At 73.4% G+C, this 115,343-nt stretch carries 80 protein-coding genes (1 of these 80 running past the window's edge); 39 read left to right on the top strand and 41 right to left on the bottom strand.

The window, feature by feature from the left end:
* The 4 genes in view from SRB5_RS21650 to fxsT are tightly spaced (at most 44 nt apart) and all read left to right on the top strand, a layout consistent with a single transcriptional unit that may run on beyond the window.
* On the top strand, positions 1-571 hold the 3' portion of the coding sequence (locus SRB5_RS21650; RefSeq protein ID WP_153454563.1) for an effector-associated domain 2-containing protein. It extends 377 nt beyond the left edge of the window; 571 of the gene's 948 nt are visible here — the last part of the coding sequence; the start codon falls outside the window, past its left edge; its stop codon occupies positions 569-571.
* A 44-nt stretch (positions 572-615) separates the two neighbouring features.
* On the top strand, positions 616-2,097 hold the full coding sequence (locus SRB5_RS21645; protein WP_323378257.1) for a VMAP-C domain-containing protein: 1,482 nt from the start codon (positions 616-618) through the stop codon (positions 2,095-2,097).
* Positions 2,094-3,224, top strand: coding sequence for an AAA family ATPase (locus tag SRB5_RS21640; RefSeq protein WP_323378256.1), 1,131 nt, complete (start codon positions 2,094-2,096; stop codon positions 3,222-3,224). The genes SRB5_RS21645 and SRB5_RS21640 overlap by 4 nt, the downstream gene beginning before the upstream one ends.
* Positions 3,224-7,642 (top strand): FxSxx-COOH system tetratricopeptide repeat protein, encoded by a 4,419-nt coding sequence (fxsT, locus tag SRB5_RS21635; protein WP_153454559.1) that lies wholly within the window; start codon positions 3,224-3,226, stop codon positions 7,640-7,642. The genes SRB5_RS21640 and fxsT overlap by 1 nt, the downstream gene beginning before the upstream one ends.
* A 7-nt stretch (positions 7,643-7,649) precedes the next feature.
* Here the strand turns inward: fxsT and SRB5_RS21630 are convergent, their stop codons facing one another.
* The 4 genes from SRB5_RS21630 to SRB5_RS21615 all read right to left on the bottom strand — a co-directional run bounded on the left by SRB5_RS21630 (position 7,650) and on the right by SRB5_RS21615 (position 12,212).
* On the bottom strand, positions 7,650-9,488 hold the full coding sequence (locus tag SRB5_RS21630) for an HEXXH motif domain-containing protein (RefSeq protein ID WP_194292987.1): 1,839 nt from the start codon (positions 9,486-9,488) through the stop codon (positions 7,650-7,652).
* Between the two features lie 146 nt (positions 9,489-9,634).
* Positions 9,635-9,808 carry a hypothetical protein gene (locus tag SRB5_RS21625; RefSeq protein ID WP_153454554.1) on the bottom strand — a complete coding sequence of 58 codons (174 nt, stop codon included), beginning with the start codon at positions 9,806-9,808 and terminating at the stop codon, positions 9,635-9,637.
* Positions 9,809-9,913: 105 nt separating this feature from the next.
* On the bottom strand, positions 9,914-10,243 hold the full coding sequence (locus SRB5_RS21620) for a CU044_2847 family protein (RefSeq protein ID WP_194292986.1): 330 nt from the start codon (positions 10,241-10,243) through the stop codon (positions 9,914-9,916).
* 79 nt (positions 10,244-10,322) lie between these two features.
* A complete protein-coding gene (locus SRB5_RS21615) occupies positions 10,323-12,212 on the bottom strand; it encodes a protein kinase domain-containing protein (protein WP_153454552.1) in 1,890 nt (629 codons plus the stop codon).
* Positions 12,213-12,435: 223 nt separating this feature from the next.
* Here SRB5_RS21615 and SRB5_RS21610 point away from each other — a divergent pair, with 223 nt between their 5' ends.
* The 15 genes from SRB5_RS21610 to SRB5_RS21540 all read left to right on the top strand — a co-directional run bounded on the left by SRB5_RS21610 (position 12,436) and on the right by SRB5_RS21540 (position 27,171).
* A complete protein-coding gene (locus SRB5_RS21610; RefSeq protein ID WP_153454550.1) occupies positions 12,436-13,233 on the top strand; it encodes an SDR family NAD(P)-dependent oxidoreductase in 798 nt (265 codons plus the stop codon).
* 224 nt (positions 13,234-13,457) lie between these two features.
* A complete protein-coding gene (locus SRB5_RS21605; protein WP_153454522.1) occupies positions 13,458-15,032 on the top strand; it encodes a purine-cytosine permease family protein in 1,575 nt (524 codons plus the stop codon).
* 31 nt (positions 15,033-15,063) lie between these two features.
* Positions 15,064-16,992 carry an oxidoreductase gene (locus tag SRB5_RS21600; RefSeq protein WP_153454520.1) on the top strand — a complete coding sequence of 643 codons (1,929 nt, stop codon included), beginning with the start codon at positions 15,064-15,066 and terminating at the stop codon, positions 16,990-16,992.
* Positions 16,993-17,184: 192 nt separating this feature from the next.
* Positions 17,185-17,715, top strand: a complete 531-nt coding sequence (locus tag SRB5_RS21595) for an aromatic-ring-hydroxylating dioxygenase subunit beta (protein WP_153454518.1) — start codon at positions 17,185-17,187, stop codon at positions 17,713-17,715.
* Positions 17,716-17,743: 28 nt separating this feature from the next.
* The gene (locus tag SRB5_RS21590) at positions 17,744-19,159 is read left to right on the top strand and encodes an aromatic ring-hydroxylating oxygenase subunit alpha (RefSeq protein ID WP_153454516.1); all 1,416 of its coding nucleotides are present in this window, start codon (positions 17,744-17,746) and stop codon (positions 19,157-19,159) included.
* A complete protein-coding gene (locus tag SRB5_RS21585; RefSeq protein ID WP_323378255.1) occupies positions 19,152-19,829 on the top strand; it encodes an isochorismatase family protein in 678 nt (225 codons plus the stop codon). The genes SRB5_RS21590 and SRB5_RS21585 overlap by 8 nt, the downstream gene beginning before the upstream one ends.
* Positions 19,826-21,064: an NADH-ubiquinone oxidoreductase-F iron-sulfur binding region domain-containing protein gene (locus SRB5_RS21580; RefSeq protein WP_153454514.1), complete on the top strand. Its 1,239-nt coding sequence runs from the start codon at positions 19,826-19,828 to the stop codon at positions 21,062-21,064. Before SRB5_RS21585 ends, SRB5_RS21580 begins: the two co-directional genes overlap by 4 nt.
* Positions 21,065-21,096: 32 nt before the next feature.
* Positions 21,097-21,294 carry a ferredoxin gene (locus SRB5_RS21575; protein WP_153454512.1) on the top strand — a complete coding sequence of 66 codons (198 nt, stop codon included), beginning with the start codon at positions 21,097-21,099 and terminating at the stop codon, positions 21,292-21,294.
* Between the two features lie 58 nt (positions 21,295-21,352).
* Positions 21,353-22,123 (top strand): SDR family oxidoreductase, encoded by a 771-nt coding sequence (locus SRB5_RS21570; RefSeq protein ID WP_153454510.1) that lies wholly within the window; start codon positions 21,353-21,355, stop codon positions 22,121-22,123.
* A gap of 54 nt (positions 22,124-22,177) precedes the next feature.
* Positions 22,178-23,185 carry a M29 family metallopeptidase gene (locus tag SRB5_RS21565; protein WP_153454508.1) on the top strand — a complete coding sequence of 336 codons (1,008 nt, stop codon included), beginning with the start codon at positions 22,178-22,180 and terminating at the stop codon, positions 23,183-23,185.
* 89 nt (positions 23,186-23,274) lie between these two features.
* Positions 23,275-24,381 carry a DODA-type extradiol aromatic ring-opening family dioxygenase gene (locus SRB5_RS21560; RefSeq protein WP_323378254.1) on the top strand — a complete coding sequence of 369 codons (1,107 nt, stop codon included), beginning with the start codon at positions 23,275-23,277 and terminating at the stop codon, positions 24,379-24,381.
* On the top strand, positions 24,374-25,249 hold the full coding sequence (locus SRB5_RS21555; protein ID WP_153454507.1) for a nitrilase-related carbon-nitrogen hydrolase: 876 nt from the start codon (positions 24,374-24,376) through the stop codon (positions 25,247-25,249). Before SRB5_RS21560 ends, SRB5_RS21555 begins: the two co-directional genes overlap by 8 nt.
* A complete protein-coding gene (locus tag SRB5_RS21550) occupies positions 25,246-25,512 on the top strand; it encodes a hypothetical protein (protein ID WP_153454505.1) in 267 nt (88 codons plus the stop codon). The genes SRB5_RS21555 and SRB5_RS21550 overlap by 4 nt, the downstream gene beginning before the upstream one ends.
* Positions 25,512-26,315 (top strand): GntR family transcriptional regulator, encoded by an 804-nt coding sequence (locus SRB5_RS21545; protein ID WP_153454503.1) that lies wholly within the window; start codon positions 25,512-25,514, stop codon positions 26,313-26,315. The genes SRB5_RS21550 and SRB5_RS21545 overlap by 1 nt, the downstream gene beginning before the upstream one ends.
* Positions 26,316-26,415: 100 nt before the next feature.
* Positions 26,416-27,171: a maleate cis-trans isomerase family protein gene (locus tag SRB5_RS21540; protein WP_153454501.1), complete on the top strand. Its 756-nt coding sequence runs from the start codon at positions 26,416-26,418 to the stop codon at positions 27,169-27,171.
* Positions 27,172-27,209: 38 nt separating this feature from the next.
* On the opposite strand, the gene SRB5_RS21535 is transcribed toward SRB5_RS21540, so the two are convergent.
* Positions 27,210-28,787 (bottom strand): beta-N-acetylhexosaminidase, encoded by a 1,578-nt coding sequence (locus tag SRB5_RS21535; RefSeq protein ID WP_153454499.1) that lies wholly within the window; start codon positions 28,785-28,787, stop codon positions 27,210-27,212.
* 141 nt (positions 28,788-28,928) lie between these two features.
* Between SRB5_RS21535 and SRB5_RS21530 the strand changes: the two genes are divergently transcribed.
* The 3 genes from SRB5_RS21530 to SRB5_RS21520 all read left to right on the top strand — a co-directional run bounded on the left by SRB5_RS21530 (position 28,929) and on the right by SRB5_RS21520 (position 31,560).
* Positions 28,929-29,765, top strand: a complete 837-nt coding sequence (locus SRB5_RS21530; RefSeq protein ID WP_153454497.1) for a TIM barrel protein — start codon at positions 28,929-28,931, stop codon at positions 29,763-29,765.
* A 9-nt stretch (positions 29,766-29,774) separates the two neighbouring features.
* Positions 29,775-30,662, top strand: a complete 888-nt coding sequence (locus SRB5_RS21525; protein ID WP_153454495.1) for a 2-hydroxy-3-oxopropionate reductase — start codon at positions 29,775-29,777, stop codon at positions 30,660-30,662.
* Positions 30,663-30,855: 193 nt separating this feature from the next.
* On the top strand, positions 30,856-31,560 hold the full coding sequence (locus SRB5_RS21520; protein ID WP_153454493.1) for a hypothetical protein: 705 nt from the start codon (positions 30,856-30,858) through the stop codon (positions 31,558-31,560).
* Here SRB5_RS21520 and SRB5_RS21515 read toward each other — a convergent pair.
* Together SRB5_RS21515 and SRB5_RS21510 are read right to left on the bottom strand one after the other, a co-directional pair.
* Complete coding sequence (locus SRB5_RS21515) at positions 31,557-32,183, bottom strand: class I SAM-dependent methyltransferase (protein WP_323378253.1); 627 nt, start codon at positions 32,181-32,183, stop codon at positions 31,557-31,559. The two genes, SRB5_RS21520 and SRB5_RS21515, sit on opposite strands and share 4 nt — an antisense overlap.
* A 44-nt stretch (positions 32,184-32,227) precedes the next feature.
* Positions 32,228-32,443 (bottom strand): hypothetical protein, encoded by a 216-nt coding sequence (locus tag SRB5_RS21510; protein ID WP_153454491.1) that lies wholly within the window; start codon positions 32,441-32,443, stop codon positions 32,228-32,230.
* A gap of 148 nt (positions 32,444-32,591) precedes the next feature.
* On the opposite strand from SRB5_RS21510, the gene SRB5_RS21505 reads away from it, so the two are divergent.
* Both SRB5_RS21505 and SRB5_RS21500 read left to right on the top strand, forming a co-directional pair.
* Positions 32,592-33,773, top strand: coding sequence for a sensor histidine kinase (locus tag SRB5_RS21505; protein WP_153454489.1), 1,182 nt, complete (start codon positions 32,592-32,594; stop codon positions 33,771-33,773).
* 52 nt (positions 33,774-33,825) lie between these two features.
* Positions 33,826-34,158, top strand: a complete 333-nt coding sequence (locus SRB5_RS21500; protein ID WP_153454487.1) for a DoxX family protein — start codon at positions 33,826-33,828, stop codon at positions 34,156-34,158.
* 4 nt (positions 34,159-34,162) lie between these two features.
* Here SRB5_RS21500 and SRB5_RS21495 read toward each other — a convergent pair whose 3' ends face one another.
* The 3 genes from SRB5_RS21495 to SRB5_RS21485 form a co-directional block, all read right to left on the bottom strand.
* Positions 34,163-34,843: a hypothetical protein gene (locus SRB5_RS21495; RefSeq protein WP_153454485.1), complete on the bottom strand. Its 681-nt coding sequence runs from the start codon at positions 34,841-34,843 to the stop codon at positions 34,163-34,165.
* 54 nt (positions 34,844-34,897) lie between these two features.
* Entirely contained in the window at positions 34,898-35,101 is a 204-nt protein-coding gene (locus SRB5_RS21490) for a type II toxin-antitoxin system VapB family antitoxin (RefSeq protein WP_153454483.1), read from the bottom strand.
* 64 nt (positions 35,102-35,165) lie between these two features.
* Entirely contained in the window at positions 35,166-35,645 is a 480-nt protein-coding gene (locus tag SRB5_RS21485; RefSeq protein WP_323378252.1) for a VOC family protein, read from the bottom strand.
* A 139-nt stretch (positions 35,646-35,784) separates the two neighbouring features.
* Between SRB5_RS21485 and SRB5_RS21480 the strand changes: the two genes are divergently transcribed.
* Genes SRB5_RS21480 through SRB5_RS21470 form a run of 3 tightly spaced genes read left to right on the top strand, consistent with a single transcriptional unit; the run spans position 35,785 to position 37,595 of the window.
* Entirely contained in the window at positions 35,785-36,108 is a 324-nt protein-coding gene (locus tag SRB5_RS21480; protein WP_153454481.1) for a hypothetical protein, read from the top strand.
* Positions 36,109-36,118: 10 nt separating this feature from the next.
* Positions 36,119-36,880 (top strand): class I SAM-dependent methyltransferase, encoded by a 762-nt coding sequence (locus SRB5_RS21475; protein WP_153454479.1) that lies wholly within the window; start codon positions 36,119-36,121, stop codon positions 36,878-36,880.
* 4 nt (positions 36,881-36,884) lie between these two features.
* Positions 36,885-37,595 (top strand): hypothetical protein, encoded by a 711-nt coding sequence (locus SRB5_RS21470; RefSeq protein ID WP_153454477.1) that lies wholly within the window; start codon positions 36,885-36,887, stop codon positions 37,593-37,595.
* A 7-nt stretch (positions 37,596-37,602) separates the two neighbouring features.
* Here the strand turns inward: SRB5_RS21470 and SRB5_RS35920 are convergent, their stop codons facing one another.
* Positions 37,603-38,184 carry a hypothetical protein gene (locus tag SRB5_RS35920; RefSeq protein ID WP_194292985.1) on the bottom strand — a complete coding sequence of 194 codons (582 nt, stop codon included), beginning with the start codon at positions 38,182-38,184 and terminating at the stop codon, positions 37,603-37,605.
* A gap of 285 nt (positions 38,185-38,469) precedes the next feature.
* Here SRB5_RS35920 and SRB5_RS21460 point away from each other — a divergent pair, with 285 nt between their 5' ends.
* Positions 38,470-38,991 (top strand): GNAT family N-acetyltransferase, encoded by a 522-nt coding sequence (locus SRB5_RS21460; protein ID WP_153454588.1) that lies wholly within the window; start codon positions 38,470-38,472, stop codon positions 38,989-38,991.
* Positions 38,992-39,016: 25 nt separating this feature from the next.
* On the opposite strand, the gene SRB5_RS21455 is transcribed toward SRB5_RS21460, so the two are convergent.
* Positions 39,017-39,385, bottom strand: coding sequence for a VOC family protein (locus tag SRB5_RS21455; RefSeq protein WP_153454473.1), 369 nt, complete (start codon positions 39,383-39,385; stop codon positions 39,017-39,019).
* 214 nt (positions 39,386-39,599) lie between these two features.
* Here SRB5_RS21455 and SRB5_RS21450 point away from each other — a divergent pair, with 214 nt between their 5' ends.
* Positions 39,600-40,514: a L,D-transpeptidase family protein gene (locus SRB5_RS21450; RefSeq protein ID WP_153454471.1), complete on the top strand. Its 915-nt coding sequence runs from the start codon at positions 39,600-39,602 to the stop codon at positions 40,512-40,514.
* A gap of 15 nt (positions 40,515-40,529) precedes the next feature.
* Here the strand turns inward: SRB5_RS21450 and SRB5_RS21445 are convergent, their stop codons facing one another.
* Positions 40,530-41,177 (bottom strand): response regulator transcription factor, encoded by a 648-nt coding sequence (locus tag SRB5_RS21445; RefSeq protein WP_323378250.1) that lies wholly within the window; start codon positions 41,175-41,177, stop codon positions 40,530-40,532.
* Between the two features lie 54 nt (positions 41,178-41,231).
* On the opposite strand from SRB5_RS21445, the gene SRB5_RS21440 reads away from it, so the two are divergent.
* Positions 41,232-42,215, top strand: coding sequence for an MsnO8 family LLM class oxidoreductase (locus SRB5_RS21440; protein ID WP_153454469.1), 984 nt, complete (start codon positions 41,232-41,234; stop codon positions 42,213-42,215).
* Positions 42,216-42,267: 52 nt separating this feature from the next.
* Here SRB5_RS21440 and SRB5_RS21435 read toward each other — a convergent pair whose 3' ends face one another.
* From SRB5_RS21435 to SRB5_RS21420, 4 genes are all read right to left on the bottom strand, one after another.
* Positions 42,268-43,077 carry an MBL fold metallo-hydrolase gene (locus SRB5_RS21435; RefSeq protein WP_194292984.1) on the bottom strand — a complete coding sequence of 270 codons (810 nt, stop codon included), beginning with the start codon at positions 43,075-43,077 and terminating at the stop codon, positions 42,268-42,270.
* A 63-nt stretch (positions 43,078-43,140) separates the two neighbouring features.
* Complete coding sequence (locus tag SRB5_RS21430; protein WP_153454465.1) at positions 43,141-44,757, bottom strand: AMP-binding protein; 1,617 nt, start codon at positions 44,755-44,757, stop codon at positions 43,141-43,143.
* 202 nt (positions 44,758-44,959) lie between these two features.
* Positions 44,960-45,409: a transglycosylase SLT domain-containing protein gene (locus SRB5_RS21425; protein ID WP_228390279.1), complete on the bottom strand. Its 450-nt coding sequence runs from the start codon at positions 45,407-45,409 to the stop codon at positions 44,960-44,962.
* A 327-nt stretch (positions 45,410-45,736) separates the two neighbouring features.
* Complete coding sequence (locus tag SRB5_RS21420) at positions 45,737-47,092, bottom strand: MFS transporter (protein WP_153454461.1); 1,356 nt, start codon at positions 47,090-47,092, stop codon at positions 45,737-45,739.
* Between the two features lie 268 nt (positions 47,093-47,360).
* Between SRB5_RS21420 and SRB5_RS21415 the strand changes: the two genes are divergently transcribed.
* The 4 genes from SRB5_RS21415 (at position 47,361) to SRB5_RS21400 (ending at position 54,997) form a co-directional block, all read left to right on the top strand.
* Positions 47,361-48,362 (top strand): AfsA-related hotdog domain-containing protein, encoded by a 1,002-nt coding sequence (locus tag SRB5_RS21415; RefSeq protein ID WP_153454459.1) that lies wholly within the window; start codon positions 47,361-47,363, stop codon positions 48,360-48,362.
* 40 nt (positions 48,363-48,402) lie between these two features.
* Positions 48,403-50,919, top strand: coding sequence for an AfsR/SARP family transcriptional regulator (locus tag SRB5_RS21410; RefSeq protein WP_153454457.1), 2,517 nt, complete (start codon positions 48,403-48,405; stop codon positions 50,917-50,919).
* A gap of 191 nt (positions 50,920-51,110) precedes the next feature.
* Positions 51,111-53,324, top strand: coding sequence for an ATP-binding protein (locus SRB5_RS21405; RefSeq protein WP_153454455.1), 2,214 nt, complete (start codon positions 51,111-51,113; stop codon positions 53,322-53,324).
* Positions 53,321-54,997, top strand: a complete 1,677-nt coding sequence (locus SRB5_RS21400) for an AMP-binding protein (RefSeq protein ID WP_323378249.1) — start codon at positions 53,321-53,323, stop codon at positions 54,995-54,997. The genes SRB5_RS21405 and SRB5_RS21400 overlap by 4 nt, the downstream gene beginning before the upstream one ends.
* Positions 54,998-55,018: 21 nt before the next feature.
* On the opposite strand, the gene SRB5_RS21395 is transcribed toward SRB5_RS21400, so the two are convergent.
* From SRB5_RS21395 to SRB5_RS21385, 3 genes are all read right to left on the bottom strand, one after another.
* Complete coding sequence (locus SRB5_RS21395; RefSeq protein WP_153454453.1) at positions 55,019-56,002, bottom strand: polyprenyl synthetase family protein; 984 nt, start codon at positions 56,000-56,002, stop codon at positions 55,019-55,021.
* A gap of 216 nt (positions 56,003-56,218) precedes the next feature.
* Complete coding sequence (locus SRB5_RS21390; RefSeq protein WP_153454451.1) at positions 56,219-58,900, bottom strand: LuxR C-terminal-related transcriptional regulator; 2,682 nt, start codon at positions 58,898-58,900, stop codon at positions 56,219-56,221.
* A 156-nt stretch (positions 58,901-59,056) separates the two neighbouring features.
* Positions 59,057-59,902, bottom strand: coding sequence for a metallophosphoesterase family protein (locus tag SRB5_RS21385; protein ID WP_194292983.1), 846 nt, complete (start codon positions 59,900-59,902; stop codon positions 59,057-59,059).
* A 330-nt stretch (positions 59,903-60,232) separates the two neighbouring features.
* Between SRB5_RS21385 and SRB5_RS21380 the strand changes: the two genes are divergently transcribed.
* Entirely contained in the window at positions 60,233-60,940 is a 708-nt protein-coding gene (locus SRB5_RS21380) for a 4'-phosphopantetheinyl transferase family protein (RefSeq protein ID WP_153454449.1), read from the top strand.
* Between the two features lie 36 nt (positions 60,941-60,976).
* On the opposite strand, the gene SRB5_RS21375 is transcribed toward SRB5_RS21380, so the two are convergent.
* Complete coding sequence (locus SRB5_RS21375) at positions 60,977-61,174, bottom strand: hypothetical protein (protein ID WP_153454447.1); 198 nt, start codon at positions 61,172-61,174, stop codon at positions 60,977-60,979.
* 169 nt (positions 61,175-61,343) lie between these two features.
* Between SRB5_RS21375 and SRB5_RS21370 the strand changes: the two genes are divergently transcribed.
* Positions 61,344-62,366, top strand: a complete 1,023-nt coding sequence (locus SRB5_RS21370; RefSeq protein WP_153454445.1) for a LuxR C-terminal-related transcriptional regulator — start codon at positions 61,344-61,346, stop codon at positions 62,364-62,366.
* 70 nt (positions 62,367-62,436) lie between these two features.
* Here the strand turns inward: SRB5_RS21370 and SRB5_RS21365 are convergent, their stop codons facing one another.
* From SRB5_RS21365 to SRB5_RS21330, 8 genes are read right to left on the bottom strand one after another with little or no spacing between them, the layout of a single operon-like run.
* Entirely contained in the window at positions 62,437-63,291 is an 855-nt protein-coding gene (locus SRB5_RS21365) for a 4'-phosphopantetheinyl transferase family protein (RefSeq protein WP_153454443.1), read from the bottom strand.
* Complete coding sequence (locus SRB5_RS21360; protein WP_153454441.1) at positions 63,288-63,518, bottom strand: phosphopantetheine-binding protein; 231 nt, start codon at positions 63,516-63,518, stop codon at positions 63,288-63,290. Before SRB5_RS21360 ends, SRB5_RS21365 begins: the two co-directional genes overlap by 4 nt.
* Positions 63,511-65,427 (bottom strand): HAD-IIIC family phosphatase, encoded by a 1,917-nt coding sequence (locus tag SRB5_RS21355; RefSeq protein WP_153454439.1) that lies wholly within the window; start codon positions 65,425-65,427, stop codon positions 63,511-63,513. Before SRB5_RS21355 ends, SRB5_RS21360 begins: the two co-directional genes overlap by 8 nt.
* A 6-nt stretch (positions 65,428-65,433) precedes the next feature.
* Entirely contained in the window at positions 65,434-66,462 is a 1,029-nt protein-coding gene (locus tag SRB5_RS21350; RefSeq protein WP_153454437.1) for a 3-oxoacyl-ACP synthase III family protein, read from the bottom strand.
* Between the two features lie 19 nt (positions 66,463-66,481).
* Entirely contained in the window at positions 66,482-69,424 is a 2,943-nt protein-coding gene (locus SRB5_RS21345) for a type I polyketide synthase (RefSeq protein WP_153454435.1), read from the bottom strand.
* Positions 69,424-69,714: an acyl carrier protein gene (locus SRB5_RS21340; RefSeq protein ID WP_153454433.1), complete on the bottom strand. Its 291-nt coding sequence runs from the start codon at positions 69,712-69,714 to the stop codon at positions 69,424-69,426. Before SRB5_RS21340 ends, SRB5_RS21345 begins: the two co-directional genes overlap by 1 nt.
* 35 nt (positions 69,715-69,749) lie before the next feature.
* A complete protein-coding gene (locus tag SRB5_RS21335) occupies positions 69,750-71,486 on the bottom strand; it encodes an acyl-CoA dehydrogenase family protein (protein WP_153454431.1) in 1,737 nt (578 codons plus the stop codon).
* Entirely contained in the window at positions 71,480-73,297 is a 1,818-nt protein-coding gene (locus SRB5_RS21330) for a fatty acyl-AMP ligase (RefSeq protein ID WP_228390277.1), read from the bottom strand. The genes SRB5_RS21335 and SRB5_RS21330 overlap by 7 nt, the downstream gene beginning before the upstream one ends.
* A gap of 149 nt (positions 73,298-73,446) precedes the next feature.
* Here SRB5_RS21330 and SRB5_RS21325 point away from each other — a divergent pair, with 149 nt between their 5' ends.
* Positions 73,447-74,406, top strand: coding sequence for an ACP S-malonyltransferase (locus SRB5_RS21325; RefSeq protein WP_153454427.1), 960 nt, complete (start codon positions 73,447-73,449; stop codon positions 74,404-74,406).
* On the opposite strand, the gene SRB5_RS21320 is transcribed toward SRB5_RS21325, so the two are convergent.
* Both SRB5_RS21320 and SRB5_RS21315 read right to left on the bottom strand, forming a co-directional pair.
* A complete protein-coding gene (locus tag SRB5_RS21320; protein ID WP_153454425.1) occupies positions 74,379-76,001 on the bottom strand; it encodes an outer membrane protein assembly factor BamB family protein in 1,623 nt (540 codons plus the stop codon). The two genes, SRB5_RS21325 and SRB5_RS21320, sit on opposite strands and share 28 nt — an antisense overlap.
* 43 nt (positions 76,002-76,044) lie before the next feature.
* Positions 76,045-77,574, bottom strand: a complete 1,530-nt coding sequence (locus SRB5_RS21315) for an AMP-binding protein (RefSeq protein WP_194292982.1) — start codon at positions 77,572-77,574, stop codon at positions 76,045-76,047.
* Positions 77,575-77,669: 95 nt separating this feature from the next.
* Here SRB5_RS21315 and SRB5_RS21310 point away from each other — a divergent pair, with 95 nt between their 5' ends.
* Positions 77,670-77,966 carry a phosphopantetheine-binding protein gene (locus tag SRB5_RS21310; RefSeq protein WP_228390276.1) on the top strand — a complete coding sequence of 99 codons (297 nt, stop codon included), beginning with the start codon at positions 77,670-77,672 and terminating at the stop codon, positions 77,964-77,966.
* 87 nt (positions 77,967-78,053) lie between these two features.
* Here the strand turns inward: SRB5_RS21310 and SRB5_RS21305 are convergent, their stop codons facing one another.
* The 9 genes from SRB5_RS21305 to SRB5_RS21265 form a co-directional block, all read right to left on the bottom strand.
* The gene (locus tag SRB5_RS21305) at positions 78,054-79,310 is read right to left on the bottom strand and encodes a pyridoxal phosphate-dependent aminotransferase (protein ID WP_153454423.1); all 1,257 of its coding nucleotides are present in this window, start codon (positions 79,308-79,310) and stop codon (positions 78,054-78,056) included.
* A 13-nt stretch (positions 79,311-79,323) separates the two neighbouring features.
* The gene (locus tag SRB5_RS21300) at positions 79,324-80,715 is read right to left on the bottom strand and encodes a KamA family radical SAM protein (RefSeq protein WP_153454421.1); all 1,392 of its coding nucleotides are present in this window, start codon (positions 80,713-80,715) and stop codon (positions 79,324-79,326) included.
* A 144-nt stretch (positions 80,716-80,859) separates the two neighbouring features.
* Positions 80,860-82,467 carry an MFS transporter gene (locus tag SRB5_RS21295; RefSeq protein ID WP_153454419.1) on the bottom strand — a complete coding sequence of 536 codons (1,608 nt, stop codon included), beginning with the start codon at positions 82,465-82,467 and terminating at the stop codon, positions 80,860-80,862.
* A 208-nt stretch (positions 82,468-82,675) separates the two neighbouring features.
* Complete coding sequence (locus SRB5_RS21290; protein ID WP_323378247.1) at positions 82,676-84,274, bottom strand: AMP-binding protein; 1,599 nt, start codon at positions 84,272-84,274, stop codon at positions 82,676-82,678.
* The gene (locus tag SRB5_RS21285; protein ID WP_153454417.1) at positions 84,271-100,575 is read right to left on the bottom strand and encodes an SDR family NAD(P)-dependent oxidoreductase; all 16,305 of its coding nucleotides are present in this window, start codon (positions 100,573-100,575) and stop codon (positions 84,271-84,273) included. The genes SRB5_RS21290 and SRB5_RS21285 overlap by 4 nt, the downstream gene beginning before the upstream one ends.
* Positions 100,576-100,645: 70 nt before the next feature.
* Positions 100,646-105,412 carry a type I polyketide synthase gene (locus tag SRB5_RS21280; protein ID WP_323378263.1) on the bottom strand — a complete coding sequence of 1,589 codons (4,767 nt, stop codon included), beginning with the start codon at positions 105,410-105,412 and terminating at the stop codon, positions 100,646-100,648.
* Positions 105,413-105,478: 66 nt separating this feature from the next.
* Positions 105,479-110,821, bottom strand: coding sequence for a beta-ketoacyl synthase N-terminal-like domain-containing protein (locus SRB5_RS21275; protein WP_456114910.1), 5,343 nt, complete (start codon positions 110,819-110,821; stop codon positions 105,479-105,481).
* A 236-nt stretch (positions 110,822-111,057) separates the two neighbouring features.
* Positions 111,058-111,720 (bottom strand): response regulator transcription factor, encoded by a 663-nt coding sequence (locus SRB5_RS21270; RefSeq protein WP_323378245.1) that lies wholly within the window; start codon positions 111,718-111,720, stop codon positions 111,058-111,060.
* On the bottom strand, positions 111,717-112,829 hold the full coding sequence (locus SRB5_RS21265) for a sensor histidine kinase (protein WP_153454411.1): 1,113 nt from the start codon (positions 112,827-112,829) through the stop codon (positions 111,717-111,719). Before SRB5_RS21265 ends, SRB5_RS21270 begins: the two co-directional genes overlap by 4 nt.
* Positions 112,830-112,994: 165 nt before the next feature.
* Between SRB5_RS21265 and SRB5_RS21260 the strand changes: the two genes are divergently transcribed.
* On the top strand, positions 112,995-114,617 hold the full coding sequence (locus SRB5_RS21260; RefSeq protein WP_153454409.1) for an alpha/beta fold hydrolase: 1,623 nt from the start codon (positions 112,995-112,997) through the stop codon (positions 114,615-114,617).
* 131 nt (positions 114,618-114,748) lie between these two features.
* Here SRB5_RS21260 and SRB5_RS21255 read toward each other — a convergent pair.
* Positions 114,749-115,343, bottom strand: a 595-nt coding sequence (locus SRB5_RS21255; protein ID WP_153454407.1) for a DUF2690 domain-containing protein, incomplete at its 5' end; no start/stop codon positions are given.

Below are 115,343 nucleotides of genomic sequence, written 5' to 3'. Positions count from 1 at the left end.
CGACGGCGTCTGGGTCGAGGCGACCGCGACGGGCTCCGGCGGCCCCAACCCGGCCTGGCGCCAACTGGACGGCCGGGCACACGGCGTGCCCATCCAGCGGGGCTTCAGTGGCGCGGGTGTCTGGGACCGGGGGCTCGGCGGCGTCATCGGCCTGGTCGTCGCCGCGTACAACTCGTCCGTCGAACGGATCGCCTGGATGTTCCCGCTCACGGCCATCGCCCGCGAGTGGACACCGCTCACCGGCCTGCTCACACCGGACCGGCCGGCCATGGATGAACTGACAGCACGGCAGTGCGCCGAACTGGCGAGGCTGATCGCGTCCATCCCGATGTTCGCGACACTCGGCGGCCGGCAGGATCTGGTGTCGCTGCTGCGCCCGGAGATCGGCTGGACGGTGGCCGAACGACCCGCTTCACACGCGCACTTGTATCACGTGATACGTACTAGCTGCGATCACGAGGGAGGACTCGAAGAACTGATCGACGCGGTCAGGACCTTGGTGGGTGACTCGCGCACCGTCCGGTCGATCGACGACGAATTGCGACGGTTCGCGGAGGAGGGGCTTCGGTGACAGGACTTCTGACACTCGATCCGGCCGAGCCCGTTCACGCCTGGATGTCTCACAGGAAAACGGGGATGGCGGAATTACTCGATGATCCATCGGACTGGTCACGCACCAGCAGACTCGTGCACGCACTCGAACGCACCCACCCCATGGGGGAACCAGATCGCCGGCGCCAGTGTCTGGAGGTGGCGGGCGACCGGCTGAACGTCGACCTCAACGGGCTCGTACCGCAGAACACCGGCACCCGGAGCCAGCTCTACGAAATCGTGCGGACCCTCGACGGTATTCCGGGCGGTCTCATGGTGCTGGCCGAGACGATCCGTTTCTTCGCCCCGGGTGCCCGGTCCACGGAGGCGTTCTGCCGCCACATCCCCCCGGCATTCGTCCAGCCGGCACTCGACCAGGCCGAACTGAACGAGATCCACGAGCTGCTGCGGACGGCTCCCAAGGTGCCGGTCGGCCGGATCCACCGGGAGGCACGGGGCGGCTACGAACAGCTCCCGCCCGGACACGAGGACATCGTTCTGGCCTTCAACCATCTGACGGAGGCAAACGCACGAACGGACGGGCTGTTCCCCTTCATGGTGTACGTCGAACAGGTCGCCGCGCTCGCCCCGGATCACCTGGCCCGGCGGCTGCGGCTGTGGAACGACACCGTCGCCGACGGCCTCGGCCTGCGGGACACCCTGAGCGCGGCGCGCGGCGCGCTCGTACCCGTGGGGGCCGAACCGCCCGACGGCATCGCCTACCTGGCGATACAGATCGAGCAGGGGAGTGAGGACGACACTGAGGGGTATCTGGTGTCGTCATGGACGAAGGAGGATGTCCGTGCCCCGGCCCGTCCGGACTTCCTCGACTTCGCGTGCTCCGACGGGGATCTGGAGATGACCGTGGAGCGCGCCATCTCCAGCGGTGAGGCGTCCCTGGCCGGCCTCGACACACCCGTGCAACTGGAGTTCCTGCTGGGCCGGGACCTGGTCGACCTGCCTGTGGGGGAATTCGCCACCCATCGCTCCACCGGTCTGCCGCGCCCCCTGGTTCGCCATTACCAGACGGTGATCCGCAGTCTGGAGCGGCAGCGGGACCCGTCGATCCAGCGCGTACTGAAGAAACGCTGGCGCAGCATGCGGGACACCCCGCACGAGTGCTCCTGGCACACCTGCGGCGGACCGGCCGGTCTGAGCCCGTCCGCCCTGCAGGACGTGCTGGGCCGGGACCGGGACGGACGAGTGGTCGCGCTCGCCCTGCTCGACGCTCCACGCAAACCCGAGCCCGGGGTCATCCACTCCTACGACGTCGCCCTGCGGGAGGGGGTTCCGGCCATGCTGTGGACCTGCTCGTCCGCTGCCGCCCCGACACTCGACGAGCTGGCGACGCGCCTGTTCACGGCGGACCAGCTGAACCTGCTGGCGACCAAGGTCCACGAGCTGTTTGCGGATCATGTGCTCGTACTGATAGACGACCCGAACAACACCTACGTGCCCCTACGTCGTTTCCAGCCGCCGCAGCGCAGACAAGGACACAGCCAGTGAGTGACGGCCCACCCACGGACGACATGTCCGACCCAGACACCGGTCAGGAGACCCGCCCGCAGTCCCCCGCACCGTGGTGGGTCTACCACGGCGACGGCCGCCAGATGGCGGCCCGCGACCTCGACGACGTTCTCATGGTTCCGCCGCCCTGGCGCGACTTCAAGGGCGGTCCGCTCCAGGACCGGCCGGCGGAGGACGAGGCGGAGACAACCCGGCGCATCGGCCCGCCGCTGCGGGACGGGGACCCGCGCCGGCCGGTCAACGTGGACGAGGCGGACATGGTCAACGCGGCCCTGTATCTGCGCCGCCCGCTGCTGGTCACGGGGCGCCCCGGCACGGGAAAGTCGAGCCTGGCCTATCGCGTGGCGCGGGAGCTGCGGCTGGGGCGCGTCCTGCGCTGGCCGATCACCACGAGCACGACCCTGAAATCCGGGCTGTACGAATACGACGCCATCGGACGCGCCCAGGACGCAGCCGCCCATCGCGCCGCCGTCGAGGCGCGACACCCCTTACCCGCGGATGGCTTAACGAATGCCGGGCCGGCCGCCGTGGGCGATTATGTAAGGCTCGGGCCACTGGGCACCTCATTGCTGCCGTATCGACTGCCACGCGTACTTCTCATCGACGAGCTGGACAAGAGCGACATCGACCTCCCGAACGACCTGCTCAACATCTTCGAGGAGGGCGAGTACGACATCCCCGAGCTGGTACGAATAGCCTCCCGTGAACCGGCGGCCGACGTACTCACCTCCGATCCCGGCATGAAGGCGACAATCACCGGCGGCCGAGTACGCTGCCGCGCCTTCCCGCTGATCCTCATCACCTCCAACGGGGAAAAGGAATTTCCACCCGCCCTGTTGCGCCGGTGTCTTCGCCTCGAACTCCCCCCTCCGGACACCGAGCAGCTCGCCGCGATGGTCGCGGCACGGTTCGGGCCGCGGGCCGGTGCCCGTGGTGAGGAACTCGTCCGGCTTTTCGCCTCCCGCAGCGCTCGTGAGGGAGGGCTGAGCGCCGACCAGTTGCTCAACAGCGTCCATCTCGCCACGTCCGACGGCTTCGAGGAGGACGAACACTGGAGTCGGCTCGTCGACTCGCTGTGGCGCAGCCTCGACACGACGAGGCCGTGATGGCCGGCACCCCGTCGGCTCCGACGCCTCCGCCAGACCCTCCGGGCAGCGCGGACCTGACGTCGTACGAGCTCGCCGACGGACTGTGGCTCGCCATGTGCCTGGCCGGGCGCAGCCGCCCCCGCAGCACCGGGCCCGCGACCCCCCGGCAACCGCGGCGGAACACCCGCCCCCGCGAGTCGCCGCGCCCGGCTCCCTCCCCCACGCCCCCGTGGGACCAGGAGCGGAAGGCACCGGACGCACCACGCCGGTCGACGCCGGCCGAACCACCGCCGTGGACACCGGCCGGGGCGACGGGCCTCTCCGACACACCGGTCCCGCTGCCCCACCTGCCGTCCGTCGACGCCATCGCCACCGCCGTATGGACGTCGGTCCCAGGCCTGGAGAACCCCCGGATGCTGGAGCGGGCCCTGCGCCCCCTCCGGCGCACCGTAGCTTCCGCGCACGACCTGGTCCTCGACGAGGAGCGGACCGCCGAGGCCCTCGCGGAGGGCGAGCCTCGGCTGCCCCGGTACCGGCCGGCCCGCGAACGCTGGCTGGACCTGGTACTGGTCGTGGACACCGCACCGTCGATGGCCGCCTGGCGGCACAGTGTGAACGAGTTCAGCCGGTTACTCGGCGGCCTCGGCGCCTTCCGCACACTCGACATCCGGCTGCTCGACACGGACCGGGAGTCGGATCTGCGACTCCACGGACCCGGCCCCGAGGCCCCCGAGTTCGACCTCACCGATCCGGCGCTGCCCCCTCGGCGCCGGGCCGTGATGGTACTCACGGACGGCACAGGGGCGGCCTGGCAGCGTGGTGAGGCGCAACGACTCATCACCCACTGGAGTGAAAACGCTCCCGTGGTCGTGGTGGATCTGCTCCCCCACCGGTCCTGGTACCGGACCTGGATGACCACGCGCGACGCCCGGCTGCACGCGGTCGGGCCGCTGCCGCACGGCGCCCGCTGCACGGCGAGCACCACGGACTCGGATGCCGTCGTCGGGGCGGCCGTGCCGGTCATCGAGCTCACACCGCGTTGGCTGGCGCGCTGGGCACACCTTCTGGTGGGTGACGGCGATGACTGGTCCGGGGCACACGTACTGTCCGTACCGGGTCCGCCCGATCCGGAGGACTACGGCCTCGAGCCGGACGACGAATTCGCTCCGGAACACCCGCAGACACCGGCCGAGCGGGTCCTGCAGTTCCGGGCCGGGGCCTCTCCGACAGCGTTCAAGCTCGCACAACAGCTCTCGGTCGCGCCGCTGGACCTCGCGGTCATGGAGACGGTCCAGCAGCTGACCCAACCGGGCTCACGCCCCGCGCACATGGCCGAGGTACTGAGCTCGGGGCTGCTCGTCGCGGAGAACCGGCCGGCAGCCAATCCGTTCGCGGCGACAGCACATCGATACGCCTTCCTTCCGGGGGTGGCCGAGGAACTCCTCGCCACCTGTGGGCGAGCCGCCACCGCAGAGGTGATGCGACTCGTCCTGACCCGCCTGTCGGTGTCAGTCCCTGAGATGGGGGACCTCGTTCGGGTACTCACTACACCCTCGTCATCGCAGCGGGTGACGGTGCCGGCAGGGGCGAGCGAGGACTTCGCTCCGTTCGTCCGGGGCCTCAGCGGCTTGTCGGGACCATACCGCACCTGGGCGGACCGACTGGGTGGGGCACAGCGATTCTCGGCACAGGACGGCGGTGTTGATCCCCTACAATCTGGGCGATCCACTCTGCCGAAAAAGCCTGTGTCCGAACCACGTCCGGAAACGGTCAAAGGACAGCATTTTCGAACCGTTTCCGAACAGGGAACACTGATGCCCGATGGGCACTCAGCGGAGGACAGAGGAGAGCCTGGTTCAATGAACGACGCAAACACGCCCACTACGCTGAGTCCGGTGGAGCGGGCCATCGCCGAACGGCGCAAGGCAGGCAGCCCGCCACCCGTTTGGGGGAATGTTCCGCCCCGGAATGTTAACTTCACCGGGCGGGTGCTCTCCCTCCAGGATCTGCATACTCGGCTGACCCAGGGCACCACGGCTGTTCTGCCGGAAGCACTGCAGGGCATGGGCGGCGTCGGCAAGTCCCAAATTGCCATCGAATACACTTATCGTCATAGTTCTGACTATGACATCGTCTGGTGGATACCCGCCGAACAGCCTGCGCAAATCCGCGCCGCCTTTGTGGATCTGGCGCAGCGTCTGCGACTACCCACCAGCATCGAGGCCAATACAGCGGTGCCGGCCGTGCTGGAAGCCCTACGGGTGGGTAAGCCCTACCGCAACTGGCTCCTGGTTTTCGACAACGCCGAAAGCCCGGAAACAGTCACCCCGTTCTTTCCACACGGTGGTACGGGACGCATCCTGGTAACTTCCCGAAATGGACAATGGGTTAACATGGCACGGACCGTCCAGGTAGATGTTTTCGATCGCGCGGAGAGCGTTGAGCTTTTGCGGCGTCGAGGACCGGAACTCACCGATGAGCAGGCGGAGCGACTGTCTCATGAACTCGGCGACCTTCCACTCGCCATCGAACAGGCCGCTGTCTGGCTGACCGAGACGGGCATGCCCGCCGAAGAGTATCTCGACCTCTTCCTCGGGAAGAAGGAAGAGTTCGAGGGTCGTCGTTCCGAATTGCTTGAACTTGCCCCGCCGATGGACTACCAGCTGCCCGTGGCAGCGGCCTGGAACGTCTCGCTCGACCGGCTGAAGGACACCAACCCGGGTGCTCTCCAAATCCTTCAGGTCTGCTCCTATTTCGCGCCCGAACCAGTGTCCCGCAGCCTCTTCATGGCCGGCCGTAACGCGGCACTCCCCGGCCTCTTGGGCGAGGTGCTGAGCGACCCCATCCGGCTGGGACAAGCCCTGCGCGAAATCAACAGGTACGCACTGGCTCGTATCGACCACCGTACGAACAGCATCCAACTGCACCGACTCGTACAGGCAGTGCTCATCGACCAGATGCCGCCCGCCGAGCGGGAGCAGATGCGTCACGCGGCCCATCTGCTGCTCTCGGGCGGTGACCCGGGCGAGCCGAATGTGACCAGGAACTGGCCTCGATACGCCGAACTGCTGCCCCACATCCGGGCATCGGGAGCGGTCGAGTGCGACAACCACTGGGTGCGAAGCCTTGTGGTCAACACCGTTACCTACCTGTTCACCTGGGGTGACCACGACGCCTGTCTCGAGCTCGCCCAGGACGCGCTGCGCACATGGCGGGTCAGCATCGGTCCCGACGACCCCCAGACGCTGACCGTAGCCCGTTACTGCAGTCACGTTCTGCGTGCACTCGGCCGGTATTCCGAGGCCAAGGAACTGAACACGGACAGCCTCGAGCGCAGGCGCCGGACTCGCGGCGATGCCGACGAGGACACGTTGCTCGCGGCCCGGGCCGTGGCCGTCGACATGCGCGCCTCCGGAGACTTCGCGTCCTCCGCGAAGCTCAACAAGGAAACCTATGAGCAGGCCGTGCGCTCGTTCGGCGATCGCGAACCGGTGACGATTGCGGCAGCTGTGGACTACGGGACGGCTCTACGCCTCACCGGAGACTTCACCGCCGCTCGAGACCTCGACGCGGTCAATCTCCAGTACGCGGTCGACGCCCTCGGCGAGGACAGCCTGCTCACCATGATGCTGGTCAGCCTGCTCGCGGTGGACCTGCGCGAATGCGGTGACTACGTGGGTGCCAGCGAGATGCAGGAGAACAACTCGATCCGGTTCGAGCAACTGGCGGGCAAGGAAACGCCCATCACGTTGATGGCTCTTCGTCATCTCGGTGAGGCGCGGCGCAAGGCGGGTGACCACGAGGGCGGGCTTGCGGCCGGCACCGAGTCCTGGGAGCGCAACGAGCGCCGCTACGGCAGCGAACACATCGACACCCTGTCCGCGGCGTCGAGCCTCGTGATCGCCCAGCGCCAGGCAGGCAATCTGGACGAGTCCGTCGAGCTGGGCGGGAAAACCCTGGACCTGATGAGGCAGACCCTCGGGGAGGAGCACCCGTTCACTCTCGGGACCATGACGAACCTGGCGATCTCCCTGCGCCGCAAGGGAGAGACCGAGCGGGCGGCAGACCTGAACAGGCAGGCGCGGGACGGACTGATCGCCACAGTCGGCCCCAACCACCCCTATACCCTCGCCGTCGCCATCAATCTGGCCAGTGATCTGTTCACGCTGGGCGACGCGCAGGCAGCCGCCGAAGCGGACGAGGAGACGCTGCGCCGCGCCACCGAGACACTCGGCGAGTCCCATCCGATGACTCTGGCCTGCGCGCTGAACCTGGCCGCCGACCTGCGCGGGCTGGGCAAGACCAACCGGGCCGAGACCCTGTACGCGGCGACGCTCTCGTCGCTGCGGCAGGTACTCGGGCAGGAGCATCCGGCCACATTGGCCGCCACCAGGAACGAGCGAGCCGACTGCGATGCGGAGGTGTACCTGATCTGACGACCGGTCACCTCAGGTAGGGCGGTGGCCCGGCCACCGCCTGCTCCGCATGCCGCCCGCCGATCCAGCCGGCAACCTCGCAGGGATCGGCCGGCGTGGCCTCGTCCACCAGCCGCAGATACACCGCCCGCACCAGCTCGGGCCGGCTGAGCAGCGCGTCGGCCGCGGGGCCGTCCCCATGTCCCCGGGCGGCGAGGCCCAGGCCTATCCAGCAAGCCGTCTCCTCGGGCCGGGCGATCACCTGTCGTCGGTAGTCGCGCAGGGCCCTGTCGAAGTCACCGTCCAGCAGGGCGATGTCCGCCGTCGTCGCACCCAGCGACTCGGGGTGCCGGCGCAGCCAGGTGAATCTCCCGGGGTCTTCCCAGCGCAGTTTCACGAGCTCGGAGCGCACCGCCGGCTCGCGCGGCAGAGCGTCGGCCCGCAGCAGCGGTTCCCCGGCGTCGAACCGGCTCGGCGGCAGGCCGTGCGACCAGCGCTGCGCCAGGGATACCGCGTCGGACTCCGGTGGCCGCCAGTTCCGTATCCGCCAGACGCCCAGATGGTCCGCCGCCACCAGGGCGGCATCCGACTCGGCCGCCGGCGACAGGGTTTCCGCACACCAGCGGACCAGACAGTCCCGCATACCTGTTGCGAACCGGATCCCCAGCTGGGTCAGCTGCCCGGAGGTCAGCAGGTCGTCCAGGACGGCGAGGGTGCCCCGACGCATCAACGCATAGCAGAACTCCGCTCGTTGCGCTTCCTGCCCATCGGCCGTCGCGTGGTACCGGCGCCAGAACGAAACCATGCCCAGATGGGCGTAGGCACCCTGGAGAAGCCCCGCGGCCGGTCGTGGATCGACCCGCCACGGCGCGTAGTGAAGCGTGTCGCCCGTCTCTCGGGTGAGGGTGACCAGGTCCAGCAGGGCACCTAGTTTGACGTGCTGGAACTCGTGGATCAGGCTGGCGGCCAGGGTCGTCGCGTCGGTGGGCAGCTGCATCATCGCGCTGCCGAACGACTCGGGGGAGGTAACGCTGTAGGGTTCCCCGCTCACGACGGGGTCCAGCGGGACGAGGGCACACATCACGTCCGCGAGGCCGCCCGCGACGTCGGGTTGGCTCCGGACCAGCCGCTCCCACCCCTGTTGGATCAGGGTCTGCCAGCGATGCCGGCTCTGCACGTTCTGGACGACCGGTTGCCGTTCCGCCACGAACGGCGCGTACGGATCGGTGTCGTCGAGTGCCAGCCGCAGGCTCTGCCCGCCGTGTGTGGCACGAGCGTACGGCAGGGGGCGCCAGCCGGGCCGCGACGAGTCCAAGGACTCCGGCAGCAGTACACAGGCCCCTCGGGGCGAGACGACGGCAACGCGGCCGGCTCTCCGACCCGCCGCTCGCACGGTCGCGGCATACGGTCTCGCCCTGCCGGTGTCGGCTTGTGGGATCCGTGCCGTCCCCAGGGACGGCAGATGCAGCGTGCGGCCGTCGGGCACGGGTACCCGGGCGTGGAATTCCATGCCGGCGCGGATTGCCGCTGTGGCGGCGAGAGTGTGGAGGTATCCCGCCTCGGTCCACAGGGGCACGTCGCTGGATTTCACGCCCCGCAGGCGTCGTAATACATGAGCGGCCCAGACGCCCGTCGAAGGGTGGATCAGGACCGCCTCGAAGGCCCCCGGGTCCTCGTACTGCACTCGGCTGAGCAGCTGCCAGGCGGAGTGCGCCGAAGGCAGGGGGCCCATGGCGGCGGGATCGGCCACGACGGCGTCGAGCACCATGCGCAGCAGGATCAGGCGCTTGCTCTTCTGGCCGTCACGCAGCGCTCCGAGAGTCTCCCGGTCTCCCCCGCCCGTGGACAGCTGGAGAAAGGACTCCATCGGCAACTGGTGCCTGTCACCGAATTCCTCCCGCATTTCCGCCTGAATGGGAGCAGAAGGTAATCGCGGCTGACTCGTCTTCCTCAACTAACGGCCTCCAGTCGGAGCGGCAACGACCATCACTCGCGGGTGAGCCGAAGATCCGCTCAGCAGCTCCCGGAATTCTGGGCGGCCGTCAGCGGCACCGGCAGATCGACGTGGAGCAGGAGGCGTCGTACCGACTGATCGAGGTCGCCCGACGGGCATCGCATCAGTTCGTCCATGGACAGACCGGCCACGTTCACCAGCTCCGTCGTTATGTCATGCTCCGCGCGATCCATCCGGCTAAACCCCCTGTGTGGTGGGACCCTTGGCGGCAGGCCACACCTTCCATCATGCCCGTGTACAGACAACGAGGGAAGGGGACCCTCTCCTGATGGCCCGGATCACTCGCCCCCGGGATCGTGGCTCCACTCCATCGTCACCACGAAGTTCGCTTCTGTCGCGCCCTTGGCGACGATCACTCCGGCCTCCGCCGAGAGCTTGATACCGAACTCCACGGACACCTTGTCCGGGGTCCGGGGCATGTCGCGCAGCTTCTCCCAGACCGCCGCGGCCACGGGGCGGATCTTGTCGAGGGACTGCTGGAGGCTTTCCTGGGCCACCGCCATCACCTGGCCCGGGCGGGCCACGCGGACCACGCCGTCGGTGTTCTCCGAGACCTCGACCCGGACGGACTCACTGCCTTCGACCGGCACCTCGATCACATACGACACAACGCCCGCCCCGTTTCTGCCCGTTGTCCGCAACAGCAGCAGGATAGGGGACGGTGGGACGGGTCACTACAGCGTTCGGTCAGGTCGTGCTGCGCAGCGCCGCCCACGTCATCGGGCCCACCACGCCGTCGATCTCCAGGCCCTTGGCCGTCTGGAAGGCGCGGACGGCGTTCTTCGTGTCGTTGCCGAATTCGCCGTCCACGCCCGAGGCGCCGACGCCGTAGCCGCGTTTGACCAGCATGCACTGGACCTGGACGACCCGCTGGCCGGTGTCGCCGTAGTCGGTGGTCTCCGTGCCGCCGTAATAAGTGCATTGTGTGATCCAAGCCGGCTGCGGTGGCGGGGCCTGGGTCTTGGCGGCCGTGGGGCTCGGGGCCGTGCCGCCTGAGCCGCCCGAGGTGCTGCCTGAGGTCTTGGAGGGTGCGGCCGAGGGGGTTTTGGAGGGGGTGCTGGTCGGGGAGGCGGAGGGCTTGGTGTCCTTCGGTTTCTTCTTCGCCTTCGCCTTCGCCGAGGCGCTGTCGAGCGGGACCGGCTGCAGCTCGTCCGTGGCGTCCGTCGCGGAGGCCGAGGGGGAGGCCGTCGCGGCGACCGGGTCCTGGTCGCCGGAGTCGCGCGTGACCAGGAAGGCGCCGAGGGCCACCCCGCACACCGCGAGGCCCGCGACCCCCGCCAGATAGCGGCGGCCCCGGCCGCGCCGGGCGCCGTGGGCGAGCGTGGAGTCGTCGGAGCCGGTCGGCGGGCCGTTGAACGGGGGCACGCCGTACGAGACGGGGGTGGGCGTGGGCTGCGGTTGGTACGGGGACGGGGCGGGCGCCGGTGGCGGGCCGAAGCCGGCGTGCGGAGGCCGCGCCCCCGCCAGCGGTACGGGCGGCACGGGACCGCCGAAGGGCACCCCGCCCCCGGTCGGTGCGGCGCCCGCGGGCGGCACGGGCACCGCACCCCCCGTAGGCGTCCCGGTGATCTCCGTCGGCGGCCGCACCCGCAGCGTGTCCGGATGCGTCTGCCCCGCGGCGGTCGCCGCCCCCTCCAGCGCCTCCCGCGCCTGCGCCCGCATCCGCAGCCGCCCGCCCAGCGGCTCGGGCCAGTCGGCGCCCGCCGCGCGGTCGCCGGCCACGGCGGTGAGCTGGGCGGCGGTGAACCGCGCCGCCGGGTCCTTGGCCAGGCACGTCGCCAGCAGGTCCGCCAGCGACGGGTCGACGGCCGCGACCTCGCCCATCACCTCACCGCGCGGCTCCTCGAACGCCACCCGGTGCATCACGTCCACCCCGGTCCCGTCGCCGAACGGGGCCCGGCCCGTCGCCGCGTGGACGGCCGTACAGGCGAGGGAGAAGATGTCGGAGGCGGCGTCGCAGCGGCCGTCGCGCAGATACTCGGGCGACATGTACGCGGGCGTCCCGACCCGGCTGCCGGACACGGTGATCGAACTGCCGCCCGCCGCCTGGGAGATCCCGAAGTCGATGACGTGCGCCCCGCGCTGCGACAGAATCACGTTCGACGGCTTGAGATCCCGGTGCACGACCCCGGCCTCGTCCAGCGCCATCAGCGCCCGGCCCAGCTCGGCCACCAGCAGCCACAGCCCCGACACCCCCAGCCGGCCGCCGTCGCGCACGGCCTCCGCGAGGCTGATCCCGGGGATGTACTGCGTCGCCATCCACAGCACGCCGTCGTCGAACCCGGTCCCCAGCAGCCGCGGCGTGTGCGGACCGCGGAGCCGGTCGTGGACGGCGGCCTCGCGCTCGAACCGCTGCCGGAACTCGGCGTCCTCCGCGTACTCGGGCCGGATCACCTTCACGGCCCCCAGCCCCGGCCGCCCGTCCACCGGCCGGGCGAGGTAGACGCGCCCCATCCCGCCGCTGCCGAGCACGCCGAGCGGTACGTACGGGCCCACCCGGTACGGGTCACCGGGCCCGACGGGCTTCGCGCCCGCCGCTTCCAGGGCGCCCGGTGGCACAGAGCGCTGATCCGTCATGAGTCCCCCCGGACACCGTTCGCGCACGACCGGCGCGCGGCGCGCCGGATTCCGGCCGACGGTATCGCGCCGGCGAATCCCCCTGCCAGTCGGGCTGGTGAGCGAACGGAAGGGCCCGTGACGCGCACGCGCGGACGGTCGAGCGGTGGACAGGGTGTTGTCACAGCCAAAAGTGCATGCAAAAGTGTGTCCACCTTTCGATCTCGTTGATCAGGAGTTCCGCATGGGCGTTCTGGACGGACAGACGGTGGTCCTCACCGGTGCCGGATCCGGTATCGGGCGGGCCGTCGTGCGCCGCTACGCCGCCGAGGGCGCGCGGGTGGTCGCCGTCGACATCACCGAGCGGGTCGGGGAGCTGTCCGCCGAGCTCGGCGAGGCGGTGATCCCGGTGGTGGCGGACGTCGCGACCTGGGAGGGGAACGTCCGCGCCGTCCGCACCGCCCTGGACGCCTGGGGCAGGCTCGACGTGTTCGTCGGCAACGCCGGGATCACCGACTCCGCCCGCCCCCTGGAGGACATCCCCGGCGACGCCCTGCCCGCCGCGTTCGGCGAGCTCTTCGGCGTCAACGTCCTGGCCCCCATGCTCGGCGTCCGCGCCGCCCTCGACGCGCTGATCGCCTCGCACGGCGCGGTGATCCTCACCGGCTCCTTCGCCGGCTCCAGCGCGGCCGGCGGCGGCGTCCTCTACACCGCGTCCAAGCACGCCGTCGAGGGCCTGGTGCGCCAGCTGGCGTACGAACTGGCCCCGGACGTCCGGGTGAACGGCGTGGCACCGGGCGTCGCCCCGACCCGGCTGCGCGGCACCTCGGCGCTCGGCCAGGGCATGGCGGACTCCGTGCTGGACGGCACGAAGGAGGCCCTCCCGCTGCAGGAGGTGCCCGACACCGACGCGTACGGCGGCGTCTTCACCCTGCTGGCCTCGCGCACGGACGCCGGGGTGATGACCGGCACCATGATCACCGCCGACAGCGGCCTGGCGATCCGCGGTATCGCCCGCCCCGGCGGACGGGTCGGCCGCTGACCGGGCCGGCCTTAGGTCACGCTCCGCAGACCGCCCGGAACCCTCACCGGGCGGTCTGCGGCATGCCATAAAACCGCAGGTCAGAGCTTGTTTAACGGAGGATTAACGGAGTAGCAAAATCCGTCTCGGATGCCTTGACGAGGCCCCGGAGCGTAAGTGTATTCATTCGTGCATGCACTTCTGAACGGCCCCGGACTGCCCTTCGAGACCCACTTGGAGCGACCATGTCGCTTGCCCCGGAAACCACCCGGACCCGCATCCCCCTCAGAACGCGCACCACCGACGACCCCGCGGTCGTCGCCGACCAGCAGGCCGACGACTACGGCAACCACGTCGTCCCGCTCACCGCCCGTGTCGGACGCTGGCAGCTGACCATGTCCTTCTGGTCCCTGCTCAGCGCCCTCGTCTGGCTCTTCTACGGCGCCCTCGCCGCCAGCCTGTACGGCACGACCGACGCCCTGATCGCCATCGGCGTCTCGATCGTCACGTACTCCCTGATCAACAGCCTGTTCACCGGCTGGGCCCGGCGCAGCGGCCTCAACTCGACCCTGCTCTCCCGGCGGATGTTCGGCGTCCTCGGCGCCTCGCTCACCGCCCTGCTGATCGCCGCGAACACCACGTACTACGCGGTGTTCGAGTCCAGCACCCTCGCGGTCGCCTTCCAGCACTACACGCCGGACTGGGACATCCGTATCTGGTACGCGGTCGTCGCGCTGGCCATGCTCCCGCTGATGCTGGGCGGCGTGCAGACCTGGATGGCCCGCCTCAACGGCGTCCTGCTGCCGCTGTACGTCGTCGGGATCGCGGCCGCCGTGATCGTCGCCGCGTTCCGCTTCGAGCACAGCGGTGAGTGGCTGTCGTTCGAGGGCGTGGTGCCGCCCGAGGCGCGCGCCATGCCCGGCTGGCTGCTCGGCACGATCCTCTACATGGGCATCTATCTGTCGATGCCGATGACGGTGGACTTCGCCCGGTTCGCGCGCAAAGAGGACGAGAAGTTCCACCGCCGCGTCACCTTCGGCTGGGTGTTCTACGCCTGGCTCTACGGGGTCAACGGCGCCGCCGGCATCTTCCTGGTCCGGGCCGCCGTCCCGGACGAGCCGACCGCCGAGACCGGTGTCGTCACGGCGATCATCGCCACACTCGGGGTGGCCGGGCTGATCCTGATCGCGGTCTCCCAGGCCCGGATCAACAGCCTCAACTACTACGCCGCGTCGTCCAACTGGGGCCGGCTGATCACCAACATCACCGGCCGCCGGCCGCACCGGCGCACGCTGGTCGCGTACACCACCGTGGTGGTGTTCCTGCTGATGCTGACGGACGTGTTCGCGTATCTCCAGGACGCCCTGACCTGGCAGGGCGTGTTCCTCGTCAGCTGGGTGGGCGTCGCGCTCACGCACTACTGGCTGGTCCCGGAGGACCGGAAGGACGGTCCGGAGTTCCGGGCCCGGCGGCTGCCCCGGGTGACCTGGGGGCTGGGCGTGTGGGTGGTGTCCGCGGCGCTCGGCATCACGCTGGCCGAGGCGTCCGGTGTGCCGCCGCTGCTGGCCTCCGGCGCGACGCCGGTCGCGCTGGTCGCGAGCGTGGTGCTGTACGCGGCCGCGGTGAAGCTGCTGCCCGCCGTGTCCCGCGCCGACGACCCGCGCGACGAGGTCGCGGACCCCGCGGGCACGTACGCCGAATGCCACGGCTGCGCCAAGTCGTACGTCGTGCTGGAGATGGACCGCGAGCCCGCCGCGGGCGGCGCCGCCGTCTGCGACGAGTGCGCGACCGCCGCGCTGCTGCCCGGCGCCGGCCGCTGAGGTCCCGAGTCCCGTAACCGAAAGGCTTCCCATGGCGTTCGACGCCCTGTTCACCCCCGGCACGATCGGCTCGCTGACCACGCGCAACCGGATCGTCAAGTCCCCCAACACCACCGCCACCTGCAACCCCGACGGCACCGTCTCGCAGCGGACCGTCAACCACTACCGCGCCCTCGGCGAGGGCGGTCCCGGCCTGGTCATGGTCGAGTACACCTACGTCGACGACGACGCCAGCAAGTCCATCCACGGACAGCCCGGCGCCAGCAACCAGAACCATGTGGCCGGCCTCGGCTGGCTCGCCGACGAGATCCGCGCCACCGGCGCCCGCGCCGGGCTGCAGCTGGTGCACTGCGGGCGGCAGCGCTTCCTCGGCACCGCGCCCATGAAGTCCGCGTCGCGCTCGTCCTGGGACGTCGCCGAGATGTCCTTCGGCGTGACGCCGGAGCCGATGACGCCCGACGAGATCGCCGGGGTGGTCCGCAGCTTCGGCGAGGCCGCCGGGCGGGTGTACGCGGCCGGGTTCGACCTGGTGGAGATCCACGCCGGACACGGCTACATGATCACCAACTTCCTCTCCCCGTTCACCAACGACCGCACCGACGCATACGGCGGCTCCGCGGAGAACCGCGCCCGGATCCTGCTGGAGATCGTGGACAGCGTCCGCGCGAACGTGCCGGCGGACTTCCCGGTCAGCGTGCGGGTGTCCGTCAGCGACTACGAGCCCGGGGGCATCACGATCGACGAGACCGTCGAGCTGTGCCGCAGGCTCGAGGAGCACGGCGTCACCGTCATCCACGCCTCCGGCGGCCACCACGCCCGGATGGAGTACGAGGTCAGCGGCTGGTTCATGGAGCGCCAGCCGCACCGCTGGGGCTGGGAGAAGATCAAGGCGGCCGTGACGGTCCCGGTGATCGGCTCGGGCTCCCTGGTCACCCCGGAGGTCGCGGAGGACGTCGTGTCCTCGGGCAGCGCCGACTTCGTGTCGCTGGGCCGGGCGATGATCGCCGACCCGGCGTGGGCGGAGAAGGCCCGCACGGGGCGGCGGCTGGAGATCGTCCCGTGCATCCGGTGCAACGACGGCTGTCTGCACCGGGGGCTGGACCTCAAGCGCAGTACGGGCTGCACGGTGAACCCGCAGATGGGCGAGGAGGGCCGGTTCCCGGTCGGCACCGCCGCGACCCCGCTGCGGGTGGCCGTGGCGGGCGGTGGGCCGGCCGGGCTGCGGGCGGCGGCAGCGCTGCACGACCGCGGGCACACCGTCGTCCTGTTCGAGCCCGGTGAGCTGGGCGGCGCCCTGAACCACGCCGTGGGCTCGACGGTCAAGCAGGACCTGGCGGGGCTGCGCGAGCACCTGGTGCACGAGGTGGAGCGCCGGGGCATCGAGGTGCGCCGCGAGGCCGCCGACGCCGCCGCGCTGGCGGACGGCTTCCAGCAGGTCGTCCTGGCCACCGGTGCCCCGCAGCGGACCTTCGGCGGGCCCGTCTCCGGCGTACCCCCGGTCCTGGGGCCGGGGGAGATATCCGCCCGGCGCGAGGAGCTCGCGGGACGGCGGGTCGTCGTGGTCGGCGGGGGGTTCCAGGGGTGCGAGTCGTCGCTGCGGCTCGCGGAGATCCCCGGGACCGAGGTCACCGTGCTGGAGGCCGCCGGCGCGCTGATGCGGGGCGACGAGGTGAAGTACGACGTGTTCTCGCTGCCGGGCCGGATGGCGGAGGCGGGGGTCACGGTCCGTACGGACGCCGAGGTCGTGGCCGTGGCGGAGAAGCAGGTGGAGCTGGCCGGCGGCGAGCTCGTGGACGCCGACGCCGTCGTGCTGGCGCTGGGCCGGGAGGCGGCCCCGACCACCCTGAAGGACGACCTCGGACGGGCCGGTGTGCCCGTCGTGGCCGTGGGCTCGGCCCAGAAGCACGGGCGGGTCTACGACGCCCTGCATTCGGCGTACTTCGCCGCCCGCCTCATCTGATCCGCACTACTGCCCGGCCGTGCACCGTCACCGGCGGTCACGGCCGGGTGAGGGCTGTCCGGACATACCAAGTCGGCCGTGACAGCCCCCGGTTCGGAGGTATCTGCAAACGCCACGGATATTTCCCCGAACCTCTTGTCGTACACAAGATTGCATGCAAAAGTGTGTGCACTTGAACTTGAGGGGTGAGAAATGGACTCCACACAGACTCGGATCACCGCGGACACCGCCCTGTACGGGGAGGTCCTGGACTGGATCCACGCCGAGGCCGAACTCCTGGACGAGCTCCGGGAGCGGGAATGGCTCGAGACCATGGTCAGCCGTGACGTCTCCTACGCGGTGCCCCTGCGCCAGACGGTGGAGCGGGCCCGGGGCCGCGGCTTCTCGGAGGACACGTTCCACCTGCTGGAGACCTACGGCTCGCTGAGCAGCCGCGTCGCCCGCAACGAGACCCAGTACGCCTGGGCCGAGGACCCGCCGTCGCGCATCCGCCACTTCGTCACCAACGTGCGGGTACGGGCGACCGAGGACCCCGACGTCGTCCAGGTCAAGAGCAATCTGCTCCTGCACCGCACCCGCCAGGACCAGAGCGTGCCCCAGCTGCTCTCCGGCGAGCGCGTGGACCTCCTGCGCCGCGAGGACGGCCGGCTGATGCTGCTGAGCCGCGACGTCCTGCTCGACCTGACCGTGATCCGCACCCACAACCTGGCGATCTTCTTCTGACTCTGAGCCCCGCCGAGGAGCACGAACCATGACCACCGAGACCGACACCGGACGGCTGATCGACGCCGTCGCCGAGGGGGTCGAGCGGGGCTCCATCCCCGCCACCATCTTCGGCAACGCGGACCTGCACAAGCGGGAGCTGCGCAACCTCTTCGGCCGCTGCTGGACCTTCCTGGCCCACGAGTCCGAGATCCCCGCCGTCGGCGACTACGTCCTGCGGAAGATCGGCGAGGACAGCTTCATCGTCGTCCGCGACGAGGAGAACGGCGTCAACGTCCTCTTCGACGCCTGCCGGCACCGCGGGGTCCAGGTCTGCCGCTCCGACTCGGGCAACACCAGCCACTTCCGCTGCCCGTACCACGGCTGGACGTACAACACCAAGGGCAACCTGGTCGGCGCCCCGCTGTGGAAGAACGCCTTCGGCGGGATGCCGAAGGAGGGCAACGGGCTGGCGTCCGCGGCCAAGGTGGAGAGCTACCAGGGCCTGGTGTTCGCCACCCTGGACCAGAGCGCGCCGCCGCTCAAGGAGTACCTGGGCGGCATGGCCTGGTACCTGGACCTGCTCTTCGGTCTCAACGAGCACGGCATGGAGGTGCTCGGCCCGCCGCAGCGCTTCGTCATCGACGCCAACTGGAAGTCCGGCGCCGACAACTTCTCCGGCGACGACTACCACCTGGGCACGCTGCACCGCTCGGTGTGGGAGATCGGCGCGTTCCCGGTGCCGTTCCGCGAGAACATGATGGGCTATCACATCCAGGCCTCGCCCGGTCACTCGCTGTCCTTCTCGATGGCGGCCGACGAGAACGAGCCCGGCCCCAAGTTCTTCGGCTTCCCCGAGGACCTGGCGGCCACGTTCGACACCACGAACATCAGCCGGGAGCAGCTCGACGTGGCCCGCCGCTCGCGGGTGTTCGTCGGCAACGTCTTCCCCAACTTCTCGCTGCTGGCCCTGCCGATGACCGAGGACGGCGCCAACCACGCCCCCGTCGGCATCCTCACGCTGCGCGTCTGGCAGCCGCACGGTCCGGGCCAGGTCGAGGTGTGGAACTGGTTCGCCGGCTACAAGAACCTCTCCCCGGAGCAGAAGGACCGCGCCTACCGCGCGGGCCTGGGCACCTTCTCCATGGGCGGCGCGTTCGAGGTCGACGATACCGAGCCCTGGATCACCGTGGGCCGCACCGGCCGCTCCACCGCCGCGGAGCTGCTGGACTTCAACCTCAACTACGAGATGGGCATGCCCGGCATCGGCATCTCCGAGCCCGTCAAGGACTGGCCGGGCCCCGGCAAGGTGCAGTGGACGCGGTACGAGGAGGGCGTGCAGCGCAACATGTACGCCTTCTACGCGGACATGATGCGCGCCGAGCCCGGCCAGTGGCCGTCACTGACCTTCGCCGACAAGGACAACTCCGCGAAGGACCTCCCCGCCGAGGGCGGCCGTGCCTGACTCCCCGGCCACGGCCGAGACGTCCGCCCCGTCCGCCGCCGTCGCCGAGCTGTACGCGGCGCGCGGACTGGGCGGGCGGCTCGCCCCGGGCAGCCGGCCGGTGGTCGTGGTGGTGGACCTGATCAACGGGTTCACCGACCCCGGCTGCCCGCCCGGCAGCGATCTGGACGCCGTGGTCGGCGCCACCCGTACGCTGCTGGACCGCGCCCGCGGCGCCGGGGTGCCGGTCGTCTTCACGACGATCGCGTTCGCCGCCGACGGCCTCGAGGGCTCGCTGTGGCTGCGCAAGATGCCGGCCATGACGGTCCTGGTCGAGGGCTCCGCGTGGGTGGAGGTCGACGCCCGGCTCGGGCGCACCGCCGCCGAACCCGTCGTCGTCAAGCGCACGGCGTCGGCCTTCGCCGGTACGGGCCTGGCCGCCCTGCTGGCCACGCTCGGCGCGGACAGCCTGATCGTCACCGGCGCCACCACCTCCGGGTGCGTGCGCGCCACCGCCGTCGACGCCTGCGCCGCCGGCTACCCCGCCTTCGTCGTCGCCGACTGCGTCGGTGACCGCGCCCGGGGCCCGCACGAGGCCAGCCTGTTCGACATCGACGCCAAGTACGGCGACGTCGTCACCCTCGACACGGCCCTCGCCCTGCTGTCCCCCACCGGAGAGCCCGCACCATGACCATCGCCCCGCCCCACCACCCGGTCCGCACCGCGCTCCCCCGCGCCGCCGCCCACCCCGCGATCACCCCGCGGCTGGTCGTCCCCGGCAGCGAGGACGCCGCCCTGGACCTGGCCGCCGAACGCGCCCTCGGCACGTACGACAACAGCGCCCACGCCGCGGACCCGGCCGCGTTCCCCGACGTCCTCGAGGCGGCCGGGCTGCGTGGCCGCGGCGGCGCCGGGTTCCCCGCACACATCAAGTGGCGGGGCGTGGCGGCCGGCGCGGGCCCGCGGGTCGTCGTCGCCAACGGCGAGGAGGGCGAGCCCGCGTCGTACAAGGACCGCTGGCTGCTGACCCACCGCCCGCACCTGGTCCTGGACGGACTGCTGCTCGCGGCCCGCGGCGTCGGCGCCGACCGGGCGATCGTCTACCTCTCCCACCCGGAGACCGCCGACGCCGTCCGTACCGCGATCGCCGAACTGGGCCCCACCGTCCCGGCGCCGGAGGTCCACACCGTGGCCCCCACCTACGTCGCGGGCGAGGAGAGCGCCGTCTGCCGCTCCATCAACGGCGGTCCGGCCCTCCCCACGGCCAAGCCCCCGCGCCCGTACGAGAGCGGCGTCGACGGCCGGCCCACCCTCATCAGCAACGTCGAGACCCTCGCGCACGCCGCCTGGATCTCCCGGCACGGCGCCGCCGCGTACCGCGCGGAGGGCACCGCCGTCTCCGCCGGCACCACCCTGGTCACCCTGGGCGGCGCCTGCGCCCGGCCCGGGGTGTACGAGGTGCCGCTGGGCCGTACGGTCGGCGAGCTGTTCGCCGAGGTGGCGGGCGGCCTCGACGCGGGGGTGCACGGCTTCCTGATGGGCGGCTGGTTCGCCGGCCTCGCCGGGGCCGAGCACACCGCCACCGTGCTGTGCCACGACGAGCTGCGCGCCGCCGGCAGCGGTCTGGGCTGCGGCGCGATCACCGCCCTGGGCGCCGACGACGACCCGCTGCGGGTCGCCGCGGACATCGCCGCCTGGTACGCGGACGAGTCCGCCGCCCAGTGCGGCGTCTGCCTCAACGGCACCAAGGCCATCCGCGACACCTTCGCCCGCCTCGCGGCCGGCGACGGCGCCGACGGCGACGTGGCGAAGCTGGCCCGCTGGGGCCAGACCCTGCCGGGCCGCGGCGCCTGCTCCTTCCTGGACGGCGCCGCCGCCCTCGCCCGCACGGCCGTCGCCTACGGCGGCCCCGTGACCACCGTGTGAACCACCCCCCTCAGCAAGAAAGCGAGTCCCCGATGAAGGCCGTTGTCGACGCCACCAAGTGCAACGCGTACGGAACCTGCGCGGAGATCTGCCCCTCCGTGTTCACCCTCGACGAGTGGGGTTACGCCGCCGTCGCCGGGGACGGCACCGTCCCCGCGGACGCCGTCGAGTCCGCGCGGGCCGCCGTCGCGGACTGCCCGGAGAAGGCCATCACCCTCACCGCGGCCTGACCTCCGCCGCACCGCCCCCCACCAGGCCCGTACGGGCCGCCCGCAAGGAGAGAAACCCATGGATCTCGGCCTCACCGACAAGGTCGTCGCCGTCACCGCCGCCAGCCGGGGCATCGGCGCGGCCGTCGCCCGGCGGTTCGCCGCCGAGGGCGCGACCGTCGTCGCCGCCTCCCGCTCCGCGGCCCCGCTCGAGGCGCCGGAGCCCGGCCGGGTGCTGCCCGTCGCGCTGGACCTGGACGACACCGCGGCGGTCGGCCGGCTGGTACCCGAGACCGTCGCCGCGCACGGCCGGCTGGACGTGCTCGTCGTCAACACCCCCGGTCCCAAGCTCGGCCCGTTCCTCGACTCCACCGACGAGGACTGGCTGCGCGGCTACGACCTGCTGCTGCGCCCCGCGGTCCAGCTGGCCCGCGCCGGGGCGAAGCAGATGGCCGAACAGGGCGGCGGCTGCGTCGTGTTCCTCACCTCCACCTGGGTCCGCCAGCCCGCCCCCGGCGGGGTGCTGTCGTCGTCGTTCCGCTCCGCGATCGCCGCCCTGGCCAAGCAACTCGCCACCGAGGTCGCGCCGCTGGGCGTACGCGTCGTCCAGGTGCAGCCCGGCGCCACCGGCACCGACCGGATGCGGGACATCACCGTCGCGAAGGCGGCGGCCGGCGGCACCACGGCGGACGACGAGGTCGCCAAGATCGTCCGGGACATCCCGCTGGGCCGCTGGGCCAGCGCGGACGAGATCGCCGACACGGTCGCCTTCCTCGCCTCGCCGCGCTCCTCCTTCACCACTGGGGCCTCGCTGGCCGTGGACGGCGGCGCCGTCCGCTCCCTGCCGTAACCCGGCGGGACCACAGACCTCCAGACACCCGCACCCGCTCCGGAAGGACACACCATGCCCCGCACCCTGCGCGAGCTCTTCGTCGAGCAGCTCAAGCGCTGCCACGTCAAGGCGGACGAGCAGATCGCCGTCATCTCCGAGCTCGGCCAGAAGACCGAGTACGTCGAGGCCGCCGTGGCCGCCGCCCGTGACCTCGGCGCCTGTGCCCTGGTGCTGACCGCGTCCAGCCTCTCCAACCCGATGCTCCCGCCGTACGAGGCCGACGGCCGCGAGGTGCCGGCGCTGCTGGCCGCCGCCGCCGAGTGCGACATGGTCGTCGACGTCACCGTCGGCGGTCTCATCCACTCCGACGTGCGTACCCGGATCACCGGCAACGGCAAGCGGATGCTCTTCGTCGCCGAGCCGGCCGACGTCCTCGAGCGCCTGATGGGCGACGACGACCTGCGCGCCGTCGTCGAGGCGGGCGGCGACAAGCTCCGCGACGGCTCGCTGCTGCGCGTCACCAGCGCCGCCGGTACGGACCTGACGGCCGACATCGCCGGCCCCGACCTGCCGATCACCCACCAGTGGGGCACCGTCGACCAGGAGCACCGCTGGGACCACTGGCCGAGCGGCTTCGTCGCCTGCTTCCCGCACGACCGCACCGCCGAGGGCGTCATCGTCCTGCAGCCCGGCGACGCGCTGATCCCCTGGCAGCGGTACGTCCGCGACGAGGTGAAGATCACCGTCGAGAAGGGCTTCATCACCGGCGTCGAGGGCGGCGGCGCCGACGCCCATCTGCTGCGCGACTACTTCGAGGCCTGGGAGGACGGCGAGGTCTACGCCGTCTCCCACATGGGCTGGGGGCTGCTGCCGCAGGCCCGCTGGTCGGCGTTCGACGTGTACGACCCGCGCAGCCTGTACGGCCAGGAGCTGCGCTCCACCGCCGGCAACTTCATGTGGTCGACCGGCCCGAACCGGTTCGCGGACCGGGAGACCCCGGCGCACCTGGACATACCGATGCGCGGCTGCACCGTCGAGATCGACGGCCGGGCGGTCGTACGGGACGGAAAGCTCGTCTGACCCCCGGCACCGGGGCGGGCCGACTCCCCTGCGGCCCGCCCCGGGATCCACCTCGTACCCAGCACACTTGCACGGATCAGGAGCCACTCGTGGACAGCAAGACCCTGGAGCAGGCCATCCTCGCCCTCGCCAAGGACCAGGACCTGCTCGCCTCCTTCCGCGCCGACCCGGCGACGGTCGGCGCGCCGCTCGGCCTGGACGCCGAATGGGCCGGTGTGATCGCCGGCGGCGACCGCGACCGGCTGCGGTCGGCCGGGCTCGGTGACGCGATCACGATCCTGGTCAGCCGCTGGTTCGCCGACGACCTCGGCGACTCCACCAGCAAGGGCGCCTTCCACGTCGACACCACGTCGCCGCTGCCCGACCCCGACGTGCCGGCCAACCTCGTCTTCGCGGCGGGCTGCTCCCACGTCCCCGACCTGATCGCCCGCCCCGAGATCGACCCCGAGGACGCCGTGGCCCGGCTGATGTCCGGCTACGAGCGGCTGAAGGCGGACCTGGCCGCCGCCGACCCGGACGTGCTGCTGATCACCGCCGACTGTCACTTCCAGAACTTCCGGACCGGCGCGTACGCGATCGGCACCGGCCCGGGCTACACGGGCTCGATGGAGTTCTTCAAGCGCCCCGACCTGGAACTGACCATCAAGGGCCACCCGGAGCTGGCGCTCGCCATGGTCAACGCGATACGCGCCGAGGGCCTGGAGGTCGAGGAGAGCAGCGAGTTCCCCCTCGACCACGGCGAGATCATGCCGCTGCGGCTGCTGCTCCCGCGCCCCGATCTGCCGGTCATCCCGATCATCACCCAGCCGGCCCGCTCCTTCTCCCCGTTCGGCGCCCGCGCCTTCGGCGAGGTGCTGCGCGGCGTGATCGAGAGCCGTGACCTGAAGGTCGCGATGCTCGCCACCGGCGGGCTGTCGCACTGGCTGGACCCGGGCAAGTTCGGGAAGGCGGACGTCGAGTTCGACACGTACCTCCTGGAGATGCTGCAGGCCGGACGCGGCAACGACATCGCCAACCTGGAGCCGTACGCGCTGCTCGACCACGGGCAGTACGAGTTCCCGAACTGGCTCATCATGCTGGGCCTGGTCGGCCCGGGCGTGCGCGGCGAGGTCTACTCGTACGAGCCCATGGAGGCCTCCGGCGGCGGCTGGGCCGTCGTCAACATGCGGCTGCCGGAGCGTGACGGGAATGAGTGACACGACCCTGCGCGTGGGCCTGACCCAGTGGCACGCCACCCGGGACACCGCCGCCAACGCCGAACACGCCGTACGGGCGGTCCGCGAGTGCGCCGCCGGCGGTGCTGACCTGGTCGTTCTCCCGGAGAACGGCCTGATGCTGGGCACCAACGCCGAGATGCGCGCGGCCGCCTTCACCCTGGCCTCCCCGGAGATCGAGGCGCTGCGGGCGGCCGCGGAGGAGACCGCTACGGTGGTCGTCCTCGGGGGCATGAAGTTCCGGAGGGCCGACCGGGTGACGAACACCGCCCTCGTGATCGGCTCCGACGGTACGATCGTGGGCGCCTACGACAAGATCCATCTGTTCGACGCCCGCGTCGACGGGGTCTCCTTCGAGGCCTCCGGCGTGGAGCGCGCCGGGGACAGGCCGCTGCTGGTGGAGGTGAACGGCGTCACCGTGGGCGTCACCATCTGCTACGACGTGCGCTTCCCCGAGCTGTACCGCGGCCTCGCCCGCGCGGGCGCCGAAGTCCTCCTCGTCCCGGCCGCGTTCACGCGCACCACCGGCACCGCGCACTGGGAGGTGCTGCTGCGGGCGCGCGCCATCGAGAACGGCGCGTTCGTCGTCGCCTCCGCCACGGTGCACGGCGGCGAGCCGGGCGCCGACGCCTTCGAGACGTACGGGCACGCCCTGGCCGTCGCCCCGTGGGGCGAGGTGCTCGCGGACCTCGGCGAGGTGGCGTACGGCTGCGAGGTCGTGGAGCTGGACCCGGCGCGGGTGGCGAAGGCCCGTACCACGCTTCCCGTGCTCCACCAGGTCCGGCCCGACGCGTACGCGCGTACGCCGGCCCGGGCGAGCGCCGACCGTTCCGAGGAGTCCCTGTCATGAGCGAGCGCCCGGACACCGGCACCGACGCCGACGGCATCGTGCGCACCGGTGAATGGATCGGTGTCGGCAACGAGTTCACCGGGGTGCGGGTGCGCAAGGTGTTCACCCGTCAGGGTGAGCGGCTGGAGATCCAGGTGCCGCGCCACGGCCACCGGATCCTGCTCGACCCGATGCAGCTGGAGATCATCGCCGTGCAGGAGCCGGCGAAGTTCTCCGAGCTGTTCGCCCGCCGCTTCGGCTCCCACGAGGAGGGCGACGTCTGATGGCCAGATCGGGGCGTACCGTCGAGGAGATATACGTCGGCCTGCGCGACCGCATCCTCGACGGGACCTACGCACCCGGGATAAGGCTCTCCCAGCAGGTCCTGGCCGACGAGCTGAACGTCAGCCGCACCCCGCTGCGCGAGGCCCTGCACCGGCTCGAGGCGGAGGGGCTGGTGATCGCGCACGCCAACCGCGGGATGGAGGTCAGCCCGGCCACGCAGGAGCAGGCCGAGCAGTCCTACGCCGCGCGGCTGCTGGTCGAACCGCCGCTGGTCGCCGCGCTGGTGGACGAGATCGGTGACCGGGAGATCGAGGAGATGACCGAGGCCCTGGAGCGGATGGAGGCCGCCGTCGGCCGCACCCGCGACTTCCAGGAGGCCCATGTCGCCTTCCACGGTTTCCTGCTCAACCGGTATCCGCCGCTGCTGGCGGAGCTGACCATGCAGCAGCACTCGCGGATCTTCCGGCACCAGCGGCTGCACATGTCCCGGCCCGCCGTGCCGGCCGACTTCACGAACGTCGACCGGGCGTTCCTGGAGGCGGTGCGGACCCGGCAGGGCGAGCAGGCGCGTCAGCTGCTGGAGCTGCATCTGGTCGACGCGGCGCTGGGCATGGCGCTGGACATCGACCCCGACTACCGCTTCGACTCGCTGCTGACCACGACCCGGGCCCTGGGGCTGCGGATCGAGCACGGCGACGACGGTGTGGTGCGCCGGCCCGTACGGCTGACCTGGGTGCGGCCCGGAGCCGTGGCGATGCCGCACACCCGCACCGAGAACCTGGAACACACCCCGGACGCCTGAGCGCCCTCGCTTCGCCCCCGGGCCGGTCGCCGTACCGGCCTCGGGGCAAGTCCGGCGCGCCCCGACGCGCGTCCACCGAACCGCGTAAGGACACACCCCCATGACATCCCCGTACCGCATCGGCATGATCGTCCCCAGCTCCAACACCACCATGGAGACGGAGATCCCCGCGATGCTCCGCGCCCGCGAGGAGATCCGCCCCGAGCGCTTCACCTTCCACTCCGCCCGGATGCGGATGCAGCAGGTCACCCCCGACCAGCTCGCCGCCATGGACGCCGCCTCGGACCGGTGCGCCGTGGAGCTGTCCGACGCGGACGTCGACGTGATGGCGTACGCCTGTCTCGTCGCGATCATGGCGCAGGGCGCCGGCTACCACCGCGAGAGCGAGAAGCGGCTCGCCGCGGCGGCGGCCGAGGCCGTCGGTGAGCGCAGGGCGCCGGCGGTGCTGTCGTCGGCGGGCGCGCTGTCGGAGGCGCTGGAGCACCTGGGGGCGAAGAAGATCTCCGTGATCACCCCGTACATGAAGCCGCTGACGGCGCTGGTCTGCGACTATCTGCGGGCCGAGGGCGCCGAGGTGCTGGACACCCTCAGCCTGGAGGTGCCGGACAATCTGGCCGTGGGCCGGCTCGACCCGTCGCGGCTGACCGAGCTGGCCGCGCGGGTCGACACCAGGGGCGCGGACGCGCTGGTGCTGAGCGCCTGTGTGCAGATGCCGTCGCTGCCGGCGCTGCAGGCCGTGCAGGACGCCTTCGACATCCCGGTCGTCACCGCGTCGGCCGCCACGGTGTGGCGCACGCTGCGGGCGCTGGACCTGGAGCCGGTGGTGCCGAACGCGGGGAAGCTGCTGGCGCCCTGATGCCCTGCGCCGGGCCCGCCCGGGCCCGGCGCCCCCGCTCAGCTCCGGTGGATTCCGGCGCGCTGCTGCCAGGGCCGGGGGCCGTCCAGCGGGCGGTACTCCACCCCCAGCGCGTCCAGGCGCGGCAGATGGCCGGCGAGTCTGGCGCGGAACTCCGCGAAGTCCCGTTCGGCCGGGGGCGGCAGCGCCGACCAGGCGGTCTCCGCGAAGGCGACGAGGCGCGGGAACGCCTGGAAGTCGATTTTGCGGATGTCCTCCATGGTCTCGGCCCACAGATTGGCCTGCGTCCCGATGACCCGCCCGGCCGCCTCCCCCGTCAGCTCCGGCGGTACGGGCTCGAACCCGTACACCGCCTCGAGCGTCTGGGCGTGCCCCAGCGTCCAGGGCTCGTCCTCGCCCTCCGCCTGCCGGTAGTCGAGGTAGACGTGCTGCTTGGGGCACATGACGACGTCGTTGCCCGCGGTCGCCGCCGCGATGCCGCCCTCGTAGCCCCGCCAGGACGCGACCGTGGCGCCCTCCGCGAGCCCGCCCTCCAGGATCTCGTCCCAGCCGACGAGCTTGCGTCCGCGCTCGGTCAGATAGCGGTCGAAGTGCCGGATGAACCACGACTGCAGCTCGTCCTCGTCCGCCAGCCCGAGCTCGGCGATCCGGGCCTGCGCGGCCGGTGACCGACGCCACTGGGTCTTGGGGCACTCGTCGCCGCCGATGTGGATGTACGGGCCGGGGAAGAGCTCGAGCACCTCGTCGAAGACGTCCTCGTAGAAGCGCAGCACCTCGTCGGTGGGCGCCAGGACGTTCTCCGAGACGCCCCAGGTCGTGCGGACGCCGATCGCCGACGTGTCGACGACGTCGGTGTTGCCGAGCTCCGGGTACGCGGCTATGGCGGCCTCGTTGTGGCCGGGGAGGTCGATCTCCGGGACGACGGTGATGTGGCGCTCCGCCGCGTACGCAACGATCTCCCGCAGGTCGTCCTGCGTGTAGTAGCCGCCGTGCCGGCGCTCGTCGAAGTACGGGGAGTCGTGCGGCCCGAACTGGGTACGCGCCCGCCAGGCGCCGTCCTCGGTGAGCCTGGGGTGGCTCTTGATCTCCACCCGCCAGCCCTGGTCGTCGGTGAGGTGGAGGTGGAGGACGTTGAGCTTGTGGGCGGCGAGGAGGTCGACGTAGCGCAGCACGCCGTCCTTGGGGAGGAAGTGGCGGGCCACGTCGAGCAGGACGCCGCGCCAGCCGAAGCGCGGGGCGTCGGTCACCGTGAGGTGCGGGGCGCGGAGCTTCGTACCGGCCAGCGGGGCGCGGCGGTACGCCTCGGGGCCCAGCAGCTGGCGCAGGGTCTGGGCGCCCCAGAAGACGCCCGCGGGGCCGCCGGTGATGCGGATCCCGGTGGCGTCGGCGTCGAGCCGGTACGCCTCGGGGGCGGCGGCCGGGTCGAGGGCGAGGCGGATGTCGCCGGGAGTGGCCGGCGGGAGGGCGAACCCGGTGGCGGCGCCGAGGACGGTGCGCAGCCAGCGTGCGGTGGACTCGGTGCCGGGAGCCGCTTCGACGGTGGTGGTGGCGCCGATCGTGAAGGCCCCGGTGCCCGGGGCGGCGGATGTGTCCGAAGGTGCAGGCACAAGATCCATGCACGCCATCCTCGCCGCGGGGTGCGGAGGGGGTCCAGACCCCGTCCGGCGTTGATCGGAGGTCTTGACAGTCCCGCCGCCTCGCGGCACCCTCTTTCCATCAAGCAGAACTGAAATTCCGCAATACGGAAGGCGCGCGGCATGGGCTTCGACAACCAGCGCTTCGATGTGAACCTCTCCATCCTGTTCACGGAGCTCCCCCTCCTGGAGCGCCCCGCGGCAGCGGCGGCGGCCGGATTCACCGCGGTCGAACTCTGGTGGCCCTGGCCCGACGCCCCCGTCCCCGCCCCGGCCGACCTGGACGCGCTGCGCACCGCCCTCACCGACGCCGGCACCCAGCTGGTGGGCCTCAACTTCTACGCCGGACAGCTCCCCGGCCCGGACCGGGGCGCACTGTCCCTGCCGGGCGAGGAGTCCGCGAAGTTCCGCGCCAACCTCTCCGTCGCCGCGGACTTCGCGCAGTCCCTCGGCTGTACGGCGCTCAACGCCCTCTACGGCAACCGCGTCGACGGCGCGGACCCCGCGGCCCAGGACGAACTGGCGCTGAAGAACCTGGTCCTGGCCGCCCGCGAGGCGGACCGGATCGGCGCGGTGCTGCTGATCGAGGCGCTGAACGCCCCGGAGTCCCCCAAGTGCCCGATCGTCAGCGCCCCTCGCGCCATCGAGGTCGTGGACGCGGTCAACGCGGCCTCCGGCCTGGACAACGCGCGCTTCCTGATGGACCTGTACCACCTGTCGATGAACGGCGAGGACCTGCCCGCGGTCATCGACGCCCACGCCGCGCAGACCGCCCACGTACAGATCGCCGACAACCCCGGCCGCGGCGCCCCCGGCACCGGCTCCCTTCCCCTGGCCGACCTGCTGGAGCGCCTGCGCAAGGCCGGTTACGAGGGCCACGTCGGCCTCGAGTACAAGCCCGGCCCCGACGGCAGCGCCGCCTCGTTCGACTGGCTCCCCCGCCCCGCCTCACATTCCTAGGGACACACCATGAGCAGCACACCCAAGGTCGCCTGGATCGGCCTCGGCATCATGGGCTCGCCCATGTCGGAACACCTGATCAAGGCCGGTTACGACGTCACCGGCTACACCCTGGAGCCCGAGAAGCTCGAACGCCTCGCCGCCGCGGGCGGCCACGCCGCCGCCGGAGTCGCCGAGGCCGTCCGGGACGCGGACGTGATCATTACGATGGTCCCCGCGTCGCCGCAGGTCGAGGCCATCGCGTACGGCCCGGACGGCATCCTGGAGAACGCCCGCGCCGGCGCCCTGCTGATCGACATGTCGTCCATCACCCCGCAGACGTCCGTCGATCTGGCCCGTAACGCCGCGGAGAAGGGCATCCGCGTGCTGGACGCGCCCGTGTCCGGCGGCGAGGCGGGGGCGGTCGAGGCCGTGCTGTCCATCATGGTCGGCGGGCCGGGCGAGGTCTTCGAGGAGGCGCGGCCGATCCTCGAAATCCTCGGCAGGACCATCGTCCTGTGCGGGCCGCACGGCGCCGGGCAGACCGTGAAGGCCGCGAACCAGCTGATCGTCGCGGTCAACATCCAGGCCTGCGCGGAGGCCGTGGTCTTCCTGGAGAAGTCCGGCGTCGACCTCGAGGCCGCGCTGGAGGTTCTCAACGGCGGGCTCGCGGGCTCCACGGTCCTCACGCGGAAGATGAACAACTTCCTGAAGCGGGACTTCGCGCCCGGCTTCCGTATCGACCTGCACCACAAGGACATGGGCATCGTCACCGACGCCGCCCGCAACGTCGGCGCCGCGCTCCCCGTGGGCGCGGTCGTGGCCCAGCTCGTCGCCTCCCTGCGGGCCCAGGGCGACGGCGGCCTCGACCACTCGGCTCTCCTGCGCTCGGTCGAGCGGCTCTCCGGCTCCGAGTGATCCAGACCTCCGGGCGGCGTCGTTGACCTTGTCCCGTCGCGCCAGGCGGCGCCGCCCGGAACATCACCGTGTATCTCCCGACGGCACACCCATCCGGCAAATCCCACCTCCGGATGGGACATTGCGTAGCGAGATCGCTACGCTCGGCGCAATAATTGGCCACCGACTCCCCTCCAGCCGTCCGGAGTTACACATGGCCCAGAGCGTGCCTGTGCGCTGCCCCGTGTGCCGCCGCGAGCACTCCTTCACCCCGCCGACCTTCCCGTGCGCCTGCGGGGCCCCTCTCACCCTGCCGCTGCTGCGCGGCGGGATGCCCGTGGAGCTGCGACATCGCACGTGGAGCGACTCGTGGGTGTCCGTCCGCTGCCCCTCCTGCTCCCGCCAGGACGACTGGCCCCAGCCGGAACTCACCTGCGCCTGCGGCACGGTGATCCGGATGCCGGTGGCCTCCGCGGCCCGGGCCCTGCCGGGACTCCCGCCCGCGCCTCCCGAGGACCAGCCGGTGGACCGCCCCGCGTTCGTCCCCGTGACCATCCGCACGGCGCGTGACGCGGTGACGGCGGCGGCGCAGTACCTGAAGTGGCTCGGCTACGGCGACGTCACCCAGTCCGACGACCGCCCCGCGTCCGGCATCGACATCCGCGGCAACGGCGTCCTGGCCCACGTCGACCCGACGACGGCCCCGACCCCGCTGCGCGAGATCGAATGCCTGTGGCTGAACGGCCTCAACCAGTCCTCGATCGCGGTCTTCTTCTCCCTCGCCGGCTACACCCGCGACGCCCGAGGCCGCGCGGACGCCCTGCACATCCCGCTGTACGTGATGGACCTGACGGGGACGCCGCAGCCGGTGAACGACCCGGCGGACGAGCTGGTCCGGCGCGGGGCGGTGCGGTTCTAGCCGGCGCCTTCCGGGCGCCGGCACCGGAACAGGACGTGGCTGTGGTCACCCTCGGGCACGACCTCCTCGCGCACGACGCCGAGTCCGGCGCGCCCGAGCCAGGTCCGGTACGTGGCGGCGTCGGCGTGGCTCCACCACATCGCGGCGCCGCCGCCGAGCCAGTCCTCGTCGACGCCGGTCCAGGCGCGGTGTCCGGTGGTGCACAGGAGCAGGCCGCCGGGACGCAGCCAGCGGGCGATACGCGCCAGCAGCGCGGGCTGCTCCGCCACCGGTACGTGGATCAGGGCGTACAGGCAGACGACGGCGTCGAGGCTCCCCTCCGGAAGCTCCAGGGTTGTCATGTCGGCCCGGACGAATCCGGCGTCCGGCACCAGCTCCCGGGCCCGGCGGATCTGCACGTCGCTGATATCGACGCCCGTCACCCGGTGCCCCGCCGCGGCGAGCGTCCGGGCCACGGGGATCCCGGTGCCGCATCCGGCGTCCAGGACCGTGGCCTCTTCCGGGAGTCCGGCGAGCAGCTCCGTAAGCCAGGCCCCGTACTTCGTCTCGCCGCCGAACGCCTGCTCGTAGCGCTCGGAGAGCCTGTCGTATCCCCGGCGGACCAGGTCCTTCGGATCGTCCACGCGCTCACGCTACGGGGCGTCCGGCAGGAGGCGCGATCGTTTTCCTACGGGCGCAGGCGCGACGCGGCGTCCGCGACCGCGATGCCGATCGCGGTGAGGACGCCGTAGCCGAAGTACTCCTGGCCGTCGGGGATCAGAAAGCGGAGGAAGCCGAAGAGGGCTCCGTCCCAGCCGAAGATCTCGCGGAGGATGCCGGATACGCCGCCGGCGATCAGGGCGAAGGCGACGAAGCCCAGGAGGGGGCGGGTCTGCTGACTCATGCTCCGACGGTAGGGAGTGCGGGCCGGTGCGGGTATCGGTCGTCGGCGTGGGTTTGGGGTGACCAAAGTAGGGGGTCGGCCGTCGGAGGTATCGAGTGTGCGGGCGGGACGGCGTCCGGGGCCGGGGCGGCGCTTAGATTTGGCGGTGATGCGCAAGAATCCTCCCCGCACCCGCCGTGCGTGGGCCGCCGACATCGGGCTGGTCCTGGCCGCGGCGTGCTTCGCGCTGGTGACCGCCGAGAACGTGCCGGTCGCGGACGACCTGACGTACGGGCAGCGGATCGCGGACCAGCTGGGCGGGGCGCTGGCCTGCGTCGCCCTGTTCTGGCGGCGACGGTGGCCGGTGCAGCTGACGGTGGCGCTGCTGGTGGGCGCCAAGTGGGGGCACTATCTGGCGGGGCCCGCCATGGTCGCCGTGTACACGGTCGCCTCGACCCGGCCGTGGCGGACCACGGCGTGGATCGCGGGGGCGGCCTTCGTACCGCTGCCGTTCTTCCTGGCCCAGCTGGAGAGCACGGAGCGGGCGCGGGCCGAGTCGGCGGTGGCGTACTTCGCGATGATCGCGGCGGCCATCGGGTGGGGGCTGTTCCGCCGCTCCCGGCAGCAGCTGATCGAATCGCTGCGGGAGCGTGCCGAGCGGGCGGAGGAGGACGCCGCGCTGCGCGCCGAGCGGGCGCAGCGGCGGGCGCGGGAGGACATCGCGCGGGAGATGCACGATGTGCTGGCGCACCGGTTGTCGCTGCTGAGCGTGCATGCGGGGGCGCTGGAGTTCAACCCGGGTGCCGCGCCGGCGGAGGTCCGGCGGGCGGCGGGAGTGATCCGGGACAGCGCGCATCAGGCGCTGGAGGATCTGCGGCAGGTGATCGGCGTGCTGCGGTCGGGGCCGGCCGACCCGGCGCGCCCGCAGCCCACGCTGGCGGACGTGCCACGGCTGGTGGCGGAGTCACGGGAGGCGGGGGCGGTCGTGCGGTACTCCGCCACGGTGGCCGGTGAGCCTCCGGCGGGGACGGGGCGGACGGCGTACCGGGTGGTGCAGGAGGCGCTGACGAACGCGCGTAAGCATGCACCGGGGACCCCGGTCACGGTGTCGGTACGGGGCGGGCCCGGGGCGGGGCTCACGGTTTCGGCGGTGAACCCGCTGGCCGCCGGGGCGGTGGCTTCGGGCTCCGGCGGCCCGATCCCGGGCGCGGGGCAGGGGCTGCTCGGGCTCGCGGAGCGGACGATGCTGGCGGGCGGGCGGCTGGAGCACGGTCCGGTGGAGGGCGAGTTCCGGGTGACGGCGCGGCTGCCGTGGGCGGCGGAGCCCGGATGTCACATTTCGGGGCCCTGATCAGTCGACATGGAGAGCGCGCGCCGCGCGCCCTTCGAAGAGGAGTTCCCTCATGTCGCTCGCCCATGTAGTCGCCACGATCGTCGCGGCCCTGATGGCCGGATTCGCCGCGGTCTCGTCGTACATCCGCGCCGGCCGCGTGGGCTCCCGCAAGGACGTCCCCGTCACATGGCTCCCCTGGCTGGGCGCCGCCGGCTCCGCCGGCGCGGCGGGCCTCCTGGCGGGCATGTTCGTCCCCCTGGTGGGCTACGCGGCGGGGGTGGGCCTGGTCCTGTACTTCATCGTCGCGGTGATCGCCGTCATGCGGGCCCGCGGCTTCGACGACGTCCCGTCGGAGGTGCTGTTCATGGCGCCGGTGGTGGGCGCGCTGATGCTGGCTTCGTGACTCCCTACGCCCGGTCCCGCCACCACCGCAGCCGCACCCACCGCGGGTCGGTACGGAACGGCTCACGCGCCCCGGCGTCGAGCCGCTCCAGGGCGGCCCTCCCCTCCGCGAGGAGGAGCAGCACCTGTGCCTCGTCGACGGTCTTGGCGCGCTCGTAGGTGTCGAGCGCCAGCTCCAGCTCCCGGGGAAGCGGCGCCCGCTCCCGCCCACCGCCGGTGCTGAGCGGCGAGTACCAGTGGGCGGCCAGCTCCTCCCCGTACAGGGTGATCGCCTCGGCGATCTGCGGGCTGTGCACGGGCGGCGGAGCCTTCCGCGGCCGCCCCGTCGACCGGGACCACCGGTATCCGGCGACGGCGGGCCCCCCGACCAGCCCGAGAACCGCCGCGGGAATCCACCACCGCCCCCCGACGGGCCACACCGCGGCGACCACAGCCAGCTGCGCCAGCCCGTTGCCCACCCCGTAACCCGCCGCGGCCCACCCGGACAACGCCCGCCCGGGCCGCGAGAACACGTACGCGGCGACGCCGGGCGCGAGCGAAACCCCGGCAAGACACAGAACCCCCCGGCCGACGGGGGTCATCTCCCCCACGCCCCGCAGATACCCCACGCCACACAGCCCGAGGGTGACCACGCACGACACCACCCCAAGCGCGCCCGCCACCCCGACGGCCAAAGGCTCCCGCACGCCCCACCTCCCGCCCAACGCCACCTGCGCGGCCCGGCGTTCACGACGCGAAACTTACGCCTCGCTCGGACGCGACGCCATCGCCTCGCCCCGCCCGCGCGTGATCTGGAGGTGACGCAGCCGAGCCTCGGTTCGGCGACATCGTTCGACGTACTCCCGTAGCGCGAGATTGACCATGTCGTCCTGCGCCTTCACCCGTGCGAGCCGCATGGCGTCCTCAAGTGCCTCGTCATCGATATCGATCCACGTCTCGGACATGGAACCTCCGTAAGCAGTCAGCCTCGTACAAGCGGGCCCAAAGTAAACGGATCTCAGGATCCCATCACCCAACGACCGTCAGCCGACGCCGGAGTTCCTCCTCGGAGACGTCCTCCACATGGGTCAGGAAGACCCAGATGTGACCGGCGGGATCCTTGAGAACGACGGTCCGGTCACCGTGGAACATGTCCGTCGGGGGCTGGAGGATCTCGGCCCCGGCCGCCTCCGCACGCGCTGCCAGGGCATCGACGTCCGGGACGAAGACGTGCAGCGTCACGGACGTACCTCCGCCGAGGGCCGCCGGGGAGGCGAAGGAGGCGGCCTCCGCCTCGTCCGTACTGGCGTCGCCGAGCATCAGGGCGGACCGCCCGACGGTGATCTCCGCGTGCAGGATCCCGCCGCCGGGAGCGTCGACCCGGAAGTCCTCGCGGGCGCCGAAGGCCCGGCGGTAGAAGTCGATCGCCGAGGCGGCGTCGTCGACCATGATGTGCGGGATAACGGCGTAGCGGTAACGGTCGGGAATCTCGGCCGAGTTCTCGGTCACGGCGAACCTCCTGGGACGACGCCGCGGGTCGGATCCCGCGGCTCCTGGAGGAACGTAGAAGTTGAAGTTTGGTTGAGGTCAACCGGACGCCCGACAACCACATCGCCCCCGTCAGGCCGCCCGGGCTACCCTCCGCCCCATGGACCAAGACCATCCCCTCGTCCGCGACGTCTACCCGGACCTCATCACCGAGTTGGTGTCCCTCCTGGAGGACGAAGGGGAACGTGAGCTGGCGATCTGCGTATGGGATGTGCGGCTGTTCGGCGAATGCGGCTGCAGCGACGACTTCTGCCAGAGCATCCGGACGTCGGATCATCTGCCCGGACAGCCGTACGGGCAGGGGCACCGGTGTGTGCCGCTCCTGCCCGCGAAGGGCATGCTGAACCTGGACGTCGTGGATGGCCGGATCGCGTACGTCGAGATTCTCGATCGCCCGACCATGCGGCGTGAGGCAGACACCTGACGAGGAACACATGCCCGACACCGGGAACCATCATCCGACCCGCGTGAACGACTACGACAGCTTCGCCGAGGCGTATTCCGCCCTGAACGACACCAGCCTCCTGAACGCCTACTACGAGCGGCCCGCGATGCTCGCCCTGGCCGGTGACGTGGCCGGGCGCCGGGTTCTCGACGCCGGATGCGGGTCCGGTCCGCTGGCTCTGGCCCTGCGTGACCGGGGGGCCGTCGTCAGCGGCATCGACGTCAGTGCCGCGATGGTGGGGCTGGCCCGGGAGCGGCTCGGGGGTGAGGTGGACCTTCGGGTGGGCGATCTGCGTGAGCCGCTGCCGTTCGCCGAGGGCGCGTTCGACGATGTCGTTTCCTCGCTGGCGCTTCATTATCTGGAGGACTGGGGGCCGACTCTGGCCGAGATGCGTCGAGTACTCCGCCCCGGTGGGCGACTCATCGTCTCGGTGCCGCATCCCTTCGTCGACTACGTGTCCCAGGATCCCCGTCCCGATTACCACGCCACCACCAGCTGCACCAACAACTGGTCCGAACTGGTGGGACAGCCCGCCCCGATGCGGTTCTGGCGCAGGCCGCTGTATGCGATGACCGACGCCTTCACGGCGGCCGGCTTCCGTCTCGGGGTGATCAGCGAGCCCCGGCCCGACCCGGCGGCACGGGAGCTGCACCCCGAGGGCTTCCGTGCTCTCTCGACCAAGCTGGCGCACCTGCTGTTCCTCCTCGAGGTGCCCCCGGACGCCGGGGAGCCGGGGCAGCCCATAGGCTGAACGGATGGTCGAACTCCCTTTTACGGACGGCCGGGCGGCCTTCCCCGCGCACGCGATCGAGGTCGGGGCCGAGCCGCTGGGCGGGCCCGTGCGGGACTCGGTGGGCGGATGGCCTTATCTCGACGACGGCCAGGATTGGCCCCGGTGCTTCTGCGGCGAGCGCATGGCCCTGTTCTTCCAGCTCGACGTGCCGTCCGACCTGGAGATCTTCGGCGGAGATCATCTGCTGGTCTTTCACTGCCACGCGCACAATGACGCGGCGGAGCCCGTAACGGCCGGCGGTCGGCTCGTCGCCGCGTACTGGGACGCCCCGCAGCCGCCCTACCCGGGTCCGTTCTGGCGCGTGCTGCTCCAGCGTCACGCCGTGTCACCCGCTGCGGAGGCCGAGCCGTCCGTACGGGCTCTGCCGCTCACGCTGCGGCCTTTCGAGGACACCCCCAACGCGCGGGGGCTGGGGGCTCAGTCCTTCAAGGTGGGTGGGACGCCGTCCTGGGCGCAGGATCCCGAGCACTACACGTGCGCGTGCGGCGCCGGACTGGTGTACCTCTGTCAGGTGCCGGAGGGCATGGAGTTCGGCGTCCACCCCGGTCGGCCCGAGCAGCCTTACAGCATCGGCGCCGATACGTACGGCCTGTTCCTCAGCAACGAGGTCTATCTGCTGGCGTGCCCGGCCCACTGCCATCCGGCGGCGGTGTGGCCGGTGAACCAGAACTGATCAGCGCTCAGCGGCAGTGCCACAGCTCCGCCAGGGCGGGTGGGGCGACGATGGCGCAGTTGTTGGTGGGAGGGAACGAGTCGGAGGTGACGAACTTCCAGCCCGTGCCGGGCTGATAGCGGAAGAACTGCAGCACCGAGCCCTCGTCCTGCAGGGCGACCAGGTCCGTGCCGGTAGCGCCGGGGGTGGCCTGGAAGCGGGCCGCCGCGTACTGGGCAGTGCCGCAGCCGCCGTAGTAGAAGCTGCCCGGTTCGGGCTGCATGTGGCTGATCCGCTTCGCGGTCTCCCAGGTCCGGGTCACGGTGGACTTCACCTGGGCGGAGACGGCGAGGTTCCGGCACTCCGCGGACGGAGGGCCGGCAGCCGAGACGGAGGCGGAAGCGGATGATGCGGGTGCCTGGGGAGTCGACGACTTGGACGGCTTCGGCTCGGAAGGCTTCGGGGAAGCCGTGGCCGCGTCGGCGGGCGCGGTGGCGCTTTCGTCCACGCGGCGGGACGGCTGCGAGGCCTCGTCCCGCCCGGCGTCCGAGGAGGTCGCTGTGGAGGCGGCGTCCCCCGCACAGCCCGCCAGCGCTATGCAGCCTGCCACGGCAAGCACCGCGAGAGCCGCCGCGCTTCTCGGTAGGTAGGTCATGGCCACCCGATCCATAAAGTCCGCCCGATACGGGCGAATTGATCGGCGACATCGTTGTGGCCGACGGCACGATCCCCCGCGTACGCGACTGTCGCCGCATACGACGACGCGATCATAGGCCGGATCCCAGCACTCCTCGAGCTCTTCGACGACAGATGCCCCATGATCCACCACACGCGGTCGGCATCCACGTACGGACGCGGGCGGAGAAATGCGTTGTCGGGCCGGGCCCCGGTCGGCATGCTCGACGGCGTGACCGCTGAAGACCGCTTCACCCACACCACCCTCACCCTCCCCGTCACCGTGCGCGACCTTCTCCCCCAGGATCTCCCGGCGTGTGCCTGGTCCGGCTCGGCCACCCACCTCCGGCAGGTCGAGCGCGAGCTGGCACGCGCGGCAGCCGGCGAGGTGGACTACCTCGCCGTTTGCACTCCCGTGGGACTGCCGGTGGCGATCGGCGGTGTCGACTACCAGGCCTTCGAGGACGCCGGGAACCTGTGGCAGCTCGCCGTGCTCCCGGCGCTGCAGTCCCGCGGACTGGGCACGCTGCTCATCCGGGCCGCCGAACAGCGGATCCGGGACCGGGGGCTGCGCAGGGCCGAGCTCGGCGTGGAGGAGAACAACCCCCGGGCGCGCGCCCTGTACGAGCGACTGGGCTACGTCGCGTACGGCCGGGCACCGGACGCCTGGGACGAGGAGGGCCCCGACGGCTCGATCCGCCGGCACGAGACGATGTGCGTCCTCATGCGAAGGGACCTCTGAGAGCCCCGGGGCGTCCGGTGCCGCGTCACCGGGCCGGGATCGGCTGCGTGAGGTTCACTGGATTGCCGTCCGGGTCCTTGATGTGGGCGACGCGCTGCCCCCACGGCATGTCGTTGGGGCCGCCGCTGATCGTCCCGCCCAGCGCGGTCACCCGGCCGAGCGTGTCGTCGACGTCGTCGACTCCGATACTGAGCAGGATCCGCGGCTCCTCCCGGGCTCCCGGGTCCGCCTTGACGACCAGCCCGAGATCGGTGTCGCCGATGCGCAGGCCGAGGTAGAAGACGGGGCCCTTCTCCGGCACCCGGAAGATCTCCTCGGCGCCGAACAGTTTCGTGTAGAAGCCGACCAGGGCGTCGTAATGGTCGGTGAGGATCACCGGCTGGATGGTGGACATGGCACTCCTGTCGAGAACGGGTCGTATCACCGGGTAGACCGCCCGAAGACGGTGGACTCATCGGTCCCCGCCGCCGGAACCCCCGCCCTCACCGGCACCACCGGCCCCGGAGTAAAGTCGTGTCCGCCCCCCAGGGCCCGCAGTCGGCACCCCCAGGCCGTCCTTGTCCCCGAACAGACCTGAATCGGCCTGAACCGACGGAGAAAAGTCTCGTATGTCCGCCTCCATATCCCGCCGCAAGACCGCTGTCGCCTTCGCCGTCGCCGGGCTCGCTCTGAGCGCCGCAGGCTGCGGACAGGCCGAGAACGGCGCCGGCACCGCGGCCGACTCGGGGACGCGCACCGTGGAGATCGATCCCGAGGTCACCGCGTCCGGGCCGGAGGCGACCAAGAGTCCCGGTTCCAGTGCGAAGCCCAAGGCCAGTGGGTCGCCGAAGGCCAAGGCGAAGGCGTCCGCCTCCCCCGGAGCGTCCGCTTCGGCGTCGGCCGGGAGCGGGGCGTCGAAGGATGACGGGGCCGGTGGGTCGGCGCCCGCCGCGCCGGATTTCCCAGTCCCCGTGTCGTTGGGGGATTCCACGCAGGTCATCACCGTCAAGGCCTCCGGGTCGTACGCCACCGTCACCGCCTGGGCGAAAACCGGGGCCGGGTGGAAGGCCGCCATCAGCACCAGTGCCGGGCGGGTGGGGTCCAACGGTGTCGTCGACGGGGCGACGCGGCGGCAGAGTACGTATACGACACCGAGCGGGACGTACACGATCACCGAGGGGTTCGGGAACGAGGCGGGCGGGACCGCCATGCCGTACACCCGGGTCAACTCCACTCTGTGGTTCGAGGATCCCGAGTCGAAGTTCTACAACTCCATGCACACCGAGGCGGGGGCGGATTTCCCGCTCACCGAGAGCGGGGAGCGGGGCAGCGAGCATCTGATCAACTACCCCGGGCAGTACGCCAAGGCGCTGGTCATCAACTTCAACCGGTGGCCCGCCGTCCCCGGCCGCGGGGCCGGGATCTTCCTGCACGTCAACGGGTCCGGTGCGACCGCCGGATGTGTGTCCGTCCCCCGGGCCACCATGGATCAGATCATGGGGTGGATCCAGCCGGGCGCCCATCCCCGCATCGCCATCGGCTGACGGCGGTACGAGGCGTCAGTCCAGCGCCCCCGCGTCGTGCACCAGCAGCGCCAACTGGACGCGGTTGTTCAGCGACAGCTTCGCCATGACGCGTGAGACGTGGGTCTTCACCGTGGGCACGCTCAGATGCAGCGACGCCGCGATCTCCGCGTTCGAGTGGCCCCGGCCCACCGCCAGAGCGACGTCGCGTTCGCGGTCGCTGAGGGCCCCCAGCCGGTCCCGGGCCGCCGGGCGCGGGGCGGTGGCGGCGTGGGCCATCAGCCGGCGGGTGACCGCCGGGGACAGGACCGGGTCGCCGGCCGCTATCCGGCGGACCGCGTCCACGATCTCGGCGGGCGGGGTGTCCTTGAGCACGAAGCCCGCCGCGCCGGCGCGCAGCGCGCGCAGGACCTGGGCGTCCGCGTGGAACGTGGTGAGGACGATCACCTCGGGGGCGTCCGGGAGCGCGCGGAGGCGTTCGGTGGCCGTGAGGCCGTCGACGCCCGGCATGCGGATGTCCATCAGGACGACGTCCGGGCGGGTGCGTACGACCAGGGACGGGACCTCCGCGCCGTCCGCGGCCTCGCCCACGACCTCGATGTCGTCGGCGCCGCCCAGCATGAGGGTCAGGCCGGCGCGTACCAGCGGGTCGTCGTCGACCAGCAGCAGTTTGATCGGGGGCACGGCCCCACCCTACGGGGTGGGAATCCCCCGCCCGTCCCGCTTGCTGTACTGATCATGACCGTCCCGCTCTCCGTCCTCGACCGCTCCCTCACCCGCGCCGGGCAGGATCCCGGGGAGGCGCTGCGGGAGACCGTGCGGTTCGCGCGGGAGATCGAGCGGCTGGGATACCACCGCTTCTGGGTGTCCGAGCATCACTCCGTCCCCGGGGTGGCGGGCTCCGCGCCGACCGTGCTGGCGGCGGCCGTGGCGGGGGCGACCGAGCGGATCCGGGTGGGGACGGGCGGGGTGATGCTGCCCAATCACCGGCCGCTGGTCGTGGCCGAGCAGTTCGGGGTGCTGGCGTCGCTGTTCCCGGGGCGGATCGACATGGGGCTCGGGCGGTCCGTGGGGTTCACGGACGGGATACGGCGGGCGCTGGGCGTGGGCAAGGAGGGCATCGCGGAGTTCGAGCAGCGGGTGGCGGAGTTGCTCGGGTGGTTCGACGGAGGGTTCGACGGGGTCCACGCCGTTCCCGCCGAAGGGCTCGACGTACCCGCGTTCGTGCTCGCCGTGGACGGCGGGGCCGACATCGCCGCCTCCCTGGGCCTCCCGCTGGTGATCGGCGCGGGGCGGCAACGTACGAAGACCGTCGCCGCCATCGACCGCTACCGCGCCGGCTTCCGCCCCGGCCGCACCGCGGCCCCTCACGTCGTGGTCGCCGCCGACGTCGCCGTCGCCCCCACGGCGGAGGAGGCCGCCCGGATGCAGCTCCCCGAGGCCTGGGCGACCGTCGTGTCGCGCACTCGCGGGGTCTTCCCGCCCCTCTCGCCGCCCGACGGCATCCGTCCCGCGACCGACCGCGAGCGCGCGTACCTCGACGAGGCCCGTGCCTCCCAGCTGCACGGCACGGGGGCCGAGATGGCGGAGGCGCTTCGGGCGCTGGTCGCCGGGACGGGGGCGGACGAGGTGCTGCTCACGCTGAACGCGTACAACCAGGAGGCGAAGGTCGCGTCGTACCGGCGGCTCGCGGAGGCCATGTCCCTGGCCGGGCGGGTTTGACGGCTCGCGCCGCGGGCGCCGGCCGGGCGGGATGCCCACAGCCAAGGCCCCCTCACAGCCGGATGAACGGCTCCGTCAGATGCGCCGTGGCCAGTACCCGCCCCGACGCCCGGGCCTCCGCCAGCACCTCCTCGCGCACCGCCCGCGCCCGCGCGGGGTCCGCCTCCGACTCGTAGGCCACGGCGGGGTTGACCAGCTGCACCGCGTGGACCAGCAGATCCCCCGTGATCAGCACCTCGTCCCGCCCCGACGCCAGCAGCACCGACTGGTGGCCCGGGGTGTGCCCGGGCGTCGGTATCAGCGTCACCCCGGCCACCCCCGGGCTCATCGGCGTGCGGCCGTCGACGGGGTCGAGCAGGCCCGCCCGGCGCAGGGGGTCCAGCGCGTACGGTTCGGCCCTGGAGTCCGGGGGCAGGGCCGCGACGTCCGCCTGCTGCACGACGTGGCGGGCGTCGGCGAAGAGCGGGGCGCCGCGGCGGTCGACGCACCAGCCGTAGTGGTCGAAGTGCAGATGCGTGAGCACCACCACGGACACGTCCCCGGGGTCGACGCCCAGCTCCTTCAGGCCCTCCGGCAGCCTCCCGGCGGACGGCGACCAGCCCGCGGCGGGGCTGTGCTCGTGGCCGACGCCCGCGTCGACGAGCGCCGTCCAGCCGTCGGAGGTCCGGCGGATCACGTAGCAGCGGATGTCCATCCGCCAGCCGCCGTCCTCGGCGAAGGCGGCCGGGTCGAGGGCCCGGGCCGCCGCCCAGTCGCCGTCCGACGCCCCGGTGAACTTCCCCGCCAGCGGCAGGACTCCGGCGGCGTCGGTCACCGGCACGATCTCGTACTCGCCCACCCGGACGGCGGCTGGACTGCCCATCGGCATCATCGGCACCTCCCACGTGCGTGGCGCCGAATCTACAGCCGTCCTACGACAGGGCGTTCACCCGGCGGCGAATCTCTCCCGGAGCTCGACCTTACGGATCTTGCCGCTGACGGTCATCGGGAAAGAATCGACGATCCGCAGCTGGCGCGGCACCTTGAAGTGGGCGAGGCGGCCCTGGCAGTAGCGGACGAGCTCGCCGTGGGTGAGGGGCTCGGCGCCGTCGCGCAGGATGACGCAGGCGAGAATCTCCTCGCCGTACTTCTCGTCGGGGACGCCGATGACCTGGACGTCGGCGATCTTCGGGTGGCTGTAGAGGAACTCCTCGATCTCGCGCGGGTACACGTTCTCGCCACCGCGGATGATCATGTCCTTGATCCGGCCGACGATCTGCACGCAGTCGTCCTCGCGCATCACCGCGAGGTCCCCGGTGTGCATCCAGCGACCGGCGTCGACGGCCTCGGCGGTCTTGTCGGGCTGCTCCCAGTAGCCGAGCATCACGCTGTAGCCGCGGGTGCACAGCTCGCCCGGCTCGCCGCGCGGCACGGTGACGCCGGTCGCCGGGTCGACGATCTTGACCTCGATGTGCGGCAGGACCCGGCCGACGGTGCCGGTGCGGCGCTCCAGGTCGTCGTCGTGGCGGGTCTGGGTGGAGACGGGGGAGGTCTCGGTCATGCCGTAGCAGATGGACACCTCGGCCATGTGCATCTCGGCGACGACGCGCTTCATCACCTCGACCGGGCACGGCGATCCGGCCATGATCCCGGTGCGCAGGGTGCTGAGGTCGTACGAGTCGAAGTCCGCGAGCTCCAGCTCGGCGATGAACATGGTGGGCACCCCGTACAGGGAGGTGCAGCGCTCCTGTTCCACCGCGCGCAGGGTGGCGGCGGGGTCGAAGGCGGGGGCGGGGATGACCATGCAGGCGGCGTGGCTGGTGGCGGCGAGGTTGCCCATGACCATGCCGAAGCAGTGGTAGAAGGGCACGGGCAGGCAGATCCGGTCCTGCTCGGAGTAGCGGATCGTCTCGCCCACGAAGTAGCCGTTGTTGAGGATGTTGTGGTGGGAGAGGGTGGCGCCCTTGGGGAAGCCGGTGGTGCCCGAGGTGTACTGGATGTTGACCGGGTCGTCGCAGGACAGCGCCGCCTCGCGGGTGGCGAGCCGTTCGTCGCTGACGTCGCGGCCGATGTCGATCAGGCGCTGCCAGGAGGGCTCGCCGATGTAGATCACGTCGCGCAGGGCCCGGCACTTGCCGCGGACCTGCCCGATCATCCGGCTGTAGTCGCTGGTCCTGTACTCGGTGGAGGCGACGAGCACCTCGATGCCGGCCTGGTTGAGGACGTACTCCAGCTCGTGCACGCGGTACGCGGGGTTGATGTTCACCATGATCGCGCCGATCCGGGCGGTGGCGTACTGCACCAGCACCCACTCCGCGCAGTTCACGGCCCAGATGCCGACCCGGTCCCCCTTGGCGACGCTCTTGGCGAGCAGTCCCCGGGCGACCTCGTCCACGGCGGCGCCGAACTCGGCGTAGGTCCAGCGCCGGCCCGTCGGCACGTCCACCAGCGCCTCGCGGCCGGGGTGGGCGGCCACCGCGCGGTCGAGGTTGCGGCCGATGGTGTCGCCGAGCAGGGGGGCGGTGCCGGTTCCGCTCGCGTAGGACAGGGTCTGCTCACTCATATATACGTCCTCCTCGCACTGGGGACTGCGTCGTCCTCGACCGCAGCTTGACCGATGCCGGGGGCGCGGCACAACGGATCGCGTGCACCAGTTCGGAAAAGGAGTTCCGTGAGGTGGGAACGATTCCGCCCCCGGTGCGCGGGGCACCGGGGGCGGGTTCGGAGATGTCGTGAATTGACGGCTCGGGGGCGGAGCCGAGGGCTCAGTACGCGCCCCAGACGTTGTCGATCGAGCCGTAGCGGTCGGCGGCGTAGTTGCACGCGGCGACGATGTTGGCGACCGGGTCGGTGATGCTCAGGGAGGTGCCGATCACGTGGTACGCGTTGAAGGTCGGCGGGATCACCTGGAGCAGGCCCTGCGAGGGGATGCCGTTGCGGGCGTTGATGTCCCAGTTGTTGATGGCGTACGGGTTGCCGGACGACTCGCGCATGATGTTGCGGTGGATGCCGTAGTACGTGCCCGGGATGCCGTGGGCGTGCATGACCTCGAGGGCGTCGTCGATCCAGCCGTCCAGCTGCGGGGTGACGCCGGCCGGCACGTAGTTGTCGGTGGCGGCCTGGGCACTCGAGGCGAACGGCACGCTCAGGGCGAGGGCGGCGGCGGCGAGGCCGGCCGCGGTGGCGATGCGCTTGCGGAGAGCGGTGGCGGGCATGAGATGTCCTCTTCGTGGGGGGCATGTGTCCGTCGCCACCCGCCGTCCCTGAGCGAGGAAGCCGCCGGTTTGACCCGGCGACGTCGAAGCGACTTGGGCATGTTTAACCCACCCACATCCGAAATGCACGCGGCTTGCTACTAGCGCGGGTAGTCGTGATTGATGGTGTTCGCACCTCGATGACATGCGATGCGGCATTTATCCAACGAGAGAGCTTCGTATGTGAGTCAGGCGATATGCCGTGGATCACAGGGGCGCAAATACCCGTACATTAACGAACCAGAAAAAACGGACATTAGCCGTATTTATTGACTAAGCAGTACGGGTCTACCCCTGTTCCCGATCCCCCCGGGACCGGAGCACCAGCACCGCGGCCACCACCGCCACCGACGGCAGCACCGCGAACCCCGCCAGCATCCCCAGCCGGGTGCCCGTGGACTGCCGGACGCCGCCCGAGTCGGACGACACGTACCCGGCGAGCTCCAGCACCAGCCCGTACACGAAGGGCCCCATCGCCACACCCAGCCCCTCGCCCGTGGTGAACAGCCCGGAGAGCATCCCGGCCTGCCGCTCGCCCGTGCGCTCGGCACTGCGGGCGACGACGTCCGGCAGCATCGCGTACAGGAAGAGCAGCTGGCCCGCGTGCCCGGCGCCCGCCAGGACCATCACCAGCAGCACCCCGGCCACCGGCAGCAGCGGCGCCACCAGGAAGAGCAGACAGCCGGCGGTGAAGAAGAGCGAGGCCAGCGCGTACCCGCGGCGGCTGCCCACCCGGTTCCCCAGCCGCGCCCACAGGCCCATGGTGAGCAGGTTCGGCGCGACGAACGCCGCGACCAGTGCGCCCACGTCCACCGCGCCGTCCAGCACGTGGTCGGCGATGTACGGGGCGCCCGCGAGCAGCACGCCGGTGGCCGCCGACTGGGCCACGACGCAGCGCAGCAGGGCCATGAACGGCCGGTTGCCGCGGGCCGCCGTGAACTGCCGGCGCAGCCCCGGCTCGCTGTGCAGCACCGTGCCGTGCGGGGCGCGGGCGGAGCCGGCGAACACGGCGACGGCGCCGATCGCGACGACCACGCAGCCGAACACGCCCACCCAGCGGTAGCCCGCGACGCCCTCGCCGCCCGCGTCCGCCACGGCCGGTCCGCCGGCGCCGACCAGCAGCGCCGCGATCCCGATGACGGCCACCCGGCCGCCGACCAGCCGGACCCGGTCCTCCTGCCGGTCGGTGATCTCCGCCGGCATCGCCACGTACGGGACCTGGAAGAACGCGAACGCGGTCGCCGTGACGAGGAAACCCGCCGTGCAGAACCACGCCCCGGCGGCGCCGTGCGCGGGCCCGGCGAAGGTGAGGAGGAAGCCGAGGGCGACGCCCAGCCCGCCGAACAGCACGTACGGCCGGCGCGCGCCCCACCGGCCGCGGGTGCGGTCGCTGAGGCGTCCGGCGAGCGGGTTGAGCACCGCGTCCCAGGCCTTGGGCGCGAACACGGCCGCCCCGGCGAGGGCGGCGGTGACGCCGAGGGTGTCGGTGAGGTACGGGAGCAGCAGCAGCCCCGGCAGCGTGGTGAACGTACCGGTCACCAGGGAGCCGGAGGCGTAGCCGGCCAGGAGGCTGCGGGACGGGCCGGCGCCCGCGCGCGCGGGCCGGGCGGACGGTCTCTGGTCGGTACGGGCGGTGGTCGTCATCGACGCCTCCAGGCGACGGTTGCGTACGCGTGGGGCCCCGTACCCGGGTGGAGGGGGAAACCCGTCGGAACGAGGCCCGTGCGCCCAGCCTCGGGTCCCGCTCATGGACGCGGCTAAAGCGCCGGGGAGGCCGCCCCGGTGTAGTACAGCGGAACGCGGGCCTCCCGCGGTACCAGCACAACCTGCCATGCAGTTTGCTGCCACCGCGCCCCGGGTGGCCCCTCTGACCTGCCCCGGCCCAGCATGGGACCCGGACAAGGAGAGGGACATGACTGTGGACAAGGGCACAGCCTCGATCCGGACGCTCCCAGGCAGCGGGGTCACGGGAACGTCCCATCTGATCCACCGCACCCCCGCCCGGGACCACTACTTCCTGGACGCCCCCAGCCTCGGCGAGGAGAACTTCGAGCTGGCCGGCGAGCTGCCGCTGGACCACCCGCTGTTCAACGGGGGCGCCGGCCACTTCCACGACATGCTGGTCGCCACGGAGACGATCCGTGAGGTGGGCGAGCTCATCGGGCACCGCTACTTCGCGATCCCGGCCGACCGGCCCGGCCTGTTCTACCAGTTCACGCTCACCCTCACCGATCTCGCCGCCTGGCGCGACACCGGCGCCGGTGACACCCTGCCGCTGGCCACCCGGATCCGGGCCAGGCCGGCGAACGTCGTCAACGACGTGCCGCGCGGGCTCGACTTCCACCTCGGTCTGACGCTCGGCGACCGGCCCTGCGCGGACGGCACGGCGCGGCTGGTGTTCCTCAACTCGCAGGTCTACCGCAAGCACGTGGCGCACACCCGCTGGGCCAAGCTGTCCGCGCCCGAGCTCGACGACGCCCCCGACGGCGAGCCCGTCGCCGTCGCCGCCGCCGAGGCCGGCCGGCGTGACCCGGACACCGTGGTGATCAGCGAGCCGGCGGACACCACCCGCGGCTGGCTGACGTGCTGGCTGCTCACCGAGGGCATCAGCCCCGTGTTCGGCACGGCCGGCGGCCGGCTCACCGGACTGCATCTGCTGGAGGCGCTGCGCCAGGCCTCCGTGGTGGCCGTGGGCCGCACCCACGGGCTGGACCCCGACCGCAGCACCCTGGGCTCGGTGCAGGTGCACTTCCGCGGTCAGGCGGAGCTGGACCTGCCGCTGCGGTGCGTGGCCGTCGCCGGTCCGCTGGGCCGGGATCCGGAGGGGCGCGCGTCGGTGCCGGTGACCCTCACCGTGACCCAGCGCCGCCGGGCCGTGGCCGAGGCGCGGACCGCCGTGATCCAGGACCATTGACGGCGGCCCGGCGGACAGGCGACCTCGAAGGCTGACTCCCATGCACGCTACGCGGTTCCGCATCCTGGGACCGCTGGAGATCGATGGTGGGCCCGGCACCGATCCGGCGGTCTCGCACACTCCCAACGCGGCCAAGATGCAGCTGGTGCTGGGCACGCTGCTCGCGCACGCGGGCGAGGTGGTGTCGGTCAGCCACCTCATCGACGAGCTGTGGCCGCAGTCGCCGCCGCGCACCGCGACGACCACGCTCCAGGTGTACGTGTCCCAGGTGCGCAAGCGGCTGGCCGGCGCCGATCCGCGGCGCGGCCGGCAGGCCCTCGCCACCCGCAGCCCCGGCTATCTGATCCGGGTGGACCCGGACGAGGTGGACGCCGCCGTCTTTGAGGACCTGTCCAAGCGCGGCGGGCACGCCCTCGCGGACGGGGACTTCGCCGGGGCCGCGGCGCTGCTGCACCGGGCGCTGGAGCTGTGGCGCGGCCCGCTGCTGTCGGGCATCCCGCACGGTCCGCTGCTGCAGAGCGCGGCGGTGCGGCTGGACGAGCTGCGGATGACGACGCTCAGCGCGCGGATCCGGGCGGATCTGCAGCTCGGCCGGCACGCGGAGCTCGTCGCGGAGCTGCAGGCGCTGACGGCGAAGCATCCGCTGCGCGAGGACCTGTACTCGCATCTGATGGTGGCCCTGTACCGGTGCGGCCGCCCGGCCGACGCGCTGCAGCTGTACGCGGTGCTGCGGCGCACCCTGGTGACGGAGCTCGGCGTGGAGCCGGGACCGCGGCCGCGCCGGCTGCACCAGCGGATCCTGGCCGGGGACCGCGGGCTGCTCACGCCCAGCTCGGCCCGGCAGCCCGTCGCCGCGCCGCGCCGCGCCCCCGCCCGGAGCGCGGGTCGTGGGCCGGTGCCAGTGGCGGGGTTCGTGGGGCGGGGGGCGGAGCTGGCCGAGGCCGAGCGGCTGTTACGGGAGCTGCCGCCGGGCGCCCGGGTGGCCGTGGCCGGGATGCCGGGGTGCGGGAAGACGGCGTTCGCGGTGCAGGCGGCGGTCCGGGTCGCCGACGCGTATCCGGGCGGGACGCTCGTGGTGGACCTGCGGCCCGGGGACGGGCGGCCGGTGGACGCCGGGGAGGCGGTGGCGCGGCTGCTGCGCGCGGGCGGCGCGGCGGCGGGGGGTGACACCGGGCGGGCGCTGCGGGAGGTGCTGGGGGCGCCGGGGACGCTGCTCGTACTGGACCATGTGTCGGCCGAGGCCCAGGTGCGGCCGCTGCTGCGGGCGGCGGCGCCGGGCTGCACCGTGCTGCTGACCTGCCGGAGGCTGCCGCCTGGGCTGGAGGCGGCGCGCACGCTGGTGCTGGGGTCGCTGGCGCCGGGCGAGGCAGCGGAGCTGCTGGCCTCCGGGAGCACGGCCGGGGCGCCGGCGCCGCTGGAGCTCGCCGCGCTGTGCGGCGGGCTGCCTGCCGCGCTGCGGGTCGCGGGCGCGCTGCTCGCCGCCCGTCCGCACGAGAGCGCCGCGGGGCTGGCCGTACGGCTGCGGGACGAGCACACCCGGCTGTCGCTGCTGCGGGTGGACGGCGTCGACGTACGGGCGCTGCTGCTCGAGGCGTACGACGCCTGCCCCGCCGGCCGGCGGCGGGACTTCGCCCTGCTCGGGCTGCTGCCCCCGGGCGACTTCGCGCCCCGGCACGCGGCCGCGGTGCTCGGGCTGGCCGAGGACGGCGCCCAGGCGGCCGTCGAGGCGCTGGCCGACGCCCGGCTGGTGGAGGTCGCGGAGGGCGGCTACCGGATCCCGGAGCTGCTGCGGCTGCTCGCCGCCGAACTCCTCGCCACCACCGGCGATCCGGCGGCCACCCGGGCCGCCACCGAGCGGATGTGCGCGCTGTACGCCGAGGAGGCCGCCCCCGAACTCCCCGGCGGCGCGCTGGCCCGGCTCGTACGGGCGGCGCACCACGCCCGGCTGTGGCAGCTGACGGTACGGCTGGCCGCCGCCGTCCCGCACGAGCAGCGCGGCGAATCCGCCGAGGCCGCGCAGGTGTACGAGCTGGCGCTGGAAGCGGCACGGCGCTGCGCCGACCGCCCCGCCGAGGCCCGGCTGCTGCGGGTGCTGGGCGACCTCGCCTGGCAGGGCCGCCGGCTGGAGCGGGCGCGGGAGCTGTACGGGCTGGCCCGGACGGCGGCCCGGCGGGCGCGGCAGAGCGAGGAGTACGGCCGCTCCCTGGTGGGGCTGGCGGAGCTGTGCCTGGACGAGGGTGCGGCGCAGGAGGCGTCGGCCCTGCTGGAGTCGGCGCTGGCGGCGGTACGCGGCGCGGACGATCCGGCGGCCCGCTACGAGGCGAGCCGGGCGATGGCGCTCCTCGCCCTGGAGGGCGGCGAGCCGGACGCGGTGGCCCAGGCCCGCCGCTGGTTCGGCCACTGCCTGGAGCTGGCGGAGGCGCTGGGCGACGCCCGCCTGGAGGCCTTCGCCCGCCGCTCGCTGCGGGCCCTGGCCCACGACGACGCGGCGCCGGGCCCGTGGGCGCTGGAGATCCGGCCGGGGCTGTGGCGGCTGCGGTCGCGGCCGGCGGGGTGAGGGGGAGGCATGATCGCGGGCGGGTGCGGGCTATTGTCCGGGGCCCACGGGGGCGGGACGGGCATGCCCGCTGCGAAGGGGGAACCCATGTCCGTCGTGGTGAAGCGTGAGTTCGAGCTGACCACCCTGGGCGGGCTGCTCGCCGGGGTCGGCGACAGCCTGCCGGTGAAGGCCCGGTGAAGGGGGAGCACATGTCCGTCACCACCGCCCCAGTCGGGCGTGAGCTGGAACTGACCACCCTCGGCGGGCTGCTCGCCGGGGCGGCCCGGCTCGTCACCGTCACCGGGCCCGGTGGGGTCGGGAAGAGTCTGCTTGCCGAGGCCGCCGCGCAGGCGGTCGCGGCGGACTTCGCGGCGGTGGTGGCCGCCGCCGACGTCGCGGAGGGTGCCGCGTCGCTCGGCGCGGTGGCCGAGGGGCGGACGCTGCTGGTCCTCGACGATCGCGTGCACGGCGGGGCTCCCGCCGCCGAGGGCGTGGCCGGGCTGCTGGAGCAGCGGGACGGCCTCGTGGTCCTCGCCACCGCCCGGGAGCCCCTGCGGGTGCGCGGGGAACAGCTGCTCGCCCTCGGGCCGTTGGCGGTGCCGCGCGTGACGGGCGAACCGCTCGACCCCGACGAGCTGCGCTCCTACGCCTCCGTCGCGTTGTTCGAGCGGCGGGCCCGGGACGCCGATCCGGGGTTCGCGCTCACGGCCGAGAACGCCGCCGCCGTCGCGGGGCTGTGCGTCCTGCTCGAGGGGCTGCCCCTGGCGCTGGAGCTGGCCGCCGAGCGGCTGCGTCTGCTGCCGCCGCAGCCGCTGCTGGACCGGCTGCGCCACGATCCGTCCGCGCTGTCCGGCGGCCCGGCCGGCGCCCCGCAGCGCCACCGGTCCCTCGTCGCGCTGGCCGAGTGGAGCTGCCGGGGGCTCGGTACGGAACTGACGTCCGCGCTGGAGGAACTCGCGGTGTACGAGGAGGGCTTCGCCCTCGTGCCCCCCGCCCCCGGGATGCGACCGCCCGCGCCGGCGGCGGCCGTGGAGGAGCTGCTGGACCGGGGGCTGCTGACGGTGACCGGACAGGACGCGGAGGCCGTGCGGCTCGCGGTGCCCGAGCCGGTGCGGTCGTACTGCCGGGCCCGTACGGCCGGCGCGGGCCGGGCGGCCGAGGTACGTGACGGGCACGCCGCGTACTGCCGGCAGCTGGTCGCGGCGGCCGGGCGGGGGCTCGCCGGGACCGAACAGGCGCGCTGGCTGCGGGCGCTGGCCGCGGAGGGCGCCGAGCTGGAGGCCGCGCTGGCGTGGCTGGGCGAGCGCGGCGAGCGGGAGGCGGCGGCCGGGCTGCTGCTGGGGTGCCGGCTTTCGTGGCTGGCGCACGGGCGGCTGCGGGCGGGGCTGCGCCGGTGCGACGAGCTGGCGGAGGGCCCCGGCGCCCCGCTGCCGGAGGCGGTACGGGGCCGGTTGGTCGCCCTCTCCGGGACGTTCGCCGCCGCGCTGGGTGATCCGCAGGAGGCGGTGGCCCGGTACCGGCGGGCGCTGGCCCTGAGCAAGGGCGCCGGCGACCGGCGCCAGCACGCCCTGACGTCCGCGTGGCTGGGCGCCGCGCTGCTCGCCGCCGGTGATCTGCCGGGCGCCCGGGCGGTGCTGGTGACCGCGCTGCACGCGCTGGAGCAGCTGGGCGCCGTGGCGGACGCAGCACAGGCGCGGGCCCGGCTGGCGGAGGTGACGCGGCTGGACGAGGGCAACCGGCGCAAGGCGCGGGAGCTGCTGGACGCCTCGGTGGCGGCGCTGCGCCGGACCGGCGACCGGCGGGGGCTGGCGACCGCGCTGCGGTACGGGGCGCGGCTGGCCGCCGACGGCGAGGAGCCGGAGCTCGCCGACGCGCTGCTGCGGGAGGCGCTGCGGTGCTACGAGGAGACGGGTGAACGCACCGAGCTGCCCGCCGCGCTGGAGGAGTTCACGCTGCTGATGCTGCGGGTGCGGCCCGGCGAACTCCCCCGCGCCGTCCGCCTGCTGGCCGCCGCCGACACCCTGCGCCGCCGCCCGGGTGTCGTCGTACCGGACGAGCGGCGGGCCGCGGCGGAGGAGGCGCGCACCGCGCTGGGGTCGCGGCTGGAGTGGGCGGACTACGCCACCGCGTGGGCCGAGGGCGTCCGGCTGACGCCCGGGGGCGCGGCGGCCGAGGCGCTGTCGGCGCCCGCCCCTGCCCGCCGCCATGGTGCCACGGTGACCGCGGACCCCGCCGCGCAGCAGCTCACCCCGCGGCAGGTGCAGGTGGCGCTGCTCGTCGCGGAGGGGATGACGAACCGTCAGATCGCGGCCCGCCTGGAGCTGTCGGAGTGGACGGTGGTCAACCACGTCCGCCAGGTCATGCGCCGCCTCGGCTGCACCTCCCGCGTCCAGGTCGCCGGCGCCGTCGGACGGTGGGCGTGACCCGGGCCCGCGCCGGGGCGCCGGCCGTACCGGGCGGGCCGGCCGCCGCCACCGCGCCGCCGGCGGACGTCGTACGGCGCTTCCGGGCACAGGGCTGGTGGCGGGACACGACACCGCTGCACGACCTGTACCGCACGGCGGCGGCGGCGCCGGAGCGGCCCGCCTTCGTCGGCAGCCGGCTGCGGCTCCCGGCGGACCGCCCGTACGCGACGCTGCGCTACGGCGAACTGGCCGTGCTCACCGACCGGTTCGCCGCCGCCCTGGCCGCCCTCGGCGTGATGCCGGGCGATCCCGTCGCGTACCAGCTGCCGAGCTGGTGGGAGACCGCCGTGCTGACCCTGGCCTGTCTGCGGCTGGGCGCGGTGGCGGTCCCCGTGCTGCCGACCGTACGGCCGCACGGGCTGCACCGGATCCTCGCCGGCACCCGCGCCCGGGTGTGCGTGGTGCCCGACGTGTGGGACGGCTTCCCGCACGCCGAGGCCCTGGCGGAGCTGGCGCCGCACGTGCCGTGGCTGCGGCACCGGGTGGTGCTGGGCGACGCCGCCGCCACCGGGGCGGTCGACTTCGCGGCACACTTCCTGCACACCCCCCACGAGCGCTCCGCCGCCTGGCGCGGCCGGCCGCTCCCCGCGGACGCGGCCGACCGCCCCTGGCTGCTGATCACCGTGATCGGGCTCGGCGACCGGTACACGGGGGTGCTGCATTCGGCGAACACCCTGTACGCCAACATCGGCGCCCAGCACGACCCGGCGGGGCCGGGACGGCGGGACGGCGAGGTGTTCCTGTCCGCGCTGCCGCTCACCTCCCTCGCGTCGGTCATCTACTCGGTGTGCTGGCCGCTGGCCGTGGGCGGCACCGGCGTGGTGCAGGACCGGTGGGACCCCGAGGGGTTCTCGCGCCTCATCTCGTACGCGGGAGTCCATCAGGCGTACGCGGAGGGCGCGTTCTGGTCCGAGGTGCCGGCCGCCCCACACGGGTCGCTGCGGCTGCTGCTGTCCGGCGGCCGCACCGGCACCCCGCCGGAGCTGCTCCGGACCCTGACGGACACGTGGTCGGTGCCCGTGCTGTCCGTCTGGGGGACCCCGGAGCTGGGGATGGGGAGCCTCGCGGTCGGCGGCGAGGGGGGACGCCCGCTGCCGGGTCTCGAGGTGTCCGCCGGTGCGGCGGCCGGACCGCTGCGGGTGCGCGGGCCGTCGGTCTGTCTGGCCGTGTGGCCGCTGGACTCCGCCGCCCCGCGGCCCACCTGGGGCGACGGGGACGGCTGGCTCGACACGGGTGATCTGGCGGCGGCCGACGGCCGCGGCGGGCTGCGCGTGCTGGCCCGGGCCGGGGAACGCACGGGGGCGTTCTTCCTGGTGCCGGCCGCCGAGATCGAACGCAGGCTGCTCGGGCATCCGGGGGTACGGGAGGCGGCGGTCGTCGCCTACACCGACCCCGAACACGGCGAGCTGCCCTGTGCGGTCATCGTCCCGATGGTGGCGGCCGAGCCGCCGGGACCGGCCCGGCTGCGGGAGTTCCTCGCCGCCGAAGGCGTCGCCGAGGCGTTCGTACCGGCGCGCTTCGAGATCGTCGGGGGGCTGCCGCGCGACGAGCGGGGAGCGGTCCGGTACGCGGCGCTGCGCACCTGGCTCGCCCGGCTGCGGCCGGGGGCGCCGCGCCGGCTGCCGGACTGAGCCCGTACCCGGACATCCGCCTCACCACTCGCATCCGGACACCCGCAGCGCCAGCCGCCCCAGTTCGGCGCGCCAGCCCGGGGCCAGCGGGGCCGCGTCCACGGCCTCCAGCGCCCGGTCGACCAGCTCGGCGATGGTCTGCTCGGCGGGCTCGCGGCCGTTGCCGAGGAAGCCCACGTCCCGCAGGAACAGCGCGTCCGCGTCGTACCCCTGGCCGCCCTCGAGGAAGCCCCGCAGCCGCCACGCGGCGTGCACGGCGCGGGCGTACTCGTCGAAGGGGGCGGCCAGTTCGCCGTCCCGCCCGGCCAGCGTCACGCCGATGCGCAGCGCGTGCCGCACCCCGTACCAGCCGGCGGCGCAGCCGCTCGTGCAGCCGGTGGCGCAGCGGCCGGGCCAGCCGTCGTCGAGGTACTCGGTGGCGGACGCGGCGTCCGACTGGGCACCCAGGGTGCGCTCGGTGCGCAGCTCGTCCCACCAGCGCCAGGCGGGCTCCGGCAGCCGGCGGGCGAGGCGGTCGGCGTACGACAGGGCCAGATCGCCGGCGAGTACGGCCGTGCCCTCGCCGAAGCGGCGGGACTCGCCGCGCCAGCCGCTGCGTTCGTGCTGCGCGGCGTGGCTGATGTGCAGGGTGGGAACGCCGCGCCGCATGGGGGCGTTGTCGCGGACGTCGGAGCGGACGAGGAGCCAGGTGTCGTGCAGCTCCAGCGCGGCGCAGGCGGTCACGGCGGCGTTCACGCGCTCCTCGCCGACGGCGTCGGTCCCGTCGCCGGCCGCCGCGAGGAAGGCCGTCAGACAGATGACCGGGCGGACCCGCTCGTCGGAGGCGCGGACGAGCTCCGCGATGCCCTCGATGAGGGTGGTGGCCCGCGGCTGCGCCGTGCGGCGGCACCGGAACTCCTTGGACAGCAGCCCGTGCAGCTCCTCGTCGACCCGGCCGAGGAGCGCCGCGCGCTGCTCTTCGGGGGAGGCGTCGGGCCACCGCTGGGGGTGGGTGGTTGTGGTCATGATCGCGCCCTTCCGGTGGGTGCTGTCATGACCGAGCTTCCCGCCGCGGCCCCGTGAACCCGGCCCCGCGGGGGCGGCTCGGGCACAACGGGGGCGCGCGGGGCGCGCGGAGGTCCGGGGGTTCAGCCATACGACGGGCGCGGGGCGGCGGGGTTGCTATGCCCTTGCCATACGGGATGGTGCGGGCGCGCGGCAGGGACCCACGCGCCCGGGGTCCTACGCGAACTCCGCCGCCGCCAGCTGCAGATCGACCGGGAGCTCCGCCCGGCCGGAGATGTCCAGCTTGCGGTAGACCCGGGTCAGATGCTGCTCCACGGTGCTCACCGTGATGTACAGCTTCAGCGCTATCTCCCGGTTGGTGTGCCCGTACACGGCGAGCATCGCGACCCGCTTCTCGGACTCGCTGAGCGTGGCGACCAGGTCCGCGCCCGACGGCTGTCCGTCGTCCGCGGCCGCGGCGGCCTCCTGCACGTGCCCGGGGAGGATCCGCTCGCACAGGGTGTCCGCCCCGCACTCGCGGGCCAGATGCCAGGCGCGCCGGCCCACCATGCCGCCGCGGGCCGGTTCGCCGAGGGCGAGCAGCGCCTCGCTGAAGTCGGCGAGGGCCAGGGCGAGCTGGTAGCGGTCACCGGAGCGGCGCAGCTCGTCGACCGCCGTGGCCAGGACGTCCTGGCGCTCGCGGGGGTCGCACAGCTCGGCGCGCAGCCGCAGCGTCATCCCGCGCAGCCACGGGTCGTGGGCGTCGCGGGTGGCCATCTGGTCGGCGAGGAACCGGTCGGCCTGGTGGGTCTCCCCCAGCCGCAGCAGCGCGGCAGCGACGTCGAGCCGCCAGGGCAGCACCCGGGGCTGGTCCAGCGACCACGCCTTCGTCCGGCGGCCCACGTCCAGGAAGTCGCCCAGGGCGGCGTGGAACCGGCTGGTGGCCAGGGCGTGCTGGCCGCGGGCGCGCAGATACGCCAGCCCGTGCACGCTGCCGGCGAGGGAGTCGGGGACGGGCCGGCTGAGCACGCCGGCGGCCTCGTCCAGCCGCCCCATCGCGGTGTACGCCCGCACCAGCGTGCCGGCGACGCCGCACAGCAGGGCGCTGCCGCCGCGTTCGGGCACGGCGGCCAGCGCGCCGGCCGCCGCTCCCGCCGCGGCGTCCAGATCGCCCAGGCGCAGCCGGGCCCGGGCCAGCAGTCCGGCGAACGCCGCGTACCAGCCGCCGGCGCCGCGCTGTTCGGCGCGGGCGGCGAACGCCTCGCACCACGGCAGCGCCTGCTCCGCGCCGCCGGCGTGCAGGACGACGCGCAGGGCCTGGACGACGGGGGTGACGGTGTCGTCGGTGAGGGCGGCGCCGCGCAGGTACAGCTCGGCGGCGTGCGCGGCCCCGGGCTCGCGGTCGCGGTCGGGCACGGCCCACAGGGCGGCGGGGTGGACGCCTTCGCGCACGGGGCGCTGGGCGGCGGAGGGGTGGGCGGGGCGTTCGGGTTCGGCGGCGGCCCACCGGGGGAACGCGGAGAGGCCGTCCAGGGGATCGGGGCGGCGGTCGTCGGAGGCGGGAGCCGCGGCCGGACGGCGGCCCAGGCGCGTCAGCACCTCGGCGGACTCCTCCACCCGGCCCTGGGCGGCGAGGGTGCGGGCCAGCGCGCCGAGCCAGGAGCGTTCTCCGGTGCCCGCGCGGGCGGCCTCCAGGGGGGACGCCAGATGGGTTTCGGCGGCGGCGGGGTCGGTGCGGGCGGCGACGGTGGCCAGCCGGATCCGTACGTCCGCCCGGTGCGCCTCGTCGGGGCCGGCCTCGTGGGCGAGCTCCAGGCAGGCGGCGGCCAGCTCGGGCGCGCCGTCGGCCAGGAACTGTCCGGCGGCGGAGCGCAGGACCGGGAGCACCCAGTCCTCGGCGGTGTGCCGCGCGCCGATCAGCTGGGCGGCGACGACCGGGGCGGGGGCGCCGGCCGCGTGGGCGAGCCGGGCGGCGCGGCGTTGCAGGGTGCGCCGGTCGCCGGGGTCGAGGTCGGCCAGGACGGCGTCGCGGGCGGCGGGGTGGCAGAGGCGGGCGCCGTCGAGCAGTCCCGCGGCGGTGAGCGCGGCGGTGGCCCGGGCGGCGGTGCCGGGACCGCCGGCGAGTTCGGCGGCGAGCCCGGGTCCGCCGTGGCCGTCGAGTACGGCGACGGCGGCGGCGAGTTGTCCGGCGTCGGGGCCGCAGCGGCGCAGGCAGGCGAGGAGGGCCTGGGCGTAGTGGCCGGCGGGCCGGCAGCGGGGGTCCTGCAGCAGGGCGCGCAGCAGCAGCGGGTTGCCACCGCTGGTGCGGTGCATGCGGTCGGCGTCGGCGCCGGCCCGGCCGCCGAGGAGGACCCGTACCGCGTCCCGGCGCAGCCGCTCCAGGCGTACGCGCACCAGATGGGGCTGGCGCAGCAGATCGGTGCCGAGCAGCGGATCGCCGCCGCCGGTGGGCAGGGGCGTCGTGTACACCAGGAGCAGCCGGGCCATCCGGCTGCCCCGGACCAGATGGAGCAGGTGGCGCCGGGACAGATCGTCCACGTGGTGCAGGTCGTCGACACAGACGACGACCGGGTTGTGCACGGTGAGGCGGTGCACGCCGGCGGCGAAGGCCTGCCGGTGTTCGAGGTGTCCCGCCGTCTCCGGGTCCCGGGGCAGCGGCAGTTCGGCGCCGGCGGTGCGGGCGCCGTGGGCGAGCTGGCCGAGCACGCCCAGGGGGCGTTGGCGCTCGGTCTCGTCGCCGAACGCGCGCAGGACGAGCGCGCCGCGGCAGGCGGCCCGTACCGCCGCCGTTTCCAGGAATTCACTCTTTCCGCAGCCGACCGCTCCCTCCGCGAGCAGGAGAGTGGAGCGGCCTGCCTCCGCGGCGTCGAGCGCCGTTTCCAGTAAGTCGAGTTCCGCGTCGAGCTGGACCAGCACCATGAAATCCCCCAGAGCCCATGCCGGTTTCTCGTGACTCCCGGCAGTCCGAGGCTCGGGCATTCGCCGGGGCAGAAAGGGAGACGGCTTCCGGCATATTCTGCGATTCAGTGTAGAAGCGCCGCGGCAACCCGCACGGTGACCGGAAGTTCCCCTGCATCAAGGGGCCTGCGTGGGCGGCGGGAAGATCTGCCGCGGGGCGTCGGGGCGGCCGGCGCGGGCCCGCCATTCGCGGGGGTAGCCGACGGACACCTCCTCGAAGCGGACGCCGTCGTACCAGGTGGTGCGGGGGATGTGCAGATGGCCGTAGACGACGGCCGCGGCGCGGAAGCGGGTGTGCCAGTCGGCGGTCAGCGCGGTGCCGCACCACTGGGCGAACTCGGGGTGGCGCAGGATCCGGGTCGGCTGTCTGACCAGCGGGAAGTGGTTGACGAGCACGGTGCGCAGGGCGGGATCGCAGTCGGCGAGGCGGCGTTCGGTGCGGGCCACCCGCGCCGCGCACCAGGCCTGTCGGCTGGGGTACGGGTCGGGGTGCAGCAGGAACTCGTCGCTGCAGACCACACCGGTCCGGTACGCCTCGGCCAGCGCCTCCTCGCGGGAGCCGGCGGTGGGGGTGCGGAAGGTGTAGTCGTACAGCAGGAACAGCGGTGCCACCACGAGCGGTCCGCCCTCGCCGCACCACACGGGGTACGGGTCCTCCGGCGTGTGCACGCCCAGCTCACGGCAGAGTGCCACCAGGGCGAGGTAGCGCTGCTCGCCGCGGAGCCGGTCGGGGTCGTCGCGCATGGTCCACAGGTCGTGGTTGCCGGGCGCCCACACCACTTCGGCGTACCGGCCGCGCAGCAACCGCAGCGCCCAGGCGACGCCGTCGAGGGATTCCCCGACATCTCCGGCGACCACCAGCCAGTCGTCCGGGCTCTGCGGGCTCAGTGACTCGAGAATCGCTCGATTCTCGGGATGCCCGACATGCAGATCGCTGATGCCCATGAGCTTTCCGTGCGGCATCCCGTGAGGCTAGAACAGGCGGGTCCGCGTAAATACCCCTATGCCGCCCCGCAGACCCGGTGACGCGCGGGGAAAACGATTGGCGGCGCGTTTCGCGACATGGCAAGCGCATAGCAAGATACCTGTCCCGTACAGCAGTCGACGGGCAGTCCCGCGCGGCGGTGTCCGCCCCATGGCAGCCCTCGGTGTGTTTCCGGTGGTCGCGGCGGGCGGCCGTGGCGGGCGGGCCCGTGGATCATGGCGGGGCGGGGCGGGCGGCGGGAGTGTGGGGACAGGCCGCCACAAGCGGCCGGAAGACCCACCGACCGCTACCGCTCATCGGAGAAGATCATGCTCACAGAGATCGTGCCGGCCTGTGTCGCGACCGTGGAGACGACGTCGGAGCCGGCCGACGCCCCGCTGCACCCAGCCGAGGCGGCGCTGGTCGCCCATGCGGTGACCAAGCGCCGGCTGGAGTTCGCCTCGGTGCGCTGGTGCGCCCGGCAGGCGATGGCGCGGCTCGGCCTGGCACCCGGGCCGGTCCTGCCGGGCCACCGGGGCGTACCGCAGTGGGCGCCCGGCGTCGTCGGCAGCATGACCCACTGCGCCGGTTACCGGGCCGCCGCCCTGGCGTACGGCGACGACCTCGCCGCGCTGGGCATCGACGCGGAGCCGAACGCCCCGCTGCCCGACGGGCTCCTGGAGTCCATCGCCCTGCCCCAGGAGCTCCGCTGGGTGCGCGCGCTGACCCGCACGCGGCCCGAGGTGTGCTGGGACCGGCTGCTGTTCAGCATCAAGGAGGCGGTCTACAAGACCTGGTTCCCCCTGACGGGCCACGAGCTCGACTTCCACGACGCGCTGGTGGCGGTCGACCCCGCCACGGGTGCGTTCCGCGCCGCGCTGCTGCCCGACCGGGCGACGCTGCCGGCCGGCGCCCCGCGGGGCTTCGCCGGACGCTGGGCCGCGGCCGGCGGGCTGGTCGTGAGCGCCACCTGGGTGCCCGCCCGGGTCCGGACACACGAAAGCGCCCCCCGTGCACGGACGGGGAGCGCTGTGTGACTCACCTCAACTGACGGGCACCACCGGCACTGACCGTCACCGGACGCCGGCCGGGGCGGACAGGGCGCCCACCACGGGCTTCGGCGGAGTGGGCCACTGGTCGTCAGCCCGCGCACCGCCGGCGGACGTCGTGGACAGGGCGGCGAGCACCAGGAGCGCGGCAAGGGCGAGCAGGAGCACGGCGCCCGTCACGGGCAGCGCCGCCGGCCGGAAATGACGGAAAGTGACTCTCACGTTCTCCCCCAACTTGAAAGTATCAACGAACTTACTCGAGTGTTGCTTCAATCGGGTTCCGCGTCAGGTTCGACACCGTTACCCTGACAGTTGAGAAGTGGTTCACCAAGGGCCCCACGCTGGCGTAAAGTTGCATGGCAGCAATTTCGCCTGCGGAGGGGGACAGGGAATGTTCGCGGCCGCCGACTCCGGTTCGAGTTTTGCCGAACTGGACGATCTGAGCGCCGCCGCTTATGGCCTCGCCGTAAAGATCGGCCAGTTCGCGCGGGACGACATCGCAGATCAACTCTCGCTCGAACCAGCGGAGGTGGAGCACGTCCTGGAGGTGCTGACCCGCCTCCGCTTACTCCAGCCGATGCCGGGACGGCCCGGCGAACTCGTGCCGGTCGCGCCGGATGCGGCGGCAGCCACCCTGGTCGGCCCGGCCGAGCGGCAGATACGCGATCTCCAGCAGGCGGCGGACGACATCCGGGGCAGGCTCCAGTCCCTGGCACCGCTGTATTACGAGGGCCGGCGGCTGCGCAACCGTCTCGAGTCGTTCGACGTGGTCACCGACGCGGAGCGGGTGCAGTCGCTGCTGGACCACTTCAGCCAGCACTGCACCCACGAGCTGATGAGCGTGCACCCGGGCGGCGCCCGGCCGCCGGAGGTGCTGGTCCGGGCCCGCGAGTCCTCGCACAGCCTGCTCAACCGTGGCGTCTGTGTACGCACCATCTACCAGCACACGGCCCGGACCGACCTGACGACCAGGGCATATGTACGCGACATCACCGAACGCGGCGCGGAGGTCCGCACGGTGGACCAGGTGATCGACAAGCTCATCATCTACGACCGGGAGGTCGCCTTCCTGCCGGAGCGTCACCCCGAGCAACGCCCGCCCGGGGCGGCGATCGTGCGGGAGCCGACCCTGGTGGCGTTCCTGTGCGCCGTCTTCGAGTATCTGTGGGACAGCGGCTCGACGTTCGTGGTGGAGTCGCAGAAGGCGAGCGCCGCTCCGGACGACGTCAAGCAGGCCATCCTGCGGCTGATGGCCCGGGGCTTCAAGGACGAGGTGATCGCCCGCCGGCTCGGCATGGCGGTCCGTACCTGCCGCCGGCACATCGCGGAGATCACCGAGGAACTCGAGGCGACCAGCCGCTTCCAGGCGGGATTCAACGCGGCACAGAAGGGCGTTCTGGGAAACGAGTTGTGATCTCTTCCCGGAACGCCCTTCAGTTCTCAACGGGAATTAACGGAACAACAAAGGTTCGGTCAATTCTCCGTCAATCATCTTCTTCGTCCAGCGCCTCGTTGATCGCGTCGACGCAGTCCTGGTCGAGCATGGTGGTGATCTCCGGATCGCGCAGCGGTCCGAACCCCGCGTCGTACACGGCGGCGCTCACGCAGTAGCCGCTCTTCAGGACGAAGGTACGGAACAGCCATTCGTCCCCGGTGCCGGGCGTCCCGTCGGGCCGCTGCACCCGGACGGGCCGGCCGTCCGGTCCGAAGCCGAACTCGGTGAACCGGAACTGCATGCCCTGACCGATGGCCTTGCTGTACGCCTCCTTCAGCGTCCACAGCCGCACCAGCCCCCGGTTGCGCTCCTCCCCCGCCGGCATGCCGGCGAGCAGGATCAGCTCGTACGGGGTGCAGATGTGCCGGCCCAGGCCCGCGTCGTACATGTCGCGGTCCGCCCATTCGGCGTCGACGCCGATCAGGCCGCGGGTGGTGAGGCCGACGAGCAGCAGGTCCTCGGTGTGGCTGAGGCTGATGTCGATCTGGTCGCAGCCGCGCAGGTACGGCCGTCCGGTCGGCCCGTACGCGAGCTCCAGGTCGTCGGGGTCGCCGCGCAGCACGGCGCCGGCCGCGTACTTGAGCAGCATCCGGGAGGCCGCGTACCGGTTGCGCACGTCGGCGTGGGTGAGGTCCATGTACCGGGTCCAGTCCCGGCCCAGCAGCGTCCGCAGGTCCTGGCCGGCGGGCAGTTCGGGCTCCAGGTCGCTGAGCTTGGCGTGCACGATCGCGCTGCCGTGCCCGGCCAGTTCGTCCCTGACCTGGTCCCAGGTGTTCCCCCACGGGGTGACCGCGATGGGCTCGCTCAGCGGCGGGCCGAGGGGAGAGTTGCCCGGGGCAGTCATCGCCGCTCCTTCACGAGGGTGTACATCTCATGGAGGCTGCGGGCGAGGAGCAGCCGGTGCACGGGCACCGGGTGGCCGTTCTCCTCCAGCAGGATCACCAGCCGCAGCAGGTTGAGCGAGTCCCAGCCGGGAAGGTCCGCCAGATCGGCGTCCGCGTCCCCGGGGATGTCGAGCGGCACGCCGAGGTCGTCGCGGACGAGCTCCATGAGCCCGTGGAGGCTATCCATCGCGGTGGCCCGTCCTCTCCAGTACGGGCGGGTCCACGCGCACATGGTCGGGCATGGCCGGCAGCCGGGTCAGGTCGTGTCGGTACCGCCGTTCGCCCGCGGCCGGGTCCCGGTTCGGGGGTGTGACGTCCTCGAAGCCGCAGGACGGGTAGAAGCCGCGGGCCCGGTGGTTGCGGGGCGTGGGCAGCCAGCGGGCCTCGACGGCGTTCAGCCCGTCGTCGCGGGCGGCCGCCAGCAGGGCCGCCAAGCAGGCCTGTTCGATGGCGCGGGCCAGCACCCGGCAGCTGAGCCACATGTTCTCCAGCTCGAGCACGCCGGCGGACTCGTGGTAGCGGCCCAGCAGCGCGCCGGTCAGCCCGTGGTCGCCGAACCGGTCGGCGGTACGGGCGGCGAGGAGCAGCCGGTGGGCGGGGTCGGCGGCGTACGCGCGCAGTTCGTCCTCGCGCAGCCGCAGTCCGGTGAGGTTGAACTGGTTGGTGCGCTGGGTGAGCTGGGCGAGGCGGGGGAACTCGTGGGCGCGCGGCGGGCCGAGGTCGACGCGGGTGTCCAGGCCGGTCAGGAACTCCTCGTACGAGCCGGTGCCGGCGCGCAGTTCCCGGCGCCGGCGCTCGCCGCGGTAGCGGCCGGCGCGGGCGCGGTCCTCGTCGGTGAGGGCGGGGGTGTCGAACCAGCCGTCGGCGAGCAGCGCGGTGGTGTGCAGCGCGGGGTCGGCGCCGAGGGCCACCAGGGCGACGTCGGGGGCGCCGTGGCGGACCTGGGCGCGTTCGGCGGGCGTGTCGTCGGCGAACACGCACGCGTCGGGGGCGAGGCCGAGCTCGTCGGCGATCTCCCTCAGGTTGGCGTCCTTGGGCGCCCAGTTGGCCCGTACGGCCGCGAAGTCGTCCTCGCGCAGCAGCAGGTCGGGGTGGCCGGTGAGCACCTCACGCACCGCGGCGGCGTCGTTCTTGCTGTTCACCGCGAGCAGCACGCCCTGGGCGGCGAGCTGCTTCACCACCCGCTGGAACGTGTGGAACGCCTCCCCGCGCAGACTGCCCGACGCGGCGACGCCCTCGGGTCCGTCCTCGGCGAGGATGCCGTCCCACAGGGTGTTGTCCAGGTCCAGGACCAGGCATTTGCGGGTACGGCCGCGCAGTGACCGGACCAGGTGGGCGACCTCCCGGGCGTAGCCGGCGAGCAGTTCGGCGCCCAGATTGACGGCGGCGTACTGGGCGAGGCGGGGGTCGGCGACCGGGACGGCGCCGCCCAGCAGCGGGTCGAGGTCGATCACGACCACGCGCGGGGAGCTCTCCACCAGCCGCAGCAGCCGGGCGTTGGCGTCCCGCCACAGGGCCCCGAGCCGGGCGCGGGAGGCGTGGTCGACGAGCTGGTGGGTGTACCTGCGCTCCAGCGGCAGGGTGTTGAGCACCAGCGTCCCCGGCCAGTCGGCGGCGATCGCGGCGAGCCGGTCCACCAGCCGCCCGGCGGCCTCCTCGACGTCCTCCGGCCGCCACGGCACGGGCACCTCGGCGAACACCGCGCCCGCGTCCAGCAGGCACAGCGTGAACTCCGGGTCCGCGGCGCGCAGGGCGCCGGCGGGGTCGGTGAGGTCGCGCAGCCAGGCACCGTGGTCGCCGGTCACCGTCCGCGCCAGCATCCCGTGCCGGGCGAGCTCCGCGGTGAGCGGGTCCCGGACGGGGCCGACGGTGCACGAGCCGGTGACGGCGACGGTGATCACCGGCGTGGCGGGCCGGTGGGCCAGGACCGCCGCCGGGTCCACGCCCGCCAGCAGCCGGCCGGCGGTGCGCAGTTCGAGGCCGCCGACCTCCGGCTCGCCGGTCTCCCCGGCGAGCAGCCGGGGCACCTCGTCGTACGCCTTCTCCAGCAGTCCCTGGGCGCGCAGGTCGCGCAGCCGGTCCAGTCCCTTGGTCATGGGGCCTCACACCTTCTCCAGGGCGAAGCCCGCCCGGATCCATTTGCTGGACTCCACCGTCACGGCCAGCGCCCGCTGTCCGGCCTCCAGGCGCGGCAGCAGCAGGTCGAGTTGCAGGAAGGGCAGCGCGTTGCCGGTGTTGCCGGTCTCGGTCACGCAGGACACCTCGCCGACGGCGGGGGCGGGGAGCCGTTCGGTGATCCTGGCGGTCATCCGGCCGGAGAGCTGCGGGGGCAGCAGATAGTCGACGTCCGACGCGGACCAGCCCAGGGAGCCCAGCAGCTCCCACAGGATCTCCCCCGAGATCACCGGTACGTGCTCCTCGATGGCCTTGTAGTCCTCGGCGAGGAGCCGGCGTTCGGTGTGCCGGTCGCTGACGCCGTACCAGTCGAGGAACTGTCCCGGCGCCCGGCCCTGACCGGTGCACCGGTTGAGGACGCCCCGTACGGCCACGCCCTCGGCGGCGGGGTCGGCGGCCAGCACCGCGGCGCCGGCGCCGTCGCCGAACAGCACCTGGTTCACCAGCTCCTCCGACGGCAGCCGGGCCGCGTTGCCGCGCCGGGCGATGAACCGGTTGGTGACGTCGCCGCCGAGCAGCAGCCCCGCGCCCCGGCCGGCGGTGAGCATGGCGCGGCCGACGTCCAGGGCCTGGACGGCGCCGGAGCAGCCGGACTGGAGCTGGAGCACCGGGAGGTGGTCGAGGCCGAGCATGTCGGCGACGACCGTGGCGGTGGTGGGCAGCAGGGCGTCCGGGGTGGCGGTGGCGAGCACCACGAACCCGATGTCCGACGGCTCCAGTCCGGCCGCGTCCATGGCCTGCGCCCCCGCCTCCGCGCACAGGTCGGCGAGGGTGCTGCGGACCTCGCCGGTGGCGAGGTCCCAGCCGAAGTGGCGGCTGCGGGTGCCGACGAACAGGTCGATCCACTCCTCACTGACACCCAGTGCCTTGCCGAGCGTCGCGTTGTCCACCGGGTCGCCGGGCAGGGCGGTGCCGGTGGCAGCTATGTAGGCGGTCGCCGCCGTGCTGGGGCCCATTCGGGTCCTCTCCTGCTCCTCATCGCGTGTTGGCCATGACCAGCCCGCTCAGGAAGTCCGCGAGGCTGCCGACGGAGCGCAGCGCGGGCAGGAGTTCCTGGACGGACACTTCACCGGCCTGCGGCAGCCGGTGCTCCACCCGGTCCTTGAGCTGCATGATCATGACCGAGTCGAAGCCGAGGTCCTCGTAGAAGCGGGCGCCGCGCACGACCTTCTCCCGGGCGTGGCCGCCGACCTCGGCGACGGCGGCCGTGACCGCCGCCAGCACCTCGTCCGGGGGCTCGTCCCCCTCGCTCCCGGCAGCCCCCGGGTCGTCGTCCGGCCGGGTGACCGGGGCGGCGGCGGGCTCGCCGGGGCCGGCCTGGCGGTCCCAGAAGCGGTGGCCGGTGGCGAACTCGTACGGGCGCAGCGGCTCGGACACCCGCTCCTCGGGGGCGTAGAGCGCCTCCCACACCGGGTCGAGGCCGCCCCGGTACAGCGCGGCGACCAGCTCGGCCAGCTCCCGGCCGGCCGCGTCGGGGCCGTGCGCGGGGTGCAGCAGGTCCAGGCCCGCGACCCGCCCGGTGCGGCCGGCGAGCGGCAGCAGCTGGGGGCGGGGGCCCACCTCGATCAGATGCGTCGGGGCGGCGGTGGCGACGAGGGCGCCGAGCGCGTCGTCGAAGAGCACCGGCCGCTCGGCCTGGCCGGCCCAGTACGCGGCGTCCAGGGGCTCCTCGCCGAGGAGGCGGCCGTAGCGGGTGGAGGCGTACGGGACGACGGGCCGGTTGCAGGCCACGGGCTCCGTCCGCAGTTCCGCCGCCACGGGGGCGACGTCGGGCGAGTGGAAGGCGCGGGCGGCAGCGAGCAGCCGGGTGCGGACCCCCTGGGCGGCGAAGCGCTCCGCCAGCCCGCGCAGGGTGTCCCGGGGGCCGGAGAGCACGGTGTCGTGGGGGCCGTTGACGACCGCGAGAGTGACGTCGCGCCAGGCGTCGCCGGCCTCGTCGCGGCGCCGGCCGATCTCCTCGGCGCCCAGCCCGACGGCGAGCATGCCGCCGGTGTCCGGCAGCCGGGCCATCAGCTCCGCGCGGCGCACCACCAGCCGGGCGGCCTCGTCGAGCTCGAGGGCGCCGGCGTGCACCGCCGCCGCGTACTCGCCGGCGCTGTGGCCCAGCACCCCGGCCGGGCGCACGCCCAGCGAGCCCAGGGTGGCGGCGAGCGCCCAGCCGACGGCGAAGGAGGCGGGGTGGGCGTAGCGGGGCTCAAGCACGCGCTCGTCGCCGCCGAGCACCAGCTCCCGTACCGACAGGCCCAGATGGGGGGCGATGGCCTTGTCGGCCTCGTCCAGATGCTGGCGGTAGGTGTGCGAGTCGCGGTACAGCCCGGCCGTCATGCCGGGGAACTCGGCGCCCTGGCCGGTGAACAGCAGCGCCACCACCGGCGCCCGCCACGGCCGGTGGGGCTCGTGGCCCTCCCCCGCGGCGGCGGCGCGCAGCTCGTCGGTGAGCCCGGCGCTGTCGCGGGCGGCGACGGCGAACCGGTACGGCAGGCCCGTCTTGACCAGGTTGCTGCTCCAGCACAGTCCCGTGGCGCGGCCCCGCGGACGGCGGGCCACGGCCTCGGCCTGGGCGGCGAGATTGCGGGCCAGCGCCTCGGGGGTGTCGGCGGAGAGGGTGAACACGCCGAAGCCGGCGGTGCGTTCGCCGCGCGCGCGGGCGGGGCGCCGGCCGGGGCCGCGGGTGCGCGGCGCGGTGGCGAGGACGGCGTGGGCGTTGGTGCCGCCCATGCCGAAGCTGCTCACCCCGGCGACGCTCTCGCCGGGCGGGAGGCGCAGCGGCGACTTGAGGAGGCGCAGGCCCCGGGCGGCAAGGCGGAGCTGGGGGTTCTCCTGGTCGGCGTAGCGGCTGGCGGGCACGATGCCGTGGTGCAGGGCCAGCGCCGTCTTGATGAGGGAGGCGATGCCGGCGGCGCCCTCGGTGTGGCCGAGGTTGCCCTTGACGGAGCCGATGGCGCACGGTTCGGCCCGCTCCACGCCGTGCACGGTGCCCAGCGCCGCGCATTCGATGGCGTCGCCCAGCGCGGTGCCGGTGCCGTGGGCCTCGAGGAAGCGGACGTCGGCCGGAGCCACTCCGGCGCGGCGGTACGCGGCGTCGATCACCCGCTGCTGGGACCAGCGGTTGGGGGCGGTGATGCCGTTGGAGCGGCCGTCCTGGTTGACGGCGCTGCCGCGCAGCACCGCGTAGATCCGCTGTCCGTCGGCGATGGCGTCGCCGAGCCGGCGCAGCACGACCAGGCCCACGCCGTCGCCGCGGCCGATGCCGTCGGCGGACGCGCCGAACGGTTTGCAGCGGCCGTCGCGGGCGGCCAGGCCCATCTGCGCGTACACCTCGCCGAGGGCCGGCGACAGCTGCACGTTGACGCCGCCGGCCAGAGCCGTGTCGCACTCCCCGGCGCGCAGCGCACCGGCCGCGAGGTGCACGGCGACCAGCGAGGAGGAGCAGGCGGTGTCCACGGCGAGGCTCGGGCCGGTGAAGTCGAAGTGGTACGAGATCCGGTTGGCGGCCATCCCGGCGCTGGAGCCCGCGCCGTGCTGGGGCGTCATCCGGCCGTGACCGCCCACGGTCAGCCGGCCCCATTCGCCGCCCATCACGCCGACGAACACGCCGGTGTCGCTGCCGGCGAGCTCGCCGGGGGCGCGCCCGGAGTTCTCCAGGGCGCGCCAGGCGCAGTGCAGCAGCAGCCGGTGGTGCGGGTCCATGGCGGCGGCGTCGCGCGGCACCACGGAGAAGAAGTCGGCGTCGAACGCGTCGGCATCGGCGAGGAAGCCGCCGCTGTCCGGGGTGCCGGGGAAGTCCGCCGGGTCCCAGCGCTGCCCGGGCACCGGGCCGATGACGTCACCGCCGCTCATCAGCAGAGTCCAGTACGCCTCGGTGCCCGTCGCGCCGGGGAAGGCGCAGTCGATCCCCACGACGGCGATCTCGTCCATCAGACGCGGTCCTCCGCGGCCGCCCCGAGGGCGCCCGTGAGATACGTGGTGAGGCTGTCGACCGTCGGGTGGTCCCACAGCAGGGTGGGCTCGACGTCCAGGCCGAACTCGTCCTCCAGATCGCCGCAGAGGCTGAGCGCGGCGACCGAGTCCATGCCGTACTCGGCGAGCGGCACCGTGGGGGAGACGGTGTCGGGCGCGCGGCGCAGATACAGGGCGAGGCGGTCGAGCAGCCAGTCGTGGGCGTTCACGGTGCCGGCGTTGTTCCGGTCGGTGTCGAGGGTGCTCATCGTTGCTCCTTCGTGGCTCGGGCGGGCGACGCCGGTCAGCCGGGTACGGGGGTGTTGTAGAGGTCGTAGCTGGACTGGGCGGCGAAGCGGAGCTGGACCTCCTGGCGGATCCGCAGGTCGCACTCCGCCGGCAGACCGGCGACCCGGGTGCCGAGACGGCGGGCCACGGCGTGCAGTGCGGCGGCGGCCCAGCACGGGTCGGCGAGGAACGGGTCGCCGCCGTACCGGGCGTGGTACCAGACGCCGAGGACGGCGGCGGCGGCGAGCAGCAGGGCGTAGCGGTCCATGAGGGCGAAGTTCACGGCGTGGTGGTCGGTGGCGTCGGCGGCCAGCACCCGGGCCCGCAGGTCGCGCAGCTCCCCGACCAGGGCCTGTGCGTAACCCCGCAGGGCGCGTTCGGGTGCGCCGAGGCCGTGGACGCGTTCGGTGAGGGCGATCAGGGAGGCGCTGAGCGAGTCGCGGCCGCAGGCGAGCGCGAGCCGGTCCCACTCCAGGGGCGGCAGGTCGCCGTGTACCTGGAACAGCGCCTCGGGGGCCTCGGGGTGGGTGAACCAGGAGCCGCGGGCCAGCCGGGGCATCTGTGGGATGACGGTGGCCTGGCAGGCGACGGTCCCGGCGTGGCCGAGGCTCAGGACGGGCACGTCGCGGACGTGTTTCTGGAAGATGCCGAGGATGCCGTCGCGGGTGTAGAAGCCGGAGCCCAGCACGATCGACAGGTCGTACATGCTCTCCGTGAGGACCTTGGGCAGCAGGTACTTGAGCGCCGCCGAGTACACGCTCGTCTCCGCCGGCAGGACGTGCAGGGCGCGGGTGGCGACGACGGCGAGGGCGTCGTACAGCAGCAGGTTGACGAACGCGCCGGCCAGCGCGGTGGTGGCGCCGGAGCGGTCGGAGCCGCGGCGCCAGCCGCCGGACTGGTCGTGGGCGGCGCGCACGGCGGTGCGCAGGCTGGTGTCGACGGCGCCGACGGACATCGCGGCGACGACGGTGCGGGTGATCTGGAAGGACCGCAGGGCCGTGTCGATGCCGCTGCCGTCGGGTCCCAGGAGGGCGGACTCGGGTACGGGGCAGTCGTCGAACGTGACGCCGGCGAACCGGCAGCCGCGCAGCCCCACCTCCGGCCGGCGGGGGGTGACGACGGCCCGTTCGGCGGGCAGCCGTTCGGGGTCCAGGAGCAGCGCGGTGTGGCTGCGGCGGCCCGGGACGGGGTCGGTGCGGGAGAAGAGGACGAGGGCGGCGGCCCGGCCCAGGTTGTTGATCATCTGTTTGGCGCCGGAGAGCAGGTAGCCGCCGGGCGCCGGGCGGGCGGTGACATGGCTGCGGACGTAGTCGTTGCTGTGCGCGGTCTCGGGCTGGGCGATGGCGGCCTTGCGGCCGGACAGCAGCAGTCCGGCGAGCCAGGTGCGCTGCGCCTCGGTGCCGGTCATCCACACGTCGCAGGCGGCCATGCAGCTGGTGAAGCCGTAGCCCATGGCCAGGCCCACGTCGCGGCGCATGACCGGGCGCATCACCCGGACCAGTCCGTCGACGCCGGCGAGCCGGCCGCCGAGTTCGACGGGCACGTACTCGGCGAGCAGCCCGAAGTCGTCCAGCGCGGCCTCGCCGGCGGCGAAGGGCACCGCGGCGCGGTCGGCGAGGAGCAGGGTGGTGTAGCCGAGCGGGTTGACGGGGTCGGTCGGGTCGCCGAGGCGGTCCTCGAGTTCGGCGACCCGGGTCCGGACGGCGGCCTCGCGCTGCTGTGCCGCCGGGGTCCCGGCGAGCGCTGTCACCATGGCCGGCTCTCGACGACGACTTCGGGCCGCAACAGGTCCTCGCCGAGCAGGGTGTCGTCGGCCCTGGTCAGCGCGCGTACCTCGGGGGTGAGGACCTCGTACTCGCCGCGCAGCACGCCCTGTTCGAAGAGGTCGCGCATGAGGGTGCGCTGCACCTTGCCGCTGGTGGTGCGGCGCACCGTGCCGGGGCGGACCAGCAGCACGTTCCCGGCGGGGATGTTGAAGTCCTTGCCGATGAGTTCCTGGATCTTCTGCGCCACGGTGCGCAGCGAGTCGGGGGTGCTGCCGGCGACCCGCACCTCCTGGACGAGGACGAGCTGTTCGCGGCCGCCCTCGACGGAGAACGCGGCGCCGGCGCCGAAGGTGAGGGCGGGGCTGACGGACTTCACGGCCCACTCGACGTCCTGCGGGTAGACGTTGCGGCCGTTGATGATGATGACTTCCTTCAGCCGCCCGGTGATGTACAGCTCCTCGCCGTCGAGCAGGCCAAGGTCGCCGGTGCGCAGGAAGTTGCTCTCCTCCTCGTTGAGGGTGGCGCGGAAGGTCCGTACGGTCTCGGTGGGCCGCTTCCAGTAGCCGCGCGCGATGCCCTCGCCGCGCAGCCACACCTCACCGACGTTGCCGGGCTCCAGTTCGTGGTACGTGATGGGGTCGACGATGCGTACCTCGACGTCCACCGGCCTGCCGCAGCCCACCAGGGTGCGCCCGGCGTGTCCGGGCCGCGATTCGCTGACCTTGTCGCGCTCGAGGGCGCCCTGGTCGAACTCCTTCTCCACGTGCGCCTCGCCGGGGACGCCGCCGGTGACGACGAGGGTGGCCTCGGCCAGCCCGTACGAGGGGAACACGGCCTCGGCGCGCAGTCCGGCCGGGGCCAGGCGCTCGGTGAAGGCGCGCAGGGACTCGGGGCGGATGGGCTCGGCGCCGTTGAGGGCCAGGCGCCAGCGGGACAGGTCGAGGGAGCGGACCTGGGCGTCGGTGACGCGGGAGGCGCACAGGTCGTAGCAGAAGTTGGGGCCGCCGCCCACGGTGACGCCGTACTCGTCGATGGCCTGCAGCCAGCGCACCGGGCGCTTGATGAACGACATCGGGGAGATCTGCACGGAGTGGCTGCCCAGCCAGACGGGGTGCAGCAGATGGGCGACCAGGCCCATGTCGTGGAAGTGCGGCAGCCAGCTGCCGAAGACGTCCCCGGCGGTGGTGTCCAGCAGCTTCTGCAGCGCGGCCTGGTTGGCGAGGAGGTTCTTGTGGGAGACCATCACGCCCCGGGGTTCGGAGACCGACCCCGAGGTGTACTGCAGGAACGCCAGGTCGTACGGGCGGACGGTGACCGGGACATAGGCGGAGGCGTCGCCGGTGCCGGGGCTGTCGGTGACCACGCAGGCCGCGTCGCGGCGGCTGGCACGGGCCAGCCACAGGGCGACCTCGGGCGCGGAGTCCAGCTCGGTGAGGACGACGGCGGCGCCGGTGTCCTTGAGCACGCCGGTGGTGCGGTTGAGGCTCTTGCCGTGGCCGGCCTCGCCGGGCAGCGGGGCCGGTACGGGGACGGCGCCGGCGTACAGACAGCCCGCGAAGGCCTTCAGGAACTCGACGGTGGAGGCGTACAGCAGCAGCACCGGCTGCTGGCCGGCGCCGTACTCCTGGAGGGCCGACGCGATCCGTCTGGCGTGCTGGTCCAGCTCTCCGTACGTCAGATGCTCCGCCCGCACCCCGCTGCGGGTGTCACGCAGCATGACGTGCACGTCCGCGTCGGGCAGCTCGGCGGCCCGGGACTTGAGCAGCTGGGTGAAGGACGAAAAGCGCGACTGTGACATCCCCGGCATCCCATCTCGGTGCGGGTCCCCCGGAACACGGACCTCTCGTTGAGGCGATGTTCTGCGCGCGCGCTAAAGCCCCCCTTGGACGCCGGACCTGGGGGCGGGCAGGGGTATGGCGCGGGTACGAAGACGCCGATCCTGCCCGTATGGAGACTCCTGACAGGCACGGAACGGCGATCGTCTTCCCCGGGATGGGGCCGACGCCGTTCGCGAACGTGGCCAAGTTCATGCTGATCAACGCACACGCCCGGGAGCTGCTGGCTACGGCGGACGAGGTGCTGGGCTACCGGCTGACGGACCGCTACCAGAGCGCGGCGGGCGACTACTCCCCCGCCGGGCAGCTGGCGTTCGTCGTCAACTGTCTGGCGATGGCGCGCTGGGCCGAGGACGTGCTCGGGATCCGACCGCGGCTCGTGGCGGGGCCGAGCTTCGGCGGGCGGGCCGCTGCGGTGTACTCCGGGGTGCTGGGCTTCGCCGACGCGGTGGTGATGACGGCGCGGCTGGCGGACATGATGGACGAGTATTTCGCCGCCGAGCACCCGGAGCTGGTCACCCAGTCGATGGCCCGGCTGCCGGAGGCGAAGCTGGCGGAGCTGCGGGCGGAGCTGGACGGGCAGGGCGAGTTCAACGATCTGGCCTGCCAGGTCGACGACGACTTCGTGATGCTGACCGTGCGCGAGGGGATCCTGGAGGATCTGCAGCGCCGGATCCGGTCGCTGGGCGGGATGCCGCTGTACACGATGAAGCCGCCCATGCACAGCCATCTCTTCGCGGCGCTGGGCGAGCGGGTGGACGCGGAGCTCTTCGCGGGGCTGACGTGGTCGGATCCCGCGCTCCCGGTGGTCGCCGACCAGGACGGCCGGCTGCTGACCACCGGGGACGAGGTGCGGCGCATGCTCGTCGACGGCTTCACGCGCACGGTGCGCTGGCCCGTGGTGCGGGCGGCGCTGGCGGCGCAGGACATCGGCACGCTCCATGTGGCGGGCGAGGACCGGCTCTTCACCCGGGTGACCGGCACCACCCGCGCCTTCCTGGTGGTGCCGGTCACGCCGCAGCTGGTGATGCGGCCGGTCAGGCGTCAGTTGCCGTCGACGGTGAACGCGTAGAACGTTCCCTCCGTGGTGCTGCCGGTGGTGCCGCCGCCGTTGGCGAAGCGGAAGTAGCCGTTGCCCCAGTAGACGGTCCCGTCGACCACGGCGGGGCCGGCGTTGGACGAGTAGGGCCCGTCGAACTCCCACAGATAGCGGCCGGTGGCGGCGTCCATGGCGTACATCCGGCCGCTGGTGGAGCTGGCGAAGAGCACCTTGCCGGCGACCGTCAGCGCGCCCCAGGCGAAGCCGTCGGTGTGGTCGGCGACCTGCCACAGGATGCGCCCGGTCTGCGGGTCGAGGGCGACGTAGGAGCTGCGCTTGGTCACGGTGCCGTCGGCCAGGGTGTAGTCCAGCCGGTCGAAGTTGGACTGGGTGAGGTAGACCCGCTTGCCGTCGTACGCGGTGCCCCACATGATGCCGCCGACGTGTCCGCCGGGGCCGGCCGCGGCGGACCAGATGATCTCGCCGGTGAGAGCGTCCATCAGCCAGTACTCGCCGCTCTTCTCACCGGCGCCGACCACCTTGCGAAGGGTGCCGTCGGGGCGCCTGATGGTGAACAGATGGGCGCCGTCGCCGAAGTCGTAGTCGCCGCCGTGGCCGGTGGGGCAGTTGTCGGGCGGCAGGCCCACGACGCAGCCGCTGTTCCAGGCGTCGAAGCGCTTGGCCCCGGTGTGCCACTTGACGTTGCCGGTGGCCATGTCCAGGGCGAGGACCGAGTCGACGTAGTTGTCCTCGGCCATGCACTCGCCGGGGGTGCCGCCGGCCGCCTGGCAGTCCTTGACGTCCTGCGGGAGCTGGTAGTTGTTGCCGCTGGTGAAGTACACGGTGTTGGTCTGCGGGTCGATCGCGGGCGGCCCCCAGACGGCCACCCCGCTGTATCCGCCGGGCTGTCCGCCGTTGTCGGGCACCGTGTAGCGGCGCCACAGCACCTCGCCGGTGTCCGCGTCGACGGCGTTCATGCTGCCGCGGAAGACGCAGCACTCGTACGTCGGGTCGGCGCCCATCATCTCCGACTCGCGGGAGGAGACGCCCTGATAGACGACGCCCTTGTACACCACGGGCGACTGGGTGAGGACCGCGAGGAACTGGTCGTCGAGCTTCCTGCGCCACACCAGGTCGCCCGTGGCCGCGTCCACGGCCATCAGGAAGGCGTGGTCGTAGTCCCCGATGTACACCGTGCCGTCGACGACGGCGGGGCTCGTACGGGAGACGGAGCCCTCGGCGCCGTTGTACTCGGATATCCGCCGGGACCAGATCTGCTCGCCGGTGGCGGCGTCGAGCTTGTGCAGATAGCCGCCCCAGTCGGGGAAGTACACCGCGCCGCCGACGACGGCCGGGGTGGCGGAGACGTCGCCGTGGGTGCGGTACGTCCACTTGGCCTTGAGACGCCCGGCGTTGCGCGGGGTGATCTGCGTCTCGGCCGGGTTGGAGCGGGTGTTGGACAGGTCGTGGCCGAAGACCGGCCACTCGTTGCCGAGGACCGGACGCGGGCCGTGGGGCTTCGCGGCCGAGCTCGATGGTGCGGACAGCAGGGTGGCGCCGAGCACACAGACGGCCAGCAGCGCGAGTCTGCGTACCGCCCTCCGCCCCGGACTGTGGAGGATGTGCATTGCCGTTTTCACCTTTCGCGATGTTTCTCGGTCTCTCTTCGTGTCAACCGCCGTACAGCCCGGCCGCCTGCGCGGTGAGCCTCAGCCGGTCGGTCTTCTTGTTGGTGTTCAGCGGGAACACCTCGAGCCGGTGGTAGTAGCGGGGGATCATCTGGGCCGGCAGCTGCCGGGCCAGGTCGCGCCGGAGGTCCCGGACGGAGCGCTCCGGGCCGAGGTAGTACGCCACCAGCTCGGTGCTGTGGCCCACCGGGACGCCGACGACGACCGCGTCGGTGACGCCGGTGGCCTCGATCAGGGCGTGCTCGACCTCCGCGAGCTCCACCCGGTAGCCCTGCACCTGGACCTGGGAGTCGGTGCGGCCCAGATACAGCAGCTGGCCGTCGGGCAGCCGGCGGACCCGGTCGCCGGTGCGGTACCACAGCGCGCCGTCGCGCTCGAGGTACTTGCCGCGGCCGTCGGCGGGGTCGAGGTAGCCGGCGGACAGCTGCGGCCCGGACAGCCACAGCTCGCCCTCGGTGGCGGACGCCTCGCCGGCGTCGTCCAGCAGGAGTTCGGCGTGGCCGTCGTGCAGGCGGCCGAGGGGGACGACGCCGTTGACGCCGAGGGCCGTGGAGGTCTCGGGGTGCCAGGTGTGGCGGTGCGTGGTGATCGACATCTCGGTGGGCCCGTAGACGTTGATCACCGCGGAGCCGGGGGCGGCCCGCTGCCAGGCGTCGGTGTCGTCGTAGCGCAGCGCCTCGCCGCCGAAGTACGTCCAGCGCAGGGTCGGCAGGCTGCCGGGGGTGAGGCGGCCGGTGCGGCGGGCCAGGCCGATGACGCTGGGGGCGGAGAACCACACGGTGATGCCGTACCGGGCGACGAACGCCGGGAGGTTGGCGTAGGCGCGCTGGGTGACGGCGACCAGGGGGGCGCCGGCGGCCCAGGCGCACCACAGGTCGGAGACGGCGGAGTCCCAGTTGAGGTTGGCGGCCTGGGAGAAGACGTCGTCGGCGGTGAAGTCGTACCAGGCGTCCATCAGGCCGAAGTAGTGGGTGAGGTTGCCGTGGGTGAGGCGGACGCCCTTGGGGGTGCCGGTGGAGCCGGAGGTGAACAGGACGTACGCGACGTCCTCCGGTCCGGCGGGGCGGGGGGCGTCGAGCGCGGGGACGTCGAGGGCGCCCCGGTGGGGCGCGAGGACGGTCAGGCCGGCGAGGTCGGGGGCCTCGGCGGTGAGTTCCCCGAGCCGGGAGACGCCCTCCTCGTCGACGATCAGCGCGGCGGCCTCGGCGGCGCGCAGCATCGCGGCGAGCTTGGCGGCCGGGAAGTCGGCGAGCAGCGGGACGGCGGTGGTGCCGGCGTACAGGGCGGCGAGGACGCCCAGATACGAGGTGACGGAGCGGCCGGCGAGGACGCTCACGGCCTTGGGCGGGCCGCCGGGGGCGGCGAGCAGCGCGCCGGCCCACGCCAGGGCCGTACGGTGGGCGTCGGCATAGCTGACCGTCTCGTCCCCGACGCGTATCGCCGTAGCGTCCGGGGATTTCTCCAGACCCCGTAGAAATCGGGCGTGAAGCGCCTGATCCATCAGCTCGTCCATTTCCGTCCTCCTGCCCCAGCAACCTCAAAAGACTGATCTGCCTCCGGACTTGGGCGTGCATTGACACACACCGACGTCCGCTTCATTATTCTGCTATGTCAGAGATGAATTCCGCCGCCGTGAAGACGGGGCAGACAACTTCCGAGTGGGACCCGCCTTTTGAGGCGACCATACGTCCCTACCTGCCGTTTCTGTCGCCGGACAGCCCGCTGACAGGAGACGCCGACCTACCCGATCTGGGTCTTGACTCAGTCGGTTCGGTCGAATTGCTGGCCGCCTTGGAGACCGCTTACGGGGTGCGTTTCAAGGACGACGCGCTCAAGCTGGAGAACTTCGCCAGCCCGGATCTGATCTGGCGCACGCTCCAGGAAAAGACCGAGCCCGACGACTGATTTCCAGCGCACCGGACACAAAACCGCCCGCACCACCGTCCGCCCGGCCGGGAGAGAAATCTCCCGTGCCGGGCCGCGGCCGCCGCGCTATTCGGTCAGCCGCATCAGGGACTCCTCGATACGGTCGAGCTGGCCGCGCACGTGCGGCAGCGAGACCGGGTCGGTGGCCTCCAGGGTCTCCTGCTGCAGCTCGTGGGTGGCGCCGTAGAGCATGCTGGTCGCCATCTTGAAGCGCAGCGCGTTCCAGTCGTCGCCCAGATGGTGGCCGGCCAGGACGACCACCCCGAAGCGGTCCAGGATGGACCGGGCCAGGGTCGGCGAGTCCGTGACGCCGTACCCGGTGAGCTTCTCCCGCAGCGGCCCGAAGTCGGGGTAGACGTAGAACGCCCCGGTCGGCGGGCGGCAGTCGGCGCCGGCGGCGACACACATCCGGTACACCTCGGCGGCCACCAGTCCGTGCAGCCGGGCGGCGGCGGCCATCCGCTCGCGTACCTCCGGCGGCTCGGCGAAGACGTACTCGGCGACCTCCTGCATGGGCTGCGCCAGCGTGGACCACACCTCGCTGGCGGCGGAGGCGACGCCGTCGCGGATCCACTCGCCCCACGGCCCCTCGGGGAAGCGGGCCATGCCGATGCGCCAGCCGCCCAGCGACATGCTCTTGCTGAGGCCGGTGGCGACGATGGTGCGCTCGGGGGCGATCTCGGCGGGGCTGAGGAAGGGGTGGCCGGGGTCGTGCAGGACGTCGCGGTAGATCTCGTCGGAGACGATGAGCAGGCCCTCCTCCTCCGCGATGCCGCACAGCTCGTGCACCATCTCCGGGGACACGGTCGTCCCGGTGGGGTTGTCGGGGAGGGTCAGCACGATGATCCGCGGGTCGTGGCCGAGGAGCCGGGCCGCGGCGATGTGCTCGCGCAGCACCCGCGGGTCGGGCACGCCGCCGCACTCGGGCGGGATGGGCACGGCGATGGCCTTCTTGCCGGCCAGCTGGGCCTGCGGGACGTAGGTGTTCCAGGCCGGGCGGGGCAGCAGGACGTCGCCCGGCACGACCAGGTTGATCGCCATCAGCAGCGGTTTGCTGCCGGGTGCCACCACGATCTGCTCGGGCGCGGTGGGCAGCCCGCGGCGTTCGAAGTAGCCGGCTCCGGCGGCCAGTACGGCGGGACCGCCGGCGACCGGCCCGTAGCCGTTGCGCCGGGCTCCCTCGGTCAGCTTGGTCACCAGCGGCTCGAACGGCGGCAGCCGGGACTCGCCGAAGGCGAGGTGGACGAGCGACTCGCCGGCCGCCTGGCGCTCCGCCACCAGCTGGTTGAGCGCCAGGTTCGGCGACATCCTCATGTCGGTCATGGCCAGCAGCTCCTCATTGTGCGACGACGTCGGCCACCAGGGACTGGCCGGTCCGGGTGGCACCGGATTCGCCGACGGCCCGGGCGGGTCCGGCGATGGCGCGGGCGATGTCGGCCGGGGTGGCCGGGTCGAGTCGCAGGTCGTCGAGCCAGGCGGCCGCCGGGTCGTACCGGGCCCGGAAGGGGCGGCCGACCAGGGCGGGTTCGCGGGCCTGCAGCAGCCGCAGCCGGAACCATCGGCCGTCGAAGGCCTCCTCCGTACCGTCGACGACGACCTTGCCGGGGGTCGCCGACATCACCGGGCCGCGCACCGTGCGGGCGAGGCCGGGCAGGGTGCGGTAGGCGGTCTGGAACAGCTCGGCGGCCCGGGCGAGCGGCACCTTGAAGTAGTCGTGCGGGCCGGTGTCGCGCTCGACGAACATGTAGTACGGCACGGCCCCGGCGTCGAGTTCGGCCCGCCACAGGTCGGCAAGGACGGCCGCGTCGTCGTTCACCCGGGCGATGAGCGGGGCCTGGCAGTAGACCACGGCGCCGGTGGATCTGATCCGGGACAGCGCCCTGCGGGCCTGGTCGGGCACCAGCTCGCGCGGGTGGCTGAAGTGGGCCATGACGGCCAGATTGCGGCCGGAGGCAACGATGTCGTCGAAGAGCCGCAGCAGGTCGTCGGCGTCGGCGTCGGTGGTGTAGCGCTGCGGCCAGTAGGCGACGGACTTGGTGCCGATGCGGATCGTACGGACGGTGTCGACGGCCAGCAGCGGCTCGAGGTGCCGGCGCAGCCGCTCGGTGGACATGATCATCGGGTCGCCACCGGTGACCAGCACATCGCTGATCGACGGATGGGCCGCGAGGTGGTCGAGCAGGTCCTCGGGTCCGGTGGCGGCGAAGCGCAGTTCGGCGTCGCCGACGAACTGCGCCCAGCGGAAGCAGTACGTGCAGTACGCGTGGCAGGTCTGGCCCTGGCTGGGGAAGTACAGCACCGTCTCGCGGTACTTGTGCTGCAGCCCCGGCAGCTTCTCCCCCTCCCGCAGGGGGACGTTGAGCTCCTTCTGCCCCGACGGGTGCGGGTTCAGCCCGCCGCGGATCCGCGCGACCACGCCGCGCAGTCCGGCGCGGGTGCCGGGGTCGGCGGATACGGCGGCCAGGGCGCGCTCGTCGCCCTCGGCGAGCATGCCCCGCTGCGGGAACACCAGCTGGAACATGGCGTCGCCGGGGATGTCGGACCAGTCGATCAGCTCCGAGAGCACATATTCGTTGACCCGGAACGGAAGCACGAGCGACACCAGCCGGACGGCCTCGCGGATGTCGGCCGGCAGACCGTACCGGTCCGCGATCTCGTCGAGCTGCCGGGGTCCGTAGGCGCGGAAGCGCGTTGCGCCGACCGGATCGGTCAGCAGCAGTGACGACATGTGTCCATTCCTCCAGCGTCTGCCTCGAGGTGCAGTGCCGCGGATCCGGTGAAACCCGCGATCTCAGGCTAGGGAGCGGCCGGGACGGCGGGACCCCGGAACCGACCCCTACCCGTACGGGGCCGGTCCCGGGGTCCCCGTCGGTCAGGCGGCCTCGGGCGCGGCCTTGCGGGCCGCCTCCGGCTGGGTGTCCGCGGCCGAGGCACGCTCCCGGTCACTGCCCACCGAGCGCAGGGCGTACAGCGAGAAGACGGCGGCCACGGCCATCACCGCGGCGCCCGCCCAGGAGGCGCCGTGGACCTCGCTGGTGAAGGCCTCGCGGGCGGCGTCGACGAGGTGCCCGGAGGCCGGTTCGGGCAGCGTCCCGGCGGCCGACAGCGCGCCGCCGATGGTCTCCCTGGCCGGTTCCAGCGCCTCGGGCGGCACCCCGGCGGGGGCGTCCAGGGCGGGGCTGTTGCGGTAGACGGCGGCCCCGAGGGCGCCGAGCGCCGCGATGCCGAGGGCGCCGCCGAACTCCTGCCCGGTCTGCAGCAGCGCGGACGCGGAGCCGGCCCGCTCGGGCGGCGCCTGGCCCACGACCAGCTCGGTGACCAGCGTCAGTACGGGCGTGACGCCGACAGCCACGGCGATGATGCCGACGATCATCACGGCCAGCCCGTCCTCGGCCGGCGCCCGGGTGAGCATCAGCAGCGCCAGCCCGGCGATCGTGAACCCGGTGGCGATGATGTACGCCGGTTTGACCGTCCGTACCAGCACGGTCGCCAGCGGCACCGCCATGCCCACGGCGACGGTCCCGGGCAGCGTCCACAGCGCGGCCTTCAGGGCGCTCATCCCGAGCACCGACTGCAGATACTGGGTGCTGAACAGCGAATAGCCGACGAGGATGAACGACGCCAGCACGTTCGCCGTCACCGCCGGGCCGATGGACCGGCCGCGCAGCAGCCCGACGTCGATCATCGGGTCCGTGACGGTCTGCTGCCGCCGGACGAACACCGGTACGAACGCGAGACCGACCACGACGGCGACCACGGGCACCAGCCCGACCCCGTCGACGGCGATCTTCTTGAAGCCGTAGATCACGGGCAGCACGGCGGCCAGTGAGACGACCGCGCTCAGCACGTCGAAGCGGGCCGCGGAGGGCGTCCTGAACTCCGGCAGCAGCACCGGCCCGACGGCGAGCAGGAGCAGCATGACGGGGACGTTGATGACGAACACCGACCCCCACCAGAACCAGTTCAGCAGCGCGCCGCTGACCACGGGCCCCAGCGCCGCCCCGACGGCCATCCCGGTGGACCAGACGGCGACGGCGGTCCGCCGCTGGGTCTGGTCGTGGAAGATGTTGCGGATCAGCGCCAGCGTCGACGGCATCAGTGTCGCGCCGCCGAGGCCCTGCAGGGCGCGGGCGACGATGACGGTCTCCGGGTTTCCGGCGTACGCGGCGGCGAGCGAGCCGAGGCCGAAGACGACCGCGCCGACGAGCAGCAGCCGGCGGCGGCCGATGCGGTCGCCGAGCGCGCCCATGGTGATGAGCACGCCGGCCAGCACGAATCCGTAGATGTCGGCGAGCCACAGCTGCTGGTCGCCGCTGGGCCGCAGGTCCTCGCTGATGGCCGGCAGCGCGAAGTACAGGATGGTGAGGTCCATCGAGACGAGCAGCACGGGCAGCAGCAGCACGGCCAGGGCGAGCCATTCCTTGCGGCCCGCCCGTGGCCGCGGCGGCGCGCCGTTCGGATTGTCCGGTGCGGTGGTCATGAGAACCGACTCCTAGCGTCGTGTGGGGGCGGGTGCGGTGCACGTCGCGTACGTGAGGGCTCCGGCTCCGCGCGAGAGCCTGTCTCCGATGCCCCGCCTGCGCCCGGGCGGGGCATCGGAGACAGGCTCTGACGGTCGTACGGCGAAGTCCTTGTACGAGGCTTGTGCAAGGGTTTGCGGGGGTCGGTTTCCGGCCGCGCGGACGGGCTCAGCCGGCGGGCTCGATGAGCCGCGCGAGCAGCTGTCTGCGGTCCGTCTTGCCGTTGGGCGTGACGGGGATGCCGGGGATCAGATGGATGCGGCGGGGCAGCATGTACGAGGGCAGGGACTGCTTGCAGAACGCGGCGAGCAGATTGCTGTCGAGGTCGGCGTCCTGGACGGCGACGACGAACGCGTTGAGCTCGGGGTCCTCCCCGCGCCCGGGGCTGACGACCGCCGCGGCGGCCTCCACGCCGGGGAACTCCGCGAGCCGGCGCTCGATCTCGCCCAGCTCCACCCGGTTGCCGCGGATCTTCACCTGCAGATCGGCCCGCCCGGCGAAGTACAGCTCGCCGTGCGGCCCCCGGTACGCCAGGTCGCCGGACTTGTACACGACCTGGCCGGACTGCGGACACAGCGGATCGGGCACCAGCGCGCCCCGGGTGGCCTGCGGGTCGTCCCAGTAGCCGGTGAACAGCGACGGCCCCCGGAAGTGGATCTCTCCCACCTCCCCGGTGTCCTCCACGACCCGCCCGTCCTCGTCGACGAGCAGGATCTCCGCCCCCGGATAGGGGTAGCCGATGGACAGCTCGTGCGTGTCCTCCGGCACCGGGTACGGCACATCGGTGAGGGAGAAGGCCATCGCCTCCGTGGGCCCGAAGCAGTTGGTCACCCGCACCCCCGGCAGCAGCCCCTGCAGCGCCCGCAGCTCGGGCAGCGGGAACGCCTCCCCGGAGAACAGCACCCCGCGCACCTGACCGGCGAGCTTCGCCAGCCCCGCAGCCTCGTGCCGCAGCATGGGCCGCCAGATGGACGGCACCCCGTCGACCTGCGTGGCGCCGGTCTCGGACAGGAACCGCGCCAGCCGCCGCGGCCAGTGCACCAGCTCCCTCGGTACGGGAATGAGCAGCGCACCGCTGCCCAGCGCCAGCCCGATGTCGAGCAGCGCGAAGTCGAACTGCAGCGGCGAGCACGTGGCCAGCCGGTCCCCGGCGGTGACGATCCGGTGCGCGAGCATCCCCCGGTAGAAGGCGAGCACCCCGCGGTGGCTCATCACCACGCCCTTGGGCCGCCCGGTGGTCCCCGACGTGAAGATCATGTACGCGGCGTCAGTGCCGACGGGAACCCGCCGGTGCCGCTCGCGCGCCGCCGGTGCCCGCTCGACGGTGATGCCGCCCGGCCCGAACCGCACCGTGCCGACCTCGTCGGGCAGGTCCGTACGGGCGCCGTCCTCGCGCTGGGCGTGCAGGGCGGGCCGGGCGGTGTCCAGGATGGACCGCAGCCGCTGGTCGGGGACCTCGGGGCTGACGGGGATGAACGTCAGCCCCAGCATCGAGCAGGCCAGCAGCAGCCCGACGGCGGGTCCGGAGGTGTCGGACTCGATGACCACCCGGTCGCCGATGTCCAGGCCCAGCGCGTCCAGGGCGACCGCGTAGTCCTGCACCCTGCGCTCGAGTTCGCCGTAGCTGAGGACGCGTCTGCCCCCGTCCCCGTCGGGCTCGACCACGGCCGGCGCGTCGGGGGTGTCCCGGGCGGCGGCGAGCAGGAGTTCGTGCATGCGCTGGGCGTCGTGGCGGACGACGGCGGGTGGCGCTTGGGTCGGGATCACGGGTGTTCCACCTCTGTTCGTTGGGCTGTCAGCCAGTCGTCGACCACGGGGGCGGTCGTGTCGACGTCCTGCTCGGCGATGGTGAAGTGCGTGCCGGGCACGGTGACGACGACGGCGTCGCCGTCCCAGTCGGCCTGCCAGTCGCCGCCCTGGCTCTCCGGTCCTGTCTCCTCCGCCTCGCCGAACTGGAACAGGTCCCCGGCCCGGACGAAGAGAACCGGCGCACTGATGTCGCGCTCGCGGAACTGCGGGAGCAACTCCACGTACCGGCCCATGGCGGAGAGCTCGGCGCTGGAGAAGGCGCCGAGCGTGTTGCCCTTCTCCTGGACGGCGAGCGCCATCTGGTTGAAGATCGCGTCGTTGGCGGGGCCCATCCGGTACGTGTCCATCAGTACGAGTCCGGCGGGCCGCACCCCGTGCTCCTCCTCCAGCCGGGCCACGGTGGCGTGGGCGAGCAGACCGCCGGAGGAGAAGCCGAGCACGGCGAACGGCTCGCCCTGCGCGGTCTCCAGCACGGCCCGCGCCAGGACGTCGACGGCGGCGTCGAACGACTCGGGCAGCATGTCGCCGCGCCCGAAGCCCGGCGTGGGCAGCCCCCAGACGGGGACGGACAGCCGGGCGGCGAGCCGGGCGTGCTGGTGGACACCGCCGGCCACGGTCGGGGTGCTGAGGCAGATCAGCCGGAGCCCGCCGCGGTCGCCCTCGGTGCGCTGGGCGGCGCCGTAGGCCACGGCCTGCGGCAGCCGGTCCAGGCCGGCGGCGTCCGCGAAGGCCGGGCGCAGCGCGGCCACCGACCGCAGCATGGCCAGGCCCGGCTGGACGTGCCCGGCGAGGATGGCGTCAAGGAACAGCTGGTACAGGGTGTCCTCGCCGCCCCCGTCGGCGGGCGTCGCGGCCGTGGTCTCGGGCGCGGCGCCGTCGGCGAGCCGGGCGGCGACGAGCCGGGCGAACTCGGCGGGCGTACCGCTGTCGAAGACGACCATCGCGGGCAGCGACAGTCCGCCGGCGACGTTGATCCGGTTACGCAGCTCGACGGCGGTCAGCGAGTCGAAGCCGCACTCCAGGAACCCGGCCTCGGGGTCGAGCACGCTCGCGTCGGCGAAGCCCAGCACCTCCGCGGAGTGCGTCAGCACGGCCGCCAGCACCGCCTGTTCGCGCTCCGCGTCCCCGAGCCCGCGCACCTGGGCGCGCAGCGCCCCGGCCGACCCGCCGGCGGAGGCACCGGCCCGCCGTCGGGCGGCGGGTGCGAGGCCCCGCAGCAGCGCGGGCACCTCGTCGGTACGGGCCCGCAGCGCCGCCGTGTCGATGCGCAGCGGCGACACGCACGGGGCGTCGCCGGACACGGCGGCGTCGAAGAGCCACAGGCCCTCCTCCTCGGACAGCGGCGGGGTGCCGGCGCGGGCCAGTCGCTGGAGGTCCGCGTCGCCGAGCCACTGGCTGAGGCCGGTCGCGGTGTCCCAGAGTCCGAAGGCCATGGCGGTGGCGGGCAGTCCGGCCGCCCGGCGGTGCTGGGCGAGGGACTCGAGGAAGACGTTGGCCGCCGCGTAGTTGCCCTGGCCGGCCGCCATCACCGTGCCGCCGGCGGAGGCGAACAGCGCGAACACCGTCAGCCCGGCGTCGGCGGTCAGCTCGTGCAGATGCCAGGCGGCGTCGGCCTTCGCGGTGAGTACGTAGTCGATCTGCTCGTCCGTCATCGCCCCGACGAGGGCGTTGTGGGCGACACCGGCGGCGTGCACGATCCCGCGCAGGGGGTGTGCGGCGTCGACGCCGTCCAGCAGCCGGGCCAGGTCGGCGCGGTCGGAGACGTCGCAGGCGGCGACCGTCACGCTCGCGCCGAGGGCGGCCAGTTCGTCGCGCAGCCCGGCGGCGCCGGGTGCGTCGGGGCCGCGGCGGCTGGTCAGCAGCAGGTGCCGTACGCCCCGCTCGGCCACCAGGTGCCGGGCGACGACGGCGCCGAGTCCGCCCGTACCGCCGGTGATCAGCACCGTGCCGTCCGCGTCCCACACCTCGCGTCCGCCGTCGGCGGCGGAGCGGGCCAGGCGCGGGACGAGCACCGCGTCGCGGCGGACGGCCGCCTCGGGTTCGCCGGAGGCGAGGGCGGCGGCCAGGACCCTGGGCGATTCGGCGCCTCGGCCCTCGAGGTCCAGCAGGCCGAACCGGCCCGGGTTCTCCGCCTGGGCGGCGCGCAGCAGACCCCAGACGGGCGCCTGCGTGACGTCCACGGGGGCGCCGTCGTCGACGGCGAGGGCGTTACGGGTGACGACGACCAGCCGGGAGCCTGCGAACCGCTCGTCGCCCAGCCACTGCCGCACGGTGTGCAGCGTCGCCGTCAGCGCCGCCCGTACGCCTGCGGGGACGTCGCCGTCGGACGGCTCGGCTACGGGGACCGGCCACACCACGACGTCGGGCACCTCACCGGCGGGGAACGCCGCCGGGTCGGCGACCGCCGGGACGCCGGGGACGTCGAGCCCCGGTCCGGCGATCCTCCACGACCCGGGCGGGGTGCCGTGCGGGGCGGGCTTCCACTCGACGGCCAGGAGCGCGTCGCGGTGCCCGCCGCCGCCCAGTTGCCCGGGGGCGACCGGGCGCAGGAGCAGGGCGTCGACCGTCGCCACCGGCCGGCCCGCGGGGTCGGTGAGGTCGATCCGTACGGCGTTGCGCCGGCCCTCGGCGGGCGACAGGCGGACGCGTACGGCCGAGGCGCCGGTGGCGTGCAGGGTGACGCCGTCCCAGGAGAACGGCAGCAGCGCCTGGCCCTGGTCCTCGTCGGCGCCCAGGCCGCCGAACCCGAGGGCGTGCATCGTGGCGTCCAGCAGCGCCGGGTGCAGCCCGTACTCCGCGGCCTCGGCCTGCGCCTCGCCGGGGAGCTCCACCTCAGCGTACAGCTCCTCGCCCGAGCGCCAGGCGGCCTTGAGGCCCTGGAACACGGGGCCGTAGCCGAAGCCCCGCTCGAGCAGCCGGTCGTACAGCCCGTCCGCGTCCAGCTCCCCGGCCCCCTCGGGCGGCCAGACGGCCGGTCCCTCGGCGGGCGGGATGCCGGCGGTGCCGAGGACGCCCTCGGCGTGCTTCGTCCACGGGCCGTCGGCGCCGGACTCGGGCCGCGAGTAGATCTGTACGGGACGCCGCCCCTGCTCGTCCGTGGCACCGGCGAGCACCTGGAGGGCGACGCCGCCGTGCTCGGGGAGGATCAGGGGGGCGTGGAGGGTGAGCTCCTCCACTGTCGGGCAGGCGGTCAGTTCGCCGGCCTGGAGGGCGAGTTCGACGAACCCCGTCCCGGGGAGGAGGATCCCGCCGTGCACGGCGTGGTCGGCGAGCCAGGGCTGTGCGTCGACGGCGAGGCGGGCGGTGAACGTGAGGGCGTCGGAGTCGGGCGCCGGGAGGCACGCGGCGAGCAGCGGGTGGGCGACGGCGGACTGACCGGTCGCGGCGGCGTCGGCGGTGGAGCGGATGGGGTCGACCCAGTAGCGGGTGCGCTGGAAGGGGTAGGTGGGGAGGTCCACGCGGCGGGCGCCCGTCAGGTACGCGGGCCAGTCGACCGGGGTGCCGGTGACGTGGAGGGTCGCCAGGGCGGTGGCCAGGGCCTCGGGTTCGGGGCGGTCCTTGCGGAGGGCGGGGACGGCGGCGGTGACCTCGTCGAGGGTCTGCTGGGTGAGGCCGGTGAGGGTGCCGTCGGGGCCCAGCTCCAGGAAGCGGGTGGCGCCCTGGACGTCGAGGGTCCGGACGGCGTCCGAGAAGCGGACAGCCTGACGGACCTGGTCGACCCAGTACGCGGGGGTGTGCCAGGCCGTGGCGGTCTCGCCGGTGACGGTGGAGATCGCGGTGAGACGTGGCTCCTCGTACGACACGGACTCCGCGACCTGGGCGAACTCGGCCAGCATCGGCTCCATCAGAGGCGAATGGAACGCGTGCGATACGGACAGACGCGTCGTCTTGCGACCCTGTGCCTTGAAGTGCTCGCCGATCGCCAGCGCCTCGGCCTCGTCACCGGACACCACCACGGACGTGGGGCTGTTGACCGCCGCCAGGGACACCCCGTCGGTCAGCAGAGGCGTGACCTCATCCTCCGATGCCTGTACGGCGACCATCGCGCCGCCCTCCGGCAGCGCCTGCATCAGGCGGCCCCGAGCAGCGACAAGCTTGGCGCCGTCCGCCAGGGAGAACACCCCGGCGATATGCGCCGCCGCCAGCTCGCCGATGGAGTGTCCGGCCACGCAGTCGGCCCGTACACCCCACGACTCGACGAGTCGATAAAGCGCCACCTCAATAGCGAACAGAGCAGGCTGCGTGAACCCGGTCCCGTTCAGGACATTGGCGTCCTCACCCCACACGACCTCCTCAAGCGGCCGTTCGAGATGCGGATCCAGGACAGCACACACCGCGTCAAAGGCCTCGGCGAAGGCCGGGAAGGCGTCGTACAACTCCCGCCCCATCCCCACCCGCTGCGACCCCTGTCCGGTGAACAGCACAGCCAGCCGCCCACTCCGCCGGCTGATCCCCCGAACCACCGCCGGCGCGTTCCGCCCCTGCGCCAGCGCCGTCAGCCCCAGCAGCAGCGCCTGCCGATCGGTCCCCAGCACACACGCCCGGTGCGCGAACGCCGTCCGCGTCGCCGCCAGCGACAGGCCGACGTCCGCCGGCTCGGCCTCCGACCCCGACGCGTGCTCCAGGAGCCGCCCGGCCAGAGCCGCCAGCGCCTCCGGGGACTTGGCGCTCAGCGTCCACGGGATCACCCCGGCGTCCGGGCGCTCGGACACCGGCACCGGCTCCGGCTCCACGGCCGGCGACTGCTCGATGATGATGTGCGCGTTGGTGCCGCTGATCCCGAAGGACGACACCCCCGCCCGGCGCGGACGCCCGCTCTCCGGCCACGGCTGTTCCTCCGTCAGCAGTTCCACCGCCCCCGCGTCCCAGTCGACCTGGTCCGACGGCGCGTCGACGTGCAGCGTCCGGGGCAGCACCCCGTGGCGGATCGCCTGCACCATCTTGATCACGCCGGCCACACCGGCGGCGGCCTGGCAGTGCCCCATGTTGGACTTGATGGACCCGAGCCACAGCGGGTGCTCCCCGTCGCGCCGCTGACCGTAGGTCGCGAGCAGCGCCTGCGCCTCGATCGGGTCGCCCAGCGTCGTACCGGTGCCGTGGGCCTCCACGGCGTCGACGTCGGCGGGTGTCAGGCCCGCGTTGCTCAGGGCCTGGCGGATCACCCGCTGCTGGGAGGGGCCGTTGGGCGCCGTCATACCGTTGGACGCGCCGTCCTGGTTGAGCGCGGAGCCGCGCATCAGCGCCAGCACGGTGTGCCCGTTGGCGCGGGCGTCGGAGAGCCGTTCCAGCAGCAGCACGCCGGCGCCCTCGCCCCAGGCCACGCCGTCGGCGGCGGCGGCGAAGGACTTGGCGCGGCCGTCGGGGGCGAGCCCCCGCTGCCGGCTGAACTCCACGAACATGCCCGGCGTGCCCATCACCGCGACACCGCCGGCCAGCGCGAGCGTGCACTCCCCGGAGCGCAGCGCCTGCGCCGCCATGTGCATCGCCACCAGCGACGACGAGCACGCGGTGTCGACGGTGACCGACGGCCCCTCCAGGCCCAGGGTGTACGAGGTGCGGCCGGAGACGAGGCTGCCGCCGACGCTGGCCGCGGCCTCCACGCCCAGCGCGTAGTCGTGGTACATGAGCCCCGCGTACACGCCCGTGCGGCTGCCCTTGAGGGCGCCGGGGTCGATGCCGGCGCGTTCGACGGCCTCCCAGGAGACCTCGAGCAGCAGCCGCTGCTGGGGGTCCATCATCAGCGCCTCGTTGGGCGAGATGCCGAAGAAGGGGGCGTCGAAGTCGGCGGCGTCGTAGAGGAAGCCGCCCCTGCGGACGTACGTGCGGCCGGGGGTGCCGGGCTCCGGGTCGTACACGTCGGGGTCCCAGCCCCGGTCGTCGGGGAAGTCGGCGATGGCGTCGACGCCGTCGGCGACCAGCCGCCACAGCTCCTCGGGCGTGGTGACGCCGCCGGGGTAGCGGCAGGCCATGCCGACGATGGCGATGGGGTCGTCGTCGGCCGCCGCGCCGCCCGCCGCCGGTACGGCGCGGACGGGGGCGGTGGCGTCGGAGTCGCCCAGCTGCTCGCCGATGTGGCGGGCGACGGCGTCGGCGTTGGGGTAGTCGAAAATGAGGGTGGCGGGCAGCCGCAGTCCGGTGGCGGCGCCGAGCTGGTTGCGCAGTTCGACGGCGGCGAGGGAGTCGAAGCCCAACTCGTTGAAGGCCCGTTCGGGTTCGATGGCCTCGCCGGAGCCGTGGCCGAGGACCGCGGCGACCTGGGCGCGTACGAGGTCGAGCAGGGCGCTCGCCCGCTCCCGGTCGCCGAGGCCCGCGAGCCGGTCGGCGAGCCCGGAGGCCGCGGCGGCGGTCTGCGCGGCGCGCCGCAGGGGGGCGCGGACCATGCCGCGCAGCAGCGGCGGGATCTCCTCGCCGCGGCCACGCAACACCCCGGTGTCCACGCGCAGCGGGACGGTCGTGGGCAGCCGGGAGGACAGGGAGGCGTCGAACAGGGCGAGGCCGAGGTCCGGCGGCAGGGCGGGGAGGCCCTGGGCGGCCATGCGCTGTTCGGCGAGGGCGAGGCGGTCGGTCATGCCGGTGCTGACGCCCCAGAGGCCGAACGCCATGGCGGTGGCGGGGAGTCCGGCCGCGTGGCGGTGGTGGGCGAGGGCGTCGAGGAAGACGTTGGCGGCGGCGTAGTTGCCCTGGCCTGCGGCGAGTACGAGCCCGCCGGCCGAGGAGAACATGGCGAACGCGGTGAGATCGCAGGACGCGGTGAGCTCGTGCAGATGCCAGGCGGCGTCGGCCTTCGGCGCGAGAACGCCGGCCATCCGCTCCGGGGTCAGCGCCCCGATGACGCCGTTGTCGGCGGCGCCGGCTACATGGACGACGGCCCGCAGCGGATGCTCCGCCCCGATGCCGTCGAGCAGCGCGGCGAGGGCGGTGCGGTCGGAGACGTCGCAGGCGGCGACGGACACCTCGGCGCCGAGTGCCGTGAGCTGGGCGCACTCCTCCGCCGCGCCGGGGGCGTCGGGACCGCGGCGGCTGGTGAGCAGCAGATGCCGTACGCCGTGCCGCTCGACGAGGTGCCGCGCCACCCGGGCGCCGAGCCCGCCGAGGCCGCCGGTGATCAGGACGGTGCCGTCGGGGTCGAACTCTGTTGTCTCTTCCGGGAGTTGTACGCGGGTCAGCCGGGGTACGAGGAGCTGTCCGCCGCGTACGGCGATCTCGGGCTCGGCGGCGGCGAGGGCCCGGGCGATCCCGTCGTCGCCGTCGGTGTCGATCAGGACGAAGCGGCCGGGGTTCTCGGCCTGCGCGGCCCGTACGAGACCCCAGACGGGCGCCTGTCGTACGTCCACGTCCTCGCCGTCGGCCGTGCCGACCGCGCCCCGGGTGACGACGGCCAGGGTGGCGTCGGCGAAGCGCTCGTCGGTCAGCCAGCGCTGGACGAGGTCCAGCAGCCGGTCCGTCAGCGACCGTACGGCCGCCGGGACGTCGTCGGTGTCCGGCGTGCAGTGCACGGCGACGACGCCGTGCACGGGGCCCTCGGCGGGCAGTTGGTCGGTGTACGCAACGCCGTCGCCGTCCGGCGCGGGCAGCGGCTGCCAGGCGATCCGGTGCAGCGAGTCGGCGCCCGGGGCGGTCTCCAGCTGCTCCGCCGACACGGGCCGGCCGACGACCGCGCCGACCGTGGCGACGGGCGCACCGGTGGCGTCGGCGACCTGCAGCGACAGGCTCTCGGGCGTCGGCTGGGTGATCCGTACCCGCACGGCGGACGCGCCGCCGGCGTGCAGGCTGACCTCGCGCCACACGAACGGCAGCACGGTCTCGTCCCCGCCGGTCCCGTCGACCAGGGCGGCGTGCATCGAGGCGTCGAGCAGCGCGGGATGCAGGCCGAACCGTCCGGCCTCGGCGTGCTCCTCCTCCGGCAGCTCGACCTCGGCGTACAGCTCGTCGCCGCGCCGCCAGGCGGCCTTGAGGGCCCGGAACACGGGGCCGTAGCCGAAGCCCCGCCCGGCGAGCGTCGCGTAGCCGTCGGTGAGGTCCAGCGGGGTGGCGCCCTGCGGCGGCCAGACGGTGAGGTCTTCCCGGGGCGGCGGGGCGGTGTCGCCGAGGACACCGTCGGCGTGCAGGGTCCAGGGGAGGTCGGGCTGGTCCTCGGGGCGGGAGTAGACGCTGACGGAGCGGCGTCCGTCGGCGTCGGCGGGGCCGACCACGACCTGGACGGCAGCGCCGCCGCTGCCGGGCAGGATCAGGGGGGCCTGGAGGGCCAGCTCCTCGAGTACGGAACAGCCGACCTGGTCGCCGGCCCGGATCGCCAACTCGACGAAGCCGGTGCCGGGCAGCAGGACGTTGCCCAGGACCTCGTGGTCGGCGACCCAGGGGGAGGAGCCGGTGGCCAGCCTTCCCGTGAGGGTGACGACGTCGGAGTCCGGGGAGGGGACGACGGCGCCGAGCAGCGGGTGCTCCGCGTCGGCGAGGCCGGCGTCGGCCATCCGGCTGCCGCCGGCGCCGATCCAGGAGTTGGCCAGGTACTCCTCGATGTCGACCCAGAAGCGGGTGCGCCGGAAGGGGTACGTGGGCAGGTCGATCCGCCGGGCGCCGCTGCCGGCGAAGTACGCCGGCCAGTCCACCCGCACGCCGCACACGTGCAGGTGAGCCAGCGCGGTGAGCAGCGCCTCGGGTTCGGGGCGGTCCTTGCGGAGGGCGGGGACGGCGGCGGTGACCTCGTCGAGGGTCTGCTGGGTGAGGCCGGTGAGGGTGCCGTCGGGGCCGAGCTCGAGGAAGCGGGTGGCGCCCTGGGCGTCGAGGGTCTGGACGGCGTCCGAGAACCGGACGGCCTGACGGACCTGGTCGACCCAGTACGCGGGGGTGTGCCAGGCCGTGGCCGTCTCGCCGGTGACCGTGGAGACGGCCGTCAGACGTGGCTCCTCGTACGCGATGGACTCCGCGACCTGAGCGAAGTCCGCCAGCATCGGCTCCATCAGCGGCGAGTGGAAGGCGTGCGATACGGACAGACGCGTCGTCTTGCGACCCTGCGCCTTGAAGTGCTCGCCGATCGCCAACGCCTCCGCCTCGTCGCCGGAGACGACCACCGATGTCGGGCTGTTGACGGCAGCCAGGGACACCCCGTCGGTCAGCAGTGGCGTGACCTCATCCTCCGAGACTTGTACGGCGACCATCGCGCCGCCCTCCGGCAGCGCCTGCATCAGGCGGCCCCGGGCGGCAACGAGCTTGGCGCCGTCCTCCAGGGAAAACACCCCGGCTATGTGGGCCGCCGCCAGCTCGCCGATGGAGTGTCCGGCCACGCAGTCGACCCGTACACCCCACGACTCGACCAGTCGACAAAGCGCCACCTCAACGGCGAACAACGCGGGCTGCGTGAACCCGGTCCCGTTCAGCAGGGAAACGTCCTCACCCCACACAACCTCCTTCAGCGGCTGTGACAGGTGCGGATCCAGGGCAGCACACACCGCGTCGAAGGCTTCGGCGAAGACCGGGAACGCGTCATACAACCCCCGCCCCATCCCCACCCTCTGCGACCCCTGCCCCGTAAACAGCAGCGCCGTCCGCCCCGCCCGCACCCGCCCGACCACAGCCGCCGGATGCACCGCCCCCGCAGCCACCGCCGCCAATCCCTCGGCGGAAAACGCCACCGCCCGATGCTCCATGGCCACCCGCGTGGTCGCCAGCGAGAACCCCAGGTCCAGCGAAGATCCCGAAACCGCCCCAACCGCAGCGGCCTGCGCCGCCACAGCCTCCGGCGACTTCCCCGACAGCACCAGCGGCACCACCGGCAGCGGCTCCCCCGCAACGGCGGGCTCCTCCACCGCCGGGGGCTCCTCGATGATCACGTGGGCGTTCGTGCCACCGATCCCGAACGACGAGATCCCCGCCCGCCGCGGCGTCCCGTTCCGGGCCCATTCCCGGGCCTCGGTGAGCAGCTCGACCCGGCCCACGCTCCAGTCGATCTGGCTCGAGCGCTGTTCGGCGTGCAGGGTGGGCGGCAGGGTGTCGTGCCGCATCGCCATGACCATCTTGATGATCCCGGCGACACCGGCGGCGGCCTGCGTATGCCCCATGTTCGACTTGATCGATCCCAGCCACAGCGGCCGGTCCTCGTCCCGCCCCTGCCCGTACGTCGCCAGCAGCGCCTGCGCCTCGATCGGGTCACCGAGCACCGTGCCGGTCCCGTGCGCCTCCACGGCGTCCACCTCGAGCGGTGACAGGCCGGCGTCCGCCAGCGCGGCCCGTATCACCCGCTGCTGCGAGGGGCCGTTGGGGGCGGTGAGCCCGTTGGACGCGCCGTCCTGGTTGAGCGCCGAGCCCCGCACGACGGCGACCACCGGATGCCCGTTGGCCCGCGCGTCCGACAGCCGCTCGAGGAGCAGCATGCCGACGCCCTCGCCCCAGCCCGTACCGTCCGCGTCGTCGCCGAAGGACTTGCAGCGCCCGTCCGGCGCCAGCCCGCGCTGCCGGCTGAACTCGACGAACACCTCCGGCGTCGCCATCACGGCCACCCCGCCGGCCAGCGCGAGGGAGCACTCGCCCGTCCGCAGCGCCTGGGCCGCCATGTGCAGCGCCACCAGCGACGACGAGCACGCCGTGTCGATGGTGACGGCCGGACCCTCCAGGCCGAACACGTAGTTGACCCGGCCGGAGGCGATGGCGCCCGTGCTGTTGTTGGCCGCGTAGTCGTGGTACATCATCCCGGCGTAGAGACCGGTCGCGCTGCCGCGCAGGGTCTCGGGGTCGATGCCGGCCCGTTCGAAGGCCTCCCAGGCGGCCTCCAGCAGCAGGAACTGCTGCGGGTCCATGATCGCGGCCTCGTTGGGGCTGATCCCGAAGAACGCCGGGTCGAACTCGCCCGCATCGTGCAGGAATCCGCCCTCACGCGCGTACGTGGTGTGCGGGCGCTCGCCGGACGGGTCGTAGACGCGGTCGAGGTCCCAGCCACGGTTGGCGGGGAACGCGGTCACGGCGTCACGGCCCTCGGCGACCAGGCGCCACAGGTCCTCGGGCGAGCGGACGTCGCCCGGGTAGCGGCAGGACATGGCGACGACGGCGATGGGATCGTCGTCGGTCGCGGTACGGGTGACGGCCGGCGCGCCGCCGGTGGTCTCCGTGTCGTCGGAAAGCTCCTGAAGCAGATGCCGGGCGAGTGCCTGCGGCGACGGGTAGTCGAACGCCAGCGTGGCGGGCAGGCGGACGCCCGCCGCCGCGCTGAGGGCGTTGCGGAACTCGACGGCGGTGAGCGAGTCGAAGCCCAGCTCGCTGAACGCCCGGTCGGCCTCAACCGCGTCGGGACCGCTGTAGCCGAGGATGGCGGCGACGTGGGCCCGTACCAGCGCGAGGAGTTCGGCGAGCCGCTCGTCGCGGTCCAGCCCGGCGAGCCGCTGGACCAGGGCACCGGACTCGGCGGCGGCGGACGCGGACACCTGGGCGCGGCGGCTGGGCCGGATGCGGACCAGGGCGCGGAACAGCGGGGGCAGTTCGTCGCCGGCCTGCGCGAGGACGCCGGTGTCCAGCCTGATCGGTACGACCAGCGCGGTGCCGTTCGCAAGGGCTCCGTCGAACAGCTCGAGGCCGTAGTCGGCGGTCAGCGCCCCGATGCCCGTACGGCTCATCCGCTGCAGGTCGGCCTCCGTCAGCGAGCCCGACATGCCGTCCGCCCACAGTCCCCAGGCGAGGGACTGGGCGGGCAGGCCGTGGGCGCGGCGGTGGGCGGCGAGGGTGTCGAGGACGGCGTTGGCGGCCCCGTAGTTGCCCTGGCCGGCGGCGCCGAGGACGCCGGAGGCGGAGGAGAAGAGGACGAACGCGGCGAGGTCGCGGTCGGCGGTGAGCTCGTGCAGGTGCAGCGCGGAGTCGGCCTTGGCGCGCAGGACGGTGTGCAGCCGCTCGGGGGTGAGGTCGGCGACGAGGGCGTCGTCGAGCACGCCGGCCAGGTGCACGACGCCGGTGAGCGGGACGCCGTCGAGGAGGGCGGCCAGTGCGTCCCGGTCGGCGGTGTCGCAGGCGGCGACGGTGACCTCGGCGCCGGATTCGCGCAGCTCGGCGGCCAGTTCGGCGGCGCCCGGGGCGTCGGGGCCGCGGCGGGAGGCCAGCAGCAGGCTGCGTACGCCGTGCTCGGCGACCAGCCGGCGGGCGACGAGGCGGCCGAGGCCCCCGGTGCCGCCGGTGAGGAGCACCGTGCCGTCGCCGAAGCCGGGCGTGACGCGCTGCCCGGGGTCGTCGGCGAGGCGGACGAGGCGGGCGCCGTAGACGGCGGAGCCACGTACGGCGACGTGCGGTTCACCGGCGGCGGCTGCGAGGGCGACGGCCTCGGGGCGGTCGATGTCGGCGAGGACGATGCGGCCGGGGTGCTCCAGCTGTACGGAACGCACCAGGCCGGCGACCGCGGCGCCGGCCAGATCGCCCGGGACCTCGCCGGGGAGGGCGACGGCGCCCCGGGTGGCGACGACGAGGGTGCGGCCGGTGTATCGGTCGTCGCTCAGCCAGGTCTGCAGGACGGCGAGCGCGCGTTCGGCCGCCGCGTGGACGGCGTCGGGGTCGGTGGCGGGGGCGCAGTGCAGGGCGACGACGTCCGGGACGGGGGCGTCGGCGGGGAGGGTGTCCCAGTCGGGGACGGCGGCGGGTGCGTCGGGAGCCGGGAGCTCGTTCCATACGACGGTGAACAGCGACTCGTGCGCTGCCGCCGCCGCGAGCTGCCCGGCGTTCACCTCGCGCATCGCGAGCGAGCCGACGCCCAGCACGGGGTGCCCGGCCTCGTCGTACACGTCGAGCGAGATCCCGCCCTGTCCGCGCGGCGTGATGCGTACCCGCAGCCGGGTGGCGCCGGCGGCGTGCAGGCGGACCTGGGACCAGGCGAACGGGAGCACGGGGCCCTCGGCGCCGGTGAAGACCTCGGTGAACACGGCGGCGTGCAGGGACGCGTCGAGCAGCGCCGGGTGCATGCCGTAGTCGCCGGCCCGGTCGGTGTCCGGCAGCACGGCCTCCGCGCACACGTCGTCCCCGGCCCGCCAGGCGGCCGTCAGACCCCGGAAGACGGGACCGTACGGCAGACCGGCCTCGGCGAGGACGTCGTACACGCCCTCGACGGGCAGCGGTTCGGCGCCGGGCGGGGGCCAGCTGCCCTGCTGGGGCGCGGGGACGGCCCGGTCGGGGGCGAGGACGCCGTGGGCGTGCAGGGTCCACGGCTGGTCGGGCTGGGCCTCGGGGCGGGAGTGCACGCCGACCTGACGGCGGCCCGTGTCGTCCGCCGGGCCGATCTCGACCTGGACGGCGACGGCGCCGCGCTCGGGGAGGACGAGGGGAGCCTGCAGCGTGAGCTCCTCGAGCAGCTCACATCCGACCTGGTCACCGGCCCGTACGGCGAGCTCCACGAACCCGGTGCCGGGGAACACGACGGCGTCCCCGACGCGGTGATCGGCGAGCCAGGGCTGGGCGTTGACGGCGAGCCGTCCGGTGAGGACGACGCCGCCGGAGTCGGCGAGGCTCACGACGGCGCCGAGCAACGGGTGCTCGGCGGCGGCGAGTCCGGCGGCGGAGAGGTCGCCGGGGGTGGTGGCGGCCTGGACCCAGTAGCGGGAGCGCTGGAAGGGGTACGTGGGGAGGTCGATCCGCCGGGCGCCGGAGCCGGCGAAGAACGCCGGCCAGTCGACGAAGACGCCGGTGACGTACAGCTGCGCCAGCGCCGTGAGCAGGGCCTCGGGTTCGGGGCGGTCCTTGCGGAGGGCGGGGACGGCGGCGGTGACCTCGTCGAGGGTCTGCTGGGTGAGGCCGGTGAGGGTGCCGTCGGGGCCGAGTTCGAGGAAGCGGGTGGCGCCCTGGGCGTCGAGGGTCCGGACGGCGTCCGAGAAGCGGACGGCCCGGCGGACCTGGTCGACCCAGTACGCGGGGGTGCGCCAGCCGGTGGCGATCCCGCCGGTCACCGTGGAGACGGCGGTGAGGGTGGGCTCGGCGTAGGTGATGGACTCCGCGACCGCGCGGAAGTCGGCCAGCATCGGCTCCATCAGGGGGGAATGGAAGGCGTGGGAAACCGAGAGACGGGTGGTCTTACGCCCCTGCGCCTTGAAGTGCTCGCCGATCGCGAGCGCCTCGGCCTCGTCGCCGGAGACGACGACTGAGGTGGGGCTGTTGATCGCAGCCAGGGACACCTGATCGCTGAGGAACGGCGCGACCTCGTCTTCCGAGGCTTGTACGGCGACCATCGCGCCGCCCTCCGGCAGCGCCTGCATCAGGCGGCCCCGAGCCGCCACCAGCTTGGCGCCGTCCTCCAGGGAGAACACCCCGGCCACGTGGGCCGCCGCCAGCTCGCCGATGGAGTGTCCGGCCACACAGTCGGCCCGTACACCCCACGTCTCGACCAGTCGACAAAGCGCCACCTCAATCGCGAACAGCGCAGGCTGCGTGAACCCGGTCCCGTTCAACAGGGAAACGTCCTCACCCCACACAACCTCCTTCAGAGGCTGTGAAAGGTGCGGATCCAGGGCAGCACACACCGCATCGAAAGCCTCCGCGAACACCGGGAAGGCGTCGTACAACTCCCGCCCCATCCCAAGCCTCTGCGACCCCTGCCCCGTGAACAGCAGCGCCGTCCGCCCCTTGGCCACCGTCCCCCGCACCACACCCGGATGCGCCTCACCGGCCCCCAGCGCCGCCAGCCCCTCCAGCCCCGACGCCGCATCCGACGCCAGCACCACCGCCCGCCGCTCCAGCGCCGCCCGCGAAGTCGCCAGCGAATAGGCGGCGTCCAGCGGATCGACCCCCGCCAGCCGCCCGTGCAGCTGACGCGCCTGCGCGCCCAGTGCCTCGGCGCCGCGGCCGGAGACCGGCCACGGCAACGGGATACCGGCCGGCATCCGGCGGGCGGGGCGGTTCTCGGCGTCGGCCGGTGGCTCCTCGGGGGCCGGTGGCTCCTCGATGATGATGTGCGCGTTGGTGCCGCTGACGCCGAAGGCGGAGATGCCCGCCCGGCGGGGCTGCTCGCCGCGCGGCCAGTCGCGGGCCTCGGTCAGCAGCCGGACCTCGCCGGCGCTCCAGTCGACGTGGCTGGACGGCGAGTCGACGTGCAGCGTCCGGGGCAGCTGCCCGTGGCGCAGCGCCATGACCATCTTGATGATGCCGCTGACCCCGGCGGCGGCCTGCGCGTGCCCGATGTTGGACTTGACGGACCCCAGCCACAGGGGCCGCTCGGCGTCGCGGTCGCGCCCGTACGTGGCGAGCAGCGCCTGCGCCTCGATGGGGTCGCCGAGCGTGGTGCCCGTGCCGTGGCCCTCGACCACGTCGATCTGTCCGGTGGACAGGCCGGCGTCGGCGAGCGCCTGGCGGATGACGCGCTGCTGCGCCCGCCCGTTGGGGGCGGTGAGGCCGTTGGAGGCGCCGTCCTGGTTGACGGCGGAGCCGGTGACGACGGCGAGGACGGGGTGGCCGTTGCGGCGGGCGTCCTCGAGCCGTTCGACCAGCAGCATGCCCGCGCCCTCGGACCACCCCGTGCCGTCGGCGGCGTCGGCGAAGGCCTTGCAGCGGCCGTCGGGGGCCAGGCCCCGCTGCTTGCTGAAGGCGACGAACGGCGACGGCGTGGACATCACCATCACACCGCCGGCCAGGGCCAGCGAGCACTCGCGGCGGCGCAGCGCCTGCGCGGCCAGATGCAGCGACACCAGCGACGACGAACACGCGGTGTCGATGGTGACGGACGGCCCCTCCAGCCCCAGCAGGTACGAGATCCGCCCGGAGATCACGGCCGCCGCGTTGGCGGTCGTCATATAGGCCTCGGCTATCTCGCCGGCGGCGCCGATGAGGTGCTCGTAGTCCTGGATGCCGGAGCCCGCGAAGACGCCGACGGGCTTGCCCCGCAGCGAGTCGGGGTCGATGCCGCCGCGTTCGACGGCCTCCCAGGCGACCTCGAGCAGCAGCCGCTGCTGGGGGTCCATGGTGAGGGCCTCGTTCGGGGAGATGCCGAAGAAGCCGGCGTCGAACTCGGCGGCGGAGTGGACGAAGCAGCCCTCGCCGACGTAACTGCTGCCGGTGTCCCCGCCGGACAGCGCGTCGAGGTCCCAGCCCCGGTCGGTGGGGAAGCCGGACACGGCGTCGCGTCCGTCGGCGACGAGCTGCCACAGCCCCTCCGGGGTTGTGACACCGCCGGGGTAGCGGCAGCTCATCGCGACGATCGCGATGGGCTCGTGGTCCTGGTTCTCGGCTTCCTGCAGCCGGCGCCGGGTCTGGTGGAGATCCGCCGTGACACGCTTGAGGTAGTCGAGGAGCCGGTCGTCGTTGGCCATCTTGTCCACCGTGTCCGTTGGTCGCGTTGCCGGTCGGAGCGGCGGTGCCCCCGTGACGGGGCGCCGCCGCTCAGCCCAGGCCGAGTTCGTTGTCGATGAAGGCGAGGACGTCGTCGGCGGAGGCGGTCTCGAGCTGGTCGCCGGCGTCGTCCGTACGTGGGTGCGTGGTGAGCTTGGTGAGCAGGGCCTGCAGCCGGGTGGTGAGGCGGGTGCCGGCAATCTCGTCGGGGGCGAGCCGGGCGGCGGCCTCCTCGAGCCGGTCGAGGTGGGCGAGGACGGGCAGTTCGCCTTCCTCGCCGCCCTCGCACAGCTCGGTCCAGAGCCAGTCCGCGAGTTCGGCGGGGCTGGGGTAGTCGTAGATCATGCTGGTCGGCAGGGTGCGGCCGACGGCGCCGCCGAGTTTCGTACGCAGGTCGACGGCGGCGACGGAGTCGAAGCCGAGGTCGGTGAAGCCGCGGCCGGACGGCACGTCGGCGGGGGTGTCGTAGCCGAGGATCGGTGCCACGTGGGTGCACACCAGGTCCAGCAGCGTGGCGCGCTGTTCGGCCTCGGGCCGGCCGGCGAGCCGCGCGGCGAGGTCCTCGCCGGCCCCCGCCCCGGCCGCGGGGTCCGCGGCGTCCAGGACGTCACGGGCCTCGGGGAGGTCGGCCAGCAGCGGGCGGGGGCGGGCGAGGGTGTACGTGGGGGCGAAGCGCTCCCAGTCGAACGCGGCGACCACGGCGTGGGTGTCCCCGGAGGCGACGACCCGGCCGAGGGCGCCGAGGGCGAGGCGCGGCGGCATGGCGGGGGCGCCGATGCGCCGCATGAGGGCGGCGAGTTCGGCGTCGACCATGCCGCTGTCCCAGGAGCCCCAGGCGATGGAGACGGCTGCTTTCCCCCGGGCGCGGCGGCGCCGGGCGAGGCCGTCGAGGTAGGCGTTGGCGCTGCCGTACGCGACCTGGCCGGCGCTGCCCCAGACGGCGGCGCCGGAGGAGAAGAGCACGAAGGCGTCGAGGTCGGTGTCGTGCAGCAGCTCGTCCAGGTGCCGGGCGCCGAGGGTCTTGGCGGCGGCGACGTCGGCGAACTCGGCGAGGGTGAGGTCGCCGGGTGCGGCGATGCGCTGCGGGAGGCCGGCGGCGTGCACGACGGCGGTGAGGTCGGGGTGGGCGGCGAGGAGGTCGCGTACGGCGTCGCGGTCGGCGATGTCGCAGGCGGCGAGGGTGACGAGGGTGCCGGACTTCCCCAGCTCGGCGGCCAGTTCGGTGGCCCCGGGGGCGTCGGGGCCGCGGCGGCCGGCGAGCACCAGGTGGTCGGCGCCGGCCGCGGCGAGGGTACGGGCGACGTGGGCGCCGAGGCCGCCGGTGCCGCCGGTGATGAGGACGGTGCCGTGGGGCTGCCAGGGCTGCTCGGGGTCGGGCCTGGCGGGGCGGGTGAGGCGGCGGGCGTGGACGGCGGTGGGCGTCAGGGCGAGCTGGTCCTCCCCGAGGGCGCCTGTCAGGGCATCGCAGAAGCGCTGGGCGGTACGGGCGTCGGGGTCGCCGGCGGGGAGGTCGATCAGGCCGCCGAACGTGCCGGGGAAGTCCAGCGCCAGGCCGGTGCCCAGGCCCCAGACGGCGCTCTGGGCGGGGCTGACGGGGCTGTCCCCCACCTCGACGGCTCCGCGCGTGACGAGCCACAGGGGTGCCCGGTCGCCGAGGGCCTGGACCAGGGCCAGGTTCGCGGCCAGTCCGCGGCTGACGGCGGGGTGGTCGGGGTGGGGGTCCTCGTCGAGGGCGAGGAGGGAGACGACGCCGGCGGGCGCCTCGGCGGGCAGCAAGGCGGCGAGTTGGTCGCGGCCGGTGGCCGCCGTCTCGACGGTACGGGGCCGGGCGCCGCGTTCGGTGAGCGCGGCGGCCAGGGCGGTGGGCGCGTGGCCCGGGGGGTGCAGCAGCAGCCAGTCGCCGGTGAGGGGTGCGGGGGCGGCGGGGTCGGGGACGGTGGTCCAGCCGAGGCGGTAGCGCAGTTCGTCGACGTCGGCGGTCTCCTGGCGGCGGGCGCGCCAGGCGGCGAGGTCGGGGAGGACGGCGGCCAGGGCGTCTCGGTCGGTGTCCAGCCACTCGGCGAGGGCGGTGCTGTCGGTCCGTACGACGGCGTCCCAGAAGCGGTCCTCGCCGGGGACGGACGCGGGCGGTGCCGCTGGTTCGCCGTCGGGCTGCGCCCAGTAGGTGCGGCGCTGGAAGGCGTACGTGGGCAGGTCCGTACGGCGGGCGCCGGTGCCGGCGAAGTACGCGGGCCAGTCGACGGCCGTCCCCCGGGCGTGGGCGAGGGCGACGGCGGCGGTCAGGTCGCGTGCCTCGGGGCGGCCGCGGCGCAGGACGGGGGCGAAGACGGGGCCGTCGGCGGTGAGGCAGTCGGGGCCGAGGGGGGACAGGGCGGCGTCCGGGCCGAGTTCGAGGAACGTCCGGACGCCCTCCGCCTCCAGGCGGCGGATCGCGTCGGCGAAGCGGACGGGCTCGCGGACGTGCCGTACCCAGTGGTCGGGGTCGGCGAGGTTGGCGCCGTCGAGCATGGACACGATCGGCACGGTGGGTGTGCCGTACGCGAGGGAGGCGGCGACCGTACGGAACTCGGCGAGCATCGGCTCCATCAGCGGCGAGTGGAAGGCGTGCGAGACGGCGAGCCGCTTGGTCTTCCGCCCGAGGGCGCCGAAGTGCCCGGCGACGGCGAGCGCGGCGGCCTCCGTGCCGGACACCACCACGGCCTGCGGTCCGTTGACGGCCGCGATGCCCAGCCCGTCGTCCAACAGCGGCCGTACCTCCTCCTCCGACGCCTGTACGGCGACCATCGCGCCGCCCTCGGGCAGCGCCTGCATCAGCCGGCCACGCGCGGCGATCAGCTTCGCGGCGTCGTCCAGGGAGAGCAGCCCGGCCACATGCGCGGCGGTGATCTCACCGATGGAGTGCCCGGCGACGAACCCGGGCGTGATCCCCCAGGACCGCAGCAGCCGGTACAGCGCGGTCTCCACCGCGAAGAGCGCGGGCTGCGCGCACTCCGTACGGTCCAGCGGCGCGGCGTCCTCGCCCCACATCACCGGCCGCAGCGAGTGCCCCAGATGCGGCTCGAGGGCCTCGCACACCTCGTCCAGCGCCTTGGCGAACCCGGGGTGCGCGGCGGCGAGTTCCCGCCCCATGCCCAGGCGCTGCGCACCCTGCCCGGTGAACAGCACGGCCGTGGGGGCATCGGGGCGGGAGATCCCGGAGGCGGCCGGCGGGGTGCCGGCGGCGAGGGCGGTGAGCGCCTTGAGGGCCTCGCCGGTGTCGGCGGCGCAGATCACCGCCCGGTGTTCGAGGGCGGCGCGGGTGGTGGCCAGCGAGTAGCCGACGTCGGCGAGCGGCACGTCCGGTGCGGCGGCCAGCCGGGCGGCGAGGCGGGCGGCCTGCGCGGGCAGGGCCTCGGCGCTGCGGCCGGACAGCGCCAGCGGGACGACGGCGGGCACCCGGCCCTCCTCGGCCGGTACGGGCTCCTCGGCGGGCGCCTGCTCGATGATGACGTGGGCGTTGGTGCCGCTCAGCCCGAACGACGACACCCCGGCGCGGCGCGGCCGGCCCAGCTCGGGCCACGCCATCGCCTCGGTGAGCAGCCGGACGTTGCCGGCGGTCCAGTCGACCTTGGGGCTGGGCTCGTCGACGTGCAGGGTGCGGGGCAGCACCCCGTGCCGGATGGCCTCCACCATCTTGATCACACCGCCGACGCCGGCGGCAGCCTGCGTGTGCCCGATGTTCGACTTGAACGACCCGAGCCACAGCGGCTCGTCGGACGGCCGCCCCTGCCCGTAGGTGGCGAGCAGCGCCTGCGCCTCGATGGGGTCGCCGAGGACGGTGCCGGTGCCGTGGGCCTCGACGGTGTCGACCTCGGCGGCGGTGAGCCGGGCGGCGGCCAGGGCCTGGCGGATGACGCGCTGCTGGGAGGGGCCGTTGGGGGCGGTGAGCCCGTTGGAGGCGCCGTCCTGGTTGAGGGCGGAGCCGCGGACCACGGCGAGGACGGGGTGGCCGTTGCGGCGGGCGTCGGAGAGGCGTTCGACGAGGAGCAGCCCGGCGCCCTCGGACCAGGTGGTGCCGTCGGCGGCGGCGGCAAAGGACTTGCAGCGCCCGTCGGGGGCCAGCCCCCGGTCCTGGCTGAAGCCGACGAACGACACCGGGGTCGCCATCACGGTGACCCCGCCGGCGAGCGCGAGCCCGCAGTCCCCGTCCCGTACGGCCTGGACGGCGAGATGCAGGGCGACCAGCGACGACGAGCAGGCGGTGTCGATGGTGACGGCGGGCCCCTCCAGGCCCAGGGTGTACGAGATCCGCCCGGAGGCGACGGACGCGAGCCCGCCCGTACCGCCGTCGCCGGGGTAGTCGTGGTAGACGACGCCCGCGTACACGCCGGTGCGGCTGCCGCGCAGGGAGTGCGGGTCGATGCCCCCACGCTCCAGGGTCTCCCAGGCGAGCTCGAGGAGGATCCGCTGCTGGGCGTCGGTGCCGCGGGCCTCGCGGGGGCTGAGCTTGAAGAAGTCGGGGTCGAAGTCGCCGGCGTCGTGCAGGAAGCCGCCCTCGCGGCAGTACGTCTTGCCGGGGGTGCCGGGCTGCGGGTCGTACAGCGCGTCGTTGTCCCAGCCGCGGTTCTCCGGGAAGAGGCTGACGGCGTCGGTGCCCGAGTCGACGAGCTGCCACAGGTCCTCGGGGGTGCGCACCCCGCCGGGGAAGCGGCAGCCCATGGCGACGATCGCGACGGGTTCGTGCTGCCGCTCCTCGGTCTCCTGCAGCCGCCGCCGGGTGCGCTGGAGTTCGGCGGTGGCGCGCTTCAGGTAGTCGCGGAGCTTGTCGTCGTTGCTCACGGGCTTGTCGTCGCTCATGGGGTGTGGACCTTCCGGTCGGGGCCGGGCGCGGCTGTACGGCGGCGTCTACAGACCGAGTTCGCCGTCCAGGACGTCGAAGAGTTCGTCGTCGCTGACCGTCTCGAGGTCGGCGACCGGGTCGGGGCCGGCGCCGGCGTCCTGCTCGCCGGCGGGGTGGGCGTCGCGCCAGCGGCGCAGCATGGCGTCGAGCCGCTGGGTGACGGTGTCGAGGCGGGCGCCCACCTGCTCCTGGCTGTCGGCGGGGAAACCGGCGAGCATCCGCTCGACCCGGTCGAGTTCGGCGAGCGCGGCGGCCGTCGCGTCGTCGGCGGCGGACTCCATCCGCTCGTCGAGGAACGCGGCGGCAGCGCGCGGGGTGGGGTAGTCGAAGATGAGGGTGGCGGGCAGCTGGCAGCGCGTCGCGGCGGACAGCCGGCGCCGCAGCTCGACGGCGGCGAGGGAGTCGAAGCCCATGTCGCGGAACGCCAGGTCGGGTTCGACGACGGCCGTTCCCGCGTGCCCGAGGACGGCGGCGACGTGCGTACGGACCAGCGTGAGCAGCGTGCGGCGGCGCTCGTCCGGGGTGAGCCCGGAGAGCTTCAGCCGCAGCGCCTCGGCGTCCTCGTCGGCACCGGCCGCGACCCGCCCGCCGGTGGTGGCACCCCGGACGAGGGACCGCAGCAGGGCGGGCGCCTCGTCGGGACGCTCACGCAGCGCGGCGCGGTCGAGGCGGCGGGCCAGTACGGACGGCACCCCGGCGCGCAGCGCGTCGTCAAAGAGCATCAGCACCTCGCCCGGTGTCATCGCCGCGGACCTCTCGCCCTCGGTCGAGTCGGCTGCGTCGGACACGGGGCCCAGGGCCACGGCGACGGCGGGGAGCCGTTTGGCGGCGCGCTGGGCGATCAGCCCGTGGACGGCTCCGGCCGCGGCGGCGGCGCACGGGTTGCCGGGGCCGGGAAGGTAGCCGGTGGTGCCGGTGACCGCGACGAAGGCGGCGAGGCCGGTGCCCTCGGTGAACGAGTTGAGGTGACCCAGCGCCGCGACGGCGGCCCGTACGGCGTCGGCGGGCTCGCCGGTCTCCGGGGCCTGACCGCACACGTGCAGGACGGCGCTGAGCGGCTGTTCGGCCGGGACCCCCGCCAGCAGCGCGGACACCGCGTCGCGGTCGGTGAGGTCGACGTCGGTGTGCCGCGACTTCACCCCCAGCGCCGCGAGCTCGGCCGCCAGCCCCGGATCCGGCATCCCGGCGAGCAGCAGCCGCCGCACGCCGTGCCCGGTGGCCAGATGCCGCGCCAGCAGCGTCACGGTCCGGGTCGCGTCCCCGGTGGCCGTCAGCAGCACGGTGCCGCCCGCGAGGTCGGGGCGGGGGGTGGCCGGCGCGGCGGCGGTCAGCCGGGGCAGCAGCACCGCCCCTTCCCGGACGGCGACCTCGTCCACGCCCCCGGCCAGCGCCACGGGCAGGGCGGCGTACGACTCGGGGCTGGTGTCGCACCCCAGCAGCACGTACCGGCCGGGGTGTTCGGCCTGCGCGGACCGGACGAGGCCCTGGACGGCGGGGTCGGCGGTGAGGACGGCGAGGCGCGGCGGCTCGTCGCCGCCCTCCAGCTGCGCCAGCAGGGCCCGGCGTACCTCCTCCACGGCCTGTGCGGAGTCCCGCGCCGCCGGGCAGTACACCAGCACCCCCGCGCCGGGCAGGTCCGCGGCGTCCGGCAGGCCGATGCCGTACGGGTCGGCGCCGGTGCGGGCGAGGATCGCCGGCGGGGCGGCGGAGGCGGCGGCGGGGACGAGGTGGGGGCGGAGGAGTTCGCCGGAGTGCAGGGTGGACAGCTGCTCGGCGGTGATCGGGCGGCTCTCGACGGACTCCGCGGACAGCAGGGGCTTGCCGTCCGGGTCGGTCACCGTCAGCGCCCAGCCGCCGGCCGGCGTGCGCACGAGGTGCAGCAGCACGGACGTGGCGGTGGTGCGCCGGACGGTGAGGCCGCGCCAGCGGGACTGCTGGAGGGGGACGGTGCCGGAGCCGGTGACCAGCTGGAGCTGGAGGGCGGCGTCGAGCAGCGCCGGGTGGACGAGGAAGCCGCCGGGGGTGACGCCCTCGGGCAGGGACGCCTCGGCGAACAGCTCCTCCCCGCGCCGCCACGCCGCGCGCAGCACGCGGAACGCCGTGCCCTGCCGGTGCCCCCGGGCGCGGAGGCGCTCGCGGACGTCGCCGAGGGCCACGGGGTCGGCGTCCGGCGGGGGCCACTGGCCGCCGGTGTCCGCGGGGGGTGGGGCGGCGGCCTCGTCCAGGACGCCGGACGCGAAGCGCAGCCAGGCGGCGCCGGGGGTGTCGGGGCGGGCGTGGACGGACAGTTCGCGGGTGCCGTCGGCGGCGGCGGGCTCGGCCACCACGCGCAGCAGGAGGGTGGCGCGCTCGGGCAGGACCAGGGGCTTCTCGACGGTGAGCTCGCGCACGACGGGGCAGCCGGTGCGCTCGCCCGCCAGCGCGGCGAGTTCGGCGAGGCCGGCGCCGGGGAGGACGGGGGCGGCGAGGACGTCGTGTCCGGCCAGCCACTCCTGCTCGGCCAGGGCGAAGCGGCCGGTGAGCACCAGCGCCGCGTCGTCGGGGGCGGGCACGGCGGCGCCGATCAGGGGGTGCGTGACGGGGTCGACGCCGGCGGCGGCCGGGTCGGCGGAGGCGGTGGTGGCCTCGGCCCAGTAGCGGTCGCGCTGGAAGGCGTAGGTGGGGAGGTCTATGCGGCGGGCGCCGCTGCCGGCGAAGAACGCCCGCCAGTCGACGGCGGACCCGGCGGCGTGCAGGCCGGCGAGGGCGGTGACGAAGGCCTCCGGCTCGTCGCGGTCCTTGCGCTGGGTGGGGACCAGGACGGTCTCGTCGGAGCGGAGGGACTGCTCGGCGAGGGCGGCGAGGACGGCGTCGGGGCCGATCTCGACGAAGGTCCGTACGTTGTCGTCCTCGAGCCGGCGGACGGCGGCGGCGAAGCGGACGGGTTCGCGGATCTGGCGGACCCAGTACCCGGGGTCGGTCCAGTCGGCGGGCTCGCCGGTGACGGTGGAGATCGCGGGGGTACGGGGCTCGGCGTAGCGGACGGACTCGGCGACCTGACGGAATTCTTCGAGCATCGGCTCCATCAGGGGCGAGTGGAAGGCGTGCGATACGGACAGACGCGTCGTCTTGCGTCCCTGCGCCTTGAAGTGCTCGCCGATCGCCAGCGCCTCGGTCTCGTCGCCGGAAACGACCACGGACGCCGGGCTGTTGACGGCGGCCAAGCTGATGGCCTCGGACAGGAGAGGCGACACCTCCTCCTCCGACGCCTGTACGGCAACCATCGCGCCGCCCTCGGGCAGCGCCTGCATCAGCCGGCCGCGGGCGGCCACCAGCCGCGCCGCGTCAGCCAGGGACAGCACCCCGGCCGCGTGGGCGGCGGCGAGCTCGCCGACGGAGTGCCCGACGAGCACGTCGGGCCGTATCCCGAAGGACCGTATGAGCCGGTGGAGAGCGACCTCGACCGCAAACAGCGCCGGCTGGGCGTTGCCCGTCTCGTGCAGTGCCCCCGCATCGTCCCCCCACACCACCTCGCGCAGCGGCCGCGGCAGTTCCGCGTCCAGGGCGGCCGCCGCCTCGTCGAAAGCCTCCGCGAACACCGGGAACGCGGCGTGCAGCGCCCGCCCCATCCCGAGCCGCTGCGCGCCCTGCCCGGTGAACAGGAACGCCGTCCGCCCCCCGCGCCGCCCGGCGCCGCGCACCACGCCGCCGTCACCGCGGCCCTGGGCGACGGCGGTGAGCCCGGCGAGCAGCCGCGCACGGTCGCCGCCGACGACACAGGCGCGGTGCGTCAGCACGGAGCGGGTCGTGGCGAGCGAGAAGCCGACGTCGACGGGGTCGTGCTGTTCGGCGACCGGGAGGAGCCGGCGCGCCTGCGCGGCCAGGGCCTCGGGCGTACGGCCGGACAGCAGCCACGGGACGGCGGCGGGGGGAAGGGTCCCGGTGTCGCCCGGCTCGTCGTCGGTGGGGGGTTGCTCGACGATGATGTGGGCGTTGGTGCCGGAGATCCCGAACGAGGACACGCCCGCGCGCCGGGGCCGCTCCGGGTCGTACGGCCAGGGCTGTTCCCCGGTGAGCAGCTCCACGGCGCCGGAGTCCCAGTCCACCTGGCCGGACGGCGGGTCGGCGTGCAGGGTGCGGGGCAGCAGCTCGTGCCGCAGGGCGAGGATCATCTTCATGATCCCGGCGATGCCCGAAGCGGCCTGCGCGTGCCCCATGTTGGACTTGACCGACCCCAGCCACAGGGGCCGGCCGTCCTCGCGCCCCTGCCCGTAGGTCTCCAGCAGCGCCTGCGCCTCGATCGGGTCGCCGAGGGTGGTGCCGGTGCCGTGGGCCTCGACGGCGTCCACGTCGGTGACCGTGAGGCCGGCGTCGTCCAGGGCGGCGCGGATGACGCGCTGCTGGGCGGGGCCGTTGGGGGCGGTGAGCCCGTTGGAGGCGCCGTCCTGGTTGAGGGCGGAGCCGCGGATCACGCCGAGGACGGGGTGGCCGTTGGCCCGGGCGTCCGACAGCCGCTCGAGGAGCACCACGCCGGCGCCCTCGGAGCAGGCGACGCCGTCGGCGCCCGCGCCGAAGGACTTGGAGCGGCCGTCGGGGGCGATCCCGCGCTGGCTGCTGAAGTACACGAACATCTCCGGCGTCGCCATCACGGTGACCCCGCCGGCGACGGCCAGCGAGCACTCCCCGCGGCGCAGCGACCCGGCGGCCAGATGCAGCGCGACCAGCGACGACGAGCACGCGGTGTCGATGCTGACGGCGGGCCCCTCCAGGCCCAGGGTGTACGACACCCGCCCGGACACCACGCTGCCGCCGCTGGTGCTGCCGGGCTCCCGGCCCAGCGCGTAGTCGTGGTACATCACCCCGGCGAACACCCCGGTGGGCGTGCCCTTGAGCGTGGCGGGGTCGATGCCGGCGCGCTCGCAGGCCTCCCACGTCACCTCGAGCAGCAGCCGCTCCTGGGGGTCCATGGTGAGCGCCTCGTTGGGCCCGATGCCGAAGAACGCGGCGTCGAACTCGGGGGCGTCGTGCAGGAATCCGCCCTCGCGGGCGTACGTGCGGCCCGGGGTCCCCGGCTCGGGGTCGTACACGTCGGGGTCCCAGCCCCGGTCCGTGGGGAAGCCGCTGATGGCGTCGGTGCCCTCCCGGACGAGCCGCCACAGGGTCTCGGGGGAGGTCACGCCGCCGGGGTAGCGGCAGCCCATGCCGACGACGACCACGGGGTCGGTGCTGTACGGCGACCGGCTCTCGGCCTCGGCCAGCCGCCGGCGGGTCTCGCGCAATTCGGAGGTGGCGCGTTTCAGATAGTCGAGAAGCCGCTGCTCGTTGCTCACCGAGACCTTCTCCTTCAATCCGAAACCGTGGCGACTCACTCGCGGTTCCTGCACGCGTTTCCCGGGAATTACGGACCCGCCCGGGGGAAATCCGTCACTCCCCCGGAACGGCCCGCGAACCCCTCGGTAATCGGGCGGCGGGGCACAGCCACTGAACAGTCGGAACGCTACTGAGCACCCCCGGCACGGCCAACCCTTAGCCGACCCCTGCACCCCCTGATCTCGGCAAACGGGGCGGGCACCGCGGAGCGGGAGATCCTGTCGGGGTCGTCCGGTCAGCAGTCGGCGATCCGATAACCCGCGCCGGACACCGTAACAATTGCCTCCGGTAATCCGAGTTTGCGCCGCAGCCGCCCCACGGTGACCGACACGGTCCGCGTAAAGGGGTCGGCGTTCTCGTCCCACACCTTCTCGAGCAGCAGCTCCGCGCTCATCGGCGCGGGCGCGGCGGCCAGCAGCGCGGCGAGTACCTCGAATTCCTTCGGCGACAGCCGCAGCGGCCGCCCCGCCCGGGTCGCCGTCCGCTGCACGGGGTCGAGTTCGATCCCGGCGGCCCGCAGCACCCGGGGCCGCGCGGACGGCCGGCGGCGGGCCAGGGCCCGTATGCGCAGGACGAGTTCGGGGAAGTGGAAGGGCTTGGGCAGATAGTCGTCGGCGCCCAGCCGCAGCCCCTCGACCCGCTCCCCCGGCGAGTCGGCGGCCGTGAGCATGAGCACGAGGGCCGGATCGGGCGCGTGGGCGATCTGCCGGCACAGCACGTCACCGTGCACGCCGGGCAGGTCGCGGTCGAGGACCACCACGTCGTACGGGCTCACCGCGGCCTTCTGCGCGCCGGTCAGCCCGTCGTACGCGACGTCCACGGCCATGCCCTGGTCGCGCAGCCCCTCGGCGATGTCGTCGGCGAGCCGCCGTACGTCCTCCACCACGAGCACCCTCACAGCTCCACCTCCGCGCGCAGTCCGCCGTCCGCCCGGGCCGTCAGCAGCAGCCGGCCGCCGTGCGCCGCGGCGATGGCTGCGACGATCGACAGGCCGAGGCCGCTGCCGGGACGGGCGGTGCGTTCCCGGCCGATCCGCTGGAACGGCTGGCCGAGGGCGGCGACGGCCCGCCGGTCGAGGACGGGGCCGCCGTTCTCCACGACGAGCCGTATGGTCGCGCCGGCGCCCGGGCGGTCGACGGTGATGCCGATCCAGCCGCCGGGTTCGTTGTGGAGGACGGCGTTGTCGACCAGGTTGTCGACGAGGCTGGCGAGGAGGGTGGCGTTGCCGCGTACGACGGCGGACTCGATCAGCCTCGACTCGATGGTCAGCCCCCGCTCCTCGACGGCCGCCGCCCGGGCCGTGACCGCGGCGTCCACGAGAGCCGTCGCGTCCACGTCCGCCGTCTCGGGCCGGCCCGCCTGCGCCCGGGCGAGGAGCAGCAGGCCCTCGAGCAGCCGGTCGGCGGCGTCCAGCCCCTCACGCACCTTCCCGGCCAGCACCGTCACCGGGGGCGGGACGGTGGGTTTGCCGACGGCGACATCGACGGAGGTGCGCATCATGGCGAGCGGGGTGCGCAGTTCGTGGGAGGCGTTGGCGACGAAGCGCCGCTGGGCCTCGAAGGCCGACTCGAGGCGGGCGAGCAACCCGTCGATGGTGTCGGCCAGTTCGGTCATCTCGTCGTGGGGGCCGGTGAGCGCCAGGCGCTCGTGGAGATTGCGCTCGGAGATACGGTGCGTCCGGGCCGTCATCGTACGCAGCGGACTGAGCACCCGCCCGGCGACGACCCAGCCGAGGGCCGCCGACACGAACGCCATCACCCCCAGCACGAGCCCCGCCTGCGCCCCGGCCCGCCGCACGGTGCCCCAGGTGGGGCTGACGGCTATCGGCTTGGGCAGCAGCGGCCCGATGTCCAGCGGACCGTCCCCGCCCAGCGGGTCGGGCGGGACGGGCGGCGCGGGCTCGAAGGTGACCAGGATCGGCTCGCGGAACACCACGAACAGCACCAGCGTCGTCAGCACCAGCCCGGAGACCAGGAACAGCAGCGCGTACAGCAGGGTCAACCGCATGCGGATCGTCCGCGGATACCACCACACGAGCCGTCCCCCTCGTCGAGTCCCGAGGCCAGTATCGGCGGGCGGCGGCAACAAACGGGCAACAGCCTCGGTGACCGTGTTGTTGCCGCCCGGTTCCTACAACGGAGTGCGAACACCACCGACTCCTCAGGGGGAACCATGAGAATCCGTAAACGGGTGGCGGCCGTCGCCGTAGGGCTGGCGATGGGCACGACCGGGGTGACGGCCACCGGCACCGCGGCGGCGCAAGAGGGGCTGTCGGTCGACTGGCACGCGTGCCCGCAGTACTCCGACGCGGTCCTGGAGCAGCTGCAGATCCGCCCGGAGGACCGCGAGGCGTTCCGGGCGCTGTGGGCGCGCACGGAGTGCGGGACCGTGCGGGTGCCGCTGGACTATCGCAGGCCGGCGGGCCGGCAGCTGGACATCGCGATCACGCGCCTGAAAGCCACGGACCGGTCCCACAGCCTCGGCCCGATGTTCATGAACCCGGGCGGCCCCGGCGGCAGCGGCTACCTCATGCCGGCGCAGCTTGTCCTGGAGAACCCCACCAACGCCTCGCTGAACGAGCACTACGACCTGATCGGCTTCGACCCGCGAGGCATCGGCTACAGCACGTCGTACGACTGCCCCGCCCCCGAGGGCGACCCTGGCCCGCAGGAACCGCCGTCGGGCCCGCTGACGAAGACGGCGCTGCGCCGGATGTACGACGCGACGGCCACCCACAACGCGGCCTGCTCCGCCTCCAACCCGGCGTTCCTGAGGGGCCTGACCACGGCGAACGCGGCCCGTGACCTGAACACGGTGCGCCGCGCCCTGCACGCGCCGCGCGCGGCGTACTTCGGGGCCTCGTGGGGGACGCAGCTGGGGGCGGTGTACCGCAGCATGTTCCCGGCGACGATCAGCCGCATGTGGCTGGACAGCGTGGTGTCCCCGCGGGCGTACGACTTCTCGTACCGCTTCCCGGGCTCGGCCCGGGCGACGGAGGAGGGCGCCCGCCTGTTCACGTCCTGGCTGGCGTCACGGGACTCCGTGTACGGCCTCGGGGACACCCCGTCGGAGGTCGAGTCCGCGATCCTGGCGCTGCGCGAGGCGGCGGACGCCCACCCGTGGGAGTTCTCCGACATCCCGCAGCCGCTGGACGGCTCGTTCGTCGCGTTCCTGGCCTCGGCCCCGGACCTGGCCTGGGACCAGGCGGGCACGGCGCTCCACGCCCTGACGACGGCGACGCCGGGCGGCCCGGCCCCGCAGGAGATCAAGGACCTGATCGCCCCTCCGCAGGACACCCCGCCGGAACCCCCGGCGGACGCACCCCAGCCCTTCAACGAGACGGCGCAGAACGCCTACCTCTGCAACGAGGACACGAGCGCCCGCGACTTCGACAGCCTCTGGACCGAGTACCAGCGCACCCTTTCGGACAACCCCTTGACGGGCCTCCTCACAGCCCTCCGCCCGACCTGCGCCGGCTGGTCCCTCCCGACCCAACACTTCACCCTGAAGCACTCCCAGGGCTCCCTCCAACTCTCGGCCCACCGCCACGAGTCCTCGACCCCGTACCCCTGGGCAGCGGAAATGCGCGACAAAATAGGCGGCACGATCTTCACGGTGGAGGACTTCGTCCACGGCTCGCTCCCCTTCGACCCCACCTGCGCGTCACACATGACGACGTACTTCACCACGGGCGTCCCTGACGCGGGCAGCTGCCCCGGCATCCAGCCGAAGCCGCGGCCGGAGCCGGAACTGGCCTACAACGCGACAACGGAAACGGCGGTCCAGGCCAGCTGACGTCCCCTGATGTCCCCCGGCTCGCTTCACTGCCGGGGGACACCAGCGTGCCCGGGCAGGCGGGCGACCCCAGCAAGTCGGCATCACCACCGAAGGCCCACGGGTACACCCGATGTCCCGATTCGCCGCCATCACCCCGCAGGCAGATCAGCCGCGTCCGCGCCGGCGCGAACCGCGTGCCCCGTGGGGATCTTCCGTTCCACGTCCGTGTTCACCGCCACCGCCGTCGCCTGGGCCGTGAAGTCGGCCGGGGCGCCCAGCATCGGGGTGTACTTGTCGTGGCCGAACTGGACCGCCGCCAGTTGCGCGGTCGACGGGGACGTCCGGATCTCGACCGTGTCGCCGACCTCGCCGCCCGTGAGCTTGCCCCAGACCGCGTGGCAGGCGCGGCTGTAGCGGATCTCCACGTGCAGGGTCGCTGCCCAGTTCTCCGCGATCGTCACCGCCCCGGTGTCGCAGTGCGCGTCCTTCGGGTCGAGGCCGGTGCAGCCCGAGCCGGAGCAGGTGGGGGACGGTGTGGTCGGCGTGGGGCTCGGGGTCGCGCGGTCCGCGGTCTTGCCGTCGTCGGTGAACGCCAGGGTGAGGACCACCGACAGCACCGCCCCGACGACCGTGACCACCAGCGATCCGACCAGCGTCTGCGGGCTCAGGCCACGGATCCGGACGAGGACCCGGCGCAGACGTGAGGGGGCGGGCGGCGTCGGGTCAGGGGTGGGGGTTGGTGGG

Source organism: Streptomyces smaragdinus, assembly GCF_009604385.1.
GTDB classification, from domain to species: domain Bacteria; phylum Actinomycetota; class Actinomycetes; order Streptomycetales; family Streptomycetaceae; genus Streptomyces; species Streptomyces smaragdinus.
This window is presented reverse-complemented; position numbering and strand designations above follow the sequence as displayed.

What these genes read in the sequence shown, in the direction of transcription:
- SRB5_RS21440 (WP_153454469.1), top strand. Translation starts at nt 41,232, where the DNA reads ATGACCGTCCCGCTCTCCGTCCTCGACCGCTCCCTCACCCGCGCCGGG.
- SRB5_RS21335 (WP_153454431.1), bottom strand. Translation starts at nt 71,486, where the DNA reads ATGGTGACAGCGCTCGCCGGGACCCCGGCGGCACAGCAGCGCGAGGCC.
- SRB5_RS21415 (WP_153454459.1), top strand. Translation starts at nt 47,361, where the DNA reads ATGACTGTGGACAAGGGCACAGCCTCGATCCGGACGCTCCCAGGCAGC.
- SRB5_RS21460 (WP_153454588.1), top strand. Translation starts at nt 38,470, where the DNA reads ATGCTCGACGGCGTGACCGCTGAAGACCGCTTCACCCACACCACCCTC.
- SRB5_RS21595 (WP_153454518.1), top strand. Translation starts at nt 17,185, where the DNA reads ATGGACTCCACACAGACTCGGATCACCGCGGACACCGCCCTGTACGGG.
- SRB5_RS21530 (WP_153454497.1), top strand. Translation starts at nt 28,929, where the DNA reads ATGGGCTTCGACAACCAGCGCTTCGATGTGAACCTCTCCATCCTGTTC.
- SRB5_RS21435 (WP_194292984.1), bottom strand. Translation starts at nt 43,077, where the DNA reads ATGGGCAGTCCAGCCGCCGTCCGGGTGGGCGAGTACGAGATCGTGCCG.
- SRB5_RS21575 (WP_153454512.1), top strand. Translation starts at nt 21,097, where the DNA reads ATGAAGGCCGTTGTCGACGCCACCAAGTGCAACGCGTACGGAACCTGC.
- SRB5_RS21320 (WP_153454425.1), bottom strand. Translation starts at nt 76,001, where the DNA reads ATGCACATCCTCCACAGTCCGGGGCGGAGGGCGGTACGCAGACTCGCG.
- SRB5_RS21510 (WP_153454491.1), bottom strand. Translation starts at nt 32,443, where the DNA reads ATGAGTCAGCAGACCCGCCCCCTCCTGGGCTTCGTCGCCTTCGCCCTG.
- SRB5_RS21330 (WP_228390277.1), bottom strand. Translation starts at nt 73,297, where the DNA reads ATGTCACAGTCGCGCTTTTCGTCCTTCACCCAGCTGCTCAAGTCCCGG.
- SRB5_RS21520 (WP_153454493.1), top strand. Translation starts at nt 30,856, where the DNA reads ATGGCCCAGAGCGTGCCTGTGCGCTGCCCCGTGTGCCGCCGCGAGCAC.
- SRB5_RS21615 (WP_153454552.1), bottom strand. Translation starts at nt 12,212, where the DNA reads ATGACGGATCAGCGCTCTGTGCCACCGGGCGCCCTGGAAGCGGCGGGC.
- SRB5_RS21365 (WP_153454443.1), bottom strand. Translation starts at nt 63,291, where the DNA reads ATGACTGCCCCGGGCAACTCTCCCCTCGGCCCGCCGCTGAGCGAGCCC.
- SRB5_RS21370 (WP_153454445.1), top strand. Translation starts at nt 61,344, where the DNA reads ATGTTCGCGGCCGCCGACTCCGGTTCGAGTTTTGCCGAACTGGACGAT.
- SRB5_RS21570 (WP_153454510.1), top strand. Translation starts at nt 21,353, where the DNA reads ATGGATCTCGGCCTCACCGACAAGGTCGTCGCCGTCACCGCCGCCAGC.
- SRB5_RS21545 (WP_153454503.1), top strand. Translation starts at nt 25,512, where the DNA reads ATGGCCAGATCGGGGCGTACCGTCGAGGAGATATACGTCGGCCTGCGC.
- SRB5_RS21340 (WP_153454433.1), bottom strand. Translation starts at nt 69,714, where the DNA reads ATGAGCACCCTCGACACCGACCGGAACAACGCCGGCACCGTGAACGCC.
- SRB5_RS21265 (WP_153454411.1), bottom strand. Translation starts at nt 112,829, where the DNA reads ATGCGGTTGACCCTGCTGTACGCGCTGCTGTTCCTGGTCTCCGGGCTG.
- SRB5_RS21380 (WP_153454449.1), top strand. Translation starts at nt 60,233, where the DNA reads ATGCTCACAGAGATCGTGCCGGCCTGTGTCGCGACCGTGGAGACGACG.
- SRB5_RS21385 (WP_194292983.1), bottom strand. Translation starts at nt 59,902, where the DNA reads ATGCCGCACGGAAAGCTCATGGGCATCAGCGATCTGCATGTCGGGCAT.
- SRB5_RS21355 (WP_153454439.1), bottom strand. Translation starts at nt 65,427, where the DNA reads ATGACCAAGGGACTGGACCGGCTGCGCGACCTGCGCGCCCAGGGACTG.
- SRB5_RS21325 (WP_153454427.1), top strand. Translation starts at nt 73,447, where the DNA reads ATGGAGACTCCTGACAGGCACGGAACGGCGATCGTCTTCCCCGGGATG.
- SRB5_RS21305 (WP_153454423.1), bottom strand. Translation starts at nt 79,310, where the DNA reads ATGACCGACATGAGGATGTCGCCGAACCTGGCGCTCAACCAGCTGGTG.
- SRB5_RS21630 (WP_194292987.1), bottom strand. Translation starts at nt 9,488, where the DNA reads ATGGAGTCCTTTCTCCAGCTGTCCACGGGCGGGGGAGACCGGGAGACT.
- SRB5_RS21300 (WP_153454421.1), bottom strand. Translation starts at nt 80,715, where the DNA reads ATGTCGTCACTGCTGCTGACCGATCCGGTCGGCGCAACGCGCTTCCGC.
- SRB5_RS21610 (WP_153454550.1), top strand. Translation starts at nt 12,436, where the DNA reads ATGGGCGTTCTGGACGGACAGACGGTGGTCCTCACCGGTGCCGGATCC.
- SRB5_RS21490 (WP_153454483.1), bottom strand. Translation starts at nt 35,101, where the DNA reads ATGTCCGAGACGTGGATCGATATCGATGACGAGGCACTTGAGGACGCC.
- SRB5_RS21295 (WP_153454419.1), bottom strand. Translation starts at nt 82,467, where the DNA reads ATGACCACCGCACCGGACAATCCGAACGGCGCGCCGCCGCGGCCACGG.
- SRB5_RS21600 (WP_153454520.1), top strand. Translation starts at nt 15,064, where the DNA reads ATGGCGTTCGACGCCCTGTTCACCCCCGGCACGATCGGCTCGCTGACC.
- SRB5_RS21565 (WP_153454508.1), top strand. Translation starts at nt 22,178, where the DNA reads ATGCCCCGCACCCTGCGCGAGCTCTTCGTCGAGCAGCTCAAGCGCTGC.
- SRB5_RS21315 (WP_194292982.1), bottom strand. Translation starts at nt 77,574, where the DNA reads ATGGACGAGCTGATGGATCAGGCGCTTCACGCCCGATTTCTACGGGGT.
- SRB5_RS21475 (WP_153454479.1), top strand. Translation starts at nt 36,119, where the DNA reads ATGCCCGACACCGGGAACCATCATCCGACCCGCGTGAACGACTACGAC.
- SRB5_RS21450 (WP_153454471.1), top strand. Translation starts at nt 39,600, where the DNA reads ATGTCCGCCTCCATATCCCGCCGCAAGACCGCTGTCGCCTTCGCCGTC.
- SRB5_RS21260 (WP_153454409.1), top strand. Translation starts at nt 112,995, where the DNA reads ATGAGAATCCGTAAACGGGTGGCGGCCGTCGCCGTAGGGCTGGCGATG.
- SRB5_RS21540 (WP_153454501.1), top strand. Translation starts at nt 26,416, where the DNA reads ATGACATCCCCGTACCGCATCGGCATGATCGTCCCCAGCTCCAACACC.
- fxsT (WP_153454559.1), top strand. Translation starts at nt 3,224, where the DNA reads ATGGCCGGCACCCCGTCGGCTCCGACGCCTCCGCCAGACCCTCCGGGC.
- SRB5_RS21390 (WP_153454451.1), bottom strand. Translation starts at nt 58,900, where the DNA reads ATGGTGCTGGTCCAGCTCGACGCGGAACTCGACTTACTGGAAACGGCG.
- SRB5_RS21420 (WP_153454461.1), bottom strand. Translation starts at nt 47,092, where the DNA reads ATGACGACCACCGCCCGTACCGACCAGAGACCGTCCGCCCGGCCCGCG.
- SRB5_RS21425 (WP_228390279.1), bottom strand. Translation starts at nt 45,409, where the DNA reads ATGCCCGCCACCGCTCTCCGCAAGCGCATCGCCACCGCGGCCGGCCTC.
- SRB5_RS21310 (WP_228390276.1), top strand. Translation starts at nt 77,670, where the DNA reads ATGTCAGAGATGAATTCCGCCGCCGTGAAGACGGGGCAGACAACTTCC.
- SRB5_RS21345 (WP_153454435.1), bottom strand. Translation starts at nt 69,424, where the DNA reads ATGGACGAGATCGCCGTCGTGGGGATCGACTGCGCCTTCCCCGGCGCG.
- SRB5_RS21580 (WP_153454514.1), top strand. Translation starts at nt 19,826, where the DNA reads ATGACCATCGCCCCGCCCCACCACCCGGTCCGCACCGCGCTCCCCCGC.
- SRB5_RS21525 (WP_153454495.1), top strand. Translation starts at nt 29,775, where the DNA reads ATGAGCAGCACACCCAAGGTCGCCTGGATCGGCCTCGGCATCATGGGC.
- SRB5_RS21625 (WP_153454554.1), bottom strand. Translation starts at nt 9,808, where the DNA reads ATGGATCGCGCGGAGCATGACATAACGACGGAGCTGGTGAACGTGGCC.
- SRB5_RS21410 (WP_153454457.1), top strand. Translation starts at nt 48,403, where the DNA reads ATGCACGCTACGCGGTTCCGCATCCTGGGACCGCTGGAGATCGATGGT.
- SRB5_RS21500 (WP_153454487.1), top strand. Translation starts at nt 33,826, where the DNA reads ATGTCGCTCGCCCATGTAGTCGCCACGATCGTCGCGGCCCTGATGGCC.
- SRB5_RS21405 (WP_153454455.1), top strand. Translation starts at nt 51,111, where the DNA reads ATGTCCGTCACCACCGCCCCAGTCGGGCGTGAGCTGGAACTGACCACC.
- SRB5_RS21605 (WP_153454522.1), top strand. Translation starts at nt 13,458, where the DNA reads ATGTCGCTTGCCCCGGAAACCACCCGGACCCGCATCCCCCTCAGAACG.
- SRB5_RS21430 (WP_153454465.1), bottom strand. Translation starts at nt 44,757, where the DNA reads ATGAGTGAGCAGACCCTGTCCTACGCGAGCGGAACCGGCACCGCCCCC.
- SRB5_RS21505 (WP_153454489.1), top strand. Translation starts at nt 32,592, where the DNA reads ATGCGCAAGAATCCTCCCCGCACCCGCCGTGCGTGGGCCGCCGACATC.
- SRB5_RS21360 (WP_153454441.1), bottom strand. Translation starts at nt 63,518, where the DNA reads ATGGATAGCCTCCACGGGCTCATGGAGCTCGTCCGCGACGACCTCGGC.
- SRB5_RS21480 (WP_153454481.1), top strand. Translation starts at nt 35,785, where the DNA reads ATGGACCAAGACCATCCCCTCGTCCGCGACGTCTACCCGGACCTCATC.
- SRB5_RS21645 (WP_323378257.1), top strand. Translation starts at nt 616, where the DNA reads ATGTCTCACAGGAAAACGGGGATGGCGGAATTACTCGATGATCCATCG.
- SRB5_RS21590 (WP_153454516.1), top strand. Translation starts at nt 17,744, where the DNA reads ATGACCACCGAGACCGACACCGGACGGCTGATCGACGCCGTCGCCGAG.
- SRB5_RS21535 (WP_153454499.1), bottom strand. Translation starts at nt 28,787, where the DNA reads ATGGATCTTGTGCCTGCACCTTCGGACACATCCGCCGCCCCGGGCACC.
- SRB5_RS21555 (WP_153454507.1), top strand. Translation starts at nt 24,374, where the DNA reads ATGAGTGACACGACCCTGCGCGTGGGCCTGACCCAGTGGCACGCCACC.
- SRB5_RS21470 (WP_153454477.1), top strand. Translation starts at nt 36,885, where the DNA reads ATGGTCGAACTCCCTTTTACGGACGGCCGGGCGGCCTTCCCCGCGCAC.
- SRB5_RS21395 (WP_153454453.1), bottom strand. Translation starts at nt 56,002, where the DNA reads ATGACCACAACCACCCACCCCCAGCGGTGGCCCGACGCCTCCCCCGAA.
- SRB5_RS21350 (WP_153454437.1), bottom strand. Translation starts at nt 66,462, where the DNA reads ATGGGCCCCAGCACGGCGGCGACCGCCTACATAGCTGCCACCGGCACC.
- SRB5_RS21455 (WP_153454473.1), bottom strand. Translation starts at nt 39,385, where the DNA reads ATGTCCACCATCCAGCCGGTGATCCTCACCGACCATTACGACGCCCTG.
- SRB5_RS21285 (WP_153454417.1), bottom strand. Translation starts at nt 100,575, where the DNA reads ATGGCCAACGACGACCGGCTCCTCGACTACCTCAAGCGTGTCACGGCG.
- SRB5_RS21550 (WP_153454505.1), top strand. Translation starts at nt 25,246, where the DNA reads ATGAGCGAGCGCCCGGACACCGGCACCGACGCCGACGGCATCGTGCGC.